This window comes from Microbacterium sp. NPDC056044 (assembly GCF_042267145.1).
Classification (GTDB): Bacteria; Actinomycetota; Actinomycetes; order Actinomycetales; family Microbacteriaceae; genus Microbacterium.
This window is the reverse complement of the sequence record NZ_JBHJWZ010000001.1, coordinates 921992-1032721: the sequence shown is the minus strand read 5'-3', so window position 1 is coordinate 1032721 and position 110730 is coordinate 921992. Positions and strand designations below refer to the sequence as shown.

109 protein-coding genes, 2 tRNA genes and 1 other RNA gene (2 of these 112 only partly in view) are annotated in these 110730 nt (G+C 70.8%); 68 read left to right on the top strand and 44 right to left on the bottom strand.

The features are described 5' to 3' along the window. On the bottom strand, positions 1–411 hold the 5' end (the start) of the coding sequence (locus tag ACFC1I_RS04895; protein WP_376006713.1) for an aminotransferase class I/II-fold pyridoxal phosphate-dependent enzyme. The gene continues 789 nt to the left of window position 1, outside the view; 411 of the gene's 1200 nt are visible here — the first part of the coding sequence; its start codon is at positions 409–411; the stop codon falls past the left edge of the window. A 118-nt stretch (positions 412–529) separates the two neighbouring features. On the opposite strand from ACFC1I_RS04895, the gene ACFC1I_RS04890 reads away from it, so the two are divergent. Genes ACFC1I_RS04890 through ACFC1I_RS04880 form a run of 3 tightly spaced genes read left to right on the top strand, consistent with a single transcriptional unit; the run spans position 530 to position 5041 of the window. Continuing rightward, complete coding sequence (locus ACFC1I_RS04890; protein ID WP_376006712.1) at positions 530–2272, top strand: S1C family serine protease; 1743 nt, start codon at positions 530–532, stop codon at positions 2270–2272. Positions 2273–2318: 46 nt separating this feature from the next. Then, entirely contained in the window at positions 2319–3593 is a 1275-nt protein-coding gene (locus ACFC1I_RS04885; RefSeq protein WP_376006711.1) for a CDP-glycerol glycerophosphotransferase family protein, read from the top strand. Then, positions 3590–5041: a CDP-glycerol glycerophosphotransferase family protein gene (locus tag ACFC1I_RS04880; RefSeq protein WP_376006710.1), complete on the top strand. Its 1452-nt coding sequence runs from the start codon at positions 3590–3592 to the stop codon at positions 5039–5041. The genes ACFC1I_RS04885 and ACFC1I_RS04880 overlap by 4 nt, the downstream gene beginning before the upstream one ends. 16 nt (positions 5042–5057) lie before the next feature. Here the strand turns inward: ACFC1I_RS04880 and ACFC1I_RS04875 are convergent, their stop codons facing one another. Next, the gene (locus ACFC1I_RS04875) at positions 5058–6095 is read right to left on the bottom strand and encodes a glycosyltransferase family 2 protein (RefSeq protein ID WP_376006709.1); all 1038 of its coding nucleotides are present in this window, start codon (positions 6093–6095) and stop codon (positions 5058–5060) included. Positions 6096–6192: 97 nt separating this feature from the next. Here ACFC1I_RS04875 and ACFC1I_RS04870 point away from each other — a divergent pair, with 97 nt between their 5' ends. Continuing rightward, complete coding sequence (locus ACFC1I_RS04870) at positions 6193–7473, top strand: CDP-glycerol glycerophosphotransferase family protein (RefSeq protein ID WP_376006708.1); 1281 nt, start codon at positions 6193–6195, stop codon at positions 7471–7473. 24 nt (positions 7474–7497) lie between these two features. Here ACFC1I_RS04870 and ACFC1I_RS04865 read toward each other — a convergent pair whose 3' ends face one another. The 4 genes from ACFC1I_RS04865 to ACFC1I_RS04850 all read right to left on the bottom strand — a co-directional run bounded on the left by ACFC1I_RS04865 (position 7498) and on the right by ACFC1I_RS04850 (position 11006). Beyond that, positions 7498–8886, bottom strand: coding sequence for a phosphotransferase (locus ACFC1I_RS04865; RefSeq protein ID WP_376006707.1), 1389 nt, complete (start codon positions 8884–8886; stop codon positions 7498–7500). Between the two features lie 121 nt (positions 8887–9007). After that, a complete protein-coding gene (locus tag ACFC1I_RS04860; protein ID WP_376006706.1) occupies positions 9008–9244 on the bottom strand; it encodes a hypothetical protein in 237 nt (78 codons plus the stop codon). Positions 9245–9322: 78 nt separating this feature from the next. Beyond that, a complete protein-coding gene (locus tag ACFC1I_RS04855) occupies positions 9323–10249 on the bottom strand; it encodes a hypothetical protein (RefSeq protein ID WP_376006705.1) in 927 nt (308 codons plus the stop codon). Positions 10250–10313: 64 nt separating this feature from the next. Continuing rightward, positions 10314–11006: an NTP transferase domain-containing protein gene (locus ACFC1I_RS04850; RefSeq protein WP_376006704.1), complete on the bottom strand. Its 693-nt coding sequence runs from the start codon at positions 11004–11006 to the stop codon at positions 10314–10316. Between the two features lie 195 nt (positions 11007–11201). Between ACFC1I_RS04850 and ACFC1I_RS04845 the strand changes: the two genes are divergently transcribed. Genes ACFC1I_RS04845 through ACFC1I_RS04835 form a run of 3 tightly spaced genes read left to right on the top strand, consistent with a single transcriptional unit; the run spans position 11202 to position 14645 of the window. Beyond that, on the top strand, positions 11202–12791 hold the full coding sequence (locus ACFC1I_RS04845) for an ATP-binding cassette domain-containing protein (protein WP_376006703.1): 1590 nt from the start codon (positions 11202–11204) through the stop codon (positions 12789–12791). Then, positions 12767–14332, top strand: coding sequence for a hypothetical protein (locus ACFC1I_RS04840; protein ID WP_376006702.1), 1566 nt, complete (start codon positions 12767–12769; stop codon positions 14330–14332). Before ACFC1I_RS04845 ends, ACFC1I_RS04840 begins: the two co-directional genes overlap by 25 nt. Positions 14333–14378: 46 nt before the next feature. Then, positions 14379–14645: a DUF3039 domain-containing protein gene (locus ACFC1I_RS04835; protein WP_163617487.1), complete on the top strand. Its 267-nt coding sequence runs from the start codon at positions 14379–14381 to the stop codon at positions 14643–14645. An 18-nt stretch (positions 14646–14663) separates the two neighbouring features. Here the strand turns inward: ACFC1I_RS04835 and ACFC1I_RS04830 are convergent, their stop codons facing one another. Further along, positions 14664–15989 carry a nicotinate phosphoribosyltransferase gene (locus ACFC1I_RS04830; RefSeq protein WP_376006701.1) on the bottom strand — a complete coding sequence of 442 codons (1326 nt, stop codon included), beginning with the start codon at positions 15987–15989 and terminating at the stop codon, positions 14664–14666. A 41-nt stretch (positions 15990–16030) separates the two neighbouring features. On the opposite strand from ACFC1I_RS04830, the gene murI reads away from it, so the two are divergent. From murI to rdgB, 3 genes are read left to right on the top strand one after another with little or no spacing between them, the layout of a single operon-like run. Beyond that, the gene (murI, locus tag ACFC1I_RS04825) at positions 16031–16876 is read left to right on the top strand and encodes a glutamate racemase (RefSeq protein WP_376006700.1); all 846 of its coding nucleotides are present in this window, start codon (positions 16031–16033) and stop codon (positions 16874–16876) included. Positions 16877–16906: 30 nt separating this feature from the next. Further along, positions 16907–17650, top strand: a complete 744-nt coding sequence (gene rph / locus ACFC1I_RS04820; RefSeq protein ID WP_376006699.1) for a ribonuclease PH — start codon at positions 16907–16909, stop codon at positions 17648–17650. Between the two features lie 3 nt (positions 17651–17653). Next, on the top strand, positions 17654–18262 hold the full coding sequence (rdgB, locus tag ACFC1I_RS04815; protein ID WP_376006698.1) for an RdgB/HAM1 family non-canonical purine NTP pyrophosphatase: 609 nt from the start codon (positions 17654–17656) through the stop codon (positions 18260–18262). A 23-nt stretch (positions 18263–18285) separates the two neighbouring features. On the opposite strand, the gene ACFC1I_RS04810 is transcribed toward rdgB, so the two are convergent. Beyond that, positions 18286–19902: a CocE/NonD family hydrolase gene (locus tag ACFC1I_RS04810; RefSeq protein WP_376006697.1), complete on the bottom strand. Its 1617-nt coding sequence runs from the start codon at positions 19900–19902 to the stop codon at positions 18286–18288. Positions 19903–20012: 110 nt separating this feature from the next. On the opposite strand from ACFC1I_RS04810, the gene ACFC1I_RS04805 reads away from it, so the two are divergent. Further along, positions 20013–20924, top strand: a complete 912-nt coding sequence (locus ACFC1I_RS04805) for a cation diffusion facilitator family transporter (RefSeq protein WP_376006696.1) — start codon at positions 20013–20015, stop codon at positions 20922–20924. Positions 20925–20933: 9 nt separating this feature from the next. On the opposite strand, the gene ACFC1I_RS04800 is transcribed toward ACFC1I_RS04805, so the two are convergent. After that, a complete protein-coding gene (locus tag ACFC1I_RS04800; RefSeq protein ID WP_376006695.1) occupies positions 20934–23525 on the bottom strand; it encodes an ATP-dependent DNA ligase in 2592 nt (863 codons plus the stop codon). 71 nt (positions 23526–23596) lie between these two features. Here ACFC1I_RS04800 and ACFC1I_RS04795 point away from each other — a divergent pair, with 71 nt between their 5' ends. Further along, the gene (locus ACFC1I_RS04795) at positions 23597–24499 is read left to right on the top strand and encodes a Ku protein (RefSeq protein ID WP_376006694.1); all 903 of its coding nucleotides are present in this window, start codon (positions 23597–23599) and stop codon (positions 24497–24499) included. Between the two features lie 21 nt (positions 24500–24520). On the opposite strand, the gene ACFC1I_RS04790 is transcribed toward ACFC1I_RS04795, so the two are convergent. The 3 genes from ACFC1I_RS04790 to ACFC1I_RS04780 all read right to left on the bottom strand — a co-directional run bounded on the left by ACFC1I_RS04790 (position 24521) and on the right by ACFC1I_RS04780 (position 25689). Beyond that, positions 24521–25285: a DedA family protein gene (locus tag ACFC1I_RS04790; protein ID WP_376006693.1), complete on the bottom strand. Its 765-nt coding sequence runs from the start codon at positions 25283–25285 to the stop codon at positions 24521–24523. A gap of 48 nt (positions 25286–25333) precedes the next feature. Next, positions 25334–25415: transfer RNA gene (locus tag ACFC1I_RS04785), tRNA-Leu, on the bottom strand. A 67-nt stretch (positions 25416–25482) separates the two neighbouring features. Continuing rightward, positions 25483–25689, bottom strand: a complete 207-nt coding sequence (locus tag ACFC1I_RS04780; protein WP_376006692.1) for a PLDc N-terminal domain-containing protein — start codon at positions 25687–25689, stop codon at positions 25483–25485. A 102-nt stretch (positions 25690–25791) separates the two neighbouring features. Here ACFC1I_RS04780 and ACFC1I_RS04775 point away from each other — a divergent pair, with 102 nt between their 5' ends. Genes ACFC1I_RS04775 through ACFC1I_RS04745 form a run of 7 tightly spaced genes read left to right on the top strand, consistent with a single transcriptional unit; the run spans position 25792 to position 30275 of the window. Next, the gene (locus ACFC1I_RS04775; RefSeq protein ID WP_376006691.1) at positions 25792–26940 is read left to right on the top strand and encodes a CpaF family protein; all 1149 of its coding nucleotides are present in this window, start codon (positions 25792–25794) and stop codon (positions 26938–26940) included. Continuing rightward, entirely contained in the window at positions 26937–27797 is an 861-nt protein-coding gene (locus ACFC1I_RS04770) for a type II secretion system F family protein (RefSeq protein WP_376006690.1), read from the top strand. Before ACFC1I_RS04775 ends, ACFC1I_RS04770 begins: the two co-directional genes overlap by 4 nt. Further along, positions 27794–28726: a type II secretion system F family protein gene (locus ACFC1I_RS04765; RefSeq protein WP_376006689.1), complete on the top strand. Its 933-nt coding sequence runs from the start codon at positions 27794–27796 to the stop codon at positions 28724–28726. Before ACFC1I_RS04770 ends, ACFC1I_RS04765 begins: the two co-directional genes overlap by 4 nt. Before the next feature lie 30 nt (positions 28727–28756). Further along, on the top strand, positions 28757–28945 hold the full coding sequence (locus tag ACFC1I_RS04760) for a hypothetical protein (RefSeq protein WP_376006781.1): 189 nt from the start codon (positions 28757–28759) through the stop codon (positions 28943–28945). A gap of 28 nt (positions 28946–28973) precedes the next feature. Beyond that, on the top strand, positions 28974–29384 hold the full coding sequence (locus ACFC1I_RS04755) for a TadE family protein (RefSeq protein ID WP_376006780.1): 411 nt from the start codon (positions 28974–28976) through the stop codon (positions 29382–29384). After that, positions 29359–29826 carry a TadE family protein gene (locus tag ACFC1I_RS04750; protein ID WP_376006688.1) on the top strand — a complete coding sequence of 156 codons (468 nt, stop codon included), beginning with the start codon at positions 29359–29361 and terminating at the stop codon, positions 29824–29826. Before ACFC1I_RS04755 ends, ACFC1I_RS04750 begins: the two co-directional genes overlap by 26 nt. 8 nt (positions 29827–29834) lie before the next feature. Then, entirely contained in the window at positions 29835–30275 is a 441-nt protein-coding gene (locus ACFC1I_RS04745; protein WP_376006687.1) for a pilus assembly protein TadG-related protein, read from the top strand. A 24-nt stretch (positions 30276–30299) separates the two neighbouring features. On the opposite strand, the gene ACFC1I_RS04740 is transcribed toward ACFC1I_RS04745, so the two are convergent. Together ACFC1I_RS04740 and ACFC1I_RS04735 are read right to left on the bottom strand one after the other, a co-directional pair. Continuing rightward, complete coding sequence (locus ACFC1I_RS04740) at positions 30300–30821, bottom strand: LuxR C-terminal-related transcriptional regulator (RefSeq protein WP_376006686.1); 522 nt, start codon at positions 30819–30821, stop codon at positions 30300–30302. Between the two features lie 296 nt (positions 30822–31117). After that, positions 31118–34969, bottom strand: a complete 3852-nt coding sequence (locus ACFC1I_RS04735; RefSeq protein WP_376006685.1) for a S8 family serine peptidase — start codon at positions 34967–34969, stop codon at positions 31118–31120. 123 nt (positions 34970–35092) lie between these two features. Here ACFC1I_RS04735 and ACFC1I_RS04730 point away from each other — a divergent pair, with 123 nt between their 5' ends. Continuing rightward, on the top strand, positions 35093–36064 hold the full coding sequence (locus tag ACFC1I_RS04730; protein WP_376006684.1) for a transcriptional regulator TrmB: 972 nt from the start codon (positions 35093–35095) through the stop codon (positions 36062–36064). Between the two features lie 8 nt (positions 36065–36072). Here the strand turns inward: ACFC1I_RS04730 and ACFC1I_RS04725 are convergent, their stop codons facing one another. After that, positions 36073–36402 carry a hypothetical protein gene (locus ACFC1I_RS04725; protein WP_376006683.1) on the bottom strand — a complete coding sequence of 110 codons (330 nt, stop codon included), beginning with the start codon at positions 36400–36402 and terminating at the stop codon, positions 36073–36075. Beyond that, a complete protein-coding gene (locus ACFC1I_RS04720; protein ID WP_376006682.1) occupies positions 36399–37721 on the bottom strand; it encodes an MFS transporter in 1323 nt (440 codons plus the stop codon). The genes ACFC1I_RS04725 and ACFC1I_RS04720 overlap by 4 nt, the downstream gene beginning before the upstream one ends. 20 nt (positions 37722–37741) lie before the next feature. Between ACFC1I_RS04720 and prfB the strand changes: the two genes are divergently transcribed. The 4 genes from prfB (at position 37742) to smpB (ending at position 41547) form a co-directional block, all read left to right on the top strand. Further along, on the top strand, positions 37742–38854 hold the full coding sequence (prfB, locus tag ACFC1I_RS04715) for a peptide chain release factor 2 (RefSeq protein ID WP_376006681.1): 1113 nt from the start codon (positions 37742–37744) through the stop codon (positions 38852–38854). 85 nt (positions 38855–38939) lie between these two features. Then, the gene (gene ftsE / locus ACFC1I_RS04710) at positions 38940–40088 is read left to right on the top strand and encodes a cell division ATP-binding protein FtsE (protein ID WP_376006680.1); all 1149 of its coding nucleotides are present in this window, start codon (positions 38940–38942) and stop codon (positions 40086–40088) included. Then, a complete protein-coding gene (gene ftsX / locus ACFC1I_RS04705; RefSeq protein WP_376006679.1) occupies positions 40085–40999 on the top strand; it encodes a permease-like cell division protein FtsX in 915 nt (304 codons plus the stop codon). Before ftsE ends, ftsX begins: the two co-directional genes overlap by 4 nt. Positions 41000–41070: 71 nt before the next feature. Beyond that, the gene (gene smpB, locus ACFC1I_RS04700; protein WP_045296901.1) at positions 41071–41547 is read left to right on the top strand and encodes an SsrA-binding protein SmpB; all 477 of its coding nucleotides are present in this window, start codon (positions 41071–41073) and stop codon (positions 41545–41547) included. A 5-nt stretch (positions 41548–41552) separates the two neighbouring features. Here smpB and ACFC1I_RS04695 read toward each other — a convergent pair whose 3' ends face one another. The 4 genes from ACFC1I_RS04695 to ACFC1I_RS04680 all read right to left on the bottom strand — a co-directional run bounded on the left by ACFC1I_RS04695 (position 41553) and on the right by ACFC1I_RS04680 (position 45535). Then, the gene (locus ACFC1I_RS04695; protein ID WP_376006678.1) at positions 41553–43028 is read right to left on the bottom strand and encodes an MFS transporter; all 1476 of its coding nucleotides are present in this window, start codon (positions 43026–43028) and stop codon (positions 41553–41555) included. Between the two features lie 72 nt (positions 43029–43100). Continuing rightward, the gene (locus ACFC1I_RS04690) at positions 43101–44447 is read right to left on the bottom strand and encodes a M20/M25/M40 family metallo-hydrolase (protein WP_376006677.1); all 1347 of its coding nucleotides are present in this window, start codon (positions 44445–44447) and stop codon (positions 43101–43103) included. Continuing rightward, a complete protein-coding gene (locus ACFC1I_RS04685) occupies positions 44444–45118 on the bottom strand; it encodes an SIMPL domain-containing protein (RefSeq protein WP_376006676.1) in 675 nt (224 codons plus the stop codon). The genes ACFC1I_RS04690 and ACFC1I_RS04685 overlap by 4 nt, the downstream gene beginning before the upstream one ends. Before the next feature lie 42 nt (positions 45119–45160). Beyond that, positions 45161–45535, bottom strand: coding sequence for a hypothetical protein (locus ACFC1I_RS04680; protein ID WP_376006675.1), 375 nt, complete (start codon positions 45533–45535; stop codon positions 45161–45163). On the opposite strand from ACFC1I_RS04680, the gene ACFC1I_RS04675 reads away from it, so the two are divergent. Next, a complete protein-coding gene (locus ACFC1I_RS04675) occupies positions 45519–45755 on the top strand; it encodes a hypothetical protein (protein WP_376006674.1) in 237 nt (78 codons plus the stop codon). The genes ACFC1I_RS04680 and ACFC1I_RS04675 overlap by 17 nt on opposite strands. A 91-nt stretch (positions 45756–45846) precedes the next feature. Here the strand turns inward: ACFC1I_RS04675 and ACFC1I_RS04670 are convergent, their stop codons facing one another. After that, positions 45847–46659, bottom strand: a complete 813-nt coding sequence (locus ACFC1I_RS04670) for a siderophore-interacting protein (protein ID WP_376006673.1) — start codon at positions 46657–46659, stop codon at positions 45847–45849. A 170-nt stretch (positions 46660–46829) separates the two neighbouring features. Here ACFC1I_RS04670 and ssrA point away from each other — a divergent pair. Continuing rightward, positions 46830–47200: a transfer-messenger RNA gene (ssrA, locus tag ACFC1I_RS04665) on the top strand. An 80-nt stretch (positions 47201–47280) separates the two neighbouring features. Here ssrA and ACFC1I_RS04660 read toward each other — a convergent pair. From ACFC1I_RS04660 to ACFC1I_RS04645, 4 genes are all read right to left on the bottom strand, one after another. After that, positions 47281–48972, bottom strand: coding sequence for a glycoside hydrolase family 13 protein (locus ACFC1I_RS04660; protein ID WP_376006672.1), 1692 nt, complete (start codon positions 48970–48972; stop codon positions 47281–47283). Positions 48973–49027: 55 nt separating this feature from the next. Next, positions 49028–49945: a carbohydrate ABC transporter permease gene (locus tag ACFC1I_RS04655; protein WP_376006671.1), complete on the bottom strand. Its 918-nt coding sequence runs from the start codon at positions 49943–49945 to the stop codon at positions 49028–49030. Beyond that, positions 49945–50814 carry a carbohydrate ABC transporter permease gene (locus ACFC1I_RS04650; RefSeq protein WP_376006779.1) on the bottom strand — a complete coding sequence of 290 codons (870 nt, stop codon included), beginning with the start codon at positions 50812–50814 and terminating at the stop codon, positions 49945–49947. The genes ACFC1I_RS04655 and ACFC1I_RS04650 overlap by 1 nt, the downstream gene beginning before the upstream one ends. An 85-nt stretch (positions 50815–50899) precedes the next feature. Beyond that, positions 50900–52168: an ABC transporter substrate-binding protein gene (locus ACFC1I_RS04645; RefSeq protein WP_376006670.1), complete on the bottom strand. Its 1269-nt coding sequence runs from the start codon at positions 52166–52168 to the stop codon at positions 50900–50902. Between the two features lie 116 nt (positions 52169–52284). Here ACFC1I_RS04645 and ACFC1I_RS04640 point away from each other — a divergent pair, with 116 nt between their 5' ends. Next, entirely contained in the window at positions 52285–53499 is a 1215-nt protein-coding gene (locus tag ACFC1I_RS04640; protein ID WP_376006669.1) for an ROK family protein, read from the top strand. Here ACFC1I_RS04640 and ACFC1I_RS04635 read toward each other — a convergent pair. The 3 genes from ACFC1I_RS04635 to ACFC1I_RS04625 form a co-directional block, all read right to left on the bottom strand. Beyond that, on the bottom strand, positions 53492–54394 hold the full coding sequence (locus tag ACFC1I_RS04635; RefSeq protein ID WP_376006668.1) for a patatin-like phospholipase family protein: 903 nt from the start codon (positions 54392–54394) through the stop codon (positions 53492–53494). The two genes, ACFC1I_RS04640 and ACFC1I_RS04635, sit on opposite strands and share 8 nt — an antisense overlap. A 219-nt stretch (positions 54395–54613) precedes the next feature. Then, a complete protein-coding gene (locus tag ACFC1I_RS04630; RefSeq protein WP_376006667.1) occupies positions 54614–55960 on the bottom strand; it encodes a vanadium-dependent haloperoxidase in 1347 nt (448 codons plus the stop codon). Between the two features lie 117 nt (positions 55961–56077). After that, positions 56078–56521 (bottom strand): hypothetical protein, encoded by a 444-nt coding sequence (locus ACFC1I_RS04625; RefSeq protein ID WP_376006666.1) that lies wholly within the window; start codon positions 56519–56521, stop codon positions 56078–56080. A 282-nt stretch (positions 56522–56803) separates the two neighbouring features. Between ACFC1I_RS04625 and ACFC1I_RS04620 the strand changes: the two genes are divergently transcribed. Together ACFC1I_RS04620 and ACFC1I_RS04615 are read left to right on the top strand one after the other, a co-directional pair. Next, the gene (locus ACFC1I_RS04620) at positions 56804–57172 is read left to right on the top strand and encodes a VOC family protein (protein WP_376006665.1); all 369 of its coding nucleotides are present in this window, start codon (positions 56804–56806) and stop codon (positions 57170–57172) included. A 41-nt stretch (positions 57173–57213) separates the two neighbouring features. Continuing rightward, complete coding sequence (locus ACFC1I_RS04615; protein WP_376006664.1) at positions 57214–58878, top strand: ABC-F family ATP-binding cassette domain-containing protein; 1665 nt, start codon at positions 57214–57216, stop codon at positions 58876–58878. A gap of 26 nt (positions 58879–58904) precedes the next feature. On the opposite strand, the gene ACFC1I_RS04610 is transcribed toward ACFC1I_RS04615, so the two are convergent. From ACFC1I_RS04610 to ACFC1I_RS04600, 3 genes are all read right to left on the bottom strand, one after another. After that, positions 58905–59255, bottom strand: coding sequence for a LysR family transcriptional regulator (locus ACFC1I_RS04610; protein WP_376006663.1), 351 nt, complete (start codon positions 59253–59255; stop codon positions 58905–58907). 28 nt (positions 59256–59283) lie between these two features. Then, positions 59284–60273: an alpha/beta fold hydrolase gene (locus ACFC1I_RS04605; protein WP_376006662.1), complete on the bottom strand. Its 990-nt coding sequence runs from the start codon at positions 60271–60273 to the stop codon at positions 59284–59286. A 68-nt stretch (positions 60274–60341) separates the two neighbouring features. Further along, positions 60342–61082, bottom strand: a complete 741-nt coding sequence (locus tag ACFC1I_RS04600) for an alpha/beta fold hydrolase (RefSeq protein ID WP_376006661.1) — start codon at positions 61080–61082, stop codon at positions 60342–60344. Between the two features lie 124 nt (positions 61083–61206). Between ACFC1I_RS04600 and ACFC1I_RS04595 the strand changes: the two genes are divergently transcribed. The 7 genes from ACFC1I_RS04595 to ACFC1I_RS04565 all read left to right on the top strand — a co-directional run bounded on the left by ACFC1I_RS04595 (position 61207) and on the right by ACFC1I_RS04565 (position 67577). Further along, a complete protein-coding gene (locus tag ACFC1I_RS04595) occupies positions 61207–61614 on the top strand; it encodes a VOC family protein (RefSeq protein WP_376006660.1) in 408 nt (135 codons plus the stop codon). A 103-nt stretch (positions 61615–61717) separates the two neighbouring features. Then, positions 61718–62512 (top strand): SDR family oxidoreductase, encoded by a 795-nt coding sequence (locus ACFC1I_RS04590; protein WP_376006659.1) that lies wholly within the window; start codon positions 61718–61720, stop codon positions 62510–62512. A gap of 8 nt (positions 62513–62520) precedes the next feature. Beyond that, positions 62521–63444, top strand: a complete 924-nt coding sequence (locus ACFC1I_RS04585) for an RNA polymerase sigma-70 factor (protein ID WP_376006658.1) — start codon at positions 62521–62523, stop codon at positions 63442–63444. Next, on the top strand, positions 63441–63854 hold the full coding sequence (locus ACFC1I_RS04580; protein ID WP_376006657.1) for a hypothetical protein: 414 nt from the start codon (positions 63441–63443) through the stop codon (positions 63852–63854). The genes ACFC1I_RS04585 and ACFC1I_RS04580 overlap by 4 nt, the downstream gene beginning before the upstream one ends. 83 nt (positions 63855–63937) lie before the next feature. After that, positions 63938–64696 carry an SDR family oxidoreductase gene (locus tag ACFC1I_RS04575; protein WP_376006656.1) on the top strand — a complete coding sequence of 253 codons (759 nt, stop codon included), beginning with the start codon at positions 63938–63940 and terminating at the stop codon, positions 64694–64696. Between the two features lie 324 nt (positions 64697–65020). Beyond that, the gene (locus tag ACFC1I_RS04570) at positions 65021–66448 is read left to right on the top strand and encodes a DUF222 domain-containing protein (protein ID WP_376006655.1); all 1428 of its coding nucleotides are present in this window, start codon (positions 65021–65023) and stop codon (positions 66446–66448) included. Between the two features lie 151 nt (positions 66449–66599). Next, positions 66600–67577 carry a zinc-binding dehydrogenase gene (locus ACFC1I_RS04565; protein ID WP_376006654.1) on the top strand — a complete coding sequence of 326 codons (978 nt, stop codon included), beginning with the start codon at positions 66600–66602 and terminating at the stop codon, positions 67575–67577. Positions 67578–67616: 39 nt separating this feature from the next. Here the strand turns inward: ACFC1I_RS04565 and ACFC1I_RS04560 are convergent, their stop codons facing one another. The 4 genes from ACFC1I_RS04560 to ACFC1I_RS04545 all read right to left on the bottom strand — a co-directional run bounded on the left by ACFC1I_RS04560 (position 67617) and on the right by ACFC1I_RS04545 (position 70618). After that, positions 67617–68411, bottom strand: a complete 795-nt coding sequence (locus ACFC1I_RS04560; protein WP_376006653.1) for a GDSL-type esterase/lipase family protein — start codon at positions 68409–68411, stop codon at positions 67617–67619. A gap of 102 nt (positions 68412–68513) precedes the next feature. After that, on the bottom strand, positions 68514–68870 hold the full coding sequence (locus tag ACFC1I_RS04555; protein WP_376006652.1) for a nuclear transport factor 2 family protein: 357 nt from the start codon (positions 68868–68870) through the stop codon (positions 68514–68516). A gap of 45 nt (positions 68871–68915) precedes the next feature. Continuing rightward, complete coding sequence (locus tag ACFC1I_RS04550) at positions 68916–69143, bottom strand: hypothetical protein (RefSeq protein WP_376006651.1); 228 nt, start codon at positions 69141–69143, stop codon at positions 68916–68918. Beyond that, positions 69137–70618 (bottom strand): SDR family NAD(P)-dependent oxidoreductase, encoded by a 1482-nt coding sequence (locus ACFC1I_RS04545; protein ID WP_376006650.1) that lies wholly within the window; start codon positions 70616–70618, stop codon positions 69137–69139. Before ACFC1I_RS04545 ends, ACFC1I_RS04550 begins: the two co-directional genes overlap by 7 nt. Positions 70619–70667: 49 nt before the next feature. Here ACFC1I_RS04545 and ACFC1I_RS04540 point away from each other — a divergent pair, with 49 nt between their 5' ends. Further along, positions 70668–71084 carry an NUDIX domain-containing protein gene (locus ACFC1I_RS04540; RefSeq protein ID WP_376006649.1) on the top strand — a complete coding sequence of 139 codons (417 nt, stop codon included), beginning with the start codon at positions 70668–70670 and terminating at the stop codon, positions 71082–71084. Positions 71085–71103: 19 nt separating this feature from the next. On the opposite strand, the gene ACFC1I_RS04535 is transcribed toward ACFC1I_RS04540, so the two are convergent. Beyond that, complete coding sequence (locus tag ACFC1I_RS04535) at positions 71104–71643, bottom strand: YaeQ family protein (RefSeq protein ID WP_376006648.1); 540 nt, start codon at positions 71641–71643, stop codon at positions 71104–71106. A gap of 53 nt (positions 71644–71696) precedes the next feature. Here ACFC1I_RS04535 and ACFC1I_RS04530 point away from each other — a divergent pair, with 53 nt between their 5' ends. The 6 genes from ACFC1I_RS04530 to ACFC1I_RS04505 all read left to right on the top strand — a co-directional run bounded on the left by ACFC1I_RS04530 (position 71697) and on the right by ACFC1I_RS04505 (position 78112). Next, complete coding sequence (locus ACFC1I_RS04530; protein WP_376006647.1) at positions 71697–72257, top strand: Chromate resistance protein ChrB; 561 nt, start codon at positions 71697–71699, stop codon at positions 72255–72257. A 4-nt stretch (positions 72258–72261) separates the two neighbouring features. After that, positions 72262–72675 carry a YkvA family protein gene (locus ACFC1I_RS04525; RefSeq protein ID WP_376006646.1) on the top strand — a complete coding sequence of 138 codons (414 nt, stop codon included), beginning with the start codon at positions 72262–72264 and terminating at the stop codon, positions 72673–72675. Between the two features lie 104 nt (positions 72676–72779). Beyond that, the gene (locus ACFC1I_RS04520; RefSeq protein ID WP_376006645.1) at positions 72780–75029 is read left to right on the top strand and encodes a GAF domain-containing protein; all 2250 of its coding nucleotides are present in this window, start codon (positions 72780–72782) and stop codon (positions 75027–75029) included. Then, positions 75026–75418, top strand: coding sequence for a response regulator (locus tag ACFC1I_RS04515; protein ID WP_376006644.1), 393 nt, complete (start codon positions 75026–75028; stop codon positions 75416–75418). Before ACFC1I_RS04520 ends, ACFC1I_RS04515 begins: the two co-directional genes overlap by 4 nt. Next, positions 75408–76544 carry an adenylate/guanylate cyclase domain-containing protein gene (locus ACFC1I_RS04510; RefSeq protein WP_376006643.1) on the top strand — a complete coding sequence of 379 codons (1137 nt, stop codon included), beginning with the start codon at positions 75408–75410 and terminating at the stop codon, positions 76542–76544. The genes ACFC1I_RS04515 and ACFC1I_RS04510 overlap by 11 nt, the downstream gene beginning before the upstream one ends. Further along, positions 76541–78112: a peptide ligase PGM1-related protein gene (locus ACFC1I_RS04505; RefSeq protein WP_376006642.1), complete on the top strand. Its 1572-nt coding sequence runs from the start codon at positions 76541–76543 to the stop codon at positions 78110–78112. Before ACFC1I_RS04510 ends, ACFC1I_RS04505 begins: the two co-directional genes overlap by 4 nt. Positions 78113–78131: 19 nt before the next feature. Here ACFC1I_RS04505 and ACFC1I_RS04500 read toward each other — a convergent pair whose 3' ends face one another. Continuing rightward, complete coding sequence (locus tag ACFC1I_RS04500) at positions 78132–78710, bottom strand: hypothetical protein (RefSeq protein WP_376006641.1); 579 nt, start codon at positions 78708–78710, stop codon at positions 78132–78134. A gap of 82 nt (positions 78711–78792) precedes the next feature. Beyond that, positions 78793–79620, bottom strand: coding sequence for an inositol monophosphatase family protein (locus ACFC1I_RS04495; protein ID WP_376006640.1), 828 nt, complete (start codon positions 79618–79620; stop codon positions 78793–78795). Between the two features lie 93 nt (positions 79621–79713). On the opposite strand from ACFC1I_RS04495, the gene ACFC1I_RS04490 reads away from it, so the two are divergent. Further along, a tRNA-Lys gene (locus tag ACFC1I_RS04490) sits at positions 79714–79789 on the top strand. Between the two features lie 46 nt (positions 79790–79835). Here ACFC1I_RS04490 and ACFC1I_RS04485 read toward each other — a convergent pair. From ACFC1I_RS04485 to ACFC1I_RS04475, 3 genes are read right to left on the bottom strand one after another with little or no spacing between them, the layout of a single operon-like run. Continuing rightward, positions 79836–80978, bottom strand: coding sequence for a flavin-containing monooxygenase (locus tag ACFC1I_RS04485; RefSeq protein ID WP_376006639.1), 1143 nt, complete (start codon positions 80976–80978; stop codon positions 79836–79838). Between the two features lie 47 nt (positions 80979–81025). Then, positions 81026–82255 carry an MFS transporter gene (locus ACFC1I_RS04480; RefSeq protein WP_376006638.1) on the bottom strand — a complete coding sequence of 410 codons (1230 nt, stop codon included), beginning with the start codon at positions 82253–82255 and terminating at the stop codon, positions 81026–81028. Beyond that, the gene (locus ACFC1I_RS04475; protein ID WP_376006637.1) at positions 82252–82701 is read right to left on the bottom strand and encodes a MarR family winged helix-turn-helix transcriptional regulator; all 450 of its coding nucleotides are present in this window, start codon (positions 82699–82701) and stop codon (positions 82252–82254) included. Before ACFC1I_RS04475 ends, ACFC1I_RS04480 begins: the two co-directional genes overlap by 4 nt. Before the next feature lie 211 nt (positions 82702–82912). Between ACFC1I_RS04475 and ACFC1I_RS04470 the strand changes: the two genes are divergently transcribed. Genes ACFC1I_RS04470 through ACFC1I_RS04430 form a run of 9 tightly spaced genes read left to right on the top strand, consistent with a single transcriptional unit; the run spans position 82913 to position 91630 of the window. Next, positions 82913–84112, top strand: coding sequence for a substrate-binding domain-containing protein (locus ACFC1I_RS04470; RefSeq protein ID WP_376006636.1), 1200 nt, complete (start codon positions 82913–82915; stop codon positions 84110–84112). Between the two features lie 19 nt (positions 84113–84131). Further along, on the top strand, positions 84132–84959 hold the full coding sequence (locus tag ACFC1I_RS04465; protein ID WP_376006635.1) for an ABC transporter ATP-binding protein: 828 nt from the start codon (positions 84132–84134) through the stop codon (positions 84957–84959). Continuing rightward, entirely contained in the window at positions 84956–85666 is a 711-nt protein-coding gene (locus ACFC1I_RS04460; RefSeq protein ID WP_376006634.1) for an ABC transporter ATP-binding protein, read from the top strand. The genes ACFC1I_RS04465 and ACFC1I_RS04460 overlap by 4 nt, the downstream gene beginning before the upstream one ends. Beyond that, positions 85663–86538, top strand: a complete 876-nt coding sequence (locus tag ACFC1I_RS04455; protein ID WP_376006633.1) for a branched-chain amino acid ABC transporter permease — start codon at positions 85663–85665, stop codon at positions 86536–86538. Before ACFC1I_RS04460 ends, ACFC1I_RS04455 begins: the two co-directional genes overlap by 4 nt. After that, positions 86535–87674: a branched-chain amino acid ABC transporter permease gene (locus tag ACFC1I_RS04450; protein WP_376006632.1), complete on the top strand. Its 1140-nt coding sequence runs from the start codon at positions 86535–86537 to the stop codon at positions 87672–87674. Before ACFC1I_RS04455 ends, ACFC1I_RS04450 begins: the two co-directional genes overlap by 4 nt. Continuing rightward, positions 87671–89296 (top strand): class I adenylate-forming enzyme family protein, encoded by a 1626-nt coding sequence (locus ACFC1I_RS04445; protein ID WP_376006631.1) that lies wholly within the window; start codon positions 87671–87673, stop codon positions 89294–89296. Before ACFC1I_RS04450 ends, ACFC1I_RS04445 begins: the two co-directional genes overlap by 4 nt. Next, positions 89293–89970: a TetR/AcrR family transcriptional regulator gene (locus tag ACFC1I_RS04440; protein ID WP_376006630.1), complete on the top strand. Its 678-nt coding sequence runs from the start codon at positions 89293–89295 to the stop codon at positions 89968–89970. Before ACFC1I_RS04445 ends, ACFC1I_RS04440 begins: the two co-directional genes overlap by 4 nt. Continuing rightward, positions 89967–90722 (top strand): 3-hydroxybutyrate dehydrogenase, encoded by a 756-nt coding sequence (locus ACFC1I_RS04435; RefSeq protein WP_376006629.1) that lies wholly within the window; start codon positions 89967–89969, stop codon positions 90720–90722. Before ACFC1I_RS04440 ends, ACFC1I_RS04435 begins: the two co-directional genes overlap by 4 nt. Then, positions 90707–91630, top strand: a complete 924-nt coding sequence (locus tag ACFC1I_RS04430) for an alpha/beta fold hydrolase (RefSeq protein ID WP_376006628.1) — start codon at positions 90707–90709, stop codon at positions 91628–91630. Before ACFC1I_RS04435 ends, ACFC1I_RS04430 begins: the two co-directional genes overlap by 16 nt. Before the next feature lie 3 nt (positions 91631–91633). Here ACFC1I_RS04430 and ACFC1I_RS04425 read toward each other — a convergent pair whose 3' ends face one another. Then, complete coding sequence (locus ACFC1I_RS04425) at positions 91634–92422, bottom strand: IclR family transcriptional regulator (protein ID WP_376006627.1); 789 nt, start codon at positions 92420–92422, stop codon at positions 91634–91636. A 108-nt stretch (positions 92423–92530) separates the two neighbouring features. Between ACFC1I_RS04425 and ACFC1I_RS04420 the strand changes: the two genes are divergently transcribed. From ACFC1I_RS04420 to ACFC1I_RS04410, 3 genes are read left to right on the top strand one after another with little or no spacing between them, the layout of a single operon-like run. After that, a complete protein-coding gene (locus tag ACFC1I_RS04420) occupies positions 92531–93331 on the top strand; it encodes a CoA transferase subunit A (RefSeq protein ID WP_376006626.1) in 801 nt (266 codons plus the stop codon). 1 nt (position 93332) lies between these two features. Then, positions 93333–93986 carry a CoA transferase subunit B gene (locus ACFC1I_RS04415; protein ID WP_376006625.1) on the top strand — a complete coding sequence of 218 codons (654 nt, stop codon included), beginning with the start codon at positions 93333–93335 and terminating at the stop codon, positions 93984–93986. Then, complete coding sequence (locus ACFC1I_RS04410) at positions 93983–95167, top strand: acetyl-CoA C-acetyltransferase (RefSeq protein WP_376006624.1); 1185 nt, start codon at positions 93983–93985, stop codon at positions 95165–95167. Before ACFC1I_RS04415 ends, ACFC1I_RS04410 begins: the two co-directional genes overlap by 4 nt. A 74-nt stretch (positions 95168–95241) precedes the next feature. On the opposite strand, the gene ACFC1I_RS04405 is transcribed toward ACFC1I_RS04410, so the two are convergent. Then, on the bottom strand, positions 95242–95496 hold the full coding sequence (locus ACFC1I_RS04405; RefSeq protein WP_376006623.1) for a hypothetical protein: 255 nt from the start codon (positions 95494–95496) through the stop codon (positions 95242–95244). A 206-nt stretch (positions 95497–95702) separates the two neighbouring features. Here ACFC1I_RS04405 and ACFC1I_RS04400 point away from each other — a divergent pair, with 206 nt between their 5' ends. The 7 genes from ACFC1I_RS04400 to ACFC1I_RS04370 all read left to right on the top strand — a co-directional run bounded on the left by ACFC1I_RS04400 (position 95703) and on the right by ACFC1I_RS04370 (position 104508). Next, complete coding sequence (locus tag ACFC1I_RS04400; RefSeq protein ID WP_376006778.1) at positions 95703–97082, top strand: trehalose-6-phosphate synthase; 1380 nt, start codon at positions 95703–95705, stop codon at positions 97080–97082. Beyond that, positions 97079–97858: a trehalose-phosphatase gene (gene otsB / locus ACFC1I_RS04395; protein ID WP_376006622.1), complete on the top strand. Its 780-nt coding sequence runs from the start codon at positions 97079–97081 to the stop codon at positions 97856–97858. The genes ACFC1I_RS04400 and otsB overlap by 4 nt, the downstream gene beginning before the upstream one ends. 63 nt (positions 97859–97921) lie before the next feature. Further along, positions 97922–99643: a dihydroxy-acid dehydratase gene (gene ilvD, locus ACFC1I_RS04390; protein WP_376006621.1), complete on the top strand. Its 1722-nt coding sequence runs from the start codon at positions 97922–97924 to the stop codon at positions 99641–99643. Positions 99644–99690: 47 nt separating this feature from the next. Continuing rightward, positions 99691–101496 carry an acetolactate synthase large subunit gene (locus tag ACFC1I_RS04385; protein ID WP_376006620.1) on the top strand — a complete coding sequence of 602 codons (1806 nt, stop codon included), beginning with the start codon at positions 99691–99693 and terminating at the stop codon, positions 101494–101496. 3 nt (positions 101497–101499) lie between these two features. Next, a complete protein-coding gene (gene ilvN, locus ACFC1I_RS04380) occupies positions 101500–102009 on the top strand; it encodes an acetolactate synthase small subunit (RefSeq protein WP_376006619.1) in 510 nt (169 codons plus the stop codon). A gap of 13 nt (positions 102010–102022) precedes the next feature. After that, a complete protein-coding gene (gene ilvC / locus ACFC1I_RS04375; RefSeq protein WP_376006777.1) occupies positions 102023–103087 on the top strand; it encodes a ketol-acid reductoisomerase in 1065 nt (354 codons plus the stop codon). A gap of 155 nt (positions 103088–103242) precedes the next feature. Further along, positions 103243–104508 (top strand): alpha-L-fucosidase, encoded by a 1266-nt coding sequence (locus ACFC1I_RS04370; RefSeq protein WP_376006618.1) that lies wholly within the window; start codon positions 103243–103245, stop codon positions 104506–104508. Positions 104509–104514: 6 nt separating this feature from the next. Here ACFC1I_RS04370 and ACFC1I_RS04365 read toward each other — a convergent pair whose 3' ends face one another. After that, positions 104515–105666, bottom strand: coding sequence for an ROK family protein (locus ACFC1I_RS04365; protein WP_376006617.1), 1152 nt, complete (start codon positions 105664–105666; stop codon positions 104515–104517). Positions 105667–105857: 191 nt separating this feature from the next. Here ACFC1I_RS04365 and ACFC1I_RS04360 point away from each other — a divergent pair, with 191 nt between their 5' ends. The 5 genes in view from ACFC1I_RS04360 to ACFC1I_RS04340 are tightly spaced (at most 46 nt apart) and all read left to right on the top strand, a layout consistent with a single transcriptional unit that may run on beyond the window. Further along, a complete protein-coding gene (locus ACFC1I_RS04360) occupies positions 105858–107120 on the top strand; it encodes an ABC transporter substrate-binding protein (RefSeq protein WP_376006616.1) in 1263 nt (420 codons plus the stop codon). Positions 107121–107166: 46 nt separating this feature from the next. Beyond that, complete coding sequence (locus ACFC1I_RS04355; protein ID WP_056367664.1) at positions 107167–108075, top strand: carbohydrate ABC transporter permease; 909 nt, start codon at positions 107167–107169, stop codon at positions 108073–108075. Then, positions 108065–109012 (top strand): carbohydrate ABC transporter permease, encoded by a 948-nt coding sequence (locus ACFC1I_RS04350; protein WP_376006615.1) that lies wholly within the window; start codon positions 108065–108067, stop codon positions 109010–109012. Before ACFC1I_RS04355 ends, ACFC1I_RS04350 begins: the two co-directional genes overlap by 11 nt. After that, positions 109009–109989: an ROK family protein gene (locus ACFC1I_RS04345; protein ID WP_376006614.1), complete on the top strand. Its 981-nt coding sequence runs from the start codon at positions 109009–109011 to the stop codon at positions 109987–109989. The genes ACFC1I_RS04350 and ACFC1I_RS04345 overlap by 4 nt, the downstream gene beginning before the upstream one ends. Positions 109990–109999: 10 nt before the next feature. Further along, positions 110000–110730, top strand: the 5' portion of a protein-coding gene (locus ACFC1I_RS04340) for a M81 family metallopeptidase (RefSeq protein ID WP_376006776.1). 820 nt of this gene lie beyond the right edge of the window; 731 of the gene's 1551 nt are visible here — the first part of the coding sequence; it begins with the start codon at positions 110000–110002; the stop codon falls past the right edge of the window.

Below are 110730 nucleotides of genomic sequence, written 5' to 3'. Positions count from 1 at the left end.
CGAGTCGTAGTGGGGCTCGAACACCACGATCTCGTCGTCCGGGCCGTCCAGCAGCGCCAGGAGGGCGGCGGCGAGCGCCTCTGTCGCACCGGCGGTCACCAGCACCTCCCGCGCGGGGTCCAGGCTCAGCCCGTAGAACCGCTCCTGGTGCTCGGCGACGGCGGACAGGAGATCCGGGATGCCGCGGCCCGGCGGGTACTGGTTGTCGCCGTTCGCGATGGCCGAGCGGGCGGCATCGAGCACCTCGGCCGGGCCGTCCTCGTCGGGGAAGCCCTGCCCGAGATTGATCGCGCCGGTGCGCGCCGCGAGGGCCGACATCTCGGCGAAGATGGTGGGGTGGATCGACCCGTCGGAACCGACGAGTCCGGCGCCCGCGGCCGTGCGGCGCCATGCTCCGGGGATCTGTCGCATCGCTTCACCGTAATACCGGGCGGGCTCATCCCTGTTGCATAGGCGAGTCCCATTCGCGACATAAGAAACGCACAGCATCGGTGGGCACAGTGGTGAGTGCTTGGCAGAAGGAGCAACCATGAGCGACATCCAGGGCGATCGCCCGGAAGACCAGACCCCCGCCGTCCCCTCGCAGTCGGCCGCGGAGGCCGCCGCGCAGACGCCCGCCCAGCCCGAGACCCCGGCTCCCGCCGCGGCCGCGCCGGAGGCCGTTCAGCCCACGCCGCCCACCGCGCCCTCCCAGTCCGCCGCCCCCGCCGCGACCGAGCCCGCCGCTCCGGTGGCGCCCGAGCAGCCCGCGCCCCACGCCACCCCGGCCGCGACCGCGGCTGCGCTGCCGCCGGTTCCGCCGGCGCCGGTCGCGCAGCCCGCGGCCCAGGTGCAGCCGACGGCCCCGACCCAGCCCGTGCCGCCCGCCGGCTACCCGGCCGGAGCGCAGGCCTACGCCCGTCCGCAGGGCTACGCCGGGCAGCCCGCGCCCTATCCCCACTCCTACGCGGGCCAGCCCGGGCCCGGCGCCCCCGGCGCCGCGTTCGGCGTGAACCCCGCGGACGCCCAGCCGACGCTGCCGATCGCCGGCGCGACCGGTGCGGCGCCCACCGCGACGAAGGCGCCGAAGAAGTCCTCGGGTGCCGGCAAGGTCGTCGGCCTCATCGTCGCCGCCGCCATCGTCGGCGGTGCCGCGGGGCTCGGCGGTGCCTACGCGGGCGTCACCTGGTTCGCCCCGGTGAGCGCATCGCCCGCCGCCGGCCCGAGCACGGTCACCGTCAACAACACCGACTCGGTCAACCAGACGACCGCGATCGCGGCGAAGGTCGTGCCGAGCGTCGTCACCATCGAGGCGACCGGCTCGTCGGCCGCCGGCACCGGTTCGGGCGTCGTGCTCACGAAGGACGGCTACGTCGTCACCAACACGCACGTCGTGACGCTCGACGGCGCCACCGGTGACGCGGCGATCCGCGTGACCACCTCGGACGGACGCGTCTACGACGCCGAGGTCGTCGGCACCGACCCGATGTACGACCTCGCCGTCATCAAGCTGAAGGATGCCGAGGACCTCACCCCGATCGAGCTCGCCGACTCGAGCAAGCTCAACGTCGGCGACACGACGGTCGCCGTCGGTGCACCGCTCGGCCTCGCGAACTCCGTCACCGAGGGCATCGTCAGTGCGCTCAACCGCTCGATCTCGATCGCGTCATCGGCGGCGCCGGACAGCGGCGACAGCGGCGACGGCCAGGACCAGCAGGATCAGAACAACCAGCAGGGCCCGTTCCGCTTCGACTTCGGTCAGGGCGACCAGCAGTCGGCGGCCACCGAGAGCATCTCGATCTCGGTGATCCAGACCGACGCGGCCATCAACCCGGGCAACTCGGGCGGCGCGCTGGTCGACTCCGACGGCAAGCTGATCGGCATCAACGTCGCGATCGCGACCGCGGGCGGCTCGTCCTCCGACGGCTCCGGCTCGATCGGCGTCGGCTTCTCGATCCCCTCCGACGTCGTCAAGCGGATCACCGGTGAGCTCATCGAGAACGGCGAGGCGACCCACGGTCTGCTCGGCGCGAACGTGAAGGCCGCGGCATCCGTCGAAGGCTCCACCATCACCGGCGCCTACATCGACGCCGTCAGCGACGGCGGTGCGGCGGCGGCTGCGGGCCTCCGCAAGGGCGACATCGTCACCGGCTTCAACGGCGTGCCCGTCACCGACGCGACCGACCTCACGGCGCAGGTGCGCGCCGCGGCGGCCGGCAGCAAGGCCGAGGTCACGTACGTCCGCGACGGCAAGACGCAGACGGTCGAGGTCACGCTGGGGTCGCTCCAGTAATCCACACCTCCCAGGGACGCCATTTCGCAGCAGGTAGGCTCGCGGAATGGCGTCCTTCTCGTTCGGCGCGGGGAATGCCCGAAAGCTCGCGACGATCCCGCTGTACACCGCCGGGCGCCTGCTCACGCTCCTGGTGCCGCGCTCCCGCGACGAGTGGGTCATCGGCTGCGCGGTCGGCATCGGCGACGGCGCGCTCGCCCTGTGGGAGGCGGCCGCCGCCGACGGGCGCAGCCCGGTATGGCTGGTCGCCTCGGCGACGGAGGCGGCGGATGCTGCGGCCCGCGGCATCCGTTCCGTGCCGAAGCGTTCGCTGCAGGGCCTCTGGCGCACCGCGCGCGCCCGGGTGGTGGTCGTGACGCACGGGTTCGGCGACGTCAACCGCTATGCGGTGTCGGGCGCCTTCGTCGTGCAGCTGTGGCACGGCATCCCGCTCAAGCGGATCGGGGTGGACTCTCCCGAGACGCTGCGGCTGCCGGGCTTCGTCGCGTCGACCCCCGCCGCCGGCGCCGTGCGGGCGCTCCTGCGCACGATGTACCGGGGCGCAGCCCGCCGCATCCGGGTGCTCCCGGCCGCCTCGCACCTCGTACGCGGCCGCCTCGAATCCGCTTTCGCGCTCCCCGACACGAGCGTGCCGGTGACCGGCGAGCCTCGCGTCGACGTGCTCTCGCGCGGCGCCGCCGACGATCGCCGCGTCGCGGCCCGCGCCGCGATCGGCCGCGTCGTGCCGCGGGCCGATCCGTCGAGCCGCTTCGTGCTCTACGCGCCGACGTGGCGCGACGGCGCGATCGACCCCGCAGTGCCGGACGCCGAGGAGTGGTCGCAGATCGTCGAGGTGCTCCGGCGCCACGGCGCGACGCTCCTGGTGCGCTCGCACCCGCTCGGCACCGGGGACTACGCCCCGCCGTTCCCGACCGACAGCGTGCACTCGCTCGGCAGCGACCTCGTCGCCGACGTGACGCCCCTCCTGCCGGGCCTCGACGCCGTCGTGACGGACTACTCGTCGCTCGCGTTCGACGCCTCTCTCGTGCCGCTGCCCACGCTGTTCCTCGCGCCCGACGTCGAGGAGTACGCGCGCCGGCGCGGCTTCTACGGCACCTATGCCGACGTCGCCGGCGACGACTGGGCGATCGACTGGACGCAGGCGGCGGCCCAGCTGGACGCCGTGCTCGGCTCCGACGACGAGCGTGCGCGCCGCGTCGCACGGGCCGTCGCGCTCGACGCGCGGGTGCACGCGTTCCGCGACGGGCGCAACGCCGAGAGGGTGTACCGTGCGATTCTGGCCGGAACGGTCGACGACCGCCCGAGGGAAGGATCCGGATGACCGACGCGCGCTTCACGACGGAGGGGAGCCCCGCTCTCGTGCTCGCGGGCTCGGGGGAGCGGCCCGATTCCGTCGAGATCGTCGGTGCCCGCGCTCGCGTCGCCGCACGGCTCACCGGCCGCGGCAAGACGTGGACGGCGACGCTGCCGCTGCGAGCCGGCCGCTGGGGCGGACCGGAGCTGCCGCTGCCGGCCGGCTCGTACGAGGTGCGGATCGCGGATGCCTCGGGCCGAGGCATCCGTCCCCCCGAAGCCCTGCCGCTCACGCAGCTCGGGACGCTCCGCGCGAGCCTGGAGGGATGGACCCTGCGCATCGGCCCCCCGATCGACCCGGCCTACGACTCGGGCGAGGGACAGGACGCGCTCGAGCGCCGCTACGCGACCCGGCCCGCGACCGGGTTCGAGAACGCGGTGTTCTTCGAGAGCTTCTACGGGCGCAACGCCAGCTGCAACCCGCTCGCGATCGACCGCGAGCTCGCCCGCCGCGCTCCCGGCGTCACGCGCTACTGGAGCGTCGTCGATCTGTCGGTCGCCGTGCCCGACGGGGCGATCCCGGTGGTCGAAGGAAGCCCCGAGTGGTGGCGCGCCCGGGGCGCGGCGCGGCTGCTCGTCGTGAATGACTGGCTGCGTCGGCGGTTCGCGCGCCGCAAGGGCCAGGTCGTCCTGCAGACCTGGCACGGCACGCCCCTCAAGCGCCTCGCGCTCCATCGCCCCGGCTTCGACCCGCGCCGCATGGCCGCGGTCGCCCGCGAGTCGCTGCGATGGAACGTCCTGCTCGCGCAGAACCCGTACGCCGCGCGCATCCTCGGCAAGGCGTATGCGTTCCTGACCCGTCCGATCTGGGTCGAGGGGTATCCCCGCAACGACGTGCTCACCACCGGCGACGGCACGGCGACGCGCGAGGCCCTCGGCATCCGCCCGGGCGAGCGGGTGCTGCTGTACGCGCCGACGTGGCGCGACGACCGCGACCAGATCGTGGACTTCATCGACCCGGTCTCGCTCGCCGCCGCGACCGACGCCGTGGTCCTGGTGCGCGGGCACTCGCGCACGCTGCTGCCCGGACGTGACGCCGAGGGACCGCGCGTCATCGACGTCACCGGCTTCCCCGACACGTCGCTGCTGCTGCTCGTCGCCGACGCGCTCATCACCGACTACTCGTCAGTGATGTTCGATTACTCGGTGACCGGCAAGCCGATGTACTTCCTCGTGCCCGACATGGAGCACTACCGCGGCGAGCTGCGGGGGTTCTACTTCGACCTCGCCGAGCATGCGCCGGGGCCCATGGTGCGTACGCAGGACGAACTGGTGGCCGCGCTCGCCGCCGACGACACGGCGACGTACGCGGGGCGGTACGCCGAGTGGCGCGACAAGTTCAACGCGCGCGACGACGGGCACGCCGCCGAGCGGGTGGTCGCGCGGATCCTCGACCAGGGCTTCATCGAGGCCTGACGACGGGCTCCGCTCGTCAGGGCAGGGGCGTGTTGCGGCTGCCGAGACGCGACGTGTCGACGGTGTCGTGGGCACCGCCGACCACCCCGAGGAGGAATCCCCAGCCCCACGCGAGGTGCATCGAGGGAAGCACGGCGGCCGTCCACAGCTTGTCGCGCCAGCCGCGGCCCCCGCCGGGCCCGATCGCCACGGCGACGATGAGGAGCGCGTAGGCGAGCACGGGAAGATAGACGACGGATGCTGCCACCGACCACCATCCCTGCAGAACCCCGGTGAGCTGCAGCACGCCGACGACGAGGGCGACGAGGATCGTCACCACGAGCGCCGGCGGGGCGAAGAAGCGGAGCGAGTTGCCGCGGCCGAACCGGCGGACGAGTTCACCGCGCCAGCGACCCGTCGCCGAGAACTGACGGACCAGCCGCGCCCAGCTCTCTCGAGGCCAGTAGGTGACGGCGAGAGCGGGGTCGAACCAGACGCGGTAGCCGGCGCGCCGGATGCGGAGGTTGAGCTCCCAGTCCTCGCCTCGGCGGATGCTCTCGTCGAACAGCCCGATCTCTTCGAGCACCTCGCGGCGCATGACACCGAGGTAGGCCGACTCGGCCTCGCCCTCCTGCGTGCCGCCGTGATACGCGCCGCCGCCGAGGCCGATGGGGGAGTTGTACGCGCGGGCGACGGCCCGCTGGAACGGCGTGCGGCCGTCCGCGCGCATCACGCCGCCCACGTTCGCGGCGCGCAGGCGGTCGAGGGTCGCCAGCGCCCGCCGGGCGTATGTCGGGTCGAGCTCGGAGTGCGCGTCCACGCGCACCACGGTGGGGTGGCGCGCGGCGCGGATCGCGAGGTTGAGGCCGATGGGGATGTCGGCGCCGGGGTTCTCGACGAGCACGATGCGGTCGTCGCGGGCGGCGAGCTCAGCGGCCAGCGCGCTCGTGCCGTCGGTCGAGGGGCCGAGGGCGAGGATCAGCTCGGTGGGGCCGGGGACATCCTGCGCGAGCACGGTCTCGACCGCGCGCTCCAGGTAGTCGCGCTCATTGAGCACCGGCATCACGAAGCTCACGCCGGAACCGGGGGGAGGGACCGGAGCGTCCCTTCGCCCGTGTTGCTCGACATGCACCCGTCGATCATGTCACGTGAGCCCTGGGTAGGCTGGGTGAGTGGGTCTGGTCTCGGATGGAAAGAAGGCGGTCGCGCTCGTCCGCAAGGCGGTGCGCAATCGTTCGGCCGTGATCGACGTGCGGCGCACGCTCGCGGCGAGGCCGAAGCATCCGCCGTTCCAGTACCGCGTGGCCGTCTACTTCGCCGACGGCGCGGTCAACATGTACCAGATGCGCCAGTGGTACAAGCCGCTCGCGGACCTCGCCAAGACCTGGCCGGTCGTCGTGCTGAGCCGCAGCGCCACCGGAGCCGAGGCGCTGCTCCACGACGACGCGCTCCCGGTCGCCTTCGTGCCGACGGTGCGCGACCTCGAGCGGTTCATCGCCAAGCAGGACATCCGCGTCGTGCTGTACGTGAACCAGAACACGCGCAACTTCCAGATGTTCCGCTACGGCCGCCGCTGGCACGTGTTCATCAACCACGGCGAGTCCGACAAGATGTACATGACCACGAACCAGTACAAGGCGTACGACTACGCGATGATCGCGGGCGACGCCGCGCGCGAGCGGCTGACGCGTGTGCTGTGGGACTACGACATCGAGCGCCGCACGATCGAGATCGGCCGGCCGCAGGCCGACCACTATTCCGGCACGCTGCCGTACACGCCCGACGAGCGGACCGTGGTGCTCTACGCGCCCACGTGGGAGGGCGACCGTCCGTCGGCGCACTACGGCTCGATCGCGACGCACGGCGAGGCGCTCGTGGGCGCACTGCTGGCCACGGGCCGTCACCGCGTGATCTACCGGCCCCACCCGCGCTCCGGCGTCGTGAATCACGAGTACGGCGCCGCGAACAAACGCATCATCGCGGCTCTCTCCGCCGCGAACACGGCCGACCCCTCGGCCCGCCACGTCTTCGACGACGGGCCGGAGCTGGGCTGGCAGCTCTCCGCCGCCGACGTCGCGATCGTCGACATCTCCGCCATGGTCTACGACCGGCTGGCTGCCGACAAGCCGCTCATGATCACGCGTCCGGCCGACCCCGCTGCCGCGATCGACACGCACGGCTACCTGTCGGCCTGCGAGTGGCTGGCCACGGAGGACGCCGCCGACATCGTCGCCCAGACCGAGCGCGTGCTGGGCGACCCCGAAGCCGTCGCACGGCTCGAGGAATGGGTCACCCACTACTTCGGCGACACCGCTCCGGGGGCCGCGACCGCGCGGTTCCACGGCGCGGTGCAACGGCTCATGGACGACTGGGACTCCTGGTACGCGCGTTCGGTCGCCGATACCGAGGACGACGAGCCCGAAGACGAGGCGGAGCTCGACGACGAGAGCTGAGCCCGCAAGGCGGCGTCGGCGGCGTCAGGCCACCGGGGCGGGGCGCTCGACGAGCCGCGCGATCGCCCGCAGCGGGATCGCCACCCACGTCGGCCGGTTGCGGGCCTCGTAGATCGCCTCGTACACCGCCTTGTCGAGTTCGAGCGCGGCGAGGAGCGGATGCCGCGGGTCGAGCCCGCCCGCAGACGCGGCGTACCCCTCTACGAACGCTCGGCGGGCCTCGCGCGCCCACGTGCGCACCGCGTCGGCGGAGCGATCGGGATCGTCGAGGCGCAGCGACCCCGCGACGTAGTCGAAGGAGCGGAGCATGCCCGCCACATCACGCAGCGGCAGGTCCGGCTGCGTGCGCTCCGCCATGGGGCGCAGCGGCTCGCCTTCGAAGTCGACCATGATCCACCCCCGGTCGGGGGAGTGCAGCACCTGCCCGAGGTGGAAGTCGCCGTGGATCCGCTGCAGCGGCGGCCACGGCACCTCGAGCGCCCGGCGGTACACCGCCGCCGCGGCATCCCGCTGTCCGGCGATCTCGGGAACCTCCGCCATCGCGATCGCGAACCGCCGCTCCCACGTGGCGGCCGTGGCCTCGCGGTCGGCGGCGGTCGCGCTGCGTGTCGGGAAGCACTCGGCGAGGGCGAGATGGACCTCGGCCGTCGCGGCGCCGAGCGCGTGCGCCGCATCGCGGAAGTCGTCGCCTCTGGCGGCGGCCTGGAGCGCGACGCGCCACGCGTCCTCGACACCCGGCAGGAACTCCTGTGCGCACGCGAGCGAGCCCCGCACCGTGCCGTGGGCGGTGGCGAGGTCGGGCCACGTGCCCTCGATCGAGCCGATGGGGCGTGGCACATGCGGCGATCCGGCGCCGGCAAGTGCCTCTTGAAGCTCGATGTCGGGGTTGAGGCCCGCGTGCAGCTGGCGGTAGACCTTGCAGATCACGGGAGCGCCGTCGCCCTCGTAGATGAGCGACGTGTTCGACTGCTCTCCCGTGATCACGCGTGACGTGGCGCGGGCGGGCGCGCTGCCGGTCGGCGCCGCTCGCCCGATCGCCGTGGTCTGCGGACCCCGTGCGGTGCCGCCGAGCGAGATCAGGCGCAGCAGCGCCTGCGCGTAGGCGGGATCGAAGGGGCCGTCGATGAAGGTCGTGCCCGGCACCGGGGTGCCGATGACGTGGTCGGGTTCGGCGTCGACGGTCTCGGTGGCCCGCTCGACGACGGGGATCTGGTACAGCACGGCGGGCAGTGCCCCCTCGTCGGCGACCAGGAACGTGCGGATGCGCGCGCCGGCATCCAGGTCTTCGGCGTCGCCGGAATCGACGGGCAGATCCCACCACGAGAGCAGCCGCAGGCTGGGCGGACGCCCTTTCGCGGCGTACCACCGCTGCCGCGGCATCCACGCCGCAAGGCACGCCAACGTGCTGTCCATACCTGCGAGCGTATGCCCGTCACGCAATGCGTGTCGATAGGTGTTGCAAGCGCTTGCAGTACCGGGCGTCGTTCTGCGGGCGAGCGTTCACCGAGGATCGCTCCTTGGGAGGAGCGGTCTCCTACTCGTCCTCGCCGGACTCCTGCGACTGCACGATCTCGATGACCGGAGCCACCGGGATGACGATCGACTCGACGGCGCCTCCGCCGCCGCCCGCGAGGTCGCCGAGTCCCAGTCCGCCGAGATCCACGGAGGCGGCGTCCGACAATCGTTCGGCCTGCGTCTCGGCACGCGTCGGTTCCGACGGCAGCCCCGCCCACTCGGTGGGCTCTTCCGGAAGTTTGCTGAACAGACCCATACCGCCATTGTCACCCCGGCGACGCGTCCGAGGGGCCGGGTCGCGAACACGGCCGCCGGCAGGGCTCCAGAACCGGCGTCAGTCCTGGGTGGGAGGCGGTGCCTCGATGGCGTCCGGCGTGCGCCGGATCACCCGGGCCGTGATGCGCCGCGCGCCCGACGCGCCGCGGGCGACACCGCCGACGACCGCTTCTCCGGCGCGACGGATGCCGCGACCCGCGAGCCGTTCGATGCGGTCGGCGCCCGGGCGCGGTTCGAGTTCGGCGGGCAGGAGCGCGGGAGGCACGCCGAACGCGCGGCGCGAACCGGTGAGCACGCGTCGGCCCAGGATGTTGTTGCCCGCGCCGCCGATGGCGGCGCCGATGCCGAAAGGCAACGCCTTGCCGATCCATGACGCGCCGCCGCGCGCGGCGAACTGGCGGATGAAGGTCGTCTTGAGCCGGTCCACGAGGGGGCCGACGGCGGCGCGGGGGAGCGACTTCGTGATCAGCTCGCCCCAATAGCCCGAGCGGGAGGGACCGCGCCCGGCGGCCTGGCCTGCGAGCTGGGCGACGAGGTCGACGCCCTCCTTGCCGAGCATGAGGGTCAGCACCAGGGCGCGCGCCCGGTCGGGATCCGACACCGGGATGCCATGCACCTCGGCGACCGACTGCGCGAAGAGCGTGGTCGCCTCGAGGAAGGCCACCGTCTCGACGCCGCTGAGCGCCAGCGTCACGCCCGTTCCGATCCCGGGAACGACGGCCGTCGCACCGACGGCCGCGCCGCCGGTCGTCACCGCTGCGAGATAGCGCCGCTCGAGGATGCGGACGATGTCCGCGGGGGAGGAGTCCGGATGGCGCAGGCGGATGCTGCGCAGATGCGCGAGCACGACCGGCCGCTGGATGGCGAGCACGCGGTCGAGCGCGCGGATCGTGAAGGGGTGCTCCTCGGACCCGGTGGGCGGCAGACCTCCCTGCCACGGCGCGTCGCCGGGGAGGGAGTGGATCTGGTGCACCTTGTCGGCCATCGCGCCGAGTCTATGCGGCCCGGCCTGAACGCAGGCCCGGGGTTGACAGCCTCGGCGCGATCGGTCAGACGAAGAGGTTGGCGCGCTCGAGGTCCTCGGCGAAGTCCACCTCGACCGCGTACAGGTCCGAGATGTCGAGCGGCTCGAGCAGCACGCCGTCCTCGGCGATCGCGAGCTCGAGGCCGCGCTCGAAGTAGTCCTGGTCGTCGACGCGCGTCAGGTGGCGCATGAACGCCTTCTTGTCGCGGCTCGAGATGTAGTTGATGCCGACGGCCTCGCCGATGCCGCCCTTGACGGTCTTCGAGAGCTCGTCGATGAAGCCCTCCGACGTGACGGTGTACTTGACCTCTTCGTCGCTCACCTTGGACGTGTTGACCGTGACGAACGACTGGTCGCGCTCGATGAGGTCGATCGCACGGCCGAGCACGCGCGGGTCGAAGACGACGTCGCCGTTCATCCAGAGCACGCCGCCCCTGCCCGTCTTCGACAGGGCGCGGAGCAGGCTCTTGGAGGTGTTGGTCTGGTCGTAGCGGTCGTTGTAGACGTAGTCGACGTCGGGGAACGCCTCGACGATGGTCTCGGCGCGGTAGCCGACGACGGTGGTGATCTTGGCTTCGCGGCCGAACGCGGCACGGATGTTGTCGTGCTGCTGCTGCATGATGCTGCGGCCGTCGCCCAGCTCGGTGAGGGGCTTGGGCAGGCTGCGGCCGAGACGCGAGCCCATTCCGGCTGCGAGGATGACGGTCTGAAGGATCAAAATCTGCTCCTGAAGTGCGTGATTCACTGCCGGTTCACCGGCGCGACACCCCTTCGTGCCTCGACCATGGTAGCGATGAGGGCTGGGAAGGCGCATAATGGGCGGCTCCCGTTGCCGATTTGTGACATAACGCGAATGCCGCGACGCGGCGAGACGAACTCGGCCGCGATCAGGCCCGCTTGATACGTTGGTTCAGTGACAGCCTCCCTCCCGGTGCCGAATGACATCGATCCGGAAGAGCCGGACCGTCACTCCAGCGCGCGCGTCGTACGCCTCGCCGATACGGTCCCACCGGCTCCCGACAAGCCCCGCCGCCCGCCGCGCAAGCCGCGCACCGACGACGGTTCGAAGCCCGCAGCCGCGCCGCGCAAGAAGCGCACGCCGGCCGCCTCCAAGGCGAAGCCGAAGCCGGCGCCCGTTCCCGATCCGGGGCCGCCGCCGCCCCTCCCGAGCGACCTCGAACTCGCGGCGAGCGCCGCCGCGGCCATCGTCGTTCCGCCGCGCCCGCCGCTTCCGGCCGCCGACGAGGCTGCGCAGACGGATGCTGCCGAACAGGCGCCGATCGAAGACTCGGCGCCCGCCGACGACCAGGCCGACGGCGCAGCAGTCGCGATCGAGCCCGAGGAATCGATCGCAGCCGAACCCACCACCGAGCCGGATCCCGAGCGCGCGGCCGAGCCCGAGCCGGAGGTCGCCGCCGAGCCTGAGCCCGAGTCTGAGCTCGCCGCCGAGCCGGCCGCCTCCGACGAGCACGAGCCGGACGCCGAAACCGCGACTCTTGCCGAAACCGCGGCGGTGGTCGATGCTGAGCCCGTGGTCGAGTCCGCGCCCGTGGCCGAGCCCGCGGGGGTCGTCGAGCCCACGCCCGCGGTCGAGCCCTCCGCCGAGTCCCCGGTCGCGATCGCCGAGGCGCCCGCCGAGCCGGCCGACCTGAAGCCCGTGGCCGAGCCCGTGACGACCATCGACCCGGAGGCGCTGGCCGCAGCGGTCGCGCTCGATGCGGCGGCACCCGCGGTCGCTGCATCCGGGAACGCCCTCGTCCTCCGCGGCGTCACCAAGCGCTTCGGCAGCACCCACGCCGTCGACGGCATCGACCTCACGATCCCGGCGGGCACGTTCTACGGCCTCGTCGGGCCGAACGGCGCCGGTAAGACGACCACGCTGTCGATGATCGCGGGTCTGCTCGAGCCGGATCGCGGCACGATCGAGGTCGGAGGGGTGGATGCTGCGGCCAAGCCCCTCGCCGCCAAGAAGCTGATGGGGGTGCTGCCCGACCGCCTGCGCACGTTCGACCGGCTGACCGGCCGGCAGCTCCTCTATTACTACGGAGTGCTGCGCAAGCTTCCGCCCGCCGTCGTCGAGAGCCGCACCGCCGACCTGGCGCGCGCGTTCGATCTCGAAGACGCCCTCGGCCGCAGCGTCTCGGACTACTCGGCCGGCATGCTCAAGAAGGTCATGCTCGCCGGAGCGCTGATCCACTCGCCGCGGCTCCTCGTGCTCGATGAGCCGTTCGAGGCGGTCGACCCGGTCTCGAGCGCGATCATCCTCGACATCCTCTCCACCTACGTCGCCCACGGCGGCACGGTGATCCTCTCCAGTCACGGCATGGACCTCGTCGAGCGCGTCTGCACGCGCGTCGCGGTCATCGTGGCCGGCCAGGTGCTCGCGGAGGGCACCGTCGACGAGGTGCGCGGCGAGTTGACGCTCGAGCAGCGCTTCGTCGAGCTGGCCGGAGGGCTCAGCGACGTGGAGGGCCTCGAGTGGCTGCACACATTCTCCGACTGAGGCTCGCGCTCCTGCTCGGCACGTTCCGCGGTCACGCGGGGCATGTCGCGCGCGTGGTCACCGGACTGGTGATCCTCGTGGCCGCCACCGCCGCCGCCTGCTGGGCACTTCTGACGCTGCAGGACGCGTCGACCGAGGAGGTGCTCGCCGTCACCGTGCTCTGCGGCTCCGCCGTGACCCTCGGCTTCGCGCTCGCGCCGCTGTTCGGCTCCGTCGAAGACCCGCTGGACCCTCGGCGGTTCGCGCTGTTCGGTCTTCCGCGCGGGAGCCTCGCGCTCGTGCTCGCGGTCGCGGGCTTCCTCAGCGTGCCGATCCTGGTACTCGTCGCCGTGGCGGTGTGCTCCGCCATCGTGTGGGCGGATCACGGCGTGGCCGCGGTCGTCGGTGTCGCGAGCGTCGTGCTCGGGGTGCTGACGTGCGTCCTGCTCGCCCGCGTCTGCATGGCGCTGGCGTCGCTGTTCCTGCGCGACCGGCGCTCGCGCGAGCTCTCGGGCGTGTTCGTGCTCGTGGTGCTCGTGGTCGTGGTGCCGGTCGGCGTCTTCCTCGCCTCGCTCGAGTGGGAGGGGAGCGTGCCTCCGCAGCTGCTCGAGGCCGTGGACTGGCTGGCCCTCACCCCGTTCGGCGCCGCGTGGGCGCTGCCCGGCATGGTCATCACGGGCGGGGACGCGTGGCTGTCGGCGCTGATCGCGGTCGGCACCGTCGTGCTGCTGGGCATGCTCTGGATGTGGGCGGTCCGGCGGCTGCTCACCACGACCGAGCGTCCCGGCACCGGGCGTGAGCGTGGGGGCCTCGGCTGGTTCGGCGTCGCGCCGGGCACGCCCGGAGGGGCGATCGCGGCGCGCAGCCTCGTCTACTGGTTCGGCGACCGGCGCTACGTCGTGAACGCCCTCGTGATCCCGTTCGCCGCCCTGATCACGGTGGTGCCGCTGCTCATCGCGGGCGTCCCGCCCGAGCTCGTGGCCCTCGTGCCCGTCCCCTTCGCGGCGCTGTTCCTCGGCTGGCTGCCGCACGACGACCTCGCCTACGACTCCACGGCGATCTGGATGCATATCGCGAGCGGCGTGCGCGGCGTCTCGGACCGGCTCGGCCGGCTCGTTCCCGTGCTCCTGGTCGGCGTCCCGCTGCTCGCCCTCGCGATCCCGGTGGCGACTCTGCTGCACGGGCGCTGGGCGATCCTGCCGGCGCTCACCGGCGTCTGCGCGGCACTGTTCCTGTCGGGTCTCGGTTTCTCGAGCATCTCGTCGGCGGTCGCGCCCTACGCGGTCTCGCGGCCGGGCGAGAGCCCGTTCCAGCAGCCGCAGCGCACCAGCGCGAGCGGCGCGATCGCGCAGGGCAGCGTCATGGCCGGAGCTCTCCTCGTGTCGGCACCCGTGCTGTGGTGCGGCTGGCTCGCTCTGCGAGGAGACACGGATGCTGCCAACACGGCGCTGTGGGGAGGCCTGGTGATCGGGCTCGGTGTGCTGGTCGTCGGCATCGGCATCGGAGCCGCCGCGTTCGAGCGTCGCGGCGGGCGGCTGATGGAGTTCGCCGAGTCCACCTGACTCGCGGGCGCCCCATCCCGGTCCGCCCCGACTACACTGGCAGACCATGAGCACCCCGCTGGACAGCCCCGACCAGGGCGGTATCGCGACCCTCGATCGCGAGCTCGAAGAGCTCCTCAAAGAAGAGAACATCGAGCCGGGTGACCACGAGCGGTTCTCGCACTACGTGAAGAAGGACAAGATCCTCGAGTCCGCCATCACCGGCAAGCCGGTGCGCGCCCTCTGCGGCAAGAAGTGGACCCCGGGCCGTGACCCGGAGAAGTTCCCGGTGTGCCCGACCTGCAAAGAGATCTACGAGTCGCTGGGCGCCTGACCCCGCCGCCGGCCGCGGTCACTCGGCGTCGGCGTAGACCGTCGGGATCGCCGGGTCGGACCGGCTGAGCGCGAGCCCCCGCACCGGGAGTTCCTCCCGCACCCGCGCGTGGTGCGCCCGCGCGGCTTCGACGCCTGCGGCACCTTCGTAGGCGGCATCGGGCGCTCCGTCGACCACCAGCGGAACCTGCAGCGCGCGGGAGTCCGGGTGCGCCGATGCGGTGTCCAGCGCCTCGAAGCCGTCGGAGACGACGATGAGCTCGCTCGTCGCGGTGCCCGCGTCGAGCGTGCGGAACGCCGCCTTGCGGCCGCCCTTGGAGGCCTTGTCTGTCGACGCCTTCGCCACGCCGACCCAGCCGCCGTCGGAGCCCTGGCGGGCGACCAGCTTGTAGACCATGCCGGCGGTCGGTGTTCCCGAGCCCGTGACCACCGACGTGCCGACGCCGTAAGAGTCGACGGGTGATGCCGCGAGAGCCGCGATCGCGTACTCGTCGAGGTCGCTCGTCACCGTGATCCGAGTGCCGGCGGCGCCGAGCCCGTCGAGCTGGGCGCGGACCTCGGCCGCCACGGTCGGGAGGTCGCCCGAGTCGATGCGGACGCCGCCGAGACCGGTGCCCGCGACGCGGATGGCCGTCTCGACGCCCTCACGGATGTCATAGGTGTCGACGAGGAGCGTCGTGCCGACGCCGAGCGCCTCGATCTGCGCGCGGAACGCGTCCTCTTCTGTGTCGTGCAGCAGGGTCCACGCGTGCGCGGCCGTGCCCATCGTGGGGATGCCCCAGCGACGCCCGGCCTCGAGGTTCGAGGTGGCGCTGAAGCCGGTGATGTACGCGGCGCGTGCCGCGGCGACCGCCGACCACTCGGCGGCGCGTCGCGAACCCATCTCCGCCAGGGGCCGGTCGCCGGCGGCGATGCTCATGCGGGCGGCGGCGGTCGCGATCGCGGAGTCGTGGTTGAGCACGCTCAGCGCGAGGGTCTCGAGGACGACGGCCTCGGCGAAGGTCCCCTCGATCGTGAGGATGGGAGAACCCGGGAAGTAGAGCTCGCCTTCGCGGTAGCCGGTCACCGAGCCGCTGAACCGGTAGCCCGCGAGGAAGTCGAGGGTCGCAGCATCCACCACCTTCTCGTCACGGAGGAAGCGCAGCTCGTCGTCGCCGAAGCGGAAGTCGCGGATGAGCGACAGCAGCCGGCCCGTGCCGGCGACGACGCCGAAGCGGCGCGCGCCGGGCAGGCGCCGGCCGAACAGCTCGAACACGCATCGGCGGTGGGCGGTGCCGTCGCGGAGTGCGGCGTCGAGCATCGTGAGCTCGTAGCGGTCCGTCAGCAGTGCGGTCGAGGCGGCCATGCGGGTCAGCCTAGTGACACGCTGGCGTAGGGTGGATTCTCGTGAACGACGCGCCGATCGGAATCTTCGACTCCGGGGTCGGCGGGCTCACCGTCGCACGCGCCGTCTCGTCTCTGCTGCCGCAGGAGTCGATCCTGTACATCGGCGACACCGCGCGCTCGCCCTACGGGCCGAAGCCGATCGCCGACGTCCGCCGCTACGCGCTCGAGGTGCTCGACGACCTCGTCGCCCAGGGCGTGAAGATGCTCGTGATCGCGTGCAACACCGCCTCGGCGGCCATGCTGCGCGACGCCCGCGAGCGCTACGACGTGCCGGTGGTCGAGGTCATCAACCCCGCGGTGCGCACCGCGATGTCGACCACGCGCAACGGCCGCGTCGGCGTGATCGGCACGGCCGGCACGATCAGCTCCGGCGCCTACCAGGACATGCTCGGGGTCAACGAGCGCCTCACGGTGTTCGCGCAGGCGTGCCCGCGCTTCGTCGAGTTCGTCGAAGCGGGTGTCACCGGTTCGCCCGAGGTGCTCGCCGTCGCCGAGGAGTACCTCGCGCCGCTGCGGGCCGCCGACGTCGACACACTGGTGCTCGGCTGCACGCACTACCCGTTCCTCGAGGGAGCGATCAGCTATGTGATGGGCCCCGACGTGAGCCTGGTGTCGAGCGACAGCGAGACCGCGAAGGACGTCTACCGTCAGCTGGTGTCGCGTGACCTCCTCGCCGGCCCGGACGCCGAGGCCCGCCACGTCTACGAGGCCACCGGCGCGTCGGCCGACGAGTTCCTGCGCCTCGCGCACCGCCTGATGGGCCGGGAGGTCACCGCGGTGCGCCTCGTGCAGACCGGCGCGATCGACCTTCCCCACGCCTCGAACCCCGCCCGCCGCCTCGGCTGAGGCATCCGTCCCCCTCCGGAGGAGAACCGCATGACCGACATCACCCGTGCCGACGGCCGTTCCGTCGACCAGCTGCGCCCCATCACGATCGAGCGGGGCTGGTCGAGTCAGGCGGAGGGGTCGGCGCTCATCTCGTTCGGCAACACCAAGGTGCTGTGCACGGCGTCGTTCACGAACGGTGTGCCGCGCTGGCTGACCGGCAAGGGCAAGGGCTGGGTCACGGCCGAGTACGCGATGCTGCCGCGCGCGACCAACGAGCGCAACGACCGCGAGAGCGTCAAGGGCAAGATCGGCGGCCGCACGCACGAGATCTCGCGCCTCATCGGCCGGGCACTCCGCGCGGTGATCGACACGAAGGCGCTCGGTGAGAACACCATCGTCATCGACTGCGATGTGCTGCAGGCCGACGGCGGCACGCGCACGGCGGCCATCACCGGCGCCTACGTCGCCCTCGCCGACGCGATCGAGTGGGGTCGCCGCAAGAAGTTCATCGGCCAGAAGTCGCAGGTGCTGTTCGACTCGGTCGCCGCGGTGTCGGTCGGCATCATCGACGGTGAGCCCATGCTCGACCTCGCGTACGTAGAGGATGTGCGCGCCGAGACCGACATGAACGTCGTCGTCACCGGCCGGGGCCTCTTCGTCGAGGTGCAGGGCACCGCCGAGGGTGCGCCGTTCGACAAGCGTGAGCTCGATGCCCTGCTCGAGCTCGGCGTGAACGGCTGCGCCGACCTGCGCACGCACCAGCTGGCCGCACTGCAGCCCGCGGGGGAGTGACGGATGCCCCGGATCGTCCTCGCGACCCACAACCCGCACAAGGTCGAGGAGTTCCAGGCGATCGTCGCGGCGACGCGTCCTGACCTCGAGGTCGTCGGGTACGACGGCCCCGAGCCCGTCGAGGACGGCGTGACCTTCGCCGACAACGCACTCATCAAGGCGCGGGCGGCCGCCGCGCACACCGGGCTGCCGGCGCTCGCCGACGACTCGGGCGTGTGCGTGGACGTGCTCGGCGGGTCGCCCGGCGTCTTCTCGGCATACTGGGCCGGGCACGCGAAGGATGCCGTGGCCAACCTGAACCTGCTGCTCGACCAGCTCTCCGACATCGCCGATCCGCACCGCACAGCGCAGTTCGTCTCGACGATCGCACTCGTCGTGCCGGCGGCCGACGGGGAGGCTGTCGAGCACGTGGTTGAGGGCGTCTGGCCCGGGCGCCTCGCGGCGGCTCCGGCGGGCACGGGCGGCTTCGGGTACGACCCGATCTTCGTGCCCGACGGGCAGGAGACGGGCGCCGAGCGGACGGTCGGAGAGTGGACGGCCGACGAGAAGAACGCGGCATCCCATCGCTCCCGCGCCTTCGTGGCGCTGGCGAAGCTCCTCGCGGACCTCTGACCTCCGACCTCTGACGCCGGGGATCAGCGCCGCTCCACGACGGGCAGCTCCACCACCTGGGAACGGCCGGGTTCGGAGTGCAGCGTGAACCCGGCCCGCCCGCTGGAGCGGTAGAGCGCGGGGAACGCACCGGTCAGCGGATTGCGGGGCGAGAGCTGGCGACCGGCGACGTGGAGCCGCAGTTCGTCGCCGGCGCGGAAGAACGTCGCTGACGGAGCGAACTCGATCTCGACCTCGGTGGCGGTGGCGCGCGCGTCGATCCGGCGAAGTCCCGTGGTGACGAGATCCCGGCCGAAGCCGTACGAGCCTTCGAAGGGGACGAAGCGCCCGCCGCTCCACTTCGAGAGCCCGACGAAGATCGAGACCGGCCCGGCGACCGCCGCGCTCACCCACAGCCGTACGCTCGCGTCGCCGGTGACCTCGGTGTCGGCGGCGAAGACCCACGAGAATCGCGCGGCGCGTCGCCTTCCCGCGGCCACCGATACCGATCCGCCGGAGACCGCTGCCGACGACAGGCGCCCACCGTCGGCGAGGTGGAGCCGCAGCGGCCGGGACTCGGGCGGCCAGCGCTCCTCCTCGCGGACGGCATGGACGAGATCGCCGCGCTCGCGCACCTCCAGCCGCACCCGTGGCAGCGACCACGGTGCGCCCTTCAGGTGCGTGTCGAGGAAGGCGTGCTGCACCGTCTTGGCCTCGTCGCCGTAGAAGGCCGCCCACTTGCCGGTGCGATGGGTGAACAGGTGGCGGTCGGTCGACCCGGCCAGGGCGAAGGCGCGGAAGCTGCCGCGGGTGTGCAGGTTGGCGTCCGAGAAGCTGCCGCAGACGAGCATCGGGGTCTCGATCCGGCTGAGGTCGGGCGCCAGCGAACGCCACCAGGCGTCATCGTCAGGACGCGCCACGGCCTCTCGACCCAGATCGGGGGACATGCGCGCGCCTCGACGGACGAGGGTGGTCCACAGTCGGGAGAATCCGATCTCGCGCACCCCGCCGGGGTAGAAGAAGTCGCGATACGCGTCGGTGAAGCCCTCCCAGGGGACGATCGCACGCAGATGCGGCGGGCGCAGCGCCGCGGCCTTGTACTGCGAGATCGCCAGGTACGACACGCCGAGCATCGCGACGCCGCCGTCGCACCAGTCCTGCGCGGCGATCCACTCGATCGCGTCGTAGACGTCCTCCGCCTCGGCGTCGGTCATCAGCGAACCCACGCCGTCCGACCGGCCGGCCCCGCGCACGTCGAGGTTGACCACTGCGTAGCCCTGCGGGACCCACCAGCCAGGGTCCGGGGCCTCCCAGCTGGTCTCGTCCGAGATGTGCACCGGGGAGGTCTGGCGCAGGATGCGGAACTGCGGATTGATCCGGTAGCCGCGGCCCGTGCGTCGGGGCAGCGCGTCTTTGCCGTAGGGGTGCGCGCAGAGGATCGCCGGCATCGCGCCGCCGCTCGCCGGCAGGTACACGTTCGCCCGCAGAATCGTGCCGTCGCGCATCGGCACCTCGACGTCGCGCCGGATCCGCACGTCGGCGCCGATCGGCGTGACGACGACGGGGGGACGCACCGCCCGCGCCACGCGCCGGCGGGCATAGGCGAACGCGCCGCGGCGGTGCCAGGGGCGATCCGTCGCTGCATCGACGCCGTGCTCCACGTCGCGACCGTATCAGGCGGCGCCCACCCCCGCCGACAGTGAGAATCAGACTCATTCCCGACTGGGCGCAACGGCGCTGCGCGGCGGGGCGCCGGGCTTAGCCTGAGGTCATGCACGATCACGCGCCGACCGGGATCCGCGGGGCGGGCAACCGTCGCCTGCTGGGGATCTCTCTCGCGATCACCGCCACCGTCATGGTGGTGCAGATCGTCGGCGCGGTGCTGTCGGGATCGCTGGCGCTTCTCGCCGACGCCGCGCATATGTTCACGGATGCTGCGGCCCTGGTGATCGCCCTGATCGCGAGCACCGTCGCGGCCCGGCCCGCGAACGACCGGCGCACCTTCGGGTATCAGCGCGCCGAGGTCTTCGGTGCGCTCGTCAACGGCGTGATCCTCATCGTGCTGTCGGCGTGGGTGGCGTTCGAGGGCATCTCACGCCTGCTGCACCCGGGCGAGACCGAGGTGGCGGGCGGGCTGATGCTCGTCGTCGCGATCGTGGGACTCGTGGCCAACGGGGTGGCGATGTGGCTGCTCAGCGCCGCGCAGCGGCGCAGCATCAACGTGCGCGGCGCCTACCTCGAGGTGCTCGGCGACCTCATCGGCTCGGCGGCGGTGATCGTGGCCGCGCTCGTCATCGTCACCACGGGCTGGTACCAGGCCGACGCGATCGCGTCGCTGTTCATCGCCGCGATGATCATCCCGCGGGCCATCGGCCTGCTGCGCGAGGTCGTGTCGGTGCTCGCCGAGTCGGCGCCCCAGGGCACGCACGTGCACGAGATCCGCGAGCACATCCTCGCCACCCCCGGAGTCGTCGACGTGCACGACGTGCACGTGTGGCAGCTCACGCGCGGGGCACCGGTGTTCACGGCACACGTGGTCGTCGAGGGGAGCGCGCTCAGCGACGGTCGGGCCGCCGGCATCCTCAGCACCCTGCAGTCGTGCCTGTCCGACCATTTCGACGTCGAGCACTCGACGTTCCAGCTCGAGCCGGCCGGCCACGTCGAGCACGAAGCCCACGCATAGCGCGCGCCGTCAGTCCTCGCGTCGCACCTCGGACGGGGACTTGTCGGGCCGCAGGCCCCGCCATCGCGGGTGGCGCAGGATGCCCCCGGGCGTGAACTCGCCGTACTCGACCTCGCCGACGAGGTCGGGCCGCACCCACAGGGCGTCGCGCGCGTCGAGGGCCGGCACGCCGACCAGCGGGTTCTCGTCGATGCGCAGCGGCGTCAGCCGCTTCAGCAGCGCGGTGAGCGTCGAGTCGCTGAAGCCGCTGCCCACGCGGCCGGCGTACTGCAGGCCCTCGTCACCCGGAATGCCCAGCAGCAGCGAGCCGAAGGTGCTGCTGCGGCCGCCCTTGCCGGGACGGATGCCCGCGATCACCACCTCCTGCGTGCGCGTGTTCTTGACCTTCAGCCAGGACTCGGAGCGGCCGCCGCGGAGATACCGCGAGGCCGGGTCCTTCACGACGATGCCCTCGAGCCGCAGCCGCCCGCTCGTGTCGAGCGCCGCGTCGACGTCGTCGAAGACGGGCGGCACGGTGATCGGATCGATGGATGCCGCGGCCACCGCCTCGAGCACATCACGCCGTTCGCGCAGCGGCAGGCCGGCGAGGTCGTCGCCGTCGTGCGAGAGCACGTCGAAGAGGTAGTAGCGCACGGGTGTGCGCCGCGCGACGCGCGCGATGTCGCCGGCGTGCTCGAGGTTCATGCGGGTCTGCAGCAGCGGGAAGCTCGGCCGGCCGTCGGGTTCGAGGGCCACGAGCTCGCCGTCGACGACGCACGGCTGATCGCCGAGGCCGGCGTCGGCGGCGGTCAGTTCGGGGTAGCGGTGGGTGACCTCGTTGCCGCTGCGTGCGAAGAGCCTCAGGCGCCGGCCGTCCCACGCGCCGACGGCCCGGATGCCGTCCCACTTCATCTCGACCCAGGGGTCTGCGTCGTCGCGGTCGGCCCACCCCCGGGCCGCGAGTCGCGCCTGGGCGGGCGTCGCGCTCGTCGACAGCATCGGTCTGAGGCCGGCCGCGGGCGGCGAATCCGACGCTCCCGCCGCCCGGCCCCCCGCTCCGGAATCAGGCGATGAGGCGAAAACAGGCCGGTCCGGCGCAGATCCTCCTGATTTCGCCTCATCGCCTGATTCGGGCACAGGTGGGCGGCGGGGGGCGCGGGCACCGCGGGGGGCGTCAGCCTGGGGGCTGGGCTCGACGACGGCGCCGTCCGGCTGAGGGCGGCCCGCAGCATCCGTCTTCATCCGATGCAGGAGCCAGCTCGACTTCTCGCCCTCACCCGCGGTGCGGATGAGCGCCAGGCGCACACGCCCCAGGGGGCCGCCCGGGCGGCCCTCGAGCGTCGCGATGACCTCGTCGTCGCGCCACTTCTCGAGGTCGTAGCGTCCGTCGTCCCAGATCGTCACGGTGCCGCCGCCGTACTCGCCCGCGGGGATCGTCCCCTCGAACGTGGCGTACTCCATGGGGTGGTCCTCGGTCATGATCGCGAGGTTGTTGCGCTTGTACGAGTGGGGGACGCCGCGCGGTACCGCCCAGCTCACCAGCACGCCGTCGTGCTCGAGGCGGAAGTCCCAGTGCAGGGCGGTCGCGTGGTGCTCCTGGATGACGAACCGGGGCAGCTCGCCGTGGGGCGTGGCGCCCAGCGGGTTCGCGGGCACGGGCTCGGGGGTGCGGTCGGCGCTGCGCTTGGAGATGTAGGCCGACAGCGGGCCCGACTCCGCGTCGCGGCCCCCGGCGTGGAAGCCGAGCGCCGCCATCGGATCGCCGATGGTCTCGATGCGATCGAGCACCTCGGTGAACTCGAGGTGCCTCAGCGCCGGATCGTCGAGCTCTTCCCACGTGCGCGGCGCGGCGACAGTCGGGTGCGGTCGCCCGCGCAGCGAGTAGGGCGCGATCGTCGTCTTGGACCCGTTGTTCTGGCTCCAGTCGATGAGCACCTTGCCCTGCCGCTGCGCCTTCTTCATGCTGCTGACGACGAGCTCGGGGTGGTCGGCCTCGATCGCGCGGGCGAGCTCGTTCGCGAGCGCCGACGCCTGCTCGGTCGACTGGCCCGGCGGCAGCGCGGCGTACAGGTGGATGCCCTTGCTGCCGCTCGTGACCGGATAGGGCTCGAGCCCCATGTCGAGCAGGATCTCGCGCGCCCAGCCCGCCACCACGGCGCACTCGGCGAGGCCGGCACCCGGTCCGGGGTCGAGGTCGAGCACCAGCCGGTCGGCGGGACCGCGACCGCCCGTCGCGTCGAACCTCCACTGCGGCACGTGCAGCTCGAGGCTCGCGACCTGCGCGAGGTAGACGAGCGTCGGCACGTCGCCGATGAGCGGATACTCCTTGGTGCCGGTGGAGTGGGGGATCGGCATCCGTCGCACCCACGACGGCGCGCCCCGCTCGAGGTCCTTCGCGAAGAACACCATGCCGGGGTCGTCCTCCGTGCCGACGCCGTCCGGCCAGCGCTTGCGGGTGACGGGACGCCCCACGACGTGGGGGATCAGCACCTCGGCGATGCGCGAGTAGTAGTCGATCACCTCGCCCTTGGTGGTGCCGGTCTCGGGGTAGAGCACCTTTCCGAGGTTCGTGATGCGCAGACGGCGGCCGCCGATGCGCACCAGCTGCTCGTCGCCCGCCATGGGCTCAGAGTATCGGCGCGGCGTCGTGCAAGGGGTGGCCGGTTGTCTGTGCCCTGGTGTTCACTGGTGGGGTGAGAGCGATCTGGAAGGGTGCCCTGACGTTCGGGCTCGTCAACGTGCCGGTGAAGGTGTACTCGGCGACTGAAGACCACGACGTCTCGCTGCACCAGGTGCACAACAAGGACGGCGGGCGCATCCGCTACCAGCGGATCTGCGAGATCGACGGCGAGGTCGTTCCCTACTCCGACATCGACAAGGCGTACGACGACGGCGAGAAGACGGTGGTCCTGACGAAGGAGGACCTCGACTCGCTGCCGGCCGAGCGCAGCCGCGAGATCGACGTCGTCGAGTTCGTGCCGAGCGAGCAGATCGACCTCCTGACGCTCGACCGCGCGTACTACCTCGAGCCCGATTCGGCCTCGCCGAAGGCCTACGTGCTGTTGCGCAAGACTCTCGAGCAGACCGACCGCACCGCGATCGTGCGGTTCTCGCTGCGGCAGAAGACGCGGCTCGCGGCGCTTCGCGTGCGCGACGACGTGCTCGTGCTCCAGACCCTGCTGTGGGCCGACGAGGTGCGCGAGGCCGCGTTCCCGTCCCTCGACGAGACGGTGCGGATCTCGGCGAAAGAGCTCGAGCTGTCGGCCTCTCTCGTCGAGAGCTTCTCGAGCGACTTCGATCCCGAGGAATTCAAGGACGAGTACCAGGAAGAGCTGCGCACCCTCATCGAGGCGAAGCTCGAGAAGGGCGACGCGCTCGACACCTCCGAGACCTTCGGCGAACAGGAGGAAGAAGTGACCGGCGGCGAGGTCATCGACCTCATGGCGGCGCTCCGCGCCAGCGTCGAGAAGTCGCGGGCGGCACGAGAGGGCGGTGCGAAGGCCTCGTCAGGGAAGACGGATGCTGCGGCCCCCGCGAAGACGGAGCGCAAGTCATCTGCGAAGAAGCCCGCGGCGAAGAAGAAGCAGGCCTCCTGACGGACGGAGGCTCCGCCCGGCTCAGGCCTTGGGGGCCTCGCCGTGCTCGGGACCCCGGTCGAACACCTCGGGGTCGAGAACGAGCGCCTCGGCCTCGGCGTGGTCGGTGACGACGTCCTCGCCGGCGGCCGCGGCCTTCTTGGCCTTGCTGCGCTCGCGGAGGTAGTGCCACAGCGTGACGAGCGCGGTGCCGCCGACGGCGACCAGCAGGATGAGGTCGATGTAGTTCTCGACGAACGTCGCGACCGGCGGGATGTAGCCCAGCAGGTAGCCGAACATCGTGAGGCCGAAGCCCCACAGCACCGCGCCGATGAAGTTGTAGAGCGTGTACTTCCACTTGTTCATGTGGCCGACGCCCGCGGCGACGGGGGCGAAGGTGCGGACGATCGGCACGAAGCGCGCGAGGATGATCGTCAGGCCGCCGAAGCGCTCGAAGAAGGCATTGGTGCGTTCGACGTTCTTGACGCTGAACACCCCCGATTCCTTCTTCTCGAAGACCGCGGGGCCGCCCTTGTGGCCGATGTAGTACCCGACCTCACCGCCGACGAACGCCGCGAGCCCGATGAGCAGCGAGACCACCCAGATGTTGACGCCGAAGATGTTGCTGGTGTGGGTCAGGAGGCCCGAGATGACGAGGAGGGTGTCGCCCGGGAGCAGGAACCCGACGAGGAGCCCGGTCTCGGCGAACACGATGAAGCAGACGACGGCGAGAGCCCACGGGCCTGCCCATTCGATGATGGCGGCCGGATCCAGCCACGGGATCAGAGCTGTGGGAACTGCGTGCACGATGGTCGTCCCGTCGTCAGTCGGCGGAGGAAGATGCGAGAACTCGCGTGCGGAAGGTGGGACTTGAACCCACACGCCCGGGGGCACAGGAACCTAAATCCTGCGTGTCTGCCAATTTCACCACTCCCGCGAGGCTCTCAGTCTACTGAGGCGACTGGAGGTCGGCTGTGGGGCTGGCCCCCGTTCCGGCCGGGGGATCAGCGGCGGATGCCGAACAGGAAGTAGCTCGCCGGTCCGATCCAGTTCACGAGGATCGCGGGGATCCACGCGGCCTTGGGCCCGCGCACCTCGTCGGCGTCGCGATGGGCGAGATCCCAGAACGCGAGGAACGCGAACGCCACCTGCACGATGCCGAGCACGCCGAGCCCCGCCTTGGCCGCAGGGGCCATCTCCGTCTTCGTCATCGTCGTCCCTTCGTCGGTGCTTCCATCCTGCCCCCGAACCGTGCCCGCCGCATCTGTGGATAACTTTCGGCTGGCTCGGCGGCGAATTGCGAGGATGCTCACGTGACTTCCCCCGCCGCCCCCGTCGCGAACCTCGTGGCGGAGCGCGTGCGCGAGCGACTGCGGGCAGAACGCTCCGATCCGACGCGGGATCCCGAGTTCGCGGCGCAGGTCGCGCGCGCCGAGGTGCGCCGCCACAACGACTTCGCCCTCGCGCGGGGGCTTGCGCCCGTCGACGACGAGACGGCGTGCGTGCGCGAAGTGCTCGCCGCGGTGTCGGGCTTCGGCCCGCTGCAGGCATACCTCGACGACGCGACGGTCGAAGAGATCTGGATCAACGCACCCGACCGCATCTTCGTCGCCCGCGGCGGGGTGCACGAGCGGACGCCGCTGATGCTCACGGATACGGCGGTGCGCGATCTGGTGGAACGGATGCTGCAGTCCAGCGGCCGTCGGGTCGACCTGAGCCAGCCGTTCGTCGATGCGTCGTTGCCCGACGGCAGCCGCCTGCACGTCGTGATCCCCGACATCACGCGGCGGCACTGGGCGGTCAACATCCGCAAGTTCCTGCCCGCCTACCGGGATCTCGGGCGGCTCGTCGCGGCCGGGTCGATCGCCCCGGAAGCGGCGACGATGCTGCGCGATGCGATGATCGCGGGGCAGTCCGTGCTCGTCTCGGGCGCGACGCACGCGGGGAAGACCACCCTGCTCGGCGCGCTCATCGCGGCATGCCCGCCCGAACACCGGATCGTCACGGTCGAGGAGACGTTCGAGCTCGCGGTCGCGGCGCCCGACCTCGTCTCGCTCCAGGGCCGGCAGCCGAGCCTCGAAGGCACCGGCGAGGTGACGCTGCGCCGCCTGGTGAAAGAGGCGTTGCGCATGCGTCCCGATCGCCTGGTCGTCGGCGAGGTGCGCGATGCCGAGGCACTCGACCTGCTCCTCGCCCTGAACACCGGCGTTCCCGGCGCGGCGACGATCCACGCCAACTCGGCGCGCGAGGCGCTCGGCAAGCTCGCCGCCCTGCCGCTGCTGGCCGGGCGCAACATCGACTCGAGCTTCGTGCAGCCGGCGGTGGCAGCATCCGTCCATCTCGTGGCGCACTGCGAACGCGACACGAGTGGAGCGCGACGCGTGGTCGAGATCGCCGCGCCGACCGGCGTCGCCGACGGTGTCATCAGCGCGCGCACCCTCTACCGGGCGGGCGCCGCGTGACCTTCGTGTGGGGCGCGGTGCTCGCCGCCGGACTCCTGCTGACGCTGTCGCCGTGGCTCTGGCCCGCTGGCGCACATCGCCGCCCCGCCGCGGCACGGCGCGGCCGGGTCGCGCGCCTGCTCGAAGACGCGGGCATCGCGCGCGTGTCCGTCCCGTCGATCGTGGTGGTCGCGGGCGTGTGCGCGGCGGTGGCGGCGGCGGTGGCGTGGCTCATCGCTCCGGTCGCGGCGCTCGCCGCCGTGGCCGCGGTCGCGGGTGGGCTCGCGCCGTTCGGGTGGCTGCGGGCGCGCCGGTCCAAGCTGCTGCGCACGCGGCGCGCGCTCTGGCCCGACGTGTGCGACCTGCTCATCGCGTCGGTGAGGGCGGGGATGTCGCTGCCCGACGCCGTCGCGAGCCTCGCTGATTCCGCACCCGCCGAGCTGCGCCCCGCATTCGCGGCGTTCGCCCGCGACATGGCGGCGTCGGGGCACTTCGACTCGAGCATCCAGCGGCTCAAGACCACCCTGGCCGACCCCGTCGCCGACCGCATCGTCGAGACGCTGCGCATGGCTCGACAGGTCGGCGGCACGGAGCTCACGACCGTGCTGCGCGCACTCGCCTCGTCGGTGCGCGCCGACGCGGCGCCGCGGGCCGAGGTCGAATCGCGGCAGTCGTGGATCCGCGGTGCGGCCGTGCTCGGCGTGATCGCGCCGTGGGTGATCCTCGCGATGCTGGCGATGCGTCCGGAGGGCGCCCGCGCGTACGGCAGCCCGGGCGGCATCGCGCTCATCCTGGTCGGCGCCGCCGTCTCGCTGGTCGCCTACCGGCTCATGATCCGGCTCGGGCGGCTGCCCGAACCACGGCGGTGGTTCGGATGACCGGGTTCGCGATGGGCGACGTCGCCTACGCCGTCGTGCTCGGCACGGCGCTCGGCGTCGGGGTGTGCCTGCTGGTCTCCCTGGCGCCGAGGTGGGGTGCGCCGAGCCTGGCGCGGCGGATCGCGCCGTACATCCGCGACGTCACCGATCCGCGGGGCCTCGACGTGGCGACCCCCGCGCGCGGAGGCTCGTCGTTCGCGTGGACGGCGTTCGCCGAGCGTCGGCTCGCGCGGCTCGCGGGTGGCGACGCGGTGCTCACGCGGCGCCTGCATCAGGCGGCCTGGACCATCGACGCGGCACGCTTCCGCGGGCGCCAGCTCGCGTGGGCCATCGCGGGACTCGCGGTCGGCGGCGCAGCGGTCGTCCTCTTCGTGCTGGTCGGCCGCGGTTCGCCCGTGCTCGGCCTGCTGCCCCCGGTCGCCGCGGTTGCTGCCGCATTCGCCTACGACGCGTGGCTCACGCGCGCGGCGCGGGCGCGGGCGGCCCGCATCGAGGACGAGCTGCCGACGGTGCTCGAGTTCCTCGCGCTGTGCCTGTCGGCGGGTGAGGGCATCCTCGACTCGCTGCGTCGCGTCAGCGACGTCGGCGCGGGGGAGCTCACCGCCGAGCTCCGGGGCGTCGTCGTCGCGGTGGGCACGGGCTCGCCGCTGTCGGAGTCGCTGACCCGCCTCGCCGCGGGCCTCGAGATCCCCGCGCTCACACGGGCCGTCGATCAGCTGGTCGCAGCGATCGAGCGCGGCGCCCCGCTCGCGCACGTGCTGCAGGCGCAGGCGATCGACGCCCGCGAAGACGCCAAGCGCACCCTCATCGAACGCGCGGGCCGGAAGGAGATCTACATGCTCTTCCCGCTCGTGTTCCTGATCCTGCCGCTCAGCGTGCTGTTCGCGGTGTTCCCGGGGATCTTCATGCTTCGACTCGGACTCGGCTGACGGCCGGAAGGAGAAATGATGAAAGCACGGATGCTGCGCCTCACGGCCCGCCTGCGGACGACGGCGCGCGAGCTCGGCGACGACGAACGGGGCGACGTGCCCGGGTGGGTGCTCATCACCCTGATGACCGCCGGGCTCGTCGTGGTGATCTGGGCGCTGGCCGGTCCCGCGCTGGCGGATCTGTTCGAGCAGGCGATCAGCCGCGTCTCCGGGCTCTGACGCCGTGCGCGTCGTGCTGGGCCGCGCGATGTCGGGTGTGCGTGCCCGGTTCGACGCGGACCTCCGCGACGACGCCGGGGCGAGTCCCGTCGAGTTCGTGCTCGTCGGGACCTTGCTCACGATCCTCACGCTCGGCGTTCTTCAGTTCGGGCTCGCCGTGTACGTCCGCAACGTCGTGCACGACGCCGCCGTCGAGGGGGCGTATCACGCGGCCCTCGCCGACACGACGCTCGCCGATGGGGCTCAGCGCACACGCGACATCGTGGACCGCGCGATCGGCGACGGATACGCCACCGCCGTCACCGTGGAGGAGACCGCGTCGCTCGGCCAGCAGACCGTCGAGGTGCGCGTCCACGCGACGCTCCCGCTGGTCGGTCTGCTCGGCGCGCCACGAGGGCTGGAGGTGACGGCGCATGCTCCCGTCGAATCGTTCGACTGACGCGGCAGACCCGCTCGGCGACGACACCGGCTCGGCCGCGCTCGAGTTCATCCTCGTCGGGCTCCTGCTGCTCGTGCCCCTCGTCTACCTCGTCGTCGCGCTCGGACTCGTCCAGGGGCAGAGCCTCGGCGCCGAGGCCGCGGCACGTCACATCGCCCGCGCCGTGTCGACGGCGAGCGACGTCGACGACGCCCGTGCCCGCGCGGACGCCGTGCTCGCGGCCGTGTCGGAGGAGTACGGACTCGACGACGTCGACCTCTCCATCGAGTGCACGCCGGCCGGCGCCGCGTGCCCGCGGGCCGGTGCGACGCTGCACGTCAGCGTCCATACGACGGTCGCCCTGCCGCTCGTGCCGCCGGTGCTCGATCTCGACCGCCTCGCCGCGATCCCCATCGAGGCCTCGGCCGCGCACAAGGTCTCGCGCTTCTGGAGCGAGCGGTGATCGCGCGGATGCGTCGTGTCGCGGCCCAGCACACCCGCACACGGGATGCCGACGACGACGGCAGCGTCCTCATCCTCACGCTCGGCTACGCGGTGCTCGCGATCGCGGTGATCCTGGTCTGCACCGCCGCGACCAGCCTCTATCTCGCGCAGAAGCAGCTCGATGCGGTGGCGGATGCTGCGGCCCTCGCCGCTGCGGACGGCTTCGACCTCTCCGTGGCCGGCGGCGAGCCCGTCGCGAGGCTCACCGACGAGGGGGTGCGCAGGGAGGCCGAGGCGATGATCGGCGCCGTGAGCCAGGACGCGCGCCTCCTCACGGCGTCGACCCCCGACGGCGTCTCGGCACGCGTGACGGTCGCGGGGCAGTGGCATCCGCCCATCGTCACCGTGTTCGTTCCCGAGGGTGTCGCCCTCGAGTCGACGGCCACGAGCCGGACGGCGCTGCGCTGACGCGCCGCGCCGCGCCGAGCCCGGTCACGCCTCGGCGTTCGCCGCGGCACGGGCGGCGAGCGCGACCGCCTCCATGCGAGAGTGCACGCCGAGCTTGCCCAGCAGGTTCTGCATGTGCGCGCCGACCGTCTTGATGCTGATGCCCATCGCTGTGGCGACCTGCTTCTGCGACATGCCCTCCGTGGTGAGCGCGAGCACCTGCCGCTCCCGCGGGGTCAGCGACGAGAGACGTCGGAGGTCCGCCGTCGCCCCGCGCACGGGGCGGGTGCGCTCGATGAGCCGTCTCACCCTGGCGAGGAACTCCTCGGGATCCATGGACTCCGCCGCATAGTCGTCGGCGCCCACGAGCAGGCCGGCGACGACGTCGGCGGGTGTGGTCCGGTCGGCCGACACGAGCACCGCGGGCAGCTCCGGCCCGTAGCGATCCCGAAGCTCCCGCAGGAACCCGCAGCCGCCGTCCTCGACCTCGAGGATCGCCACCGCGGGCGCCACGCCGTTCAACGAGGCGGCGGCATCCGTCGCCCGCGCGAAGGCCAGGGCGGGCAACCCCAGACGCCCGAGCAACGCGGCATAGGCCCCCCCGGACGTGGTCACCGGCGACCACGAGGGCGAATGCCTCTTCCACGCTCACGATTCCTCCCCGAACCGCGCCTCTCGCCGGGACGAAGACCTGGGCACTTCCTCGATTCCCCTGGGAACTCCCCGATGGTCGCGTCCCCGCGCGGTTCACAGCCTAGAACTCGCACGGGCCGGGGGAAAGGGGCGGACCGTGCCTCGGCCGCAGGCCGGTGACGGCCGTGGAATGGGGTTCCACGGCCGTCACCGCCAGCTGCGTGAAGGGATCAGCGGACGCCCTTGGCCGGTGTGGCCTCGAACGCCTTCTCGATCTCCTGCGTGAACGTGTTGCCCTCGGCGTCCTTCGCCGTGACACGGAGGTCGACCCAACCGCCCTTGTCGGACACCGGGATCTGGGCCGAGTAGCCGCTGACCCACGCGCGCGACGCGGCGAAGATGTACCCGTCTCCCTCGACGCCGCCGGTCGGGGCATCCGTCTTCGCGTTCTTGAGCTTCACGGGCACCCACGCGCCGCCCGCGGCGCGGGCCTCGAGCGTCGCGTCGGTGATCTCGCCGGCCGGAGCGGTGCCGGCCACGTGGCCGAGCTCGAGCCCGAGCGGGATCGGCGCGCCCTTGCGGCGGCCCTCGCCGACGCGGTTCTCGTCGTTCACGTCGACGTCGTAGTACGCCTGGATCAGCGGCAGCAGCCGGTAGTCCCAGTCGCCGAGCGTGCCCGATGCCCGGAAGCTCCAGTCGCTCACCGTCTTCGTCGAGCCCGCGAGGTGCGACCCGTCGTGCGTAGCCGTGCTGACGACGCGCCAGGCGTGTTCGCCGTCGGGCAGCTCGAAGACGTTCGCGCCCTGGTGCTCCCTCTGGGCGAGGAGTTCGCCGTCGAGGTAGATGTCGGTCAGCTGCTGCACGGTCGACGGTTCCATCCATGTGTCGAACGTGCCGGTGTGCTCACCGTCGCCGCCGTCGGCCCAGCTCGGGATGTTGATCTGCGCGTAGTCCGACACGAGGTAGGGCACCCAGAACCCGGTCCCCACGTACGGCCTCACGACGCCGCCGTAGTAGTCGGCCTCGGTGCGCTCGCCGCGGTCGTAGGTGCGCTTGATGTCGCGCATCTCCCATCCGACCGAGGTGATGAACGCGCCCTGGTACCAGCGCAGTCCGTCGGTGTTGACCCACTCCTCGCGCTCGAGTCCCCGCTGAGTGCGCAGCGGGAACCCGCTGCCGTACTCCGCGCCGGGCACGAAGTCGTACCGGAACTCGCCGATCTCCTCGGGCTGCCCGATGTAACGGGTGTCGATGCGGGCCAGGTCCTTGGCGCTGTGCCGGTAGGCCAGGTGTGCCGGGATCTCGCCGTCGCCGAAGTGGGCGATGTCGTAGGTCACGTCCGACGTCGGCACGCCGACGGCCGAGAGCGTCACCTTCTTGTGGCCGCTGAGCGTCTTGAGCAGCTCACGTCCTTCGACGCCGCTGATCGCGGCGACCGGGATCGAGACGTCCGTCGTGTAATCCTCCGAACCGACCCATTCGCTGAGCTCGCCGTCGCCGTCGTTCACGACGATCAGCAGCTTCGCCCCGGCAGCGGCCGCGTTCGCCGCGCGAGCGGAGGCGGAGACCTCCGCCGACCGGGTGACCACCGCGATCTTGTCCTTGACGCCGGCCGCGGCGAGCTCTTCGGCGCTGCCCTTGCCGGCGTTCACGGCTGCCGCCTTGAACGAGCCGTCGAGGAACGTCGAACCGATCTGCACGATGAGGTCGAGAGGAGTCCTGCCCGCCGAGACGGTCAGCATCGGCGTCTGCAGGCGCCAGCGCGTCGCCCACGAGAAGTCGGCGTCGTCGACCTTCATGGGCTGCGCCCACATCTCGTCCGTCCACACCGGCATCATCGCGCTCGCGACGAAGTCGTCGACGGTCACGTCCATGCGGCGGAACACCTGGTCGAGCCCCTTCTTGCCGACGTCGACCGTCACCTGCTTCGCGGTGCGCGCGTCAAGCGCGACCGTGCGGTTCTCATCGAGCGTCAGGGTCGGCTCGCCGACGAGGACGCTGGCGATCGTGTCGGGCGTGCGGTTCAGCTCCATGAACGACATCACCGTGTAGTCGCCCTTCATGAGGCGCAGCGTCGTCTCGCCCTCCACGAGCACGGGCTCGGCCCACTGGGTCGCCGGATCCCACAGCATCGCGTAGGTCGTCGTCGGGTCACCGTCGAAGTCCGTCGCGGTGAGCGTGAGGTCGTACCGCTCGGCCTCCGCGATCGTGCCGAGCGCGGTGCGGGCGACGGGCTCACCGTCGACCGATGCGACGAGCATTCCCGACAGCTGGGTACCGGCAGGCACCTTCGCGGGGTCCACCGTCAGCGTGACCGAGCGGCTCTCGCCCGCCGGGATCGTCAGCGCGTCGACGTCCATGGTGAGCGCGTCGAACGCGATGCCCGCCGACAGCGGCCCCGGCTCGCCACCGCCGGCTCCGGGCGTGGTGTCGCCGAGGTTTGCGGCGAGGGTGACGGTGGCCGCAGCATCCGTCCGATTCGTGTATTCGATGGTGCGTGAGACCGGCGTCGGCGTCTCGCCCCAGTTCAGCATGCCGAAGTCGCCGGAACCGGCGGCGATGACGGGCGCCTCGAGCGCGGCGGCGACGTTCACGACGCCGGTGCCGCCCTGGTAGGCGGTGTAGCCCACGTCTGTCGTGGTGCTCGCGATGGCGGCCTTGAGCTGCTCCTTCGTGTACCCGGGGTTGGCGCTCAGCAGGATCGCCGCCTCGCCCGCGACGTGCGGCGTCGCCATCGACGTGCCGCTCATCGCGATGTAGGCGCCTTCGCCCCCGCTGTCGGCGGAGCGGGCCGCGGTCACGTCGTTGCCGGGACCGGTGACATCGGGCTTGAGGGCGCCCGATCGCGCGAGCGGGCCCTGGCTCGTGAACCACGACAGGGCGCCCGACGGGTCGTCGACCGAACCGACGGTGAGCGCCTGCTCGGCCGAACCCGGTGCGCCGATCGTCTCGGGTGCTGCGGCGTTGCCGGCTGCGACGACGAAGAGCGCTCCGGTCTCCTTCGAGATCTGGTTGAGCGACTCGGCCATGAGGTCCTTGCCGTCGGAGGCCTGCGTCGAGCCGAGGCTCATCGAGACGATCGGGGCGTTCTGACCGGCCCACTCCATCGCGTCGATGATCCACGAGTCCTGCCCGTACCCGTCGGCGCCGAGCACCTTGCCGACGAGCAGCTGCGCGCCGTCGGCTACGCCGCGGTGCGTGCCGCCGCTTGCGGCGCCCGTGCCTGCGATCGTCGAGGCGACGTGCGTGCCGTGGCCGTTCGGATCGCTGTCGACGTCTTCGCCGGGCACGAAGCTCTTCGAGTCGGCGCTCACGTGACCCTGCAGGTCGGGGTGGGTGTCGTCGTAGCCGGTGTCGAGCACGGCGACGGTGACGCCTTCGCCGGTGTGGCCGGAGGCCCAGGCCTCGGGGGCGTGGATGTAGGGCACGCTCGAGTCGAGCGTCGCGCGCACCTTGCCGTCGAGGTGGATCGCCTCGATGCCTCCGCCGAGCGCCGGCGTCGCCGAGAAGCTGCGGGCGGTGGGAGCGGTGAGCGCCTGCCACGCGGATGCCGCGTCGCTGTGCCCGAGCGTCGCGGCGGCGCCCCCGATGCTCTCGAGCGGAGCCTGAACCTCGAGGCCCGGCACCGGCGCCGAGAAGGTCCGCGCGCCCGCGCCGCCCTGTTGCACGATGACCGGCGTCGCGTCGACCGTCGCGTCGTCGTAGCCGTACTCGATGAGCAGCGAGACGTTGAACAGGTCGGCGTCGAGTGCCCCCGAGGCCAGGTAGGGCAGCGCGGCGTCGGGGACGACGTGGAGGTCGCCCGCCGCCTCGTAGGTGCGTGCGCCGGCGCCGTCGACAGCGGTGTCGATCGACACGGCGTGGGTACCGTCGCTCAGGTCCGTGACGGTGACGCGGTCACCCGTGATCAGGGTGACCGAGTGGGAGCTGCCGGCGACCGCCCGTGTGGGGGAGACGTCTGGGGCGGAGGTGGCGGCCGCCGGCAGGGTGGTGAGCCCGATGCCTGCGATGCCGATCGCGAGGCCGCTTGTGGCGGCGACGATCGGTCGCAGGCGCGGGCCGAAGGGCTGGGGTCGTGACATTGCGCGAGCCTCTCGGTGTGGGGATCCGTGTAACCCCACCTTCCTGCGCCGAGTGCATAAAGTGGATGGCGGAGAAATGCCATGGCCTGCATCCGCCAGGGGCGGCGGGTGACGATGAGTCGCGTGGAGAAAGCCGTGCTCGATGCTCTCGGCCTCGATGAGGCCCACACCGCCGTGTACCGCTGTGTGGTGCAGCAGCCGTCGGCGTCGACCGCCGAGATCGCCTCGGCGCTCAGCATGTCGCTGCCGCGCACGCGCCCGATCGTCGCCGAGCTCGAGCGCCTCGGGCTGCTCGCGCGGCAGGCCGCGCGCAGCGACCGGTTCGTGGCGTCGCCGCCGTCGATCTCGCTGCGTCCGCTGCTTCTCGAGCGCGAGCGCGGCCTCACCCGCGCGCACGAGGCGCTCGTCGAGCTGAGCGACCTCTACCGTCGGTCGGCCGAGCAGCGCAGCGTCGCGGATGTGGTCGATGTCGTCATCGGCGACGACGCCGTGCGCCAGCGCGTGGCGCAGCTGCAGGCCGCGTCGGTCGAGCAGGTGCGGGTGCTCGTGCTGCACGAGGTCGCGTTGCTCAGCGGTGAGGAGAACGTCGAGGAGGACCGCGCTCTCGCCCGCGGCGTGCGCTACCGCGTGATCGTCGAGAACGCGGTGCTCGAGCGCCCGGGCTTCCTCACGGCCGCACGGGAGATGGCCCAGATCGGCGAGGAGATCCGCGTGCTGCCGACGCTGCCGACGCGCATGTTCATCGCCGATGACCAGATGGCGCTCGTGCCCATGCACTCGCAGGGCGAGGACCAGGGCTTCGGTGCCCTGCTCATCCACCCCAGCGGCCTGCTCGACCTCGTCACCTCGATCTTCGAGGAGTACTGGCGGGCCGCCGCCGAGTTCCTCCCGATCGCGGCCGTGCCGGCCACCGACGACGTGGACGGCGACCTCCTTCGCCTGCTTCTGCTGGGAGTGACGGATGCTGCGGCCGCCGCGCAGCTCGGCATCTCACTGCGCACCGTCCAACGCCGGGTGGCCGAGCTGATGGACACCGCCGGCGTGACCACGCGCATGCAACTGGGCGCGGAGGCCGTGCGGCGCCACTGGGTCTGACGCGGCCGTCACCAGCCGTGGGCGTTGAACCACTCGCGACGACGCCGGGTCTCAGCATCCGTCTCGCTCTCGTCCGACGTGTCGTGCGCCGCCAGCCGGCCGTTCTCGAGCGGGAGGAACCGCAGGCACACCGGGCACAGTGCGCGGCCGTCGGGGAAGCCGTCGGCGAGCCTTTCGGCGGGCTCGCCCGGCTCGCCCGACCCGGGGCAGTGCGCGGGGTCGGATCCGGCGTCGGTCCACATGATCGTCCGGTGGCGGTGCAGTCCGGCGTGACCGAGCGGCCGTGTGCAGCGCCGCCCGTCGTTGCGGCTGCGGCAGAACGTCACGACGTCGTTCACGGGCGTGCCCGCGGCACATAGCGCGGCACCCACCGCACGAAGGCGAGCGCACCGACGAGGCCGATCGCGCCCATCATGCCGGTCGCGATCGAGAGGGACGCGACCGCCGCGATCCCCGACACCAGCAGCGGTGCGACCGCGCCGCCGGCGTCGGTGAGCGTGCGCCACGACCCGAGGAACGGCGCCGGATCGGCCTTGGGTGCGACGTCGGCGCCCAGGGTGAGCAGGATGCCGCTCGACAGGCCGTTGCCGACGCCCAGCACAGCGGCGAACATCGCGAACCACATCGCCGCCTGCGGCAGGTCGTGCGTGAACGCGAGGGCGACGAAGCCTGCGCCCATCAGGATCATGGCCGGGAGCGCCGCCCACAGGCGACCGAAGCGGTCCATCACCTGCCCGCTCGCGTAGAAGAGCGCGAAGTCGATGGCGCCCGAGATGCCCACGACGAGCGCGATGGTCTGCGCGTCGAGGCCGATCGACACGCCCCACAGGGGCAGCACCACCTGCCGCGCAGAGCGGACGGCGGAGAGGGATGCTGCGGCCAGGCCGAGGGTCGAGAGCACACGGCGGTGTCGCCACATGGTGCGGATCACGCCGGTCCCGGGACCGCTGGTGGCGGAGGTCGCGGTGCGCGGCAGACGGATGGAGCCCGTGACCGGCTCGCCGGTGTCCTCGGTGTCGAGCGCGGCATCCCGCGCCGTCTGCTCCTGGGGCTCCAGGAACTGCTTCTCGGGGTCGGGACCGAGGAGCACCAGCAGCACCGTGGCCACGAGGCATCCACCGAAGAACCAGATCGTGGCGTGCTCGTCGCCGAACAGGGCGAGGAGGCCGGCGGCGACGAACGGTCCCACGAACATGCCGAGGCGGAACGTGCCGCCCAAGAGCGACAGCGCGCGGGCGCGGAACGCCACCGGCACGCGCGTCGTCATGAACGAGTGCCGCGCGAGGCCGAAGGCCGCGGCGCAGAAGCCGATGAGCAGCACCGCGAGCGCGAAGACGCCGAGCGAGGGAGCGAGCGCCATGCCGACCACGCCGCCGAGGGAGACGACCCCCGCGACAGCCATCGTGAGGCGCTCGCCGATGCGGGCGACCGCCCAGCCGGCCGGGATGTTGCCGCAGAGCTGCCCCACCACGAGCGCCGAGGCCACGAGCGCGGCGGTCGCGACGTCGGCCCCGAGCTGTGCGGCGATGACGGGGATCAGGGGGATGACGGCGCCCTCGCCGAGCGCGAAGAGCACGGTGGGGCCGTAGACCATCGGGCCGAACCGCCACAGCACGTCCCGGGCGGTGGGGGAGTCGGCGCGATCGGTCACGTGCATCCACGTTACGCTGGAGTGTCATGCTCGACTTCGATCCCTCCGCCGATATCCAGGCCCTGCGTTCCACGTTCGCCGACATCAAGGCCGTGGTCGACGTCGAGGCACTCAACTCCGACATCGCGCGCCTCAGCGAGGAGGCCGGCGCCCCCAACCTGTGGGATGACGTCGAGAAGGCGCAGAAGGTCACCAGCGCCCTCAGCCATCGTCAGGCAGAGCTCAAGCGCATCACCGACGTCGAGCAGCGCCTCGACGACCTCGATGTGCTCGTCGAGCTCGCCAACGAGATGGACGACGAGGATTCCGCCGAAGAGGCGCGCCACGAGATCGCAGAACTCGAAGACATCGTGAGCCAGCTCGAGGTGCAGACGCTCCTCGACGGCGAGTACGACGAGCGCTCCGCCGTCGTCACGATCCGCTCCGGAGCGGGCGGCGACGACGCCACCGACTTCGCCGAGATGCTGATGCGCATGTACCTGCGCTGGGCCGAGCGTCACAAGTACTCGGTGAAGGTGATGGACACGTCGTACGCCGAAGGCGCCGGCATCAAGTCGGCGACGTTCGAGATCGACGCGCCCTACGCCTACGGCACGCTCTCGGTCGAGGCCGGCACCCATCGCCTCGCGCGCATCAGCCCCTTCGGCTCCGCCGACAAGCGCCAGACCTCGTTCGCCGCGGTCGAGGTGATCCCGGTGATGGAGGAGGCCGTCGAGGTCGACATCCCCGAGGGCGATCTGCGCGTCGACGTCTTCCGCTCGTCGGGCCCCGGCGGTCAGTCGGTCAACACGACGGACTCGGCCGTGCGCCTCACACACATCCCGACCGGCATCGTCGTGTCGATGCAGAACGAGAAATCGCAGATCCAGAACCGGGCGGCCGCCATGCGGGTCCTCCAGACCCGACTGCTGCTGCTGAAGCGCGAAGAAGAGGCGGCGAAGAAGAAGGAGCTCGCGGGCACGATCACCGCGAGCTGGGGCGACCAGATGCGCTCGTACTTCCTCTACGGCCAGCAGCTCGTCAAGGACCTCCGCACCGGCCACGAGGTCGGCAACCCCGCCATCGTCTTCGACGGCGACCTCGACGGCTTCATCTCGGCCGGCATCCGCTGGCGCAAGCGCAAAGACGACGACGACTGACACAGCCCGCACTCGGCGAACCGATGCGCAAACGATGAGTGTCGCTGGACCGGGTGCCGGGGCATCCGCATAGGCTCGTTAGGCCATGATCCGGTTCGAGAACGTCACGAAGCGCTTTCGCGGCACTTCCAAACCTGCCCTGAGCGACGTCGATTTCGAGGTGCTGCGCGGGGAGTTCGTCTTCCTCGTCGGTGCGTCGGGGTCGGGAAAGTCGTCCTGTCTGCGACTCATCCTCCGCGAGGAGACGCCGTCCGAGGGACGCGTGGTCGTCCTCGGCCGCGATCTGCGCACGTTGTCGAACCGCAAGGTGCCGTACTTCCGGCGGCATGTCGGCGCGGTGTTCCAGGACTTCCGGCTGCTGCCGACGAAGACCGTGTTCCAGAACGTGGCGTTCACGCTGCAGGTCATCGGTTCGTCGCGCGGCTTCATCCAGCAGGCCGTGCCCGAAGTGCTCGCGCTGGTCGGCCTCGCCGGCAAGGAGAAGAGGTTCCCGCACGAGCTCTCGGGCGGTGAGCAGCAGCGCGTCGCGATCGCCCGTGCGCTGGTGAATCGGCCCCAGATCCTGCTCGCGGACGAGCCGACCGGAAACCTCGACCCCGCGACATCCATCGACATCATGCAGCTGCTCGCGCGCATCAACGCCGGCGGCACCACCGTCGTGATGGCGACGCACGAGGCCGGCTTCGTCGACCAGATGCAGCGCCGCGTCATCGAGCTGCGCCACGGCGAGATCATCCGCGACGAGCGTCACGGCGGCTACGGCGACCGGTCGAGCCTGCCGAGCCTGGCTCCCGAGCCGGAGCGCGGCGCCGCCGCGGTCGCCGCCCTCACCGCCGTGCTCGAGGTGCAGCGCGAGGCCGCCATCGCCGCCGCCGCGGGCCTCGATCCCACCGCTGTCGAGGACGACGACGAGCTCGTCGGTAGGCAAACGGATGCTGCGCCCTCGCCCGCTTCGCCCTCCGCCGGTGTGGCCGCGGCAGCCGCAGCAGCGGCCGCAGCCGTCGCCGTCACGGCGGCCGAAGCGCAGCAGGCCGAGGCTCTCGCTCAGGCCCTCGAGGCGCCGGTGATCGAAGACGTGCCCGCGGCCGAGGCATCCGTTCCCGCGAAGCCCACGCATACGCAGCCGATCCCGCTCGTCGACGCCGTCGAGCTGCAGGTCGAGGAGCTCGGTCTCGCCGGCCGCCTGGGCCTGGACGACACGAATCGCGACGACGAAGTGGGGCCCACCTCATGAGGTTCGGACTCATCATGTCGGAGGCGTTCACGGGCCTCCGGCGCAACGTCTCGATGGTCGTCTCGGTCGTGCTCGTGACCTTCGTGTCGCTGACGTTCGTCGGCGCGGCGATCCTCATGCAGATGCAGATCGGCACGATGCGCGACTTCTGGGTCGAGCGCGCGCAGGTCGCCGTGTACATGTGCACGAGCATCTCGACGCCCGCGACGTGTGCGGCGGGCGAAGCCACGCCCGAGCAGGTCGACGAGGTGAGCGGCAAGCTCGAGGGCAGTGCGCTCGCGCCGCTGATCCGCGATCTGACGTTCCTCAACCACCAGCAGGCCTACGACGAGCTCCTGCAGATCGCCGGCGAGGAGAACGCGAGCGTCATCACGCCCGAGCAGGTGAACGAGACGTTCCGGATCACCCTCGTCGACCCCGAGCAGTCCGACGTCATCATCGAGGCGTTCAGCGGCATGCAGGGGGTGGAGCTGGTCAAGGACCAGATGCAGTACCTCGATCCCTTGTTCTCGGCGCTGACCATCGCCACCTACATCGCCATCGGCATCGCGGTGCTCATGCTCATCGCCGCGGTGCTGCTCATCGCGACGACGATCCGGCTCTCTGCCTTCGCGCGAAGACGCGAGCTCGGCATCATGCGCCTGGTCGGGGCATCCAACCGCTTCATCCAGACCCCGTTCATCCTCGAGGGCGTCATCGCGGCGCTGCTCGGCTCGATCCTCGCGAGCGCGGCCGTGATCGCCGGCGTGCACTTCGGCGTCAACAACTACCTGCGCAACCGCGTCGACTTCGTCACCACCTGGGTGGGCATGGCCGACGCGTGGATCGTGGTGCCGATCCTGATCCTCGTCGGAGTGGTGCTCGCGGCCCTGTCGGCGAGCTTCGCGATCCGCAGGTGGCTGCGCGCGTGATCGCCTGCCCCGCCGCAGGGGTAGACTGACAGGCTGCCGTCCGGCGTGGACGGCATCAGCGAGGAGACATCATGCCCAGGGAACGCGGGGAGAAGGTCGTGGCGACCAATCGTCGCGCGCGCCACGAGTACGCGATCGAGAAGACGTACGAGGCCGGCCTCGTACTGACCGGCACGGAGGTGAAGTCGCTGCGCGAAGGCCGCGCGAACCTCTCGGACGGCTACGCGTACATCGACAACGGCGAGGCGTACCTGGACGCGGTGCACATCCCGGAGTACTCGCAGGGTCACTGGACCAACCACTCGTCCAAGCGCACGCGCAAGCTGCTCCTGCACAAGGAGGAGATCGTGAAGCTCTCGCATGCCATCTCGGCGGGCGGCTACACGCTCATCCCGCTGAAGCTCTACTTCTCGGACGGCCGCGCCAAGGTCGAGATCGCCGTCGCCAAGGGCAAGCGCGAGTTCGAGAAGCGCCAGACGATCCGTGAGCGCGAAGACAAGCGCGAGGCCGAGCGCGCGATGCGCTCACGCAACCGCCTCGGCGAGTAGAGACCTCAGCTCACCGGAGCGGCAGCATCGGCCGCGCCGTGCGCGGCCTGGTCGCTGAACGCCGTCTTCGGCACGAAGCACAGCAGCACCGCGGCGGCCAGCGCGGTCACGCCGCACACGAGCCAGACGGTGATGTAGCCCGAGAACGATCCCGCCGTGCCCTCGGTCGCGGCGCCCGTCGCGCCGTGCAGCAGGGCGATGCCGAACACGCACGACGCGATCGCGCCGCCGACGGTCTTGACCGAATTCGTGAGGCCGGTCGCGACACCCGTCTGGGTGGGAGGAGCGGCGGATGCTGCGGCCGCCGGCAGCGCCGCGACCAGAGCGCCCGAGCCGAGGCCGACGACGACCATGTTCACGATCACCTGTGTGTACGTGTCGTGGAACGGCAGGAACATCAGGAAGCCGATGCCGACGAGGGTCGCCGCGCCGATGAGGGTGAGTCTCGGGGCGGTGAGCCGGGCGATGAGCGGGAAGAGCAGGGCGCCCGTGATCATGGCGATCAGGTACACCCCGATGATGAGCGAGGTCTGGAAGCCGGTCGTGCCGAGGCCGTAGCCGTAGACCGACGGGTCGGTGCGGGCGAAGGTCGACAGCGGCGCCTGCGCACCGAGCACGCTCACGCCGAACAGGCCGGCCGTGAGGAAGACCGGTCCGAGTGCGGGGGAGCGGAACATGCGCACGTCGATGAGCGGATCGTCGTGGCGCAGCTCCCAGAGCACGAACGGCACGACGAGCAGCACGCCCAGCGCCGTGACCAGCCACGCGATCGGGTCGGCCGGGCCGCTCAGGCGCAGCAGGCTCAGGCCGCCCGTGAACGCGATGAGCGCGAGCGAGATGAGCACGAGCCCGACGTTGTCGAGGCGGCCGCCGGTGGGCTCGGGCGATTCCTTCACGCCGAACAGGATCACGAAGAAGCACGCGACCACGAGCAGCGCCGGCACGAGCAGCACGATCCACAGCGGCAGGCTGTCGATGAGCATGCCGCCCACGAGGGCGCCGGTGATCGCCCCCGCCTCGAGGGCGGCGACGAGGAATCCGGCGGCACGCGCCGTGATCGTCGAGCGGCCCTCCATACGGCGCGAGCGCGACCAGATCAGCGCGATCTCGAGAGGCAGCCACACGACGTAGAAGCCCTGAATCGCCCAGGCCGCGAGGAACACGCCGAACGAGTCTGTGAACGGCAGGACGAGGGATGCTGCGGCCGTGATCGCCGTCGAGATCACCAGCATCCGCTTGTGCCCGACCATGTCGCCGAGCTTCGCGAAGGCGGGGACGACGAGGGCGGACAGCATGAGCTGCGTGCCCTCGAGCCAGTTCACATCCGCGTCGTGCACGCCCAGGTGGCGGGCGATGTCGGTGAGCATGGGCGTGTAGAAGCCCTGGATCACGCCGCTCGTGAACTCGACGAACGCCAGGAAGCCGACGACGCCCGCGAGCGCGCCGATCGTCACGCGTGAAGACACGGCACTGCGCGCCATCGATGCTCCTTCGCTCGGGCCCCAGACCCGCTCACTGCGTCCGCCGTGGATCATGTCGAAGGCGGGTGCGAATCACTCTAAGCGCTGCAGGAGGGTGCGATGGAACAGCTCGCCCCGCTCGAGGGCCGCGATCTCGACGCGCTCGTCGACCCCGTGGATCGACGCGCGCTGCGCCGAGCTCATCGCCAGCGGCGCGAAGCGGTAGACCGCAGGCGAGAATCGGTGGAAGTGGCGGGAGTCGGTGGCCGCCATCATCACGTACGGCACGGTCGCGGCGTCCGGGTGCGATGCCTTCACCGCCGCCGTGATCAGCGCGAACTGCGCGTTCTCGGTCGACGACTCCGGTGACGGGCCGTCGCCCTCGAGCACCTCGACCTTGACGTGCCGATCGGCGATCCGACGGCGCACCCGCTTGACGGTGCTCTGGACGGATTCGCCCAGCGCGATCCGCAGGTTGAGCGTCGCCGAAGCCTGCGAGGGAAGCACGTTCGCGGCCGTGCCGCCGGACTGCATCGTGGCGGCGACGGTGGTGCGCACGAGCGCCGCGGGTTCGCCGCCCATCGCGGTGAAGACGCGCGCGGTGAGCCAGGGCGCTCTCGACAGCAGGCGATACAGAGCGCGAGGGATGCCGTCGGCCCGCGTCGCGAACAGCTCGAGCATGCGCGTGACCGCTGCCGGGGTGCGCGCGGGGAAGGTGGCGGGTGAGAGCCGTTCGACGGCGCGGGCGATGCGACGGACGGCGGTGCGCGCCGGCGGCGCGGAGGCGTGGCCGCCCTCGCCGCGCGCACTCAGCCGCAGCGTCAGCACGCCCTTCTCGCCGACGCCCACCATCGCTGCGCTCCCGCGGACGAAGGGGAGCGGGGCGTCGACGACCGCACCGCCCTCATCGAGGACGAGCCACGGCTCGACGCCGCGATCCCTGAGTGTCTCGGCGATCACGCGAGCCGCGCCGCCGAAGGTCTCTTCGTCGCCGCCGAGGGAGAGGTACACGTCGCGCGCCGGCGTGAAGCCCCCCGCGAGGAGGTTCTCGACGGCGTCCATCACCACGACGAGCGGCCCCTTGTCGTCGAGCGCGCCGCGCCCGTAGACCCAGTCGCCCTCGATGCGCCCCTCGAACGGCGGGTGGGTCCAGGCGTCGCTCTCGTCGACGGGGACGACGTCGAAGTGCGCCATCAGCACCGTCGGCTGCGCGGACATGCGCCCGGGCCAGCGATACAGGAGTCCCAGCTCGCCGATGCGCTCCCGCTGGAGGTGCTGGTGCACGAGCGGGTAGAGCTCGACGAGCAGGTCGGCGAACGCGTCGAACGGCGCCTGCCCGCGCTCGGCACGCTCAGCCGACACCGTCGGCAGCTGGATCATGCGGGAGAGCCGCTCGGCAATGCCCTCTCGAGGCACGAGGTCGGTTCGGGCAGTTGTCATCGGGCGGCGAAGCGGGCTTCGACGGCTGCGGAGATCACGATGTCCTCGGGCTGGAGCTGCACCGCGGGGCCACCGCCGGCATCCGCCGCGAACGACGCCTTCGCCATCATCATGCGGGGTGCCGGCGCCATCTCGGGGGCGTTCGGCCGGGCGAGCAGGCCCACGTCGGCGAGCTCGACCGCCGTGACGTTCGCGAGGCCCAGGGCCCCCGCGTAGGCCGTCGCGCGGGCCACGGCTACGCCGACGGCCTCGGTCGCGACATCCCGTTCCACTGCTGCGCGCGTCTCGGGCGTGAGCTTCCACTCGATCCAGCCGAGCTGCACGCCGTCGCGCTCGGCGACCTCACCGGCCCACCACGACAGCACGGCGAAGTCGGTGAACGTGACGGAGAAGTCGACGGTGGCGTAGTGGACCGGTGCCAGGCGCTTGCCTTCGTTGTTCCAGGGGCGCTCCGACCACACCGACACGCGCTGGCTCGTCCACTCGGTGACGGTGCCTGCGGACTTCCGCGAGGCGAGGTCGTCGCGCACCGGCTCGGTGAGCGCGGCCATGCGCTCGACGACGGCGCCGCGCTCGGGTCCTTCGGCACGGATGGTGAGGTGCGCGATCGCGCGCTCGGGGGCGATACGGGTCTCATGCTCCCCGCGGACGGTGATAACGACGTCGCTCATGACCGAGACTCTACGTGTCGACGTGGCCGGCGGGAAACGTGCTCAATTCCGGGCCGAGGGCGGACCCGTGACGTCATTCGTCTCCGCCTTGGTCATCGCGTAGATGATGGCGTCACCGGTGAACAGATACGTTGCGCCGTAGCCGTCGTCGTCCTGAACCCAGTACTCGGTCTTGTGGGTCAGGTATTCGCCGCGCTCCTCGGATTCGACGAACCACGTGGAGCCATCGCCGTTCGTGTGTTCGGCCACCAGCGCATCCCAGTCCGACCGCTCGGCGGGTGCCCAGGCGTAGGCGAGGATATTGTCGGTTCCGACAGTCGGATCGGCCTGCCAGCGACACTGGATGCCGTCGACGAAGGTGGGCTCGGGCTCGTCGATCTCAACGGGAACCCACGTCGTCGTGAACGAGGCCGACATGATGTTCTCGCACGTCGGCTCGGCGCGTGATGGTGCTGCGGCGCGCGTGGGCGCCGGTGTCGCAGTCGCGGTCGGCGCAGCGGCAGCCGGCGCATCGAGCTCGGGCGTGCTCGCGATGACGCCCGGCGCGGCGGTGCACGCAGTCGTCATCAGGAACGGGAGGAGAAGTGCTGCGAGCGCGGCGGATCGTCGATGCGGCAAGGCGTGGCTCCTGATCTGAGATCGTCCACTCACTCTAGGGTCGTCGGTCGACCTGGAAGATGCCTCGACCTGACAATGCTCGGATCGTTACGCGCACAGCGGGGGAGCGCTCAGTCGGGGAAGATCTGCCCCACGGGGAGGCGCTTCTCGGCCTGGAACGCGTCCTCGGTGCGCCCGCGGGCCCAGTAGGCAGACAGCGACAGGTCGGCCCGCGTGACGCCGCGCTCGAGCAGGAGCGGCCGCAGCGCCTTCATGGCGCCCCGCTCGCCGTGCGCGAACACCTGCACGCGGCCGCCGGGCCAGGCCGCAGCATCCACCGCCGCGACAAGCCGGGTGCCGGGGGCGTCGTGATCCTCGTCGACCCACTGCACGGCGGCGCCGTCCGGCACCTCGACGCGGTGCACGGGCGAACGCGTCTCGATGATGGTCGTGACCGCGGCGTCCGCCGGGAGGGCCTCGAGGGCCGACCAGATCGCGGGGATCGCCGACTCGTCGCCGATCAGCACGTGGTGGTCGGCAGTGAGATCGGGGGAGTAACCGGCGCCCGGTGACGACATGGTGAGCCGGTCGCCCGGCTTCGCGTTCGCGGCCCAGGGGCCGGCGACGCCGGTGTCGCCGTGCACGACGAAGTCGATGTCGATCGTGCCCGCTGCGGCGTCCACGCGCCGGATCGTGTACGTGCGGATCGTCGGCAGCTCGTCGAAGGGCACGGACTCGCGCAGCGCCGCGAGGTCGTAGGGCGGCTGGAGCGTGCTGCCGGCCGGCGGGAAGTACAGCTTCGCGTACTTGTCGGTCTCGGGCCGGTCGGCGAAGTCCGCGAACTCGTCGCCCGCCAGCGTCACCCGCACGAGGTCGGGCGAGAGCCACGTGCTCCCGGTCACGAACAGGGTGGTCTGGGGGCGCACGGCACGAGGTGAGGTCACCCTTACATGCTAGGCAACGGATGCTGCGTCCCGGCCGGAGTCGGCGCGGAATGGCGCAGCGGCGGCATCCGTTGTATCCTGATGTGCTCGGATGCTTCGGCGCCCGGGTCTTGGCAACTCCACAGTGTGACAGCGGCCCTTCGCGAGAAGGACACCTCGAAAGAGGCAACGGGGATGATCGGTTTCGACATCGCCTGTGAATCTGCGTGAAGCGGGCCGAGGATGCAGGGTTATCTCGTAAACGCTCCTTGCAAACCAATAACTGCCGAAAAGAAGCAGTCCGCGTTCGCCCTCGCTGCCTGAGCAGCGAGCCCGACGCCGTCAATCCGTGACTGATCCCGTCACGGGTATTGGCGTCATCTAGGGATCTTGCTGCGTGACGACGCCTGAGCGTCACGCGGGACTCTTATCAGGCTGGGCTCGTCGACTTAGGTGTCTGTGACAAAGGTCGGAGCCGAGTAGAACGCTCGCACAGACTGCGCCCGGAGAAACCGCAGTTACCCAGCGATGGACGGGGGTTCGATTCCCCCCATCTCCACTGCCGTTGTCATACAGAGTTGGAGCCCCGGCTCCCGCGAGCGATCGCGGAGGCCGGGGCTTTTCCTATGCCTTCGGGGAGTGTCAGGCCCCGGCGATCCACACGGTGGTCTCACCCGGAAGCCGGCGCCCCTCGACAGGCCCGCTCGCGAGCGAGACCTCCGTCGCGATCGGCAGCTCGAAGGGCTCGGTCCCGAAGTTCGTGATCACCGTCCACCCGTTGGGGCGGCGGAACGCCAGCACATCCTCGCGGCCGGTGTCGACCCACTCGAGCGTCTCCCCGGTCTGCAGCACGTGGCGCAGCGCCAGCGCGTCGCGATACAGCGACAGCGTCGAGGCGGGGTCGGCGTCCTCCACCGAGACCGCGGACTCCGCGAACCACGCGGGCTGCGGCAGGTGCGCGCCGCCGTCACCGAAGCCGTACGAAGACCCCGAAGCCGACCACGGCAGCGGGACGCGGCATCCGTCCCGTCCGATGTCCTCGCCGGGGCTGCGGAAGAAGGTCGGGTCCTGCCGCTCGGCGTCGGGGATCGCGGCCACCTCGTGCAGGCCCAGCTCCTCGCCCTGATAGACGTACGCCGAGCCGGGCAGCCCGAGGACGAACAGCGTCGCCGCCCGGGCCCGGCGCAGTCCGCGTTCCGCATCGAGCACGGGCTCGGTGCCGCCCGACAGCAGCCATTCGTTGCCATGCTTGCGCGTGGGGCGGCCGAAGGCGTCGCGTTCGGCGTTGGGCAGGCCGTACCGGGTGGCGTGGCGCACGACATCGTGGTTCGACAGCACCCAGGTCGTCGACGAGCCCGAGAGCGCGGCGAGGTCCAGATTGTCGCCGACGATCCGCCGGAATTGGGCGGGGTCGAAGTCGGCCTCGAGCAGGTCGAAGTTGAACGCCTGGCCGAGGCTCTCTGCACTGGCGTAGAGCGGGATGCGCGACGGCTCGACCCACGCTTCGGCGACGGCGGTGCGCGGCGGGTCGTACGAGTCGAACACCTGTCGCCACTCGGCGTAGACGTCGTGGACGTCGTCGCGGTCGATCATCGGGTGGTTCCCGTCGCGAGGCATCGCGTCGAGTGCGGCCTGAGAGGGGAGCGGGTCGACGAAGTCCTTCGTGAGCATGTGGGCGACGTCGATGCGGAAGCCGTCGACACCGCGGTCGCTCCAGAACCGCAGCGTCTTCACGAAATCGGCGCGCACCTCGGGGTTGGACCAGTCGAGGTCGGGCTGCTCCACGGCGAAGTTGTGGAAATACCACTGCCCGTCGGAGACGCGCTCCCACGCCGGCCCGCCGAACACCGACACCCAGTCGGCGGGCGGCTCGGAGCCGTCGGGTCCGGATCCGTCGCGGAAGATGTACCGTGCGCGGGCCGCCGAGCCACGACCCGCGGCGAGCGCCTCCTGGAACCAGGCGTGCTGATCCGAGGTGTGGTTCGGCACGATGTCGACGACGACCTTGATCCCGGCGTCATGGAGCGCAGCGAGTAGCTCGTCGAAGTCGTCGAGCGTGCCCAGCTTCGGGTCGACGTCGCGGTAGTCGGCGACGTCGTAGCCGCCGTCGGCCAGCGCCGACGGGTAGAACGGGCTCAGCCAGACCGCGTCGACGCCGAGTTCCTTCAGGTACGGCACGCGGGACGTGATGCCGCGGAGGTCGCCGATGCCATCGCCGTCGGCGTCCGCGAAGCTTCGCGGATACACCTGGTAGACGACGGCCTGCCGCCACCACGCGGGCGTTTCGAGGTCATGCTGGTCGGAGGGGAAGGGTGCGGGGTGCACAGTCGTCACGGGGACGCTTTCCTTTCGGGGTGGTTCCGGTGGGTGGATGACGGATGCCGCGGGCTCAGCCCTTGACGGCTCCTTGGGTAACGCCTTCCATGACCCATCGCTGGGTGAACAGGTAGACGACGATCGCGGGGGCCATCGCCATGAGATACGAGGCGAACGACACGTTGTAGTTGTTGCTGAACTGGGTCTGGAAGATGTTCTGGACGACCGGCAGCGTCTGCGATGCCGGGTCGGAGATGATCAGCGACGGCATCATGAAGTCATTCCACGATGCCAGGAACGCGAAGATCCCGACAGTGGCGCTCATGGGCGCGAGAAGCGGGAAGATGAGCCGCCAGAACGTCTGCCAGGTGGTGGCGCCGTCGATCCGGGCGCTCTCTTCGAGCTCTCCCGGGATCGACCGCAGGAACGCGGTGAACAGCAGGATGCTGAAGCTCAGCTGGAACATGATGTGCAGGATCGTCACACCCACCGGGTTGTCGAGGCCGGCGAGGCCCGTCAGCTGGATCTGGGGGAGCGCGACCACCGGGAACGGGAGGAACATCGCCGCGAGCAGGTAGTAGAACGAATACCGGAAGAGCTTGCGGTCCCAGTTGCGCGAGATGGCGAAGGACGCCAGCGCCGCGAGGATGATCGTGCCGGCGACGGAGAAGGCGGTCACGAGCAGTGAGATCGTGAACGCGCGGGGGAAGTTCGTCAGCTCCCACGCCGCCACGAACCCGTCGATGCTCCACGGTGCCGGAAGCGAGAACGCGTTGCCGTCGACGGCCTGGCCCTGCGTCTTGAACGCCATCGAGATCGTGACGTACAACGGGATCAGCACAGTGACGGCGCACAGGATCAGCACGATGGTGCCGGGCCAGTTCACGCGCTCCATCGCGAAGCGCGAGCGGGCGGGCTTGCGTGCGGAGTCGCCGTCGAGCACACGCTCGGCGTTGAGGTCCTCGATGGCGAGGGCGGCTTGCGTGGTCATCAGAACACGTTCCTTCCGCGAGTGAGCCGGAGTTGGAGGAGCGAGAGGATCAGCGCGATGACGAAGAAGATCGTCGCGTTGGCCATCTGGTAGGCGTAGTCGCCGCCCGAGAAGCCCGTGAAGATCGTCATCGCGATGCTGCGGGTGGCGGTGCCGGGACCGCCGTTGGTGAGGCCGACGATGATGTCGTAGGCGTTGAGGAAGTTCTTGAAGCCGAGGATGACGTTGATCACGACGTACCCGGCGACCAACGGCAGGGTGATCCGCAGCAGCTGCTGCGTCTTGCCCGCACCGTCGATGTCGGCCGCCTCGTACACGTCGCCCGGGATCGAGAGGAGCCCGGCGATGTAGATGAGGAGGGTGCCGGGGATCGCCTGCCACGCGGTCACGATGACGATCGCGATCCAGGCGAGATCCGGATTCGCGAGGATGCTCTCGCTCAGCCACGGGATGCCCCACGCCTGCCCGAGAGCGGGCACGGAGTTCGAGAAGAGGAAGTTGAAGACGTAGGCGATGATGATGCCGGAGATGACCATCGGGATCACGAAGATCGCCCGCAGTCCGGTCTTGAGACGCACCCGCGACACGAGCCCCACCGCGAGCAGGAACGCCAGCGCGTTGACGACGACCACGGTGACGGCGGCGAACCCGAACGTGAAGAGGTAGCTCTGCAGGATCGCCGGGTCGGTGAAGACCGCGACGTAATTGATGAGTCCGACGAATTCCCAGTCGCCGAACCCGATCGAGTCGGTGAAGCTGAAGAAGATGCCGATCACCGCGGGGATCGTGATCGCGAGCGTGAACAGGACGAGGGCGGGGAGCAGGAAGAGGTAGTAGACCCCCTCCACGCGCCGGTTCGCGCGCGGCATCGTCGCCGCGCCGGCGCGGCGGCCGCTCTTCGGCACCGTCAGGGTGGCTGTGGTGGTTGCCATGAATGCGTTCCTTTGTGTCGCGCTATCGGCGCATCGCCAGTCGGGCCCAGTCGGCGTCGAGCGTGCGCAGAGTGCTCTCGACGTCGGCCCCGGTCACGATGCCCTGCATGTAGTTGTCGGTGGGGATGGTCAGCGGGATCGCCTTCGAGGCGCCCTGATAGAACTTCGCGGCGTCGTAGTACTCCTTCATGCCGAGGATGCGCTCGTCGGTCACCGGCGCGGCGTCGGTGGTCGTGCCGTAGCCGAGGAAGGCCGCGTTGTACTGGTCCATCACGTCCTTGCGGAACAGATAGCTGAGGAAGTCGCGCGCGCCCTCCTTCTGGTCGGATGCCTCGGGGATCCACGCGGCGAGGTCGATGTTGACCCGCACCCGGTTGTCGTCGGGGTCGTCGGTCATCGGCAACGGAAACGTGCCGAGGTCGAGGTCGGGGTTCGTCTTGTCGATCTCGCCGAACGCCCACGGCCCCTGCAGGTACATCGCCGCCTCGCCCTTTGCGAAGGCGAGGTTGCCGTCCCCGTAGCCGCGGCTCGCAGCATCCGGGTTCGTGTATTCGCTGGTGAGCTGCGTCATGCGCTCGACCGGCTCGCCGAGCGTCTTCTCGAACGACACCGGTGAGTCCGGGCCGACCTCGGTGCCGAGCGCGTTCATCTCGTCGTAGAACGAGGCGACGTCGACCTCGCCGCCGACGGCGTAGTCGAACCAGCCCTGGCCGACCGTCCACGGGTCTTTGAAGGTGGCATAGAACGGCGTGATGCCGGCAGCCTTCAGCGTGTCGCAGACCGCGAGGAGCTCGAACCAGGTGGTGGGGACCTCGAGACCCTGCTCAGCGAAGATCTGCTTGTTGTAGATGACCGAAGCCGCCATCACCGAGTAGGGCAGCACGCTCGTTCGGCCGGGGTAGGTGGCGTACTGGTCGACGAGGTCCTGCACCTCGGGCAGGATGCGATCGGCCTCGGGCATGTCGCTCAGATCGCTGAGCGCGCCGCGTTCCATGAACCGCGCCATCTCCATGTTGTAGTTGAGCAATCCGAGGTCGGGCGGGTTGCCGCGAAGGAAGCCCGCCTGAAGGTTCGAGGACGTGTCGAAGACGACCTCGACCTCGTCCTGGCCGGCGTTGTACTGCTCGATGAGATCGCGGAAGTAGGGGATCGCCTCCGGCTTGCTGAGGTGGAATCTCACCTCGGCGCGCTCCGACGATGCGCCGGTACAGGCGACGAGCGATGCGCCGACGACCGCGACGGCGAAGGCGGCCGCGCTTGCGCGGCGGAGGATGACGGATGCTGCAGGCACGTCGTTGTCCTTATTCCGTAGGTTGCAGGGGTGTTGGTTCAAGCAGTAGATTTACTCGCCGAATCAACTCGGTGTGGACCATAATGCTGAGGAACGCGTGAAAGGTCAAGACCTCGATGCCACAATCGCTGCTCACCCCCACGGCACTGCGTCGTGCGAGTCTCGACGCCGTGCTCGGCTACGCCTGGGAGGCCGACGCCGTCACCGCGTCCGACGTGATCGAGAACGTGGGGCTCACCCGGTCGACCGCCATCGATGTCGTCGACGAACTCGTCGAGCGCGGGCTGCTCGCGGAACTGCCGAACGCCCGTGCAGCGGGGGAGTATCAGAAGGGGCGACCAGCGCGGCGATTCTCTTTCCTCGCGGACGCCGGATACGTGGTCGGCGTGGATGCGGGGCGTGCGCGACTCACCGCGACGGTCGCGGATCTGCGCGGAGAAACCCAGGCTGTGCGGCATCTGGCGGCGGATGGCTCTCGAGATTCGGCGGAGGACCGGCGTCGCGACGCCGTGCGCGTGGTCGACGACGCTCTCGCGGCAGCCGGGATCACCCGATCGGAAGTCTCAGCCCTGTGCGTCGGCGTTCCGGCGCCCGTCGACCGCAACGGCTCGTCGCCGCCACACCGTGACGACTTCTGGCGCCGCATGAACCCGTCCTTCTCCGAGCTGTTCGGCCGATGGGCGCCGATCGTGCAGGTGGAGAACGACGCATCGCTCGCAGCGGTGGCGGAGCGCGCCGTCGGTGCCGCGGTCGGCTGCGATGACTTCGTGACCCTGCTGGCGGGCGAGCGTCTCGGTGCGGGGGTCTGGGTCGACGGCAGGCTGCTCCGCGGTGCACACGGTGGTGCCGCGGAGATGGTCGCGTTCGATCATGTCGCGGGCGTCGAGGGCGCGTGGGGGCTCGGCTACCGGGCGGCTGAACTGGCACGTCGCGCACTGGCGAAGGGATCCCTTCCGTCGTCGAGTGCGCTGCGAGAGCTCGATCCGGCGGTGATCGACGGCAAGACGGTGCTGACGCTCGCGTCGCACGGCGATGCGGGCGCGATGGTCGTCGCGCGACAGGTCGGTGAGACGCTCGCGGTGATCGCGGGCGTGCTGGCGAGTCTCTTCGACTCCCGACGGATCATCGTGTCCGGCGCCGTCGCCGCGGGTGCCGCGCCGGTGATCGAGGCAGCGCTCGCTGCCCTGCCGCAGGAGCTCGACCTGCCGGCACCCGAGATCGTGGCATCAGAGCTGGGCGCCGACATCGTGTCGGTCGGCGCCGTGCGCGCCGCCGTCGAAGCGGCGCGCACGGGTGTGCTGGATCTGCCCCGGTTCGTCCTGGCTAGCTGACCTCCCAGAACTGCCCGAGCTGTTCGGCGATGGTGCCGGCCTGGTCGTACCCGGCCTGCGCGGCGGCCGGCCGTGTCGCCGGGTTCATCATGTTGTCGCCGAAGGCGGTCCGCGACGCCGCGTCGGGAACCACGGTCTCGACGCGACTGCCCTGCGCTCGCAGCTCGTCGACCTGCGTGGCCAGATGCGTGCCCCACTCCACCGGGGTGAAGGATCGCCCGCCGAGCGGCGACAGCACCAGCACCCGCTCGTGGCGCGCGGCGAGATCGGCGTTGTCGGCGTTCGACCGATAGCCGCCGTCGATGTACCGCGCGTCGCCGATCTCGTAGGCGAAGCCGCCGGCACAGCTCGCCGCTACGGCGTCCACCAGGTCGACGCCGCTGTCGCGGTCGAACACGGTGGGCTCGCCCGTGCGGGCGTCGACCGCGGTGATGAGGACGCGCTGCCGTGGCCACAGCGCCGTCGGCAACCGTGCCGCGACGGTCGCCCGCCATTGCGCAGAAGTGAGGGGCGCAGCATCCGTCTCGAATTCCTGGCCCATTCTGCGGCGCCAGTCATCCGCGTCGGAGGCGGTCGCGATGATCTCCTTCATGCGGTCGAGGTGGCGGGTCTGCAGGCTCGGCCCGGCGGGACGAGGGTGTGCACCGGAAGGCGCAGGCCGTGGCGGCGGGGTGATCGTCGCGGCGAACAGGTCGGCGGCGCCGGCGCCGGTGATCTGCGCCGCCGCCGTGGCTCCGGCCGAGGTGCCGACGACGAGGTCGGTGTCGGTGACGTCGATGCCGGCGTCAGCCAGGCCGGCGATGACGCCGATCAGCCAGGCGTTGCCGGCGGATCCGCCACCGCCGAGCACGAGTGCGCGGCTCGGAGCGGAGTGCGATGAGGAGGGTGAGTTCATGGGAGTCGCCTTTCGCGATTGCGTGTCGGGCGCTCCCGGTCGGCTAACTCGGCCGTCGGATCGTGCGCTGCGGGGGAGCACCCCATGGGGATACTGCGTTCATGGGTCTCACCTCCCGTCATCGTTCACGATCGCGCGCAAGCTTCGCACGTCGGCGGGGCGGCCGCAAGCCGGAGGGCAGGCCGGCGGCCTGCCCTCCGGACGTGCCTGCAGCGCCGGTCATCGGCCCACTGGCTGAAGGTGGTGAGCAGACCCGTACTGAGCCACATTGAGACCGAGCAGCTGGCCCTGCACGTCGGCGTGGTGGAAGTGCAGGCCGGCCCAGATGCGGGCGTCGATCAGCTCCGACAGCGGCTGCGAGAACGTCTGGAACGTTCGAACTCGCGGCGCGTCGGTGGGGAGGAACGTCGAGGTGCTCGTCATCCGGAACCCACCCGCGATCACATCGCCGAAGAACATGCGAAGGATGGCAGCGTGGGCGCCGTCGTTGCAGTTGTGTCCTGACGGGTGCTCGGGGTACGGCGCCGTGATGAGCGCCGTCCAGCCAGGCTCGGCCGTCGTCCCGTTGTTGCCGTCTTCGTTCGCCCGCGGAATCGCATTCCACGGCCTCCAGAAGTCGTAGTGGTACTTGTCCGCCCAGCACGCGATCAAGGCGTCGGCGCCGCTCAGGTTCTGGAGCGCCAGGAGCCGAGCGGCGTCGGTGGCGCCGAGCTTGTTCGCGGTGATGAGCTGGCGGGCGACCTCGTTCCACGCGAGGATCGGCGCCCACTGCCACCATTGCGCGACGTACGTCTGAGCGGGTGTCCGCGTGGATCCTGTCGCTCTGCCGAGCATCTGCACCTGGTTGACCTCGGCCGCGTACTGCGGGCTGTCGAGGGCGAGCGGCGGAGCCGAGCGGAACTGGGACGCGCTCTCGACGAGGAAGGGCTCGACGCCGCCGGCCCAGGGCGTCGGGTCGAGGATCTCCTGTCCCATCGCGTTGAGCAACGGCGACCAGTGTCCGGGCCGCGGGTCGCGCACCCACTGCGACGGGCCGAAGCGCCCGTCGTTCGCGCGCGCCTGCAGCATCGCGTCCGCCGCTGCGCTTCCGGCCGAGACTCCCTGCTTCTTGAAGGAGTTCTCAGCGATGGGGTCGACGGACGCGGCGTATTGAGCGTCGAGGGCGGCGAGCAGACCGGCCCGGCCGGGGAACGGCGCGATCTCGGGCGCGGTCGTGACGAGGGCGTGGAGCACGTCGTACGCTGCGGTGGCCACCGCCGCCTCGATCGACGCCTTCGCGCCGAACCGGTGCGTGAGCAGGTAGGGCCGGTACCGCTTCGGGCCGATCGCGCTGACCGCGTCGTACACGGCGCCCTGCGTCATCGCCATGTTGATCTGATACGCGGGCGGCGCGCCGCCGTCAGGTCCGGGGAGGGCGGCGAGCGTGTTCGCCGCGATCTCGTTCCAATGGACGACCGGCGTGGCATCGGTGCTGGTCGGCGGTGCTGCTGATGCGCCGGCGGCTCCGAGTGAGACCGACGCGATGAGCGCGGCCGCGATGATGGCGATGGATCGACGAGTGTTCATGACCAACCTCACAAGTGGGGATCTGAGGCGCAGGCTCGGGGAGCCTGCCTCACTGTCCCACCGCACCGCGTGGCCGTCGATTGGGCATAGCCCTTAGGGAGAACCGGCGGTCTCCCTCTACGCCGAGCATTTCGGCCCGCGCGGATAACCACCTCCTTCATCCGGGCACACGCCGACGGTGAGCAGGTAGGAGACGAGCAGGGACCGGCTGCCGCCGGCCGGGGCGACCATGGGATTCTCCGTGAGCCACACCGCGTAGACCACGGGTACCGTGAACCGCCCTCCGGACACGAACGCGGCGGTGCCCTCCCTGAAGGGGACGAGCAGCGCCGGGTGGCAGTCCCAGCGCTCAATGCAGAGCGGCTCGGCGCGATCCGCGATTCCCGGGCACGGCGACAGCCCCGCCAGTTCGCAGTACTGCGTCGCCCACGTCACCAGGCGATGCGCGCCGGTACCGGGCCGAAGACCGAACCCGATCGGGTCGACCGTGACCAGGTCCGAGCTCTGGGGAGGCGACGGCTTCGGCGACGGCGCCGCGGTGTAGGCGGACGGTGGTTCCACCACCGCCCCTTGGGATCGTGACGGCGGCCTCGTCGCCGAGGGCGCGCTGCACCCCGCTAGAAGCAGTAGCGCCCCCAGTAGCACGACCCATCTACCCCAGGCGAGCACGGGCATCTCCCTGAGCGCGACGCTAGACCCGGACAAGTGGAGGCACAAGATCGCCGATACCGCTCCGATACTGCATCGCGGACACGATCTGTCCGCGTCAGGCGGCATGATCGAGACACAGGGGAGGGACCGACCGGTCCGCACCCCGACAGACGTCCGAAGGAGGACGAAGCAATGGCCAGAGCCGTGTGGTTCGACATCCCCGTCGCCGACATGACGCGCGCGATCGCGTTCTACGAAGCGCTCACCGCCGAGAAGCTCATCCGGCTCCCGGTCGGTTCCGAGAAGGAGACCGCCATCTTCGCCGCAGCGGACGGGGGCGCGGCGGGATGCCTGTTCGCGGCACCGGAAGACGCGCCGTCGCACTTCGGGTCGCGGGTCTACCTCGACGCGGGCCCGTCGATCGACGCGTGGCTGGCGCGGGTCGAGCCGGCGGGCGGGCGCATCCTGGTGCCGAAGACCGAGATCACGGGCGGTCGCGGTGTCTACGCCTACGTCGAGGACAGCGAGGGCAACAGGATCGGACTGAACTCGCCGGCGTGAGCCGGGTCGGCGCCGCGCGCGGGCGCTGAGAGGATGGTCTGATGACCGCAACACTCGTGGCGCGCGGCCTCGCCGGCGGCTACGGCCACCGCACCCTCTTCGACGCGCTCGACCTGACCGTCGCGCCGGGCGACGTCGTCGGCGTCGTCGGCGCGAACGGCGCCGGCAAGTCGACGCTGCTGCGCCTGCTGGCCGGCATCGGCGAACCGCAGGCCGGCACGATCTCGCTGTCGCCGGCCGACGCGTTCGTCGGCTGGCTTACGCAGGAGCACGAGCGCGTCGAGGGCGAGACGGTCGCCCAGTACATCGCGCGCCGGACGGGGTGCGCGCAGGCGACGAGGGACATGGATGCTGCGGCCGCCGCCCTCGGTGACCCGACGCTTGCTCCGCCCGGCGTCGATCCCGCCGACGCCTACTCCACGGCGCTCGACCGCTGGCTGGCGAGCGGCGCGGCCGATCTCGAGGAGCGGCTGCCGGCCGTGCTGGCAGACCTCGGCCTGGACCTCGGCGGCACGCCGGTGGACCAGGCGACGATGACCGGGCTCTCGGGGGGCCAGGCGGCCCGCGTCGGGCTCGCGGCCCTGCTCCTCTCGCGGTTCGACATCGTGCTGCTCGACGAGCCCACCAACGACCTCGACCTCGACGGCCTCGAGCGGCTCGAGGCATTCGTGCGCGGCATCCGTGGCGGTGTCGTGCTGGTGAGCCACGATCGCGAGTTCCTCGCGCGCTGCGTCACGCGCGTGCTCGAGCTCGACCTCGCGCAGCACTCGAACCGTGTCTACGGGGGCGGCTACGACTCCTATCTCGAGGAGCGCGCGACCCTTCGCCGGCACGCCCGCGAGAAGTACGACGAGTTCGCCGAGAAGAAGGCCGACCTGGTCGCGAGGGCGCGCACGCAGCGCGAGTGGTCGAGTCAGGGTGTGCGCAACGCGATGAAGAAGTCGCCCGACAACGACAAGATCCGTCGCAAGGCCAATACCGAGTCGAGCGAGAAGCAGGCGCAGAAGGTGCGGCAGATGGAGAGCCGCATCGCGCGTCTGGAGGAGGTCGAGGAGCCCCGCAAGGAGTGGCAGCTCGAGTTCACGATCGGCGCCGCGCCCAGATCGAGCACCGTCGTCTCGACGCTGAGCTCGGCGGTCTTCGAGCAGGGCTCGTTCATGCTGGGGCCGGTGTCGCTGCAGGTGAACGCGGGGGAGCGGATCGGCATCACGGGCCACAACGGCGCGGGCAAGTCCACACTGCTGCGAGCGCTGCTGGGACGCCAGGCGCCGAACGCGGGCACGGCGAGCGTCGGCGCGAACGTGGAGATCGGCGAGATCGACCAGGCCCGGTCACTGCTGGTCGGGTCGCAGGCGCTCGCCGCAGCGTTCGGTGGACTGGTGCCCGACATGGAGTCCGGCGAGGTGCGCACGCTGCTCGCCAAGTTCGGTCTCAAGGCCGACCACGTGGGCCGGCCGGTCGACGAGCTGTCGCCCGGCGAGCGCACGCGAGCGGCCCTCGCTCTGCTGCAGGCACGAGGGGTGAACGTGCTCGTGCTCGACGAGCCGACGAACCACCTCGACCTTCCGGCGATCGAACAGCTCGAGCAGGCCCTGGAGTCCTACCGCGGCACGCTGCTGCTGGTGACGCACGACCGGCGCATGCTCGATGCCGTGGAGCTCGACCGCCACTGGCGCGTCGAAGCCGGACGCGTCACTGAGCTGTAACCGCGCCCGCGCGGGTTCGCGCCCGCCTAGCGGCCCTGGCGCTTCTTGTACGGCTTCGGCTGGCCCTTCACGATGGGCGCGCGGCCTTTGCCCTTGGACGCCTTCGCCTTGCCGCCCGCGGGAGCCTTCGGCGGGGCGGCCGGAGCCGGGGCTTCGGCGATGCGGGTCCTGGCCTCTTCGAGCAGGAGCACGCCCGCCGGTGTCAGCGACCAGTTCGGCTTGCTGCGGGTGAAGAGGGGGTGCCCGACCTCGGTCTCGAGCTTGTCGATCGTCGAGTAGAGCGACGCGAGCGGCACGCCGAGCGCGTCGGCCGCGCGCGGCACATGGACGTCGTTGTCGGCGATGGCGACGAACCGCTTCAGCTCGATGATCTTCACGGGCAACCTTCCGCCTCCGAGGGACACGTCAAGTCTGCCGCAGTGCGCCGGCTCCGTCGGCTCCCGCCGCGCGCCGCTCGCGCCTCACGCGGGGGGCCGCGGCGCCGCCCGGGAGCCCCGCGATGTCGAGGATCGCCTGGGCGAAGGCGTGGGGCGCCTCCGCAGGCAGGTGATGACCGGCATCCGGAATCTGTCGATGACGGCGAGGGCCGGTGAAGAACCGATCGTGCTGCGAGCCGTCAGAGGCGGGGAAGTTGCCGTCGGCGGTGCCGTCGAGCGTGATGGTCGGCACCGTGATCGACGGCAGCGTGGCCAGGCGGCGCTCGAGGTCGACATGCTCGGGCGCTCCGGGCTCGAGCCCCAGCCGGTGGCGATAGGAGTGGATGACCACGTCGACGTAGTCGGGGTTGTCGAAGGCTGCCGCCGCACGATCCAGGACGGGCTCGTCGTAGGCCCAGGCGGGGGAGTTGCGCCGCCAGATCACGTCGGCGACGCCCCGCGGGTCGCTCGCGAGGCCGGCCCGGCCGCGCTCGGTCGCGAAGTACCAGAAGTACCAGAACCCCGCTTCGAGCGGCGGGGAGAGCGGGATGCCGGCTGCCGAGATGTCTTGGATGAGGTACCCGTTCACCGACACCAGGCCGCCCACGCGCTCGGGCCACAGCGCGGCGACGATGCACGCGGCACGAGCACCCCAGTCGTAGCCGGCGAGGATCGGCCGCTCGAGGTGGAGCGCATCGATGAAGGCGAGGAGGTCGGCGCCGAGCGCTGCCTGCTGACCGGAGCGCACGGTGCGGTCTTCGCGGAAAGACGTCGGGCCGTGCCCGCGGAGGTAGGGGACCAGCACGCGGAAGCCGGCCTCCGTCAGCAGCGGCACGACGTCGACATAACTGTGGACGTCGTAGGGGAAGCCGTGGAGGAGCACCACCGGGTCGCCGCCGCGGTCGCCGGCGTCGATGTACGCGATGTCGAGTTCACCCGCGTCCACGGTGCGGACCGGGCTGGTGAAGGTGGTGAGCATGGCGGACTCCTTTCGATGGGAGGCGGCGCCCCGGAGACCGGACCGTCGTCCGGGGCGCCGCCGGTCGATCACGCGGCGATCTCCTGAGAGGCCAGGTAGGCCTTGCCGGCTTCGGCGATGGTCGCGGCCACGGCGGCGGGCTGCGACACCGAGATCGCGTGCGACGCACCGGCGATCTCGTGCGTGCCGCGCGAGCCGGCCCGCTCGGCGCCGGCGCGGTGCACGGCGACGGGGATGTTGAGGTCCTGGTCGCCGAAGACGTGCCACGACGGAATGTCGCGCCACGCCGGACGATCGGTCGCCAGGCCCTCCGAGAGCGCCGCCTGCGTCACCGGACGCTGCGTCGCCGCCATGAGCGCAGCGACCTCGGGCGAGACGTCAGCGGCGAACTGGTGGTGGAACAGCTCCGGACGGATCGCGTACTCGTCGCCCCCGCTCGACACCGGGTACGCCGCGAGCGCGTCGCCGAGGGTGCCTCCGGGAGCACTGTTCGAGAGCTCGAACGCGCTCTGGCCGGTCTCGGGAACGAACGCGGCGACGTAGACGAGTCCCACGACGGCGTCGGTGCCCGAGGCCGCCTCGGTGATGACGAGGCCGCCGTACGAGTGGCCGACGAGGACGATCGGACCCTCGATCGACGCGAGCACGTCGCGGACGTACGCCGCGTCGCCGGCAAGGCTGCGCAGCGGGTTGGCGACCGCGATCGCGCGAACGTCGTGCTGCTGCAGCTGGGCGATGACGCCGTTCCACGACGACGACTCGGCGAAGGCGCCGTGGACGAGGACGATGGTGGGCTTCTGAGCGGTCATGTCGAGTTCCTTTCGAGGGTGGGTCGTGCGGTCTTGTGAGCTAGGACCGGGAGGGCGCCGGAGTTGTGACATGGACGGCGCGTTGCGCGCAGCGGGAGCCGCCGGCATCGGGGAGACTGGCCCGATGCCTCTCGTCGATCACCTCGGCATCACCGTCGAGGATCTGCCCCGCGCGGTCGCACAGTTCGACCCTGTGCTCACGGCCCTCGGCATGGAGCGCACCGACGGCGACAACGGGGTCGCGTGGTATGCCGAGGACGAGACCGAGCTGATCCTGTTCCCCGCCAGGGAGGAAGGAACCGGTCCGCATCGCCACGGCACCATCGGCTGGCAGCACCTGGCGTTCGCGGTGGGCTCCCGCGCCGACGTGGACCGGCTGCACGCCACCGCGCTCGCCGCCGGCTGGAGCGCGGTGCGTGAGCCGAAGACGTATCCGCGATTCAACGAGCGCTACTACGCGTCCTTCGTCGAGGACGACAACGGCATCCGCATCGAGTTCATGCACAACCCTCCCAAGCCCCAGTCGGACTGAGCCCTCGACGACTTTGCGTCGACCTGTCACAGATCGCTGTCGCATCCGGTCTCAGCTGGAAACGCGCGCGTTTCCGGGCGCGCAGGAGCAGAGAGGGTTCGACATGAGGATCGCTGTCATCGGGGGGACCGGGCTGATCGGCTCGAGAGTCGTCGCCGCGCTCGAAGCCACCGGGCACGATGTCGTCGTCGTGGCGCGCGCGGTGGGCGTGAACTCCTTCACCGGCGAGGGGCTCGAGCAGGCGCTCGAGGGCGCGGAGACGCTCGTCGACGTGTCGAACTCGTCGTACACCGACGAAGCGGGCGCCCGCGAGTTCTTCTACGGCTCCACGCTCAATCTCCTCACCTACGGGGCGGCCGCCGGGGTGGCGCACCACGTCGTGCTCTCGGTCGTGGGCACCGATCGCCTCGCCCGCTCCGAGGGCGGATACTTCCAGGCGAAAGCCGAGCAGGAGCGTCTGCTGACGGCATCCGGTCGTCCGTATTCGATCGTGCACGCCACGCAGTTCTTCGAATTCATCCGCAGCATCACGGATGCCGCGACCCGCAGTGGCATCGCCCACGTGGCGGACGCCCTGATCCAGCCCATGGCCGCCGACGACGTGGCCGCGGCGGTCGTCCGCGCCGCACTGGCACGGCCCACGGGCGAGATCACGGAGCATGCCGGACCGGAGGTGTTCGAGCTCGGGTATCTCGCGCAGCGCGAGCTCCGGTTCCGTCGCGACGAGCGAGAGGTCGTCGCCGACCCGCTCGCGACGTACTTCGGCGCGCAGCTCGACCGGTTCGAGCTGCTGCCCGGGGCCGGTGCGATCATCGCACCGACCCGGTTCCACGACTGGCAGGTGGCGCCGCGCGACGCCGGCGACGCGCTTCTGCCGTCCGTCACGGGCGTACGCTGAGCGCGGCGATGGGAGCGGCAGACGCAATGGGCGAGACCACGGCACGCGTGAACGACCGGGACGACATCACGCTCGCCGTCACCGTCTTCGACGAGCACCGACGACGGATCTTCGGCATCGCATATCGCATGCTCGGCACGGTGGCCGATGCCGAGGACATCGTGCAGGAGACCTGGATCCGCTGGCAGAACGCCGATCGCGCCGACATCCGCGAGCCCGGTGCTTTCCTCGCGACGGTCGCCACGCGGCTCTCGATCAACGCCACCCAGTCCGCGCATGCCCGCCGTGAGACGTACATCGGGCCGTGGCTGCCCGAGCCGGTGAACACCGACGCCGACCCCGCTCTCGGCGCCGAGCGCGGCGAAGCGCTGCAGTATGCGATCCTCCTCGTCCTCGAGAAGCTCACACCGACCGAGCGTGCCGCGTACATCCTGCGCGAAGCGCTCGACTACCCGTACGAACGGATCGCCGACATCATCGGCGCCACCGTCGCGAGCGCGCGCCAGCTCGTGAGCCGTGCCCGCAAGCACCTGGAGTCGGCGCGCAGAGCGGAGGTGGCTGCGGCCGAGCAGCGGCGTCTCCTCGAGGCGTTCCTCGTCGCGGCGCAGAAGGGCGACGTGACCGACCTCGAGCGGCTGTTCGCCGAGGACGTCGTCAGCTACACCGACGGCAACGGCGCCAAGCTCGCCGCGCGCATCCCGGTGGCCGGGCGAAGTCGCGTCGCCAAGTTCATCGCCGCGTTCTCGAGCCATTTCTGGACCGGCAAGCAGATCGGCTGGGTCGAGGTCAACGGCCGGCCGGCAGCCACCCTCTCCGAGGACGGCAAGGTCACGACCCTGGTCACGGTCACCGCGGCGGAAGACGGCATCCGTCGACTCCTGTGGGTGATGAGCCCCGACAAGCTCGGGCATGTCGCCCAGGTCGGGGCGTGACCAGGCGACCCGGCTCGTGGCTGCACCGTTCCGCGCGGAACTCACCTTCGAGCGCCGCGCAGCACGAACGCGTCGTGCGCGCGCTCGTCGACGTTGCCGAGACCGGTGATTCACGTGCGATGAAACGGATGCTGCACCCCGGCGTCGCGCTCACAGTCGACGGCGGCGGGGCCGTGGCAGCGCCGGTCGCCACGGTCGAAGGTGCGTCGGGAGTCGCGGCGTATCTCGGCGAGGTGCTGCTCGATGCGGCCGCGTCGCTCCGCGTGGAGTCGGTGAACGGCGTGCCCGGAATCGTCGTGTGCCGGGAGGGACGGGTGACCGGGGTGCTCAGCCTCCGCGTCCGCGGGCGCCTCGTTCTCGAGGCCTGGCTGGTCGTCAACCCGGCGAAGCTGGCGCGCTGGCGGTGCTGACGGCGGGCCTGTCACAGATCGCCGGCATGCGTGGTCATAGCTGGTGAGCGCCGCCCCCGCGCTCCCTGAACGAAAGGCACATCATGGCAAAGATCGTCGTCATCGGAGGCTCCGGGCTCATCGGCTCGAAGGTCGTCGCGAAGCTCACGGCGCACGGGCACGAGGCCGTCGCCGCGTCGCCGAACTCGGGTGTCAACACCATCACCGGCGAGGGCCTCGCCGAGGTGCTCGAGGGCGCGGACGTGGTGGTCGACGTGTCGAACTCGCCGTCGTTCGCCCCGGCGGACGTGATGGAGTTCTTCACCACCTCGACGCGGAACCTCATCGCCGCAGCGCGGGAGGCCGGCGTGGGGCACTACGTCGCGCTCACCGTGGTGGGCACGAACCGTCCGAACACGATCTCGTACTTCGCGGCGAAGACCGCCCAGGAGGAGCTCATCCGCGAGTCGGGCATTCCCTACTCGATCCTTCACGCGACGCAGTTCTTCGAGTTCATCACCGGGATCGCGGGAGTGTCGGGCAACGGCGACGCGATCCACCTGCCGGGCAACCTCGTGCAGCCGATGGCCGGTGAGGATGTCGCGACCGCGGTCGCCCGCACCGCGGCGGGTACACCGCTCAATGCCGACGTCGAGATCGCCGGTCCCGAGGTCATGGGTCTCGACGAGATGGTGCGGCGCGGGCTCACCTTCCGCGGCGACGCGCGCGAGGTCGTGACCGACGCCGACGCGCCGTACTTCGGCGCCCGCATGGAGGAGCGCACGCTCATGCCCGTCGGCGGTGCGCAGGTCTTCGAGACGTCCCTCGAGGAGTGGCTGCCCGCGAACCCGCCCCGCAGCTGACCGACGCGAGGTGAGAGGTCCGGGCGCCCGAGGGTGCTCGGACCTCTCGCGGTTGGGCCGCGTCCAGGCCCGACCTCCTCCGGGATCGGAGTGTTCGCTGACGCTCGCGCGAAGGCGGCGGTGCGGTCCGCGTGAAGACGAGCCGGAAGTTGCCCTTTCAGCGCAGCGGCGCGCCTGTTCGTGGGGGTCGATCGGATGCGTGGAGCGGCGGTTCCTCCCCAGGTGGCCGGTTCTCCCGCACTTTCGGAGTTGTCCACAGAACCTTTGCTGATCTGCTGTTTTGTGGTGTGTCCGATGTCGGAGGCCGTCAGCAGAATGGGGGGTATGAACTTCCCGCTGGCCGACCTTGAGGGCGTCGCCGATCTGCTCGGCGACATGCTCGGTGGGGCGCTCGGCGGTCAGGCGCAGCGGGGGTTGTCGCACCGCGAGCTGATCGATGCGTTGGGGGTGGTGGAGCGGCTGGGGCGGGTGGTGGATGCTGCCCGGCTGGCGTTGGCCGGTGAGGTCGGGCGTCGTGCCGATTCCGAGTTCGGTGACGACGCCATCACCCGGCAGTTCGGGGTCGGGTCGGCACAGGAGCTGGTGGAACGCAGCACGCTGGTGTCGGCGGCAACCGCGCGGGCGCGGTTGCGGGACGCGAAGGCGATCACGGGGCGGGTGACGTTGACGGGGCAGACCCGTCCGGCGCCGCTCGAGCATGCCCGTGCGGCGTCAGCGACGGGCCGGTTGAGCGCGGACGCGTTGACGACGATCGTCGACGCGCTGCGGCCGTTGCTGGGGCGGTGCGGGGTCGAACAGATCGAGGCGGCCGAGATCGAACTCGTCGCCGCCGCCGTCGGGGACACGGGGGCGCCGGGGTGTGGGATCCATGAGTTGAAGATCATGGCGACGACGTGGGCGCTGTTCCTGGACCCGGACGGCACGCTGCCCGATGAGGAGTACGCGCAGCGGGCGCGGGGGATCCGGATCGGCCGCCGGTCGTATCGTGGGCTGCGGCGGATCTCCGGTGATGTCAGCGAGGTCGTCGCGGCGCAGTTCGACCGGCTCGTCGATGCGCACCTGAACCCGCGGGTGCAGGGTCGTGGGCCGCGGTTCGCCGACCCGGCGGCCGAGGATGGCGTATCCGGTGAGGCGCAGGAGCGGGTGCTGGATCCCCGCACCGTGGATCAGAAGCGGCACGACGCGTTCGCGTCGATCCTGTCCGCGGCGGCGGGCGCCGCTGCGATGCCGACGCTGGGCGGTGCCGCGCCGACGTTGATCGTGACGACCACCGCACACGACCTGGCAGACCCGGGCGGGGTCGCGTTCGTGGAGAGCGCGGGCGGGCCGGTGCCGGTGCCGGCAGCCGCGGCCCGGCATGCCGGCTGTCACGGCACGATCCACCGGCTCACCCTCGCCGAGAACGGGGCGATCACGCAGCTGCAGGTCGAGGACCGGGTGTTCAACCATTGGCAGCGCAAGGCGATCGGCGCCCGCGACGGCGGCTGCATCACGCCCGGCTGCACGGTGCCCGCGGCGTGGTGCGAAGTGCATCACGTTGTCGACTGGGCGCGGGACGGGCCGACCACGGTCGACAACGGCGTGCTGCTGTGCTGGTACCACCACCACGGCCTCGAGGCCAGCGGGTGGGAGATCCGCATGGTCGACGGCATGCCCCAGCTGCGACCGCCGAGCTGGATCGACCCGCAACGACGATGGCGCGGACCCAACCGGCTGCTCCGCCACGAACTCACACACGCCAAACCCGCATAACCCGCCCCGACCCGGCAACCCCCCACCCGCCCACGCACGGGGTGGGCGTGAGACCGGCCCGCCCCGCCGGGGAATGCGAGCGGCGGGTGCGCGGCTATACGTTGCGGCGGCTGCACACCCGGCGGCCGTGAAATACGTAAGGAGCACCACCGTGCGCGCACTCATCCACTCCGCTTTCGGCGATCCGACCGAGGTTCTCGAGGTCGCTGAGCGACCTCTGCCCGAGCCGGGTCCTGGGCAGGTGCGAGTGCGCACGGTGCTGTCGCCGATCCACAACCACGACCTCTGGACCATCCGCGGCACGTACGGCTTCAAGCCCGAGCTTCCCGCCGCCTCCGGCACCGAGGCGGTCGGCGTCGTGGACGCGCTCGGTGAGGGTGTTGACACCCTGAAGATCGGCCAGCGCGTCGCCACCGGCGGCACGTTCGGCGTCTGGAGCGAGTACTTCGTCGCCAAGGCCGCGGGACTCGTCCCCGTGCCCGACGCGGTCAGCGACGAGACGGCCGCCCAGCTGATCTCGATGCCGTTCAGCGCGCTGAGCCTGCTGGACTTCCTCGACGTGCAGCCGGGGGAGTGGATCGTGCAGAACACCGCCAACGGCGCGGTCGGCAAGCTCGTCGCGCAGTTCGCCGCGGCGCGCGGCGTGCACGTGCTTGGTCTCGTGCGCCGCGACGCGGGAGTGGACGAGCTGGCCCGGCTCGGTATCCGCGACGTCGTGTCGACCGAGTCAGACGACTGGCGCGAGCGCGCCGCCGAGATCCTGGGTGAGAACGCGCCGCGCGCGGCCGTGGACTCCGTCGGCGGCGAGGCGGCAGGCGACCTGCTGGCGCTGCTCGGCGAAGGCGGCACCCTGGTGTCGTTCGGTTCGATGGGCTCGCCCAAGCTGCAGCTGTCGGCGGGCGACCTCATCTTCAAGCAGGCGACGGTCAAGGGCTTCTGGGGCAGCAAGGTGAGTCAGACGATGGATGTTGCCACCCGCGGTGCGCTGTTCGCCGAACTGGTGCAGCGCATCGGTTCGGGCGAGGTCGCATTGCCGGTCGATGCCGTGTTCCCGTTCGAGCAGGCGCGGGAAGCCGCCGCCGCGAGCGCCGTGCCTGGTCGCGACGGCAAGGTGCTGCTGCGCTTCTGACCCGACGAGGGGCGCTGCGGCGCCCCTCGTCGCCCCGGATCACGGAGTCGTGGCCGACCAGTCGCGGGCGTACTCCGGGGCGAGCCCCTGCCGGACCGCCGCGGCGAACCGCTCGTAACCCTTCTCGTTGAAGTGCAGCCGGTCGGGGCCGAACAGGGTCCCGTCGATCGACCCATCGGCGTTGAGCAGCGTCGGGGCCGTATCGATGAACGTGAAATCGCCGGTCTCGCGGGCGCGCTCCGCGAGCATCGCGTTCGCCTGCTGGATGTCGGAGCGGACGCCGGCCCGCGCGGGAGCCTCGGTGACGGCGACGTAGTAGACGGTCGCCCCGGGAAGCTTCGCGCGGGCCTCGGCGATGTACTGCTCGATGAGTCCCACGGTGTGCTCGGCCGACTTCGTGTACAGCGGGATCCCGCCCATGTCGTTCGAGCCGATGTACAGCACGAGCGTGCGCGGCGCGAACGGCACCACCATGCGGTCGAAATAGGTGAGGTGATCGATCACCTTCGTCCCGCCGATCCCGATGTTGGTCGTCGGCAGCGGCGCGAGATCTTCGGTGGAGGTCTCCCAGAACTCGAAGAACGAACTGCCGCTGAGCAGCACCTGGCCCTGCGGGTAGCCGTCGGAGAAGCGCTGGTCGATCGCATCGACGCGCTCTTCGTACTGTGCGGGATCGTCGTGACCGAAGTACCAGAGTGTGATCGCGCCGCCCACGACGGCGAGGACGATGACCACCGCGCTCGCGAGGAGCGTGATCCTCAGCGCGCGCCGCTTCTTCCGCCGAGGTCCGGTCACCGGCGCGGCCGGTGACGCGTGGGCTGAGGTGTCGAGCATCGGGACTCCATCGTCGGCAGATCGTGCGCACGGCCACTAGCGCGCACTAGTAGAGCCAGGGTAGAGCGGCGAGCTCACACGCGCAAAAGCAGACTGCGCCGATCAGGCCTCGGCGAGAACAGTCGTCAGGGCCGTGATCACGCCGTCCTCGACGGCGATGATGTCGATGCCGCGCACCACGGGCGCGCCGACGGGACCGAACGCCCACGGCTGCGCCCCCGTCGTGGCGGACACGTAGGCCGGGCCGTCTTCGACGAACGCGAACTCCGCAGGTGCGCCGCCGAGAAGGTCCGCCGCCTTGGCGAGCAGCGCCTCGATGCCGACGACAGCCCCCTCGGGATCGGTGAAAGCCACATCAGGCGAGAATGCCTGCGCCGCGGCAGCACGTCGCTGCGCGGCATCCCGGTTCCCGAAGACGTCGTGGAGGTTCACACGGAGGAGTTCTGCGACTGTGCTCATGGCAGTTTCGAACCATGAGGCGTGCGCGGTTCTTCCCGCGACCGCTCAATCCACCGGCGGGACGCGCCGCGGCACGCGGGGCGCGGGCGGCGGCGGCACTTCCTTCGCTGCGATGACCGCGCCGCGCGGGATGCGCTCGACGCCGCGCTTGCCGTCGACCACGATGACCTCGGCGTCCGCACTGAGGAGTTCGCCGAGCGCATCGGTCGCCTGCCCGGTGGGCAGGATGTAGCGCACGACCACCCGGTGGCCCGGCTCGGGCAGGTTCACCATTGGCCGGGCGCGTAGTCCTTGAGGAAGACGCCGAACAGGTCTTCGCCCGCCTCGCCGCGCACGATCGGGTCGTAGACGCGGGCCGCGCCGTCGACGAGATCGAGCGGGGCGTGGAATCCCTCCTCGGCGAGGCGCACCTTCGTCGGGTGCGGGCGCTCGTCGGTGATCCAGCCGGTGTCGACGCTGGTCATGAGGATGCGGTCGGTCTCGAACAGCTCCCGGGCGCTCGTGCGCGTCAGCATGTTCACCGCGGCCTTGGCCATGTTGGTGTGTGGATGCCCCGGCCCTTTGTACCCGCGATTGAAGACGCCCTCCATCGCGCTGACGTTGACCACGTACGTGCGCCGCGCGGGGCTCGCCGCGAGCGACGCGCGCAGCTTCGACACGAGCAGGAACGGCGCGGTCGTGTTGGCGAGCTGCACCTCGAGCATCTCGAGCGGATCGACCTCCTCGACGCTCTGCACCCACGAGTTCGTGTGGTCGAGGTCGGGGATGAGACCTCCGGCGTCGATGGCGGTGCCCGCGGCCAGGCGCTCGAGCGAGCTCGAGCCCGCGGCCATTGCCTGCTCCGTCAGCTCGTCGGCGCGGGCGGCGGCCGCCGCGAGGATCGGGTGCGCGGTCACCGAGCGCTCCAGGGCCTGCGGGTGCCGGTCGTTGGTGTGGCCGAACGTGACGAGTTCGGGGAGCGGGCCGTCGGGGAGGGGCGCGAGCTCCGCGTCGACGAGCGGCTGATACGCGCCCGGCGAGCGGCGCACCGTCTGGGTCGCGTTGTTGATGAGGATGTCGAGCGGGCCGGCGGCCGCGACATCCTCTGCCAGTCCGATCACCTGGGCGGGGTCGCGCAGATCGATGCCGACGACCTTCAGCCGGTCGATCCACTCCGGCGAGTCGGGCAGGCTGCTGAAGCGGCGCACGGCGTCGCGGGGGAAACGCGTCGTGATCGTGGTGTGCGCGCCGTCGCGCAGCAGTCGCAGCGCGATGTACATGCCGATCTTCGCGCGGCCGCCGGTGAGCAGTGCCCGCTTGCCGGTGAGGTCGGTGCGCGCGTTGCGCTTGGCGTGGCTCATCGCCGCACACGTGGGGCAGAGCTGGTGGTAGAACGCGTCGACGACCGTATACGGCTGCTTGCAGATGTAGCAGGCGCGAGGCTTGAGGAGCGTCCCGGCGGTCGCGGCAGTGGTGGACGAGCTGATCGGGATGCCCCGGGTCTCGTCGTCGATCCTGTCGGGCGCGCCGGTGGCCGTCGCGGCGACGACGGCGCGGTCGGCGGAGGCGATCGCCTCGCGGATCTCGCGGCGCCGCACCTTCTTGACGGCCTTGAACATCGCGGCGGTCGCGCGGCGGACGGCCACGTAGTCGGGATGCGCCTCGTCGACGCCCGGCATGATCGCGAGCACCCGCAGGGTGGTCGCCAGATCGTCCGGGTCGATGCCGCTCGGCGGCAGGTCGGAGGGCGCGGGGGAATCGGGAAGCACACGTGATTCTACGCCGGGCGAGGTCGGCCGTTCCTGTTAGCGTGCCTTCGTGAGCACCTCGAACCCGGCATCGACGTCGACGCGCAGCATCCGTGTCTCCGCTGCGGTCATTCTGAACGATCGTGACGAGCTGCTGTTGGTGCGCAAGGCCGGCACGACCGCGTTCATGCAGCCGGGCGGCAAGCCCGAGCCGGGGGAGACCCCCGCCCAGACGCTGAGTCGCGAGCTGTTCGAAGAGCTCGGGCTCGCGGTCGAAGCCGACTCGCTGAGATCGTTGGGCCTCTTCACCGCGGCCGCGGCGAACGAGCCCGGGTTCCTCGTGGAAGCCGACGTCTTCGTGGCCGACATCGGGGACCAGGTGCCGCAGATCGCGGCCGAGATCGAAGAGCTGCGCTGGGTGTCGCGGGCGGGGGCCGGCGAGCTCGAGGTCGCGCCGCTGGCGCGCGAGAACTTCCTGCCGGGCTGATTGCCGGGCAGATCCGGGTTCAGCCGGCCATGGCCTCGTGGACGTCGGTCTCGAACGTCGAGCCGTTGAGGTCGAGGTAGAGACGGCGCTCGGTGATCGACACGGTCAGGGTGTTCCGGCGCTCGAGCACGGCGGTGGCTGAATCGAAGAAGCCGGGGTCGAAGCTGTAGAGCTTCACCTCGTCGGCGCGGTGGATCTTCTTGCCCGCCCACGGCACCGCCACCTTCGCCGGATCGCGGTGTGTGTACACCGCGACGCGCGCACCCGCCAGGCTGCCGGTGTGCAGTCGTGCGGCGTCCGGCGCGCCGACCTCGATCCATGCGACGAGCGCGCCGGTGAGGTCGCGCACGAGCACCGCGGGCTCGTCGGTCGCCGAGATGCCCTCGCTGAACGCGATGCCCTCTTCGTACTCGAGTGCATACGCGAGCACCCGCGTGAGCATGAATGCATCGGTCTCGGACGGATGCCGCGCCACGCGGAGGGAGAGCTCTTCGTAGACTCCGCGATCGACGTCGGCCAGCTGGACATCGAAGGTGTACATCGTCACGCCGATCGCCATGAGAATCGAGCCTACGCGTTGTCAAGGGATGTAACGCATGTTACAGTCACCGCATGACGACTGATACATCCGTGTCTTGGCTGCTGGTCATTCCCAAGGTTCCGGCCGAACCGTCGCGCCATCGCGTGGCAGTGTGGCGGGAGCTTCGTCGCGTCGGAGCCGTGCCCGCGGCATCCGGCGCGTGGACCGTTCCCGACCTGCCGGCGTTCACGGAGGCGCTCCCGACCGTGCGCGAACTCGCCGAGCGCGGCGGCGGATCGCTGGCGGTCCTCACCGCCGCCTCGCACGGGGACGACGACATCGCCGTGCTCCGCGATGCATTCGTCGCCGCCCGCGTCGACGAATGGGAGGAGTTCATCGCCGACTGCGGCAAGTTCTCCGACGAGATCGACCGCGAGATCGCCAAGGAGAAGTTCACCTTCGGTGAGCTCGAAGAGGAGGAGCAGAGCCTCGAGCGGCTGCGCCGCTGGCACCGCGACCTCCGCCGGCGCAACGTCGTCGAGCTCGACATCGCCGCCGCGGCGACGCAGCGCCTCGACGACGTGACGGAGAAGCTCGCGGGCTACGCCGAGCAGGTGTTCGCGGCGAACCTCCCCGGCACGCCCCAAGGCTGACCGCATGCCGGGCTGGGCGCTGATCGTCCTCTCGGTGGTCGGCGGGCTCGTCGTGGTGTGGCTGGTCCTGCTGCTGATCCTGTGGCTGCAGCAGCGCCGAGCGGGCCGCAACGTGGACTGGCGCCAGATCATGCGGCTCGTCGCCGACGTCGTCGTGCTGCTGAAGCGGCTGGTCGCCGACCCTGAGGTGCCCCGGGGCACGCGGTGGTGGCTCGGCGGGCTGCTGGTGTATCTGCTGCTGCCGATCGACCTCGTGCCGGACTTCCTTCCTGTGCTCGGGTACGCCGACGACGCCATCATCGTCGCGATCGCGCTGCGGTACGCCATCCGCACGGCGGGCAGATCCGCCATCGAGCGCCATTGGCCGGGCACCCCGGAAGGGCTCGCGAGCCTGCTGTCGTTGGTAGGTGCGCGCTGAGTCGCGCGGCGGGTACTCGCCCGTCTTGAATGCGCTCCCGCGCGCGAGGACAATGTGCCCTGTCATCGCGGCGAACGCGAGGTCTCGTTGGGAGGAGGCCACTCGTGGAGCCTTCGGAGGGAGCCGGTGGAGGAGAACTCGAAACCCTCCAGCGCGGCTACGCCGATGCCACGGAGCAGTTCGCCGCGCTGAACGAGGTTCTGCTCGCGCTCGGCCGGTCAGCCTCCGACCCCGACGCGGCGCTCGACACGATCGTCGAGAGCGCGCGCAGGCTCTGCCGCTCCGACGCGGCCCAGGTCTACCTCATCGACGGGGACTACTTCGCGCTGTCGTCGTGGGTCGGCGTGCCCGACGCGCTCGTCGACCACATCACGGCTCACCCGTTCCGCATCGACAGGGCGACGCTGCTCGGGCGCGTCTCGAGCGAGCGGAAGCTGCAGCAGATCCCGGACGTCCTCATCGACGCCGAGTACGGCCGGCAGGACGCGCAGGAGCTCGGCCACTACCGCACCCTCATGGCGGCGCCGATGCTGCTCGACGACGAGGTCGTCGGCGTCCTCTCGCTGTGGCGCACGCAGGTGTCGCCGTTCGACGAGAGCGCCCAGGCCGCCGTGCAGGCGTTCGCGGCGCAGGCGGCCGTCGTGGTGCGGCAGATCGATCTGGTGCGCGCCCTCGAGGATCGCACCGTCGAACTCGCGCGCAAGGTCGACCAGCTCGAAGCGCTCAGCGAGGTCGGCGAGGCGGTGAGCTCGAGCCTCGTCCTCGATGAGGTGCTCACCACGATCATCATGAACGCCGTGCGCTTCGCCGGCTGCGACGGCGGCTCGATCATGGAGTACATCGAGAGCGAGCGCGCGTTCACGGTGCGCAGCGCGTACGCGAGCGACCGCCTTCTCGAGCGCCTCCGCACGATCAAGCTCGGCCTCGACACCACGCTGGTGGGTCGCGCCGCGAGGGAGCGGCATCCGATCGCCGTTGCCGACCTCGACGACGTCGAGCTCGACACGCACCTGCGGCTGCTCCACGAAGACGGCTGGCGCTCGATGGTCGCCGTGCCCGTGCTGCGGGGCGACCGGATCGTGGGCGCGCTCGTGGTGCGCCGGCGCACGCCCGGCGAGTTCTCGCCCGACACCATCGACTTCCTCGAGAACTTCGCGGGTCAGTCGGCGCTCGCCGTGTGGAACGCGCAGCTGTTCCGCGAGCTCGAGACGAAATCCGCTGAGCTCGAGGTCGTGAGCCGCCACAAGTCGGAGTTCCTCGCGAGCATGTCGCACGAGTTGCGCACCCCGCTCAACGCCGTGATCGGCTTCTCGGAGGTGCTCCTCGAGCGCATGTTCGGCGAGCTCAACGACCGGCAGGACGAGTACCTGCGCGACATCCTCGGGTCGGGCCGTCACCTGCTGCAGCTGCTCAACGACATCCTCGACCTGTCGAAGGTCGAGGCCGGGCGCATGGAGCTCGAGCCCTCGACGTTCTCGCTGCGCTCCGCACTCGAGTACGGCGCGTCGATGGTGCGCGAGCGGGCGGCGAGACACGGCATCCATCTCGCCGTCGACGTCGACGACGATCTCGACACCGTCGAATCCGACGAGCTGCGCGTGAAGCAGGTGCTCGTGAACCTCCTGAGCAACGCCGTGAAGTTCACGCCCGACGGCGGGCGCGTCACCGTGACCGCGCGCGGAAGCGAGCACGAGATCGCCGTCGCGGTGGCCGACACCGGCATCGGCATCGCACCCGCCGACCGCGAGCGCATCTTCGAGTCGTTCCAGCAGGGGAGGCGCGGACTGCAGAGCGAAGAGGGCACGGGGCTCGGTCTCACGCTCTGCCGGCGGATCGTGGCGATCCTGGGCGGGACGATGTGGCTCGAGAGCGAGGTGGGCGTCGGCAGCACCTTCGGGTTCACGATCCCGCGACGTGTGCCGCTCGAGGCGCCCGCCGTCGGCGACGGCGCGGGACGGGCGACGATCGTCGTCGTCGAGGACGACCGCGCTTCGCTCGACCTCATCTCGGCGTACCTCGACGGACTCGGCGTCGACGTCGTCATCGCGCGCGACGGCGACGAGGGCCTGTCGGCGATCCGCCGCCACGCTCCCGCGGCCGTGCTGCTCGACATCCGTCTGCCGCGGACGGACGGCTGGGAGGTGCTGAGACGCGTGCGGACGGATGCTGCCACCGCCGCGGTGCCGGTCATCGTGGTGTCGATCGTGGACGAGCGGGCGCGCGGCCTCGCGATGGGCGCGTCGGCGTACCTCGTCAAGCCCGTTCACCGTGACGCGCTCGTCGGCGCGCTGCGTGGCGTCGGAGCGCTCGCCGGCGCGGTGGCGGCTGCGCCGGGCGGAGGGGAGTCCTCGTGAACGATGGCCTGCGGGTGCTCGTCGTCGAGGACAACCCGCTCAACCTCAAGCTCGTGCGCGATGTGCTCACGGCGTCGGGCTACGAGGTGCTGCCCGCGGTCACCGGCGAAGAGGGGGTCACGCTCGCCGCGACGTGCGAGCCCGACCTCGTGCTGATGGATCTGCAGCTGCCCGACTTCGACGGCTACGAGGCGCTGCGGCGGCTGCGGGAGGATCCCGCGCTGCGGGCCGTGCCCGTGGTCGCGGTGACGGCGTTCGCGATGCGCGAGGATCGAGAGCGAGCCAGCGAGTCCGGCTTCGACGGCTACCTCGAGAAGCCGATCAGCATCCGGGATCTGCCCGCCCAGGTGGGCGCGTTCATCGGCAGGGGACGCGCTGATGCCGGATGACCCGATCCTCGTGCTCGCCGTCGACGACCTCGAGCAGAACCTGCGGCTGCTGGACGCGGTGCTGAGCCCGCGCGGCTTCCGCGTCATCACGGCGGCCACGGGCGAGGAGGCTCTCGCGCTGCTCGAACGGCATGACGTCGATCTCGTGCTGCTCGACATCATGATGCCGAGCATCGACGGATACGAGGTGTGCCGGCGCATCCGCGCCGTGGCGCGCTGGCGGTTCCTGCCGGTCGTGATGATCACGGCGAGCGGCGACCAGGAGAAGCGCCACGCCCTCGAGGCCGGCGCCGACGACTTCGTGAGCAAGCCGTTCGACCAGGCCGAGCTGATCGCACGCGTCGCATCCCTCGCGCGGCTCAAGCGCTACCACGACACGATCGAGCGTCAGGCTGCCGAGCTCGCCCGCTGGAACGTCGAACTCGAAGCACGGGTGGCGAGCCAGGTCGACGAGCTCGAGCGGGTGAACCGGCTGCGCCGGTTCCTCTCGCGGCAGGTCGTCGATGTGGTGCTCGACAACGGCGACGAGACGGTGCTGGCGAGTCACCGTCGCGACATCGTGGTGGTCTTCTGCGACCTGCGGGGCTTCACGCCCTTCGCCGAGTCGAGCGAGCCCGAAGAGGTCATGGGCGTGCTCTCGGAGTACCACGCGGTGCTCGGCGAGCTCATCGACCGCTACGAGGGCACGCTCGAGCGCTTCACGGGCGACGGCGTCATGGTGTTCTTCAACGACCCGCTTCCCCTGGACGATCCCGCCCGGCGCGCGATCGAGATGGCGATCGAGATCCGGGATCGGGTGGGCGACCTCATCGCCGTCTGGCACCGGCGCGCGATCGACCTCGGCATCGGGATCGGCGTCGCACAGGGGTATGCGACGCTCGGCCGAATCGGCTTCGAGGGGCGGTTCGACTACGCCGCGATCGGCAGCGTCACCAACCTCGCCGCGCGCCTCTGCGCCGCGGCGGCTCCCGGGCAGATCCTCGTCGCGCAGCGCGCATTCACCGCCGTGGAGGACCACGTCGCCGCGAGTCCGGTGGGCCAGCTCGACGTCCGCGGCTTCAGCCGGGCCGTCCGCGCGTACGCCGTGGACGGCATCCGTCATCCCGAGAATCGAGTCGCACCATGACCCTCACCGATACCGCGCCGGCGACGCTGTCGTCGCTCACCGAGGCCGAACGCGACGAGCGCTTCGACCGCCTGCAGGAGCGGATGCCGCAGGTCTGGGCATCGATGCAGCAGAACCTCGAGGACGAGTCCGTCATCGTCGTGCCGTCGCTGACGGTGGGCAGCCGTGCGACCTCCGCGGCGATGGTGCAGGCGTACGAGGAGCGCTTCCTGTTCCTCCTCCTGCTCTTGCGCCAGCCGAGGCTGCGCATGACCTACGTCACATCGCAGCCGATCGATCCGCGGATCATCGAGTACTACCTCGCCCTCCTGCCGGGCGTCATCCCGAGCCACGCACTCGCGCGGCTCACCCTCATCGCGGTGGGCGACGGCACGCACCGCACGCTGAGCGAGAAGGTGCTGGAGCGACCCCGGGTGCTGGCCCGCATCGCCCGCAGCATCCCCGACCGCGGGCGATGCCACCTCATCCCGTACAACACGACCGAGCGCGAGCGGGATCTGGCCCTGACGCTCGGCATCCCGATGTACGGCGCGGACCACCGGCTCGCCCCGCTCGGCACGAAGACGGGCTGCCGGCGGCTCTTCCGCGACGTCGGGGTGCAGCATCCACTCGGCGTCGAAGATCTGCGCAGCCGTGACGATGCCGTGCACGCGATCGAGAGGGTGCTCGACGCGAAGCCCGCGGTGCGGCAGATGATCTTCAAGCTCGACGAAGGCGTGTCGGGGTCGGGCAACGCGCTCGTGGACCTCGCCGACGTCGGGGAGCTCCCGGGCGACGCCCGGCGAGCCGCGATCGTGCAGCGTCTCGAGACGATGCGGCCCGAGGTCGAGACGCTGACCCCCGCCGACATGCTCGATGCGCTGCCGACGCGCCACGGCATCGTCGAGGAGCGCATCGTCGGCGAGGAGATCCTCAGCCCGAGCGTGCAGCTGCGGGTGCTGCCCGATCGCACGATCGAACTGCTCTCGACCCACGACCAGCTGCTCGGCGGCCCGAGCGGGCAGAGCTACCTCGGCTGCGTGTTCCCCGCGGACCCCGCGTATTCGCGACTCATCAGCGAGCCGGCGCTCGCGGTCGCCCGCCGCCTCGCCGACATGGGCGTGCGGGGACGGTTCGCGCTGGACTTCGTGGTCGTGAGGGATGCTGCGGGGGACTGGTCGTCGTGGGCCATCGAGCTGAATCTCCGCAAAGGCGGAACGACGCATCCCTTCCTGACGCTGCAGTTCCTCACCGACGGCCGCTATGACGGGGACGAGGGTGCGTTCGTCACGCCGGAGGGCGTGCACAAGCACCTCGTCGCGACCGATCACCTCGAGGGCGACGACCTGCGCGCGCTCTCGGTGGGGGACCTCTTCGACGCCGTGGCTCGCCACAACCTGCACTTCGACCGTTCCCGGCAGGAGGGCATCGTCTTCCACATGATCAGTTCGATCACCGAACAGGGCCGCATCGGCATGACGGCGGTCGGCGACACGCCCGAGCGCGCCATGGCGCTCTACGAGCGCGGCGGCGAGGCGCTCTTCGAGGAGGCTGCCCGGGCACGCGCCGAGGAGGCGCTGCCCGGGTGACCCGTAGACGAGGGAGGCGTCAGCTCTGCGGCCACTCGATCAGCAGGAGGTTCTGCTTCGTGTCGGCGACCTTCACCTGGCCGGACGTGAAGATGTAGGTCATGCCGTACCCATCCTCGTCGGGGGCGATCGCCGTGTCGGCGCTCTCGGTGATGTAGACGCCGGCCGCGTCCTCCTCGCGCAGCCAGCCCTGCGACTCGAGCTCCGCCTGCAGATCCTCGGCATCGGCGTCGTCGAGAGGCGCCCAGCCGAACATCTGGCCGTGGTCGCCCGCGGGGCCGTCGAAGTTCGCCCACATGCACTGCAGGCCGTCTTCGATCTCGGTGCTGCCGATGTACAGCGGCGACGCCTGCGAGCTCCAGCCCACCTTCTCGAACTCCGCCACGACCGACTCGCCGATGATCGTGGTGCAGGTCGGGTCCTCGGTCGAGGCGGGCGCGGGCTCGGGCGTCGCCGAAGGCGCCGGCGCCGCGGTGGTCGGCGTCTGGGCGTTGCCGGTCGGTTCGGGCGCCGCTTCCGGGCTTCCGGCACAGGCCGACAGGAGCACGGCGGACAGGGCGAGGGCGGCGGCGGTGCCGAGGATGCGGGTGGCGAGCATCAGAGAGTCTCCGTGGGGGAATGGGAGGCGGTCGGGTGTCAGGCGGTGCGGGATCGGGCCCAGTGGGATCAGGACAGAGGGATCAGGCGGAGTGGAGCAGGTCGAGGTAGGCGGAGTGGAGCACGCGATTGGTGGCGAGCGACGAGCGCTGTGCCAGGGAGTCGTCGCCGTCGAACGACGTGAACTTGCCGCCGGCCTCGGTCACGATCGGCACGAGCGCGGCGATGTCGTACTCCTTGACGCCGAACTCGGCGACGAACTCGAGGCGACCCTCGGCCAGCAGCATGTAGGGCCATGCGTCGCCGTAGCCGCGATCGCGCCAGACCGACGCCGTCAGGCGCTCGAGGGCGTCGAGCTTGCCGGCGTCGCGCCACTGCCCGATGCTTTGGAAGCTGACGCTCGAGTCCGCGATCGCATGCACCGTCGACACCGCGAGGCGCTTCGTCTCGCCCGTCGGGGTGTTGGTCCAGGCGCCGAGCCCGCTCGCAGCCCACCAGCGCCGGCCGATCGCCGGCTGGCTCGCCACGCCCACGCGCGGAACCCCGTCGATCGCGAGGGCGATGAGGGTCGTCCACATCGGGATGCCCTTGAGGTAGTTCGCGGTGCCGTCGATCGGGTCGATGATCCACTGCCGCGCCGAATCGCCCGTGACGCCGTACTCCTCGCCGAAGACGCCGTCGCCCGGGCGCTCGGTCTCGAGCAGGTCGCGCAGCGCGCGCTCGGTCGCGAGATCGGCTTCGGTGACGTGGCTCGCGTCGGCCTTCAGACGCACGTCGAGATCGGCGGCATCGAAGCGGGACATGGATGCTGCATCCGCCGCATCCGCCAGCCGCAGCGCGAGATCGAGATCGGCCCGGAGGTCTCCCTCGAACGGCGTGTCGAACGTCGAAACGGGGGAGGGGGAGGTCACGGAATCAAGGATAGCCGGGGCGTTCCCGCCTCGATTTCACGAGACGCGATCGTGATGCTAATGTTGATCCTCGTTCGCCTCTAAGTGAACAACGCACCTCTAGCTCAATCGGCAGAGCAACTGACTCTTAATCAGTGGGTTCTGGGTTCAAGTCCCAGGGGGTGCACCACACCAGAAGGGCCCCGGAATCTCCGGGGCCTTTCTGCTGTCCGGAGTCATGTCCCGCGCAGCTCTCTCGCGATCGTCCGGGCGGCCGCCCTCGCGTCGAGGTTGATCTGCAGCAGGAGGGCCTTCAGCGGACTCCGCACCCCCACGAACCGCAACCCCGGGGCGCGCGGATGCGCGCGGCCGCCGGTCGACGTCGGCCCGCCGTGCACGTCGAGGATGCCGAGGTGGCCGACGACGGGCTGGAGTCCCGTCGAGTAGCCGGTGGCCGCGATCACGGCGTCCGGGGTGAGCCGGGCGCCGTCCGCCAGGACCGCCTCGCCGCCTTCGAACCGTTCGAGCGCGGGGACCGCCCTGACCGTTCCCGCGCGGAGCGCCGCCAGGAGGCCGACGTCGATCGTCGGGGTGACCGCTGTCGCACGCTGCTGCGCGACGAGGCCGGAGCGCGCGGGCGGCATGCCGTAGCGGGTGAGGTCGCCCACCACCAGCCGCTGCAGGAGCCGGTTCACCGGGTCGGTGGCCCACGCCGGGAGGAAGTCCATGGGGATCGCGACGAGCGTCGTCGGGATCGGGCCCAGCTGACGGGGGACGATGTTCGGCGGTGTGCGCACGGCGAGATGCACCTCCGCAGCACCTTGCTCGGCGAGATCCGCGGCGATCTCGGCGCCGGAGTTTCCCGCGCCGACCACGAGCACGCGACGGCCCGTAAAGCGCTCGGCGTCGCGGTACCGCGAGGCGTGGAGGACCTCGCCGGCGAACGTGTCCTGCCCCGGCCAGTGCGGCTCGATCGGGCGGTTGCTGTACCCGGTGGCGAGGACCACCTGCCGCGCCGTGATGTCGCCGTCGGAGGTGATCGCCCGCCAGAGGCTCCCGTGGCGCTCCAGGCGGTGCACCTCGACCCCGAACCGGGGATCGAGCTCGTGCACCCGCGCGTAGACGCGCAGGTAGTGCGCGACGTCATCCTTGGACACCCAGCGACCGAACCGGCGCGGCATCCGCAGTCCCGGCAGCGCGGACTGGATCCGCGGAGTGTGCAGATGCAGGCGCTGGTATCGCCGCTGCCAGGTCTCGCCGACCGCCCCGCCGTCGTCGACGATGGTCGCGGCGATGCCCCGACGATGCAGGCAGGCCGCCGTCGCGAGCCCCGCCGGGCCGGCGCCGATCACGAGCACCTCGGTGTGCGAGTCGTTCACATCCCAGACGCTAGTGATCGGCGGCCGACGGCGCGACCACCGTTTCGTCAGGCCGCGTCGCCCACGAGCACGGCGGCGGCCTCGTCCGCCGCATCCGCTTCGCGCTCGTCGATGCGGGCGAGCGCGCGCCGGCCGAAGAGGATCGTCGCGGTCGCGATGAGGACGGATGCCGCGGCGAAGAGGTACGGCACGGTCGGGCCGTACAGGTGCCACAGGAGGGCCGCGATCGGGGGAGCGGCGGCGCCGCCGAGGAAGCGGACGGCCGAGTAGGACGACGATGCGACGGAGCGGGGGAGGTCGGTCGCCTCCATGACGGACTCGGTGAGCACGGTGTTCATCACGCCGAGGAGGAGTCCGCCCACGATGATGGACACGACGAGCGCGGCCGCGTCGTCGACGAGGATCCCTGCGAGGACCAGGTCGATCGCGAGAAGCGGCAGCGTCACGAGCATGACGGTGGTGCGGGCCATGAACCGCAGCAGCAGCGGCGCGACCCACACGCTCGTGATCGCGAGGGCGACGCCCCAGCCGAAGAACGTGAAGCCGATGCCCATCGCGCCGAAGCCGAGCGGGAACGGCGAGAAGGCGAGCAGCACGAAGAACCCGATGTTGTAGAACAGCGCCGCGACGGCGAGCACCGCGAGCGACGGGATGCGCAGCGCCGTGAACGGCGCCGACAGCGACACCGGCACGGGCTTCTCGCTCCGGCCTCGCAGCAGCACGAGCACCGCGACGAACGCGACCGCCATGAGCACGACGACGCCGAAGAACGGCCCGCGCCAGCTGATCTCGCCGAGAAGGCCTCCGAGCAGCGGGCCGATCGCGATGCCGAGACCCAGCGCGGCCTCGTAGAGCACGATCGCCGCCCCGCTGCCGCCGGACGCGGCGCCGACGATCGTCGCCAGCGCGGTCGAGATGAAGAGGGCGTTGCCGAGGCCCCACCCGGCCCGGAACCCGATGATCGCGTCGACGCTGCCGCTCAGCGAGCACAGCAGCGCGAACACCACGATGAGGCCGAGCCCGATGAGCAGCGTCGCCTTCGCGCCGATGCGGCTCGAGATCCAGCTCGTGATCAGCATCGCGAGGCCGGTGACCAGGAGGTAGCTCGTGAACAGCAGCTCGGTCTGCACCGGGCTCGCTTCGAGGGACGCGGCGATCGCGGGGAGGATCGGGTCGACGAGCCCGATGCCCATGAACGCGACCACGCAGGCGAACGCGACCGCCCACACCTGCGCGGGCTGGCGCCAGACCGATCCGGTCGTGCCGTGCGCGCTCATCGCGTCGCCTCCACGGCGGCCGACGAGCGCGTGCTGTCGAGCGTGCGGGTGAGGACGGATGCCGTGACCCGCAGCGCGTCCCATTCCTCCGGCTTCAGGTCCGCGAAGTGCGGGGCGAGCGCGGCGGTGAGCTGCAGCATCCACGTCTGGAGCGCTTCGAGGCCGAGCGGAGCGACCTCGACGACCGTCGCGCGCGAGTCCGCGGCATCCGTCCTCTTCGCCACCAGTCCCTGATCGGCCATCTGGCCGACCAGACGCGTCATGCCGGGCTGCGTCACGCGGCTGAGGCGGGCGAGCTCGCCGATCCGCAGCGCACCGTGGTCGCGCAGGATCGTGAGCGTGCGCCACTGCGCGGAAGGTGTCTCATTGGCGGTCTCGAGCGCCGCGACGCGGGTCAGCGTGTGGGCGGCGACGATGAGGGTCTCGATGTCCTGATCGTGTGTCACCGAAGAAGCATACCTCCGATATATACCTACGGTATGCAAATCACGGAGCACACCTTCGTCGCGATTCGGTAACGACAGCGAGAGGGCAGGCTCGCCGACTTGACCTCGGCGACTCTTGTTCCTAGATTGCAAGAACCTGAATCGGATCTCATGTTTGAGCTCGAAGCACCGATTCACGCACCAGATCCTTCCAATGGGGAAAGGCACGCACATGCGGGTTACGAAGAAGTTGCTCCTGGGCTCCGTGGTCGTCACGGCAGCGCTCGCCCTGGCGGCCTGCGCGCCGACGACGGGGACGCCGTCCGGCGAGACCACCGACAGCGGAGTGTCCGAGGTCACCGTCGGCATCGTCACGAGCGAGTCCGGACTGCTCGCCGGCTACGGCAAGCAGTACCTCGACGCCTTCAAGGCGGGGCTCGACTACGCCACCGACGGCACCGGCGAGATCGACGGCACGACGATCAACGTCGAGTACCGCGACGATGCCGGCGACCCCGACAAGGCCGTCACCGCCGTCAAGGAGCTCATCGGGTCGGGCGTCGACATCGTCGCGGGCACCGCGTCGTCGGGCGTCGCGCTCGCCGTCGCCGAGCAGGCCGCGCAGAACCAGGTGCTCTACATCTCGGGCCCGGCTGCCGCCGACGCGATCACCGGCATCAACGACTACACGTTCCGCTCGGGCCGCCAGAGCGCGCAGGATGTCGCCACCGCGGGCACGTTCCTCGACGACATCGAGGGCAAGACCGTGACCGTGTTCGCGCAGGACAACGCCTTCGGTCAGGGCAACGTCGCGGCCGTGCAGGCGATCCTCGGCGGCCAGGGCGCCACCGTCGGCTCCGTGCTCGTCGCGGAGGACGTGACCGAGTTCACGCCGTTCGCGCAGCAGGTGCTCGCGGGCGCTCCCGACCTCGTGTTCGTGGCCTGGGCCGGTGCGACATCGGGTGCGATGTGGCAGGCGATGAGTCAGCAGGGCGTCATGGACGAGATCCCGGTCGTCACCGGCCTCGGCGACTCGGCGACGTTCGGCGCCTACGGCGAGGCGTCCGAGAAGATCAGCTTCCTGAACCACTACTTCGCCGACGGCCCCGACAACGACGTCAACACCGCGATGGTCGAGGCGATCGAAGAGGCGGGCGGCACGCCCGACCTGTTCAGCCCCGACGGCTTCAACGCGGCGATCATGATCGTCCACGCGATCCAGGAGGGCAAGGGCGACGTCGACGCGATGGTCGCGGCGCTCGAGGGCTTCGAGTTCGAGGGGCCGAAGGGCACGATGACGGTGCGCGCGAGCGACCACGCCCTCATCCAGGAGATGTACCAGGTCAAGCTCGTCGCCGACGGCGGCGCCTTCGTGCCCGAGCTCGTCGACACGGTCTCGGCCGACGACGTCGCTCCCGCCGAGGCCGAGTGATCCGGGGCCTCGCCAAACCATGAGCACCACAGTCCCGTCCGCGCCGGTGCCCTCCGCGCACCCGGGCGAGTCCGCGCGCCGCGGCTCTCCGCTGAAGATCGAAGGCCTCGGCCTGCAGATCGGCGGCGCGACGATCCTCAAGGACGTCGAGCTCGACGTCGCCGCCGGCTCCCTCGTGGGCGTCATCGGTCCCAACGGCGCCGGCAAGACCACGCTCTTCAACGTGATCTCGGGCCTCATGAAGCCCACCGCCGGCCGCGTCGTGCTGGACGACCGCGACATCACGACGGCGTCGGTGCCCGCACGGGCGCGGGCGGGACTGGGGCGCACCTTCCAGACCTCGAGCCTCTTCCCGAAGCTGTCGGTGCTCGAGAACGTGCGCCTCGCGGCCCAGGTGTCGCTCGGAGGCTCGGGCTCGCTGCTGCACTTCCCGAGGCGGACGGATGCTGCGACCGAGCTCGCGCTCGACAAGCTCGACGTCGTCGGGCTCGGCCACAAGCGCGAGGCGCTCGCGGGCGACATCTCGCACGGCGACAAGCGCAAGCTCGAGATCGCGGTGCTGCTGGCCACCGAGGCGAGCATCGTGCTGCTCGACGAGCCCATGGCGGGCGTCGCCTCGGGCGACGTCCCCGGGCTCGTCGAGAACATCCGCGACATGCAGCGGGAGAAGGGCTGCACGCTGCTGATGGTCGAGCACCACATCGACGTGCTGATGGGGCTCGTCGAGAAGGTCGCGGTCATGTACTTCGGCACGATCATCGCCTACGACACCCCGCAGCGGATCATGGAGAACCCCCTCGTGCAGAGCGCGTACCTCGGCACCGGATCCGCGGGGGAGGCGGCATGAGCACCCCCGTACTGACCGTTCGGAACCTCCGCTGCACGATCGCGGGGCAGCAGGTCGTCGAGGACGTCTCGTTCGACGTGCCCGCTACCGGCATCACCGCGGTGCTCGGCCGCAACGGCGTCGGCAAGACGTCGTCGCTCCGCGGCATCCTTGGCCTCATCTCGCGGCGCGGCGAGGTCACCCTCGATGGCGAGCGCATCGACGGCCTGCCCACGCACCGCATCGTGCGGCGCGGGGTCGGCTACGTGCCCGAGGACCGCGAGGTCTTCTCGAAGCTCACCGTCGCTGAGAACCTCGCGCTCGCCGAGCGCCAGCGCAACCCGCGTCGCGAGTTCGTCGCGGAGCTCTTCCCCGACCTCGTCGCGCGCCGCGACCAGCCGGCCGGCACGCTCTCGGGCGGCCAGCAGCAGATGGTGTCGGTGGCGCGGGCGCTGCTGAACGACAATCGGCTGCTACTCGTCGACGAGCCGACCAAGGGACTCGCCCCCAAGATCGTCACCGAGGTCGCCGACGCGCTGCAGGAGGCGTCGAAGACCGTCCCCATCCTTCTCGTCGAGCAGAACCTCGAGGTCGTGCGCCGCCTCGCCGATGACGCCGTCGTCATCGCGGGCGGGCGCGTCGCGCACGTCGGAAACGCGCGCGAGCTCCTCGACGACGAAGACCTCACCCGCCGCCTGCTCGGCGTCCACGTGGAGCACGCTTCATGAGCACCCTCGTCCTCACCCTGATCACCGGCGTCGGCCTTGGCGCGCTCTACTTCCTCGTCGCGAGCGGGCTCAGCCTCATCTACGGCCTCATGCACGTGCTCAACTTCGCTCACGGGGCGTTCCTCACCCTGAGCGCGTTCATCGGCTTCATGGTCGCGCAGGCGCTCGGCACCGACTCGTGGGGATCGTTCCTGCTGTCGGTCCTCGTCGGCGCCGGCGTCGGCGCCGTGTTCGCGACGCTCACCGAGCTCGTGCTCATCCGCCCGCTGTACGAGCGCCATATCGAGCAGGTGCTCGTCACCGTGGGCCTGTCGTTCGCGGCCGTGGCACTCTTCGAAGGCATCTGGGGCACCGACCCCATCCACATCGGCGGTCCGCCCTGGCTCACGCAGACGACCGAGGTGCTCGGCGCCCGCATCCCGAACACCTACTGGGTGCTCATGATCGCCGCCGTGCTCGTGCTCGCCGCTCTCGTGCTGTTTCTGCAGAAGACGCGCTACGGCATGATCATCCGGGCCGGCGTCGAGAACCGCTCGATGGTGACGGCCCTCGGCATCGATGTGCGGCGCTCGTTCACCCTCGTCTTCGCCATCGGCGGCGCTGCCGCGGGAGTCGGCGGCGTGCTCGCGATGCACTACTCGACCTTCGTGTCGGCGCACCTCGGGCAGACGCTCCTCATCTTCGCGTTCATCGTCACCGTCGTCGGCGGCCTCGGCTCGCTCACCGGTGCGGCGGTGGCATCCGTCCTCGTCGCAGTGCTCCAGCAGTTCGCGAACTTCTATCTCGGCGGCACCGGCGACTTCATCGTCGTGATCCTGCTGGCACTCGTGCTGCTGGTGCGCCCGACCGGACTCCTCGGGAGGAAGGCATGACCGCCGCGACCACGTCGGAGCGCAGCATCCGTCGCTTCCTTCCCGCCGTCGTCGGAGTCGCGCTCGTCGCGTTCATGGCGATGCTGCCGCTTCTCAACCTGTCGCTGCCGGGCATTCTGCCGACGCCGACGTACCTGCCGGGCACCCTCGCGCTGCTGTCGCTGTGCATGGTGTTCGCCGCGCTGGCGCTGTCGTACAACCTGCTGCTCGGATCGGGCGGGATGCTGTCGTTCGGCCACGCGCTCTATTTCGGGGCCGGCGCGTACGGGCTGGGCATCGCGCTCGAGCACTTCGGCGTGCCGCTCTGGCCCGGCGTGTTCATCGCGCTGATCGGCGGCATGGTGATCGCGCTCGTGACGGGCGCCGTGTCGATGCGGGTCTCGGGCATCCCGTTCGCGATGGTGACGCTGGCGTTCGCGCAGGCGGGGTCGGTGCTGGTGCGCCGCAACTCGCAGGTCACCGGCGGCGAGGAGGGACTGAGCCTCAACACGGCGCAGGTGCCCGACTTCCTCATCGGCGTCGTGAACACGCGCAACCTGTATTGGTTCACCCTCGCCGTGCTCGTCGTCGTTTACCTCGTGGTGCTGTGGGTCGACACCTCGCGACTCGGTCACCTCGCCCGCGCCACCCGCGAGAACGAGCAGCGCGTGCGCGTGCTCGGGCTGTCGCCGTACCGTGTGCGGCTCATCGTGTTCGTGATCGCGGCGGGGCTCGCCAGCCTCGCGGGCGTGGCCTACATGCTGCTGCAGTCTGGCACCGTGCCGCGATCGGTCTCGGCCGACCTCACGATCACGGTGCTGGTGATGGTGGTGCTGGGTGGCGTCGGCTTCCGCTGGGGTGCCATCGTGGGCGGTGTGCTGTACACGCTGCTCGATCAGCGGCTCACGGTGCTCGCAGGATCCGACGCGATCGCGGGGCTTCCGGACTGGCTGCGGATTCCGCTGTCGGAGCCCCTTTTCCTCCTCGGAGTGCTGTTCATCGTCGTGGTGATGTTCCTTCCCGGCGGCATCGCCGGCACGATCGACGGCGCGGTGCGCCGGCGTCGCGGCGAGAAGGTGCGCGGGTCGCTGCGGCAGCTCGACGACGCCGAGCAGGCGCCCGAGACCGCCGACGCGCCGGCGGAGGTGCGCGCATGACCTGGACGGCAGACCCCGACATCGACGACGGGCCGCACACCATCGGGCGGTGGATCGTCGACACGGCCACGCGCTCGCCCGAGCGCATCGCGATCGACGACCGCGGCGTGACGACCGACTACGCGACGCTCGCCACACGCTCGACCGGCCTTGCCGACACGCTTCGGCAGGCGGGCTACGGCCCCGGCGACCGCATCGCCACGGTGTCGGGCAACTCGACCGACCACGTCGTGGCCTTCTTCGCGTGTGCGATCGCCGGCATCGCCTTCGTGCCGTTGTCGTGGCGGCTCACACCGCGCGAGCTCGCCGACGTGCTCACCCGCTCCGAGCCCGCGCTGGTGCTGATCGAGGACGAGCACGCGGCGCTCGCCGGCGAGGCGCTGCGCATCGCCGCCGTCGCCCCGACGGTCTCCGTGCTCGGCACGACGGGGGTCGAGGCATCCGTCCCCCGCGCCGCGCAGCCGCGCTCGCACCGGCTGGTGCGCGACGACGACCCGCTGCTCGTGATCTTCACGTCGGGGAGCGAGGCGGCGCCGAAGGGCGTGGTGCTGACGCATGCGAACTGCTTCTGGAACAACCTCGCCCTCGCGCAGGCGCTGCCGCTCACGCAGGACGATGTCGTGCTCGCGATGCTGCCGCAGTTCCATGTCGCGGCGTGGAACTGCCAGCCGCTGCTCGCCTGGTGGGTCGGCGCGACGGTCGTGCTCGAGCGGTCGTTCCACCCGGCGCGCGTGCTGCAGCTGATCGCGGACCGCGAGGTCACGGCGATGATGGGCGTGCCGACGCAGTACGCGATGCTCGCCGGCGATCGCGATTGGATGACGACGGATGCTTCGTCCCTGCGTCTCGCGCTGGTCGGGGGCGCGACGATGCCGGTGTCGCTGCAGGAGGCGTGGACAGCCCGCGGCATCCCGCTGACGCAGGGGTACGGGCTCACCGAGGCGGCGCCGAACGTGCTGCACCTCTCCGCCGCCGAAGCCGTCGAGACGCCGGGCGCCGTCGGGCGGCCGTACCCGCACGTGTCGGTGCGGATCGTCGACCCGGCGTCGGGGCTCGCGCTCGAGGGCGAGGCCACCGGCGAGCTGTGGGTGCGGGGCCCGAGCGTCTTCGCCGGCTACCTCGGCGACGACGACGCGACAGCCCGCGCGATGAGCGGCGAGTGGTTGCGCACCGGCGATCTCGTCGCGCGGGATGCGTCCGGGGTGTACCGGATCGTCGACCGGCTGAAGGACATCTTCATCTCGGGCGGCGAGAACGTCGCCCCGGCCGAGGTCGAGTACGCGCTCTGCCTGCATCCGCTGGTGGACGCGGCGGCCGTGGTCGGCGTACCCGACCCGGTGTGGGGTGAGCGCGGCGTCGCGTTCGTCGTGCCGGTGGCGGGGGCTGCGCTGTCGGCCGACGAGCTGCTCACGCACGCCCGGCGCAACCTCGCGGCGTTCAAGATCCCGGTCCATGTCGAGTTCGTCGACGCGCTGCCGCGGTCGACGATCGAGAAGCTGGCTCGTTCCCGTCTGCGCGGACGAGCCGGCGCGCTGGTCGAACCTGTCCCGGGGCGGGAAGATCGTGCGGGGGAGCGAGCGCGCGACGTGATGCACGAGCGCATGAAGGGGGAATCCCGATGAGCATGTCCGACGAACTCGTCGACCGGGAAGAGGAGCTGGTGTCGTCCGCGACCGGACGCCCGCTCACCAAGCGCGGCGAGGCGACACGGCGGCGCCTGCTCGAGGCCGCGGAGCTCGTGTTCGCCGAACAGGGCTACCACGAGGCATCCATCGTCAAGATCACCGAGCGTGCCGGCATCGGCCTGGGAACCTTCTATCTCTACTTCGACAGCAAGCAGTCGATCTTCGAGGCGCTCGTGCTCGACCTCAACCGCCGCGTGCGCCACTCGATGTCGGAGGCGATGGAGGGGGCATCCGGTCGCCTCGAAGCCGAACGCGCGGGGTTCGCCGGCTTCTTCCGGTTCACGGCGGAGCACCCGGCGCTGTACCGCGTCGTGCGCGAGGCCGAGTTCGTCTCGCCCGAGGTGCTGCGCATGCACTACACGCGCATCGTCGAGGGCTACGAAGCGGGCCTGCGCGCCGCGCAGGCGACCGGCGACGTGGACCGCGCGCTGGACCCCGAGACCACCGCATGGGCGCTCATGGGCATGGGTGAGCTCATCGGCATGCGATTCCTGCTGTGGGAGCGTGACGCCGACGGCAAGCCCCCCGCCGAACTGGACCCGGCGGTGTTCGCCGGCATGACGCGGATCCTCGACAACGCGCTCGCGCCGCGAGCGGGAGAGACGGAGTGACGGTGGAGAACGATCTCGCGGGCAAGCGCGCGCTGATCACCGGCGGCGCGAGCGGCATCGGTCTCGCATGCGCGCACGAGTTCGCTGCGCGCGGCGCGCACGTCATCATCGCGGACCTCAACGCAGAGGCGGCGAAGGATGCCGCCACCGCCGTCGGCGGCGAGTCCTGGGCCGTCGACCTCGCCGACACGGCCGCGCTCGACGACCTGACGCTCGACGTCGACATCCTGGTGAACAACGCGGGCATCCAGCGGGTCGCGCCGATCACGGAGTTCGACCCCGACGCGTTCCGGCTCATCGTGCGGCTCATGCTGGAGTCGCCGTTCCTGCTCATCCGTGCGGCCCTGCCGGGCATGTACGAGCGGGGCTGGGGGCGCGTCGTCAACATCTCGAGCGCGCACGGCCTGCGGGCGAGCGCGTTCAAGTCGGCCTATGTCTCGGCCAAGCACGGGCTCGAGGGCCTGTCGAAGGTGACAGCGCTCGAGGGCGCCGCGCACGGCGTCACGAGCAACTGCATCAACCCCGCGTACGTGCGCACGCCGCTCGTCGAGAAGCAGATCGCCGACCAGGCCGTCGTCCACGGGATCCCCGAGAGCGAGGTCGTCGAGAGGATCATGCTCACCGAGAGCGCCGTGAAGCGGCTCGTCGAGGCCGATGAGGTGGCGTCGCTCGCGGGATGGCTCGTCTCCGACAAGGCGGGCATGGCCACGGGCGCCTCGTACACGATGGACGGCGGATGGACGGCGCGGTGAACCACGAGTACCGGAAGATCGACGTCGCCGTCGACGGCGGGCTGCTGCGCGCCGGCGTGTGGGAGCCGCTGGACGGCGGACCCGACGCGCCGACGGTGCTGCTCGTGCACGGCGTGACGGCCTCGCACCTGGCGTGGCCGTTCGTGGTCGAGAGGCTCCCGGGAGTGCGCGTCGTCGCGCCCGACCTCAGAGGACGCGGCCGCAGCAACGGGATCTCGGGACCGGCCGGCATGACGGCACACGCCGCCGACCTCGCGGCGCTGCTGGACGCGCTCGCGATCGACCGCACGCTGGTCGTCGGGCACTCGATGGGCGGCTTCGTCTCCGTGGTGTTCGCGCACCTGTTCCCCGAACGGGTGTCGCGGCTGCTGCTCGTCGACGGCGGGCTGCCGCTCGACGTCCCTGCCGGGCTCGCCACGGACGAGCTGGTCGCCGGCATCCTCGGCCCGACCGCGGCACGGCTGTCGATGAGGTTCGCGGGCACCGAGGCGTACCTCGACTTCTGGCGGCAGCATCCGGCGTTCACGGGCGCGTGGACCCCGGAGCTGGAGCGCTACCTCGCCTACGACCTCGTCGACGACGGCGAGGGCGCATTCCGCCCAGCGACGAGCTATGCCACGACCGCCGACGACACGGTCGACATGAACACCGGCGAAGCCCTGCCGGCGGCGCTGGCCGGGCTGCGGCATCCGTCCCGCCTCCTCACCGTGCCCCGCGGCCTGCAGGACGAACCGCCCGGGCTGTACGCGCCGGAGCACCTCGCACGGCTGCTCGCGGCGTACCCCGCCGTCGACCATGAGCGTGTGGAGGGCTTCAACCACTACACGATCGTGATGTCGCCGTCGGGCGCCGAGGTGGTCGCCGCCGCCGTCCGGGAGGAGCTGGCCGCCGTCGCTGCCGTCGCGTGACGGTCAGCGGGTCGCCGCGATGCGGGTCGTGAGCTGGTGCGCGTGCGCCAGCAGCGTGCGGCCGAGCTCGGGGAGGCGGTCGGGCCCGAAGCGGAATTCGACCCCGGTGAGGCTCAGCGCCCACTGCGGGTGGCCCTCGCGTGTGAAGACCGCGGCGCCGAGGCCGAACGAACCCTCGACGATGAGCCCGGGGTTCACGGCGTAGCCCCGTTCCTGCGTGTCGCGCAGGCGCGTGCGCAGGCGCATCTCGCTGTGTGCGGAGCCCCACTCGGTGGACAGCTCGGGGTGTCGCTCGAAGTAGGCGTCCACATCGTGGGGCTGCAGGAAAGACAGGATCGCGAGACCCGCCGACGCGACGCCGAGCGGGAACCGCACGCCTTCCGAGAGCACGAACGAGCGGATCGGGAAGCTGCCCTCCTCGCGCAGCAGGCACACCGTCTCGTCGCCGCGGCGCACCGACAGGAAGGCGCTCTCTTCGGTGCGCACGGCCAGTGAGCGCACGATGTCGCGCGCGATCGCGGTGATGTCGTATCGGGATGCTGCGACCGTGCCCATCAGGTACAGCTCCGGTCCCGGCATCCACCGGCCGGTGCGTTCGTCCTGATCGACGAGGCCCTCATGGCGCAGCGCCGTCAGGAGACGGTGCGTCGTCGGACGCGTGAGGTCGGCGCGGCGGGCGAGCTCGGCCACCGGCATCCCCTCCGCGCCGCCCGAGGTCACCAGGCGCAGGAGCTGCGCCGCGCGTGCGATCGACTGGGCCCCGGGAACGGTGCGTCTGGAAGCGGTGTCCACAATATGGACGCTAACCCGCACGCTGGCCACATGGCAAGCGCAGAGGTGGTGCGCGGATTCGCACCGTCGCAGGATGGACGAAGAGCGACCGGATTGCGAAGGAGCAGCATGATCGACAAGACCTGGGGGTCGGCGGCCGAAGCCGTGGCCGACATCCCCGACGGCGCGTCTCTCGCGGTGGGAGGGTTCGGGCTCTCGGGCAATCCCATCGCCCTCATCGAGGCGCTGCTCGCGCAGGGCACGAGCGACCTCAGCATCGTCAGCAACAACTGCGGCGTCGACGACTGGGGCCTCGGAGTGCTCCTCAACGCGAAGCGCATCCGCAAGATGACGTCGTCGTACGTCGGCGAGAACAAGGAGTTCGAGCGGCAGTTCCTCTCGGGCGAGCTCGAGCTCGAGCTGACGCCGCAGGGCACGCTGGCCGAGAAGCTGCGCGCCGGCGGGTCGGGCATCGCCGCGTTCTACACGCAGACCGGTGTCGGCACGCAAGTCGCCGAGGGCGGACTGCCGCGTCGCTACGCCGCCGACGGCAGCATCGCCGTCGCGTCGCCGGTCAAGGACGTGCGCGCCTTCGACGTGGCGGGCACCTCCCGCGACTACGTGCTGGAAGAGGCGATCGTCACCGACTTCGCGCTCGTGCACGCGCTCAGGGGCGACCGTCACGGCAACCTCGTCTTCAACAAGGCCGCGCGCAACTTCAACCCGCTCGCCGCGATGGCCGGCCGCGTCTGCATCGCCCAGGTCGAGGAGCTGGTGGAACCGGGCGAGCTGGAGGCCGACAGCATCCATCTCCCCGGCATCTATGTGCACCGCATCGTGGAGGTCGGATCCGACATCGAGAAGCGCATCGAACGGCGCACGGTCTCGGTCGCACAGGCCGCCGCGCGCGAGATGCCGGAAGGAGCCTGACATGCCGCTGAACCGCAACGAGATGGCCGCCCGCGCCGCCCGGGAGCTCGCCGACGGCGCCTACGTCAATCTGGGCATCGGCCTGCCGACCCTCGTGCCGAACTTCGTGCCCGAGGGCGTCACGGTCGTGCTGCAGTCCGAGAACGGCATCCTCGGCGTCGGCCCGTACCCCACCGAGGAGCACGTCGACCCCGACCTCATCAATGCGGGCAAGGAGACGGTCACGACGCTGCCCGGCGCCGCGTTCTTCGACTCGGCTACGAGCTTCGGCATGATCCGCGGCGGCAAGATCGACGCCGCGATCCTCGGCGCCATGCAGGTGTCGCGCACGGGCGACCTCGCGAACTGGATGATCCCCGGAAAGATGGTGAAGGGCCCCGGCGGCGCGATGGATCTCGTGCACGGCGCCGCGAAGGTCATCGTGCTCATGGAGCACGTCGCCAAGGACGGCTCGGCGAAGATCGTCGACGAGTGCTCGCTGCCGCTCACCGGCCGCGGCGTCGTCGACCGCATCATCACCGACCTCGCCGTCATCGACGTCACCGACGAAGGCCTCGTGCTCGTCGAACTCGCCCCCGGGGTGACCGTCGAAGAGGTCGTCGCCGCGACCCAGCCCGAACTCACGATCTCCGACGAACTGAAGGTGGAAGCATGAACCAGGATGACGTCGTCATCGTCGCCGCTGCCCGCACCCCGCAGGGCCGCATGAAGGGCCAGCTGGCGCCGCTCACCGCGGTGCAGCTCGGCAGCGCCGCGATCAAGGGCGCGCTCGAGAAGGGCGGCATCCCCGCCGGTGCCGTCGACGCGGTGCTCGTCGGCCAGGTGCTCGCGGCCGGTGCCGGCCAGAACCCCGCGCGCCAGGCGGCAGTCGGTGCCGGCATCGGCTGGGACGTCCACGCCGGATCGATCAACAAGGTGTGCCTGTCGGGCCTCACCGCGATCATCGACGGCGCGCGCATGCTCGCGCTCGGCGACGCGACCGTCGTGGTCGCCGCCGGCATGGAGTCGATGACCCGCGCGCCGCACCTGCTCATGGGCTCGCGCGACGGCTGGGCGTACGGCTCGATCGAGGTGCTCGACCACATGGCGTACGACGGTCTCACCGACGTGTACGACCGCGAGAGCATGGGCGCGTCGACCGAGCGTCACAACGAGCGCTTCGAGGTCACGCGCGAGGCGCAGGACGCCGTCGCCGCCCGGTCGCACCAGCGGGCCGCGGCCGCGCAGGCCGAGGGCCGCTTCGACGCCGAGATCGTGCCGGTCGAGATCCCGCAGCGCAAGGGCGACCCGGTCGTCGTGACGAAGGACGAGGGCGTCCGCCCCGAGACCACCGTCGAGACTCTCGCGGGGCTCCGTCCCGCGTTCGCCCAGGGCGGCTCGATCACGGCCGGCAACTCGTCGCAGATCTCGGACGGCGCGTCCGCCGTCGTGCTGACGACCCGCTCGCACGCCGACGAGAACGGCTGGAACGTGCTCGCGGTGGTCGGGGCCTCGGGCCAGGTCGCCGGCCCCGACAACTCGCTGCACTCGCAGCCTGCCCGCGCGATCGAGAAGGCGCTCGCCAAGCAGGGCATCGCCGCGTCCGACCTCGACATCGTCGAGATCAACGAGGCGTTCGGCGCGGTGGTCGTGCGCTCGCAGGCCGAGCTCGGCCTCTCGGACGACGTGGTGAACCCGCACGGCGGCGGCATCGCGATCGGGCACCCGATCGGGGCATCCGGCAACCGCCTGGTCGTGCACGCCGTGCACGAGCTGGTCCGCCGCGGCGGCGGCACGGCGGCGGTCGCGCTCTGCGGCGGCGGCGGCCAGGGCGACGCGCTCATCCTCACGCGCTGATCCGCTGCCCTGCGCACCCACACGCAAGAAGCGCCACGGGACCGTGACGGTCTCGTGGCGCTTCTCGCGTGTGGTCAGCGCTCGAGGCGGCGCTTCAGCAGCTTCTTCTCGCGGCCGTGCACGGGGGAGTCGTTCGCGATGAGCTCGCCGCGGGTCGCGCGGCGCACGTCGACGATCGCGCCGATCGCGAGCGCCAGGGAGATGCCCCAGCTGAGCCACGCGAGCGCCATGCGCCACGTGAACGGCTCGTTCTCGCGGAGTCCCCTCATCAGCGTCAGCCCGCCGGTGATCGCGGTGAGGATGCCGGTGCCGAAGAGGTACTTGCGCATACGGCCCACGTTAGCGCGGCGCACACGGACGTCGCGCCCCTTGACATGGTGTCGTCGCGCGCGTCAAGGGGACTCGGGCGGGTGAGCGCCGCTGTTAGCCTGAGCGTGCCGAGTCCACGAAACCGTCAGGAGACCGCGTGACAGAGCCCACCGCCCCCGCAGCCGACCTCGTCGTCGTCGCCAACCGTCTGCCCGTGGACCGGGTGATGGACGGCGCGGACGAGGGCGGCTGGCGCCGCTCGCCCGGAGGCCTCGTCACGGCCCTCGAGCCGGTGATGCGGCGCGCCGACGGCGCGTGGGTGGGTTGGCCGGGCCAGCCCGACATCGAGGTCGAGCCGTTCGAGTTCGAGGGGACGCACCTCGTCCCCGTGGCGCTGAGCGCCGAAGAGGTCGAGCTCTACTACGAGGGCATGTCGAACGACACGTTCTGGCCGCTCTACCACGACGTCATCGCGGCGCCCCGGTACCGGCGCCTGTGGTGGGACGCGTACGTGAAGGTGAACCGCCGCTTCGCCGAAGCGGCCGCCCGCGTGGCCGCCGACGGCGGCACGGTGTGGGTGCAGGACTATCAGCTCCAGCTCGTGCCGCAGATGCTGCGGGAGGCCCGCCCGGATCTCACCATCGGCTACTTCCACCACATTCCCTTCCCGGCATACGGCCTCTACTCGCAGCTGCCGTGGCGCCGCCAGGTGCTCGAAGGGCTCCTCGGCGCCGACGTCATCGGCTTCCAGCGCGTCGCCGACGCCGGCAACTTCGCGCGCGCGGTGCGCCGCCAGCTGCGCTATCAGACCAAGGCGACCGGCATCACGGTGCCCGAGCCGGACGGATCGACGCGCAACGCGCTGGCGAAGGCGTTCCCGATCTCGATCGACACCAGCTCGTACATCGAGCTCGCTTCGCGTCCCGACATCCAGGCGCGCGCGGCCGAGATCCGCGAGAGCCTCGGCAACCCGAAGAAGATCCTGCTCGGCGTCGACCGGCTCGACTACACGAAGGGCATCCGCCACCGCCTCAAGGCGTTCGGCGAGCTGCTCGAAGACGGCCGCATCGACGTCGAGGACGTCACCCTCGTGCAGGTCGCGAGCCCCAGCCGCGAGCGCGTCGAGGCGTACATGCAGCTGCGCGACGAGATCGAGCTCACCGTCGGCCGCATCAACGGCGACCACGACACGATGGGGCACACCGCGATCCGCTACCTCCACCAGGCCTACCCGCGCGAAGAGATGGTGGCGCTGTTCCGCGCCGCCGACGTGATGCTCGTCACCGCCCTCCGCGACGGCATGAACCTCGTCGCGAAGGAGTACGTCGCCGCACGCACCGACAACCGCGGCGTGCTGGTCCTGAGCGAGTTCGCAGGCGCCGCCGACGAGCTGCCGAGCGCGATCCGCATCAACCCTCACGACATCCACGGCATGAAGGAGGCGATCATGCGCGCGATCGAGATGCCCGCCGCCGAACAGGGGCGGCGCATGCGGGCGCTGCGCAAGAAGGTGGTCGAGAACGACGTCGCCAGCTGGTCGCGGTCGTTCCTCGATGCGCTCGATTCCGCCCGTACGGCGAAGCGCGCCAAGAAGGCCGGCTCGTGACCGCCGCGGACGACGCGATCGCCCGGGTCGCAGCATCCGATCGCCTTCTCGTCGCCCTCGATTTCGACGGCACGCTGTCGCCGCTCGAGGACGAGCCGATGGACGCACGGATGCTGCCCGCCGCCCGCGATGCCGTCGACGCGGTGGTCGCGGCGCCCGACACGATCGTCGCGTTCGTCTCGGGGCGCAGCCTCGTCGACCTGCGCGTGATCGCCGAGCACGACGACGCGTCGCAGGTGCTGCTGGCCGGCTCCCACGGCGCGGAGTTCTGGATCCCGGGCGAGGGACTGGTCAGCCACGGCGAGGACGCGGCCGACGTCCTGCTGCGCGACACGCTGCGCGGCCACGCCGAGGACGCCACGGCGCACCTCGACGGCGTCTGGATCGAGCCGAAGACGTTCGGGTTCGGCGTGCACACGCGCCGCGCGAGCGCCGAGGCCGCTGCCGAGGCGAACCGTCTCGTCGACGAGATCGTCGCGGCGGAGGCGCCGCACTGGCGCCGCCGCACGGGGCACAACATCGTCGAGTTCGCGTTCCGGCACGAGGGCAAGGACTCCGCGATCGCGGAGCTGCGCGAGCGCGTCGGCGCCACGGCGGTGCTGTTCGCCGGCGACGACGTCACCGACGAAGACGCCATCGCGAGCCTCGGCGCTGCCGACCTCGGCGTGCGCGTGGGGGAGGGGCAGACCTCCGCGACGGTGCGCGTCCCCGACATCGCGGCTCTCGCGGCACTGCTGCAGCAGCTGGCCGAAGCGCGTTCGCGGGTGCGGGCATAGGCCGTCGGGCAGGGCGCCGTCACTCGGGACGAGCGGTACCTGCCACGGGAATACACTGAGTCAATGGCCCAGCCCGATTCGCCCGCTGCTGACAACTCCATCGACATCAAGCCCCGCAGTCGCGTCGTCACCGACGGCATCGAAGCCACGACCTCCCGCGGCATGCTCCGCGCGGTCGGCATGGGTGACGCGGACTGGGACAAGCCGCAGATCGGCATCGCCTCGAGCTGGAACGAGATCACTCCCTGCAACCTGAGCCTCGACCGGCTCGCGCAGGGCGCCAAGGAGGGCGTGCACGCCGGCGGCGGCTACCCGCTGCAGTTCGGCACGATCTCGGTGTCGGACGGCATCTCGATGGGCCACGAGGGCATGCACTTCTCGCTCGTCTCGCGCGAGGTCATCGCCGACTCGGTCGAGACCGTCATCATGGCCGAGCGCCTCGACGGCTCGGTCCTGCTCGCCGGCTGTGACAAGTCCATCCCCGGTATGCTCATGGCCTCGGCCCGCCTCGACCTCTCGAGCGTCTTCCTGTACGCCGGCTCGATCGCACCGGGCTGGGTCAAGCTGTCGGACGGCACCGAGAAGGACGTCACGATCATCGACTCGTTCGAGGCCGTGGGCGCATGCCTCGCCGGCAAGATGAGCGAGGCCGACCTCAAGCGCATCGAGTGCGCGATCGCCCCGGGCGAAGGCGCGTGCGGTGGCATGTACACCGCCAACACGATGGCCTCCGTCGCCGAGGCGCTCGGCCTGAGCCTGCCCGGCTCGGCCGCGCCGCCGTCGGCGGACCGCCGTCGCGACTACTTCGCGCACCGCTCGGGCGAGGCCGTGGTCAACCTGCTGCGTCAGGGCATCACGACGCGCGACATCCTCACCAAGGAGGCGTTCGAGAACGCGATCGCCCTCGCGATGGCGCTCGGCGGCTCGACGAACGTTGTGCTGCACCTGCTCGCCATCGCCCGGGAGGCCGATGTCGACCTGAGCCTGCACGACTTCAACCGCATCGGCGACAAGGTGCCGCACGTGGCCGACATGAAGCCGTTCGGAAAGTACGTCATGAACGACGTCGACCGTCACGGCGGCATCCCCGTCATCATGAAGGCGATGCTCGACGAGGGCCTGCTCCACGGCGACGCGCTCACCGTCACCGGCAAGACGCTCGCCGAGAACCTCGCCGACCTGAACCCCGACCCGGTCGACGGCACCGTCATCCACTCGTTCGACGACCCGATCCACGCAAAGGGCGGCATCACGATCCTGCACGGCTCGATCGCCCCCGAGGGTGCGGTCGTGAAGTCCGCCGGCTTCGACGCCGACGTGTTCGAGGGCCCCGCCCGCGTGTTCGAGCGGGAGCGCGCCGCGATGGACGCGCTCGAGGCCGGCGAGATCGCCGCGGGCGACGTCGTCGTGATCCGCTACGAAGGCCCCAAGGGCGGCCCCGGCATGCGCGAGATGCTCGCCATCACCGCCGCCATCAAGGGCGCAGGGCTCGGAAAAGATGTACTACTCTTGACGGACGGCAGATTCTCAGGCGGCACAACCGGCCTGTGCATCGGCCACATAGCACCCGAAGCGGTGGACGCTGGTCCCATCGCCTTCGTGCGCGATGGTGATCTGATACGGGTCGATATCGCGGCTCGCACTCTCGACCTACTCGTCGACGAGGCTGAGCTTGACTCCCGCCGCTCTGGCTGGGAGCCGCTTCCCCCGCGCTATACCCGTGGCGTCCTTGCCAAGTACTCCCGACTCGTGCGCTCCGCTGCGGAGGGCGCGACCACCGGTTGAGCCTGGCTTCCGACATCCGCCTCCGACCCACTTCAGAGGAAATCACCATGTCAGCCGACACCGCCGCGGCCGTTCCCCGGCCGCCAGCCCGCACCGCCTCGACGCCCGTGCTCACGGGCGCGGAAGCGGTCGTCCGATCGCTCGACCTGCTCGGGGTGACCGACGTGTTCGGTCTTCCGGGCGGCGCGATCATGCCCGTCTACGACCCGCTCATGGACGACGACGCCGTGCGTCACATCCTCGTCCGTCACGAGCAGGGCGCCGGTCACGCCGCCGAGGGCTATGCCGCGGCATCCGGTCGCGTCGGCGTCGCACTCGCGACGTCGGGTCCCGGCGCCACCAACCTCGTCACCGCGATCGCCGACGCCTACATGGACTCCGTGCCGATCGTCTGCATCACGGGGCAGGTCTTCTCGACCCTCATGGGGACGGACGCCTTCCAGGAGGCCGACATCGTGGGCATCACGATGCCGATCACGAAGCACTCGTTCCTGGTGAAGCGCGCGGAGGACATCCCCGGCGCGATCGCCGCCGCGTTCGAGATCGCGTCGACCGGTCGCCCCGGCCCCGTGCTCGTCGACATCACGAAGGACGCGCAGCAGGCCGAGGTGCCCTTCGTGTGGCCGCCGAACATCGACCTGCCGGGCTACCGGCCGGTCACGAAGGCCCACGGCAAGCAGATCCAGGCCGCGGCGCAGCTCATCGCCGACGCCAAGAAGCCGGTGCTGTACGTCGGCGGCGGCGTCGTCCGGGCCCGCGCGTCGGAGGAGCTCCGCTCGCTCGCCGAGACGACCGGTGCCCCGGTCGTGACCACCCTGATGGCGCGCGGCGCGTTCCCCGACTCGCACGCGCAGCACCTCGGCATGCCCGGCATGCACGGCACGGTGCCGGCGGTGCTCGCGCTGCAGGAGTCCGACCTCATCGTCGCGCTCGGTGCGCGGTTCGACGACCGCGTCACGGGCAAGGCGGCGCTGTTCGCCCCGCACGCCAAGGTCGTGCACGTCGACATCGACCCCGCCGAGATCTCGAAGATCCGCACGGCCGATGTGCCGATCGTCGGCGACCTCAAGGACGTGCTCGTCGACCTCGACGTCGCGTTCCGCGCGGTCAGCGGCGGCACCGCCCCCGACATCACCGAGTGGTGGTCGTTCCTCGACGGGCTCCGCGACGAGTTCCCGCTCGGCTACACGCAGCCGACCGACGGGCACATGGCGCCGCAGTACGTGATCCAGCGCATCGGCGAGCTCACCGGCCCCGAGGGCGTCTACGCCGCGGGCGTCGGCCAGCACCAGATGTGGGCCGCGCAGTTCATCAAGTACGAGCGCCCCAACGCCTGGCTGAACTCGGGCGGCGCCGGCACGATGGGCTACTCGGTGCCCGCTGCGATGGGCGCGAAGGTCGCCGAGCCCGACCGCGTGGTGTGGGCGATCGACGGCGACGGCTGCTTCCAGATGACCAATCAGGAGCTCGCGACCTGCGCGATCAACAACATCCCGATCAAGGTCGCGATCATCAACAACTCGTCGCTGGGCATGGTGCGCCAGTGGCAGACGCTGTTCTACGACGGCCGCCACTCGAACACCGACCTCAACACGGGCCACGGCACGGTGCGCATCCCCGACTTCGTGAAGCTGGCGGAGGCGTACGGCTGCCTCGCGATCCGCGTCGAGAAGGAAGAGGACGTGGATGCTGCGATCCAGACGGCGCTCGAGACGAACGACCGTCCCGTGGTCATCGACTTCGTGGTGAGCGCCGACGCGATGGTGTGGCCGATGGTGCCGCAGGGCGTGAGCAACAGCTTCGTCCAGTACGCGCGGGACCACGCACCCGCCTTCGACGAGCAGGAGGACTGAGACATGACGAGTCACGTGCTGAGCCTCCTCGTGGAGGACAAGCCCGGTCTGCTGACGCGCGTCGCGGGCCTGTTCGCCCGGCGCGGCTTCAACATCGAGTCGCTGGCGGTGGGTGTCACCGAGGTCCCCGGACTCTCGCGCATCACCGTCGTCGTGGACGTCGACGAGCTTCCGCTCGAGCAGGTCACCAAGCAGCTCAACAAGCTCATCAACGTCATCAAGATCGTCGAGCTCGACCCCACGGCATCCGTCCAGCGCGAGCACATGCTCGTGAAGGTGCGCGCCGACAACCAGACCCGGTCGAACGTGCTCGAGGTCGTCAACCTCTTCCGCGGCCAGATCGTCGACTACGCGCCCGACGCGCTCGTCGTCGAGGTCACCGGCGACAAGGGCAAGGTCGACGCGTTCCTGCGCGCGCTCGAGCCCTTCGGCATCAAGGAGCTGGCGCAGTCCGGCCTCGTCGCCATCGGCCGCGGCGGCAAGAGCATCACCGAGCGCGTGCTGCGCGGCTGAGCGCGCGGCATCCATTACTTCCAGAACCGATCAATCAAGGAGAAACACGAAGATGGCTGAGATCTTCTACGACGCCGATGCCGACCTGAGCATCATCCAGGGCAAGAAGGTGGCGATCGTGGGCTACGGCTCGCAGGGTCACGCGCACGCCCAGAACCTTCGCGACTCGGGTGTCGAGGTCGTCATCGCCCTCAAGGACGGCTCGAAGTCGATCGAGAAGGCACAGGACGAGGGCTTCGAGGTCAAGTCGGTCGCCGACGCGGCCGAGTGGGCCGACGTCATCATGATCCTCGCGCCGGACCAGCACCAGCGCGGGATCTTCACCGACAGCATCAAGGACAAGCTGACCGCGGGCAAGACGCTCGCGTTCGCGCACGGGTTCAACATCCGCTTCGGCTACATCGACGCACCCGAGGGTGTCGACGTCATCCTCGTCGCGCCGAAGGCCCCGGGCCACACGGTGCGTCGCGAGTACGTCGCCGGCCGTGGCATCCCCGACATCATCGCGGTCGAGCGCGACGCCTCGGGCACCGCGTGGGCGACGGCTCTCTCGTACGCGAAGGCCATCGGCGGCACCCGTGCCGGCGTCATCAAGACGACCTTCACCGAAGAGACCGAGACCGACCTGTTCGGCGAGCAGGCCGTCCTCTGCGGTGGCGTGTCGCAGCTGGTCCAGTACGGCTTCGAGACCCTGACCGAGGCGGGCTACCAGCCGCAGATCGCCTACTTCGAGGTGCTGCACGAGCTGAAGCTCATCGTCGACCTCATGTGGGAGGGCGGCATCGCCAAGCAGCGCTGGTCGGTCTCCGACACGGCCGAGTACGGCGACTACGTCTCGGGCCCGCGCGTCATCGACCCGCGCGTCAAGGAGAACATGCAGGCCGTGCTCGCCGACATCCAGTCGGGCGCGTTCGCCAAGCGCTTCATCGACGACCAGGACAACGGCGCCGTCGAGTTCCTGGAGCTGCGCGAGAAGGCCGCCGCCCACCCGATCGAGGCGGTCGGCAAGGACCTGCGCTCGCTCTTCGCGTGGAAGCAGCAGGACGCGGACTACGTGGAGGGCTCGGCCGCTCGCTGATCCCGCTTCATCCGAAGGCCCGGTTCTCCTCGTGGGAGCCGGGCCTTCGGCGTTGCGGGGCGCCAACGAGGACTGCCGCGCCAGCGACGTGCGGAGACATCGGATGTCTGTGTCAGGATGGGAGCACACACAGACGGAAGGCGAGTGGCACGAGAATGCGACAGCAGTGGTTCGACGAGGCGCGGTTCGGGATGTTCGTGCACTTCGGCCTGTACAGCGGGGCGGCACGGCACGAGTGGGTGCAGAACTACGAGTTCCTGACCGACGAGGACTACCTGCCGTACTTCGAGAACTTCGACCCCGACCTGTTCGACGCGCGGGCGCTGGCCCGCCGCGCGAAGGAGACGGGCATGGCGTACGTGGTGCTCACGACGAAGCACCACGACGGGTTCGCCCTGTGGGACACCGCGGTCAGCGACTTCAACTCGATCACCGCGTGCGGCCGCGACCTCGTGCGGGAGTACGTCGAGGCGCTGCGCGCCGAAGGGCTGCGCGTGGGGCTCTACCACTCGCTGCTGGACTGGCATCACCCCGACTTCACGGTCGACTGGAACCACCCGCGACGCGCTGACAAGGACGTCGCCGCCCTCAACGAGGGCCGCGACATGGCGCGCTACCGGGAGTTCCTGCACGCGCAGGTGCGGGAGCTGCTGACCGACTACGGGCAGATCGACTACCTGTTCTTCGACTTCACGTACCCCGAATCGATGGACGGGCTCGCCGGCAAGGGCCCGGAGGACTGGGACGCCGAGGCGCTCCTGGCGATATGCCGCGAGCTGCAGCCCGAGATGCTCGTCAACGACCGGCTCGGCATCCCCGGCGACTTCGTCACCCCCGAGCAGTACCAGCCCACGTCACCGCTCGTCGTCGACGGCGTGCCGCAGGTCTGGGAGGCCTGCCAGACGCTGAACGGCTCGTGGGGCTATCACCGCGACAACACCGACCAGAAGTCCGCGACGCTGCTCGTGCAGATGCTCGCCGACTCGGTGTCGATGGACGGCAACATGCTGCTGAACATCGGTCCCGACGGGCGAGGGGCGATCGCGCCGCGCGACGAGCGCACGCTGGCGGAGATCGGTGAGTGGATGCGGCTGCACCGCGGTGCGATCGTCGGCGCGGGCCACGCGGCCTTCGAGCCGCCCCGGGAGGGCGTGTACACGCGGCGCGGCCGCAAGCTCTACCTGCACCTGCTGTCGTGGCCGCTCGGCTTCGTGCACTTGCCGGGGCTCGCCGGAAAGGTCACGTACGCGCGGCTGCTCGACGACGGCTCGTGGCTGCGCACCACGGCCGCGGATCCGACTCGGAAGGCGGTAAACATGACGCCGGCGGGGGAGGCGGAGGGCACGCTCACCGTGCACCTGCCGGTGCGGCGGCCCGACGTCCTCGTCCCCGTGGTGGAGCTGACGCTCGCCGAAGACTGACGCCGGTCAGGCGGTGGGCAGCTCGAGGTTGTCGAGTGCCCACCGCGCGGCGCCGTGCAGGATCGCGTCGGCGCGCGTCTGCGCCGCCTCGATGCGCAGCTGCTGGGTCGCCAGCGGGTGGCAGGCCTCGTAGACGCGGCTGCGCACCGCGGCGATGAACGGCTCGGACGCGCTCATGCTCCCGGTCAGGAACACCGCGTGCGGGTTGAAGAAGTTCACCACGCCCGAGAGCGCCTGGCCGAGGTGCGTGCCCGCCGTGCGGACGATGGTGGTCGCCTCCGGCTCGGCGTCACGGGCCAGCGCCAGCACGTCGGCGGTGGTCGCGACATCCGTCCGCCCGCGCTCGCGCATCTGGCGCACGAGGCTCGCGCCGCTGGCCACCGTCTCGAGGCATCCGGTGTTGCCGCAGGAGCAGGGGATGTCCCCGCTGCCGTCGATGCGGGTGTGCGTGATGTCGCCCGCCGCGCCGGTGGCACCGCGATGGACGTGGCCGTCGACGATGATGCCGCTGCCGATGGCCGTGCCCGCCTTGACGGTGATGCTGTGGCCGTTCGCGCCGAACTGTGCGCGATGCTCTCCGAGCGCGGCGAGGTTCGCGTCGTTGTCGACGGCCACCGGGACGCCGTAGCGCCGCCGCACGTACTCCGGGACGCGGAAGCCGGGCCAGCCGGGCATGCGGGACGGCTGGGTGACGGTTCCCCTGTCGATGTCGACGGGGCCGGGAAGGCTGATGCCGATGGCGCGGATCGCGGTGTCGGCCGCGAGCTCGTCGAAGACCTCGCAGACGGCGTCGAGCGTCGCCTCGGGGCCGTCGGCCAGGGCGACCGGGATCGTGCGCGTCTCGCGCAGCTCGCCGCTGAGCGTGTGGGCTCCGATGCGGGCGTGGCCGCCGCCGAGGTCGACCGTCAGCACGACGCCGGACCCCTCGTCGATCCCGAGGAGGCGCGGGCGACGGCCGCCGCGCGACGTGCCGTCGCCGCGCTCGGTGACGAGCCCCGCGTCGATCAGCGACTGCACCCTGAGGCTGACGGTCGACGGCGCGAGCCCGAGCGCTGCGGCGAGCTCGCTGCGAGAGCTCGCCTGGTCGCGCGCGATCAGATCGATGATCCGCCGGGACAGGTCCTCGTCGGCGGAAGAGCGGTCGGTGTCGGGGGTCATGGTCCCTCTCGAGGTGTGGCCGGCCTGTGTGTTTCCGAGTTGTGACGAAGTATCACACGCCGATAAACATCCGATGTTCGGGTTGCGTCACCGATCGAAACCTGCGAGGGTGACTTGCGACACAAGCTTACAAGGTTGGTTCGAGACTCGAAATAACCCTGTACGCAACTGGCTGCCAGAGGAGGCATTCGATGAAGAAGTTGCGCGTCGGCGCGGTGGCCGCAGCCACCGGCGTAGCGGTGGTCCTGACGGGGTGTGCGAGCGGTTCGGGCGGAGCAGGCTCCACCGACGGCAAGCCCACGATCGTCGTCGACATGTGGTCGGGCAGTGAAGCCGACACGACGGCGCTCGAGAAGCAGGTCGCGATCGCGCAGGAAGCGAACCCCGATGTGACGATCAAGCTCCAGACCGCGCCGTGGAACGACTTCTTCACGAAGCTCACCACCAACATGGCGAGCGGCAACATGGCTTGCGTCACCGGCATGAGCGGTGCCCAGCTCGGTGGCTTCACCGGCGGGTTCCGCGAGCTGACGGCGGACGACCTCGAGACGGCGGGGCTCGACTTCGCCGACTTCAACCCGGGCGCCGAGGGCATCCTGAGCTTCGAGGGCGGCCTGTACGGCGTTCCCTTCGACGTCGCGACGATGCTCGTCTACTACAACCAGGACATGCTGACCGCCACCGGCGCCGCCACGCCCGAGATCGGGTGGAGCTTCGACGACTTCGAGGACATCGCGACGACGGCCACCGCCGACGGCAAGTACGGCTTCGGCATGGGCATGGGCGGCTACCAGTGGATGTCGATGCCCATCGCCCTGTCGGGCAAGCAGCCCGCGTCCGAGGACGGCACGCTCCACATCGACGACCCCGACTTCGTGGACGCGGCGTCGTGGTACTCGGGCCTCGTCACCGACCTCGGCGTCGCGGCACCCGTCGCCTCGGCGTCCGACACCGGCTGGGGCGAGAACCAGTACACCGGCGGCAACGCCGCGATGGCGGTCGACGGCACCTGGAACGCGGTGAGCTACCTCGACAACGAGTCCGGCTTCGCCGCCGGCATGGCGCCGCTGCCCGCGGGCGCCCACGGCAACTCGGGACCGATCCTCGGCTCGGGCTACGGCATCTCGAAGACGTGCGACAACCCCGAAGCCGCGCTCAAGGTCATGGGGTCGCTGCTCGGCAAGGACGCGCAGGACTACATCGCATCGTCGGGCCGTTCGTACCCGGCGCGCACCGCCTCGCAGCCGCTGTACTTCGACTCGATCGACGAGCAGTACCGCGAGCAGGTCCAGACCGTCTTCGAGTCGGCCTTCGCGACCACGGTGCCGCTGTACATGACGAAGAACTGGGAGAAGCTCGACAGCTACATCCAGCCGAACCTCGTCAGCGTCTACAACGGCCAGATGGAGATGTCGGACCTGCTGGAGACCGCCCAGGCGCAGTTCGGCAACTGACCGGGTTCGTCCTCGAACCCTCGTACGTGAGCAAGAGAGCAGAGCAATGACGACCACGACGACGACACGTCGCGGGTCGCTCGCCAGGGCCGAGGCCCGCCAGGCGCTGGGCTTCGCAAGCCCGGCCCTGGTGGGGCTCGCCCTGTTCACGATCGTGCCCGTGGGGCTCTCGATCGTGATGAGCGTCTACGACTGGCCGACGTTCGGCGACCGCACCTTCAACGGCGTCGAGAACTACGCCAAGCTGTTCACCAGCAGCCCGGACTTCTGGCCCGCGCTGCGCAACTCCGCGGTCTACACCCTGCTGTACGTGCCGCTCAGCATCGCCCTCTCGCTCGCCCTCGCGATCGGGCTCGGGCCGCGGATCCGCGGCCGCGGGGCGCTCCGCGTGCTCTTCTTCATCCCGGTCGTCGTGCCCATGGTGGCCAACGTCCTGGTGTGGAAGATGATGCTCCAGCCCCAGGGGCTCTTCAACGGGCTGGCGCAGAGCTGGTTCGGCATCACCCTGCCGAACTTCCTCGCCGATCCCTCGTGGGCGATGATCATGGTGGTCGCCATGAGCGTGTGGCAGGGGCTCGGCTACAACATGCTGATCTTCTCGGCGGCGCTCGAGCAGCTTCCCGAGAGCGTGCTCGAGGCGGCCAGCATCGACGGCGCCCGGGGCTTCCGCCTCGTCTGGAGCGTCATGATCCCGATGATCTCGCCGTCGATCTTCTTCGCCACGATCATGACGATGATCACCGCCCTCCAGGTGTTCGCGCAGCCGCAGCTGCTGACCGGCGGCGGCCCGGGCAACGCGACGAAGCCGCTCGTGATGTTCATCTGGGAGCAGGGCTTCACGTTCGGCGACCTGGGGCTCGCGGCAGCGGCGGCATGGATCCTGTTCGCGATCATCATCCTCATCACCGGCATGCAGTTCGCCGCGCAGCGGAAGTGGGTGCACTATGAGCACTGACACCGAGACCGACAAGGAAGCGTCGGCGATCGAGCAGACGCTGCTGATGACCTCCGACGACGAGTTCGTCGAGGAGCAGCCCGCGCGCCGCCGCACGGCGCCCCGAACGGTCGGCGAACGCATCCGCCTGGTGCTCGCGCACCTCTGCATCTACCTCGCGGCGCTGATCTTCGTCGCCCCGCTCGTCTACGCCTTCTTCTCCGCGCTGAAGCCGAATGAGGAGATGTTCTCGATGCCGCCCACGCTGGTCGGCTCGCAGATCAAGTGGGGCAACTTCGCCGAGGTGTTCGCCTACGGCCCGTTCCTCACGTACATCGGCAACTCGCTGTTCGTCGCGGTGGCCGGCACCCTCGTCGTCCTCATCGTGTCGACGACGGCGGGCTACGCGTTCGGGCGACTGCGCTGGAAGGGCCGCGATGCGGTCTTCGTCCTCTTCCTGGCCACGCTGATGGTGCCGGCCGAGGTGCTGGTCATCCCGATGTTCCAGGTGATGCAGTGGTTCGGATGGGTCAACACCTACCAGGCGCTCATCTTCCCGTTCGCGTTCACCGCGTTCGGCACCTTCCTGATGCGGCAGTTCTTCCGCGGCATCCCGTTCGAGCTCGAGGAGGCGGCGCGCGTCGACGGATCGGGTCCGGTGCGCACCTTCCTGCAGATCATCCTTCCGCTGTCGAAGTCGGCGGTCGCGGTGCTGGCGGTGTTCACGTTCCTCTCCTTCTGGAACAGCTACCTCTGGCCGCTCATCGTGACGGTCGACTACGCGACGCTCGGCACGCTCCCCGTGGGCCTCGCCAGCTTCTCGGGTCTCACCGGCACGCGCTGGGACCTGCAGATGGCGGCCGCGATCATCTCGATGATCCCCACCACGATCCTCGTGATCGTCCTGCAGAAGCACCTCGTGAAGGGCATCGCGATGGCCGGGCTGGGTGGCCGATGAGCGGGCGTGCAGCGACCCCGGCCGTCGTGGCCGGCATCGACATCGGGGGCACGAAGACCGCCGGGGCCCTCGTCGCCGCGGACGGCACCGTGCTGGCGCGGGCGACGCGCGACACGCCCGCCCGCGCCGGCGGCGACGCCATGGCCGAGACGGCGGCGCTCCTCGTCGAGGAGCTCGCCGACGACGCCGGCGTGCGTCCCGATGCCGTCGGCGTCGGCGCGGCGGGCGTCGTCGACCCGCAGAGCGGCGCGATCCGCGCCGCGTCCGACATGTTCGTCGACTGGGCGGGCTTCCCGCTCGGCGAACGCCTCGGCGACCGCCTCGACATCGAGGTGCGCGTCGAGAACGACGTGAACGCCTTCCTCCTGGGCGAGACCGCCTGGGGCTCGGGGCACGGCAGCGACGTGCTCGGTGTCATGCTCGGCACCGGTGTCGGGGGCGCACTCGTGCTCGACGGCCGGCTGCGCCACGGTCCGTACGGGGCGGCCGGCGAGATCGGCCACACCCCCGGGTACAGCGACCTGGTCTGCACCTGCGGCCGCACCGGCCATCTCGAGACGCTCGCGTCGGGCACGTCGATCGCGCGGCGCTATGCGGCCGCGACCGGCGGCGACACCCGGTCGGCCCGCGTCGTGGCCGAGCGGGCGCGCGCGGGCGACCCCGCAGCCCGGGCCGTCTTCGACGACGCCGGTCGCGCGGTCGCGCTCGCGTGCATCTCGGCCGCGACCCTCGTCGACGTGCCGCTCGCCGTGGTCGGCGGCGGCGTCGCGTCGGCGTGGGACCTCCTCGCGCCGGCCGTCGAGGCCGCGCTCCTCACGGATCCGCCCGTCTCCGGCGCTCCGCTGCGCATCGTTCCCGGGACGCTGCGCGGCGACGCGGTGGTGCTCGGCGCAGCGGCGCTGGTCGCAGCATCCGATCATTCCCTCCTCTCCGCACAGTTCTCAGAAGGTGAGCTTCTCCGTGACGTCGCGTCCTGACCACGACCAGATCTGGAAGGGGCCGCTGAGCGCGCTCCACCCGGCCGGACTCGCGCGCCCGCGCATCGGGATCGGCGGCATCTCGATCGAGTCGAGCACGTTCTCGCCGCACATCTCGGGCGATGAGGCGTTCACGATCCGCACCGGCGACGAGCTGCTCGCGTACTACCCGTTCCTCGCCGAAGGCATGGCATTGCGGGATGCTGCGACCTGGGTGCCCCTGACCCACGGGCGCTCCCTGCCCGGCGGGGCGGTCGCCCCCGAGACCTATGCGCGCATGAAGCAGGCGATCGTCGACGGGATCCGCGCCGACGGCCCGTTCGACGCGTTCTTCTTCGACATCCACGGTGCGATGAGCGTCGTCGGCATGGACGATGCCGAGGGGGACCTCGCGACCGCGGTGCGCGAAGCGCTCGGTCCCGACACCCTCGTCTCGACGTCGATGGACCTGCACGGCAACGTCTCGGACGCGCTGTTCGACGCCGTCGACCTCATCACGTGCTACCGCATGGCGCCGCACGAGGACTGGATGAACACCAAGCAGCGCGCGGTGCACAACCTGCTCGAGCGGCTGCGCGGGGCTGCCGGCGCCGACCCGGACGCGCGGCGCCCGTACAAGGCGTGGGTGCGCGTGCCCGTGCTGCTGCCCGGTGAGAAGACGAGCACGCGCCTCGAGCCGGCGCACGGTCTGTACGGCGCGATCCCGGATGTCGAGGACCTCGACGGCGTCGTGGACGCAGC

Excerpts from the sequence above, each read along its gene's own strand:
- ACFC1I_RS04535 (WP_376006648.1), bottom strand. The coding sequence starts at position 71,643 with ATGGCGATCGGCGTGACGATGTACACCTTCGATGTCCAGCTGGCCGAC.
- ACFC1I_RS04765 (WP_376006689.1), top strand. The coding sequence starts at position 27,794 with ATGACCGGGTTCGCGATGGGCGACGTCGCCTACGCCGTCGTGCTCGGC.
- ACFC1I_RS04605 (WP_376006662.1), bottom strand. The coding sequence starts at position 60,273 with ATGCTCACCACCTTCACCAGCCCGGTCCGCACCGTGGACGCGGGTGAA.
- ACFC1I_RS04420 (WP_376006626.1), top strand. The coding sequence starts at position 92,531 with ATGATCGACAAGACCTGGGGGTCGGCGGCCGAAGCCGTGGCCGACATC.
- ACFC1I_RS04865 (WP_376006707.1), bottom strand. The coding sequence starts at position 8,886 with ATGGACAGCACGTTGGCGTGCCTTGCGGCGTGGATGCCGCGGCAGCGG.
- ACFC1I_RS04365 (WP_376006617.1), bottom strand. The coding sequence starts at position 105,666 with ATGACCCCCGACACCGACCGCTCTTCCGCCGACGAGGACCTGTCCCGG.
- ACFC1I_RS04465 (WP_376006635.1), top strand. The coding sequence starts at position 84,132 with ATGAGCACCACAGTCCCGTCCGCGCCGGTGCCCTCCGCGCACCCGGGC.
- ACFC1I_RS04440 (WP_376006630.1), top strand. The coding sequence starts at position 89,293 with ATGAGCATGTCCGACGAACTCGTCGACCGGGAAGAGGAGCTGGTGTCG.
- ACFC1I_RS04415 (WP_376006625.1), top strand. The coding sequence starts at position 93,333 with ATGCCGCTGAACCGCAACGAGATGGCCGCCCGCGCCGCCCGGGAGCTC.
- smpB (WP_045296901.1), top strand. The coding sequence starts at position 41,071 with ATGCCCAGGGAACGCGGGGAGAAGGTCGTGGCGACCAATCGTCGCGCG.
- ACFC1I_RS04525 (WP_376006646.1), top strand. The coding sequence starts at position 72,262 with ATGCCGGGCTGGGCGCTGATCGTCCTCTCGGTGGTCGGCGGGCTCGTC.
- ACFC1I_RS04650 (WP_376006779.1), bottom strand. The coding sequence starts at position 50,814 with ATGCCGCGCGCGAACCGGCGCGTGGAGGGGGTCTACTACCTCTTCCTG.
- ACFC1I_RS04575 (WP_376006656.1), top strand. The coding sequence starts at position 63,938 with ATGGCAAAGATCGTCGTCATCGGAGGCTCCGGGCTCATCGGCTCGAAG.
- ACFC1I_RS04350 (WP_376006615.1), top strand. The coding sequence starts at position 108,065 with ATGAGCACTGACACCGAGACCGACAAGGAAGCGTCGGCGATCGAGCAG.
- ACFC1I_RS04890 (WP_376006712.1), top strand. The coding sequence starts at position 530 with ATGAGCGACATCCAGGGCGATCGCCCGGAAGACCAGACCCCCGCCGTC.
- ACFC1I_RS04680 (WP_376006675.1), bottom strand. The coding sequence starts at position 45,535 with ATGTCGGCCTCGTTCACGACGACGTGGGTTCCCGTTGAGATCGACGAG.
- prfB (WP_376006681.1), top strand. The coding sequence starts at position 37,742 with ATGCTCGACTTCGATCCCTCCGCCGATATCCAGGCCCTGCGTTCCACG.
- ACFC1I_RS04760 (WP_376006781.1), top strand. The coding sequence starts at position 28,757 with ATGCTGCGCCTCACGGCCCGCCTGCGGACGACGGCGCGCGAGCTCGGC.
- ACFC1I_RS04530 (WP_376006647.1), top strand. The coding sequence starts at position 71,697 with ATGACGACTGATACATCCGTGTCTTGGCTGCTGGTCATTCCCAAGGTT.
- ACFC1I_RS04805 (WP_376006696.1), top strand. The coding sequence starts at position 20,013 with ATGCACGATCACGCGCCGACCGGGATCCGCGGGGCGGGCAACCGTCGC.
- ACFC1I_RS04445 (WP_376006631.1), top strand. The coding sequence starts at position 87,671 with ATGACCTGGACGGCAGACCCCGACATCGACGACGGGCCGCACACCATC.
- ACFC1I_RS04560 (WP_376006653.1), bottom strand. The coding sequence starts at position 68,411 with ATGCTCGACACCTCAGCCCACGCGTCACCGGCCGCGCCGGTGACCGGA.
- ACFC1I_RS04855 (WP_376006705.1), bottom strand. The coding sequence starts at position 10,249 with ATGGCCGACAAGGTGCACCAGATCCACTCCCTCCCCGGCGACGCGCCG.
- ACFC1I_RS04480 (WP_376006638.1), bottom strand. The coding sequence starts at position 82,255 with ATGAGCGCGCACGGCACGACCGGATCGGTCTGGCGCCAGCCCGCGCAG.
- ACFC1I_RS04470 (WP_376006636.1), top strand. The coding sequence starts at position 82,913 with ATGCGGGTTACGAAGAAGTTGCTCCTGGGCTCCGTGGTCGTCACGGCA.
- ACFC1I_RS04800 (WP_376006695.1), bottom strand. The coding sequence starts at position 23,525 with ATGGCGGGCGACGAGCAGCTGGTGCGCATCGGCGGCCGCCGTCTGCGC.
- ACFC1I_RS04755 (WP_376006780.1), top strand. The coding sequence starts at position 28,974 with ATGTCGGGTGTGCGTGCCCGGTTCGACGCGGACCTCCGCGACGACGCC.
- ACFC1I_RS04505 (WP_376006642.1), top strand. The coding sequence starts at position 76,541 with ATGACCCTCACCGATACCGCGCCGGCGACGCTGTCGTCGCTCACCGAG.
- ACFC1I_RS04885 (WP_376006711.1), top strand. The coding sequence starts at position 2,319 with ATGGCGTCCTTCTCGTTCGGCGCGGGGAATGCCCGAAAGCTCGCGACG.
- ACFC1I_RS04510 (WP_376006643.1), top strand. The coding sequence starts at position 75,408 with ATGCCGGATGACCCGATCCTCGTGCTCGCCGTCGACGACCTCGAGCAG.
- ACFC1I_RS04405 (WP_376006623.1), bottom strand. The coding sequence starts at position 95,496 with ATGCGCAAGTACCTCTTCGGCACCGGCATCCTCACCGCGATCACCGGC.
- ftsX (WP_376006679.1), top strand. The coding sequence starts at position 40,085 with ATGAGGTTCGGACTCATCATGTCGGAGGCGTTCACGGGCCTCCGGCGC.
- ACFC1I_RS04640 (WP_376006669.1), top strand. The coding sequence starts at position 52,285 with ATGCCACAATCGCTGCTCACCCCCACGGCACTGCGTCGTGCGAGTCTC.
- ACFC1I_RS04745 (WP_376006687.1), top strand. The coding sequence starts at position 29,835 with ATGCGTCGTGTCGCGGCCCAGCACACCCGCACACGGGATGCCGACGAC.
- ACFC1I_RS04360 (WP_376006616.1), top strand. The coding sequence starts at position 105,858 with ATGAAGAAGTTGCGCGTCGGCGCGGTGGCCGCAGCCACCGGCGTAGCG.
- ACFC1I_RS04620 (WP_376006665.1), top strand. The coding sequence starts at position 56,804 with ATGGCCAGAGCCGTGTGGTTCGACATCCCCGTCGCCGACATGACGCGC.
- ACFC1I_RS04860 (WP_376006706.1), bottom strand. The coding sequence starts at position 9,244 with ATGGGTCTGTTCAGCAAACTTCCGGAAGAGCCCACCGAGTGGGCGGGG.
- ACFC1I_RS04780 (WP_376006692.1), bottom strand. The coding sequence starts at position 25,689 with ATGACGAAGACGGAGATGGCCCCTGCGGCCAAGGCGGGGCTCGGCGTG.
- ACFC1I_RS04600 (WP_376006661.1), bottom strand. The coding sequence starts at position 61,082 with ATGACCGCTCAGAAGCCCACCATCGTCCTCGTCCACGGCGCCTTCGCC.
- ACFC1I_RS04590 (WP_376006659.1), top strand. The coding sequence starts at position 61,718 with ATGAGGATCGCTGTCATCGGGGGGACCGGGCTGATCGGCTCGAGAGTC.
- rdgB (WP_376006698.1), top strand. The coding sequence starts at position 17,654 with ATGCCCCGGATCGTCCTCGCGACCCACAACCCGCACAAGGTCGAGGAG.
- ACFC1I_RS04450 (WP_376006632.1), top strand. The coding sequence starts at position 86,535 with ATGACCGCCGCGACCACGTCGGAGCGCAGCATCCGTCGCTTCCTTCCC.
- ACFC1I_RS04655 (WP_376006671.1), bottom strand. The coding sequence starts at position 49,945 with ATGACCACGCAAGCCGCCCTCGCCATCGAGGACCTCAACGCCGAGCGT.
- ACFC1I_RS04750 (WP_376006688.1), top strand. The coding sequence starts at position 29,359 with ATGCTCCCGTCGAATCGTTCGACTGACGCGGCAGACCCGCTCGGCGAC.
- ACFC1I_RS04880 (WP_376006710.1), top strand. The coding sequence starts at position 3,590 with ATGACCGACGCGCGCTTCACGACGGAGGGGAGCCCCGCTCTCGTGCTC.
- ACFC1I_RS04410 (WP_376006624.1), top strand. The coding sequence starts at position 93,983 with ATGAACCAGGATGACGTCGTCATCGTCGCCGCTGCCCGCACCCCGCAG.
- rph (WP_376006699.1), top strand. The coding sequence starts at position 16,907 with ATGACCGACATCACCCGTGCCGACGGCCGTTCCGTCGACCAGCTGCGC.
- ACFC1I_RS04690 (WP_376006677.1), bottom strand. The coding sequence starts at position 44,447 with ATGACAACTGCCCGAACCGACCTCGTGCCTCGAGAGGGCATTGCCGAG.
- ACFC1I_RS04735 (WP_376006685.1), bottom strand. The coding sequence starts at position 34,969 with ATGTCACGACCCCAGCCCTTCGGCCCGCGCCTGCGACCGATCGTCGCC.
- ACFC1I_RS04355 (WP_056367664.1), top strand. The coding sequence starts at position 107,167 with ATGACGACCACGACGACGACACGTCGCGGGTCGCTCGCCAGGGCCGAG.
- ACFC1I_RS04685 (WP_376006676.1), bottom strand. The coding sequence starts at position 45,118 with ATGAGCGACGTCGTTATCACCGTCCGCGGGGAGCATGAGACCCGTATC.
- ACFC1I_RS04830 (WP_376006701.1), bottom strand. The coding sequence starts at position 15,989 with ATGGCCGCCTCGACCGCACTGCTGACGGACCGCTACGAGCTCACGATG.
- ACFC1I_RS04500 (WP_376006641.1), bottom strand. The coding sequence starts at position 78,710 with ATGCTCGCCACCCGCATCCTCGGCACCGCCGCCGCCCTCGCCCTGTCC.
- ACFC1I_RS04630 (WP_376006667.1), bottom strand. The coding sequence starts at position 55,960 with ATGAACACTCGTCGATCCATCGCCATCATCGCGGCCGCGCTCATCGCG.
- ACFC1I_RS04455 (WP_376006633.1), top strand. The coding sequence starts at position 85,663 with ATGAGCACCCTCGTCCTCACCCTGATCACCGGCGTCGGCCTTGGCGCG.
- ACFC1I_RS04555 (WP_376006652.1), bottom strand. The coding sequence starts at position 68,870 with ATGAGCACAGTCGCAGAACTCCTCCGTGTGAACCTCCACGACGTCTTC.
- ACFC1I_RS04720 (WP_376006682.1), bottom strand. The coding sequence starts at position 37,721 with ATGCACGTGACCGATCGCGCCGACTCCCCCACCGCCCGGGACGTGCTG.
- ACFC1I_RS04635 (WP_376006668.1), bottom strand. The coding sequence starts at position 54,394 with ATGAACTCACCCTCCTCATCGCACTCCGCTCCGAGCCGCGCACTCGTG.
- ACFC1I_RS04595 (WP_376006660.1), top strand. The coding sequence starts at position 61,207 with ATGCCTCTCGTCGATCACCTCGGCATCACCGTCGAGGATCTGCCCCGC.
- ACFC1I_RS04615 (WP_376006664.1), top strand. The coding sequence starts at position 57,214 with ATGACCGCAACACTCGTGGCGCGCGGCCTCGCCGGCGGCTACGGCCAC.
- ACFC1I_RS04400 (WP_376006778.1), top strand. The coding sequence starts at position 95,703 with ATGGACGGCGCGGACGAGGGCGGCTGGCGCCGCTCGCCCGGAGGCCTC.
- ACFC1I_RS04570 (WP_376006655.1), top strand. The coding sequence starts at position 65,021 with ATGAACTTCCCGCTGGCCGACCTTGAGGGCGTCGCCGATCTGCTCGGC.
- ACFC1I_RS04835 (WP_163617487.1), top strand. The coding sequence starts at position 14,379 with ATGAGCACCCCGCTGGACAGCCCCGACCAGGGCGGTATCGCGACCCTC.
- ACFC1I_RS04550 (WP_376006651.1), bottom strand. The coding sequence starts at position 69,143 with ATGGTGAACCTGCCCGAGCCGGGCCACCGGGTGGTCGTGCGCTACATC.
- ACFC1I_RS04385 (WP_376006620.1), top strand. The coding sequence starts at position 99,691 with ATGTCAGCCGACACCGCCGCGGCCGTTCCCCGGCCGCCAGCCCGCACC.
- ACFC1I_RS04585 (WP_376006658.1), top strand. The coding sequence starts at position 62,521 with ATGGGAGCGGCAGACGCAATGGGCGAGACCACGGCACGCGTGAACGAC.
- ilvN (WP_376006619.1), top strand. The coding sequence starts at position 101,500 with ATGACGAGTCACGTGCTGAGCCTCCTCGTGGAGGACAAGCCCGGTCTG.
- ftsE (WP_376006680.1), top strand. The coding sequence starts at position 38,940 with ATGATCCGGTTCGAGAACGTCACGAAGCGCTTTCGCGGCACTTCCAAA.
- ACFC1I_RS04345 (WP_376006614.1), top strand. The coding sequence starts at position 109,009 with ATGAGCGGGCGTGCAGCGACCCCGGCCGTCGTGGCCGGCATCGACATC.
- ACFC1I_RS04460 (WP_376006634.1), top strand. The coding sequence starts at position 84,956 with ATGAGCACCCCCGTACTGACCGTTCGGAACCTCCGCTGCACGATCGCG.
- ACFC1I_RS04695 (WP_376006678.1), bottom strand. The coding sequence starts at position 43,028 with ATGGCGCGCAGTGCCGTGTCTTCACGCGTGACGATCGGCGCGCTCGCG.
- ilvD (WP_376006621.1), top strand. The coding sequence starts at position 97,922 with ATGGCCCAGCCCGATTCGCCCGCTGCTGACAACTCCATCGACATCAAG.
- ACFC1I_RS04370 (WP_376006618.1), top strand. The coding sequence starts at position 103,243 with ATGCGACAGCAGTGGTTCGACGAGGCGCGGTTCGGGATGTTCGTGCAC.
- ACFC1I_RS04430 (WP_376006628.1), top strand. The coding sequence starts at position 90,707 with ATGGACGGCGCGGTGAACCACGAGTACCGGAAGATCGACGTCGCCGTC.